This window comes from Moraxella sp. ZY210820 (assembly GCF_030674635.1).
GTDB lineage: Bacteria > Pseudomonadota > Gammaproteobacteria > Pseudomonadales > Moraxellaceae > Acinetobacter.
This window is the reverse complement of sequence record NZ_CP089978.1, coordinates 57,672-173,014: the sequence shown is the minus strand read 5'-3', so window position 1 is coordinate 173,014 and position 115,343 is coordinate 57,672. Positions and strand designations below refer to the sequence as shown.

At 35.8% G+C, this 115,343-nt stretch carries 108 protein-coding genes, 2 pseudogenes and 1 riboswitch (2 of these 111 cut by a window edge); of the genes and pseudogenes, 58 read left to right on the top strand and 52 right to left on the bottom strand.

Going from position 1 to position 115,343, the window contains the following annotated elements; all coding sequences use genetic code 11:
• The 9 genes from LU301_RS00855 to LU301_RS00815 all read right to left on the bottom strand — a co-directional run.
• On the bottom strand, positions 1-124 hold the 5' portion of the coding sequence (locus LU301_RS00855; protein ID WP_305271638.1) for a UDP-N-acetylmuramoyl-tripeptide--D-alanyl-D-alanine ligase. The gene continues 1,301 nt to the left of window position 1, outside the view; only the first 124 of its 1,425 coding nucleotides appear in the window; the start codon lies at positions 122-124; its stop codon lies beyond the left edge, outside the window.
• Between the two features lie 51 nt (positions 125-175).
• The gene (locus LU301_RS00850; RefSeq protein WP_305271636.1) at positions 176-1,750 is read right to left on the bottom strand and encodes a UDP-N-acetylmuramoyl-L-alanyl-D-glutamate--2,6-diaminopimelate ligase; all 1,575 of its coding nucleotides are present in this window, start codon (positions 1,748-1,750) and stop codon (positions 176-178) included.
• A 37-nt stretch (positions 1,751-1,787) separates the two neighbouring features.
• Positions 1,788-3,635 carry a peptidoglycan D,D-transpeptidase FtsI family protein gene (locus LU301_RS00845; RefSeq protein ID WP_305271633.1) on the bottom strand — a complete coding sequence of 616 codons (1,848 nt, stop codon included), beginning with the start codon at positions 3,633-3,635 and terminating at the stop codon, positions 1,788-1,790.
• Positions 3,628-4,287, bottom strand: coding sequence for a cell division protein FtsL (gene ftsL, locus LU301_RS00840; protein WP_305271631.1), 660 nt, complete (start codon positions 4,285-4,287; stop codon positions 3,628-3,630). Before ftsL ends, LU301_RS00845 begins: the two co-directional genes overlap by 8 nt.
• Positions 4,284-5,192, bottom strand: coding sequence for a 16S rRNA (cytosine(1402)-N(4))-methyltransferase RsmH (gene rsmH, locus LU301_RS00835; RefSeq protein ID WP_305271628.1), 909 nt, complete (start codon positions 5,190-5,192; stop codon positions 4,284-4,286). The genes ftsL and rsmH overlap by 4 nt, the downstream gene beginning before the upstream one ends.
• A 375-nt stretch (positions 5,193-5,567) precedes the next feature.
• A complete protein-coding gene (locus LU301_RS00830; protein WP_305271626.1) occupies positions 5,568-7,013 on the bottom strand; it encodes an alanine/glycine:cation symporter family protein in 1,446 nt (481 codons plus the stop codon).
• A gap of 150 nt (positions 7,014-7,163) precedes the next feature.
• The gene (gene ssb, locus LU301_RS00825; protein ID WP_305271623.1) at positions 7,164-7,823 is read right to left on the bottom strand and encodes a single-stranded DNA-binding protein; all 660 of its coding nucleotides are present in this window, start codon (positions 7,821-7,823) and stop codon (positions 7,164-7,166) included.
• 198 nt (positions 7,824-8,021) lie between these two features.
• Positions 8,022-9,377 carry an MFS transporter gene (locus LU301_RS00820; protein WP_305271621.1) on the bottom strand — a complete coding sequence of 452 codons (1,356 nt, stop codon included), beginning with the start codon at positions 9,375-9,377 and terminating at the stop codon, positions 8,022-8,024.
• Positions 9,378-9,488: 111 nt separating this feature from the next.
• Complete coding sequence (locus LU301_RS00815; RefSeq protein ID WP_305271619.1) at positions 9,489-10,334, bottom strand: metal ABC transporter substrate-binding protein; 846 nt, start codon at positions 10,332-10,334, stop codon at positions 9,489-9,491.
• A 224-nt stretch (positions 10,335-10,558) separates the two neighbouring features.
• Here LU301_RS00815 and LU301_RS00810 point away from each other — a divergent pair, with 224 nt between their 5' ends.
• Genes LU301_RS00810 through znuB form a run of 3 tightly spaced genes read left to right on the top strand, consistent with a single transcriptional unit; the run spans position 10,559 to position 12,638 of the window.
• Positions 10,559-11,056: a transcriptional repressor gene (locus LU301_RS00810; protein ID WP_305271616.1), complete on the top strand. Its 498-nt coding sequence runs from the start codon at positions 10,559-10,561 to the stop codon at positions 11,054-11,056.
• Positions 11,029-11,841 carry a metal ABC transporter ATP-binding protein gene (locus LU301_RS00805; protein ID WP_305271614.1) on the top strand — a complete coding sequence of 271 codons (813 nt, stop codon included), beginning with the start codon at positions 11,029-11,031 and terminating at the stop codon, positions 11,839-11,841. Before LU301_RS00810 ends, LU301_RS00805 begins: the two co-directional genes overlap by 28 nt.
• Positions 11,835-12,638: a zinc ABC transporter permease subunit ZnuB gene (gene znuB / locus LU301_RS00800; RefSeq protein WP_305271612.1), complete on the top strand. Its 804-nt coding sequence runs from the start codon at positions 11,835-11,837 to the stop codon at positions 12,636-12,638. The genes LU301_RS00805 and znuB overlap by 7 nt, the downstream gene beginning before the upstream one ends.
• Positions 12,639-12,663: 25 nt before the next feature.
• Here znuB and LU301_RS00795 read toward each other — a convergent pair whose 3' ends face one another.
• Both LU301_RS00795 and LU301_RS00790 read right to left on the bottom strand, forming a co-directional pair.
• Complete coding sequence (locus LU301_RS00795; RefSeq protein WP_305271610.1) at positions 12,664-13,956, bottom strand: hypothetical protein; 1,293 nt, start codon at positions 13,954-13,956, stop codon at positions 12,664-12,666.
• A gap of 89 nt (positions 13,957-14,045) precedes the next feature.
• Positions 14,046-14,657 (bottom strand): MarC family protein, encoded by a 612-nt coding sequence (locus LU301_RS00790; RefSeq protein WP_305271608.1) that lies wholly within the window; start codon positions 14,655-14,657, stop codon positions 14,046-14,048.
• A gap of 139 nt (positions 14,658-14,796) precedes the next feature.
• Here LU301_RS00790 and LU301_RS00785 point away from each other — a divergent pair, with 139 nt between their 5' ends.
• Positions 14,797-14,958 carry a helix-turn-helix domain-containing protein gene (locus LU301_RS00785; RefSeq protein ID WP_305271606.1) on the top strand — a complete coding sequence of 54 codons (162 nt, stop codon included), beginning with the start codon at positions 14,797-14,799 and terminating at the stop codon, positions 14,956-14,958.
• A gap of 88 nt (positions 14,959-15,046) precedes the next feature.
• Here LU301_RS00785 and thiC read toward each other — a convergent pair whose 3' ends face one another.
• Together thiC and LU301_RS00775 are read right to left on the bottom strand one after the other, a co-directional pair.
• Entirely contained in the window at positions 15,047-16,900 is a 1,854-nt protein-coding gene (gene thiC, locus LU301_RS00780) for a phosphomethylpyrimidine synthase ThiC (protein ID WP_305271604.1), read from the bottom strand.
• Between the two features lie 150 nt (positions 16,901-17,050).
• Positions 17,051-17,167, bottom strand: a riboswitch (TPP riboswitch).
• A 19-nt stretch (positions 17,168-17,186) separates the two neighbouring features.
• Positions 17,187-17,690 (bottom strand): SMI1/KNR4 family protein, encoded by a 504-nt coding sequence (locus LU301_RS00775; protein ID WP_305271602.1) that lies wholly within the window; start codon positions 17,688-17,690, stop codon positions 17,187-17,189.
• A 373-nt stretch (positions 17,691-18,063) separates the two neighbouring features.
• On the opposite strand from LU301_RS00775, the gene LU301_RS00770 reads away from it, so the two are divergent.
• From LU301_RS00770 to LU301_RS00760, 3 genes are all read left to right on the top strand, one after another.
• Positions 18,064-18,303 (top strand): IS1 family transposase, encoded by a 240-nt coding sequence (locus LU301_RS00770; RefSeq protein WP_370692269.1) that lies wholly within the window; start codon positions 18,064-18,066, stop codon positions 18,301-18,303.
• Between the two features lie 51 nt (positions 18,304-18,354).
• A complete protein-coding gene (locus LU301_RS00765; RefSeq protein ID WP_305271600.1) occupies positions 18,355-18,819 on the top strand; it encodes a hypothetical protein in 465 nt (154 codons plus the stop codon).
• A 98-nt stretch (positions 18,820-18,917) separates the two neighbouring features.
• Positions 18,918-19,718, top strand: a complete 801-nt coding sequence (locus LU301_RS00760; protein WP_305271598.1) for an enoyl-ACP reductase FabI — start codon at positions 18,918-18,920, stop codon at positions 19,716-19,718.
• A 41-nt stretch (positions 19,719-19,759) separates the two neighbouring features.
• Here the strand turns inward: LU301_RS00760 and LU301_RS00755 are convergent, their stop codons facing one another.
• Together LU301_RS00755 and LU301_RS00750 are read right to left on the bottom strand one after the other, a co-directional pair.
• The gene (locus LU301_RS00755) at positions 19,760-20,017 is read right to left on the bottom strand and encodes a YfhL family 4Fe-4S dicluster ferredoxin (protein WP_305271596.1); all 258 of its coding nucleotides are present in this window, start codon (positions 20,015-20,017) and stop codon (positions 19,760-19,762) included.
• Positions 20,017-20,349: a DUF4298 domain-containing protein gene (locus LU301_RS00750; RefSeq protein ID WP_305271594.1), complete on the bottom strand. Its 333-nt coding sequence runs from the start codon at positions 20,347-20,349 to the stop codon at positions 20,017-20,019. The genes LU301_RS00755 and LU301_RS00750 overlap by 1 nt, the downstream gene beginning before the upstream one ends.
• A 622-nt stretch (positions 20,350-20,971) precedes the next feature.
• Between LU301_RS00750 and LU301_RS00745 the strand changes: the two genes are divergently transcribed.
• The 4 genes from LU301_RS00745 to LU301_RS00730 are packed head-to-tail and all read left to right on the top strand — an operon-like array spanning position 20,972 to position 22,882.
• Positions 20,972-22,186: an RtcB family protein gene (locus tag LU301_RS00745; protein WP_305271593.1), complete on the top strand. Its 1,215-nt coding sequence runs from the start codon at positions 20,972-20,974 to the stop codon at positions 22,184-22,186.
• Between the two features lie 2 nt (positions 22,187-22,188).
• Positions 22,189-22,335 carry a hypothetical protein gene (locus LU301_RS00740; protein WP_305271591.1) on the top strand — a complete coding sequence of 49 codons (147 nt, stop codon included), beginning with the start codon at positions 22,189-22,191 and terminating at the stop codon, positions 22,333-22,335.
• Between the two features lie 6 nt (positions 22,336-22,341).
• The gene (locus LU301_RS12035; RefSeq protein WP_370692268.1) at positions 22,342-22,710 is read left to right on the top strand and encodes a DUF6756 family protein; all 369 of its coding nucleotides are present in this window, start codon (positions 22,342-22,344) and stop codon (positions 22,708-22,710) included.
• A gap of 10 nt (positions 22,711-22,720) precedes the next feature.
• Entirely contained in the window at positions 22,721-22,882 is a 162-nt protein-coding gene (locus LU301_RS00730; RefSeq protein WP_305271588.1) for a hypothetical protein, read from the top strand.
• A gap of 127 nt (positions 22,883-23,009) precedes the next feature.
• Here LU301_RS00730 and LU301_RS00725 read toward each other — a convergent pair whose 3' ends face one another.
• From LU301_RS00725 to pyrE, 3 genes are all read right to left on the bottom strand, one after another.
• Positions 23,010-24,347 carry a TrkH family potassium uptake protein gene (locus LU301_RS00725; RefSeq protein WP_305271586.1) on the bottom strand — a complete coding sequence of 446 codons (1,338 nt, stop codon included), beginning with the start codon at positions 24,345-24,347 and terminating at the stop codon, positions 23,010-23,012.
• 26 nt (positions 24,348-24,373) lie between these two features.
• Positions 24,374-25,024, bottom strand: coding sequence for a potassium channel family protein (locus tag LU301_RS00720; protein WP_305271584.1), 651 nt, complete (start codon positions 25,022-25,024; stop codon positions 24,374-24,376).
• A gap of 80 nt (positions 25,025-25,104) precedes the next feature.
• Positions 25,105-25,755 carry an orotate phosphoribosyltransferase gene (gene pyrE, locus LU301_RS00715; RefSeq protein ID WP_305271582.1) on the bottom strand — a complete coding sequence of 217 codons (651 nt, stop codon included), beginning with the start codon at positions 25,753-25,755 and terminating at the stop codon, positions 25,105-25,107.
• A 37-nt stretch (positions 25,756-25,792) separates the two neighbouring features.
• On the opposite strand from pyrE, the gene LU301_RS00710 reads away from it, so the two are divergent.
• Complete coding sequence (locus tag LU301_RS00710; protein WP_305271580.1) at positions 25,793-26,620, top strand: exodeoxyribonuclease III; 828 nt, start codon at positions 25,793-25,795, stop codon at positions 26,618-26,620.
• 230 nt (positions 26,621-26,850) lie between these two features.
• On the top strand, positions 26,851-28,902 hold the full coding sequence (locus LU301_RS00705) for a UDP-glucose:protein N-beta-glucosyltransferase (protein ID WP_305271578.1): 2,052 nt from the start codon (positions 26,851-26,853) through the stop codon (positions 28,900-28,902).
• 100 nt (positions 28,903-29,002) lie between these two features.
• Here LU301_RS00705 and LU301_RS00700 read toward each other — a convergent pair whose 3' ends face one another.
• The 6 genes from LU301_RS00700 to LU301_RS00675 form a co-directional block, all read right to left on the bottom strand.
• On the bottom strand, positions 29,003-29,491 hold the full coding sequence (locus LU301_RS00700; RefSeq protein ID WP_305271576.1) for a flagellar basal body-associated FliL family protein: 489 nt from the start codon (positions 29,489-29,491) through the stop codon (positions 29,003-29,005).
• Positions 29,492-29,502: 11 nt separating this feature from the next.
• Positions 29,503-29,712: a YheV family putative zinc ribbon protein gene (locus tag LU301_RS00695; protein WP_370692210.1), complete on the bottom strand. Its 210-nt coding sequence runs from the start codon at positions 29,710-29,712 to the stop codon at positions 29,503-29,505.
• Positions 29,713-29,829: 117 nt separating this feature from the next.
• Positions 29,830-30,285: a chemotaxis protein CheX gene (locus tag LU301_RS00690; protein WP_305271574.1), complete on the bottom strand. Its 456-nt coding sequence runs from the start codon at positions 30,283-30,285 to the stop codon at positions 29,830-29,832.
• A 16-nt stretch (positions 30,286-30,301) separates the two neighbouring features.
• Positions 30,302-30,751: a chemotaxis protein CheX gene (locus LU301_RS00685; RefSeq protein ID WP_305271572.1), complete on the bottom strand. Its 450-nt coding sequence runs from the start codon at positions 30,749-30,751 to the stop codon at positions 30,302-30,304.
• Positions 30,752-30,756: 5 nt separating this feature from the next.
• On the bottom strand, positions 30,757-31,119 hold the full coding sequence (locus LU301_RS00680; protein ID WP_305271569.1) for a response regulator: 363 nt from the start codon (positions 31,117-31,119) through the stop codon (positions 30,757-30,759).
• A 314-nt stretch (positions 31,120-31,433) separates the two neighbouring features.
• Complete coding sequence (locus LU301_RS00675) at positions 31,434-33,605, bottom strand: ATP-binding protein (protein ID WP_305271567.1); 2,172 nt, start codon at positions 33,603-33,605, stop codon at positions 31,434-31,436.
• 535 nt (positions 33,606-34,140) lie between these two features.
• On the opposite strand from LU301_RS00675, the gene aroE reads away from it, so the two are divergent.
• On the top strand, positions 34,141-34,929 hold the full coding sequence (aroE, locus tag LU301_RS00670; RefSeq protein ID WP_305271565.1) for a shikimate dehydrogenase: 789 nt from the start codon (positions 34,141-34,143) through the stop codon (positions 34,927-34,929).
• A 78-nt stretch (positions 34,930-35,007) separates the two neighbouring features.
• Here aroE and LU301_RS00665 read toward each other — a convergent pair whose 3' ends face one another.
• Positions 35,008-36,789 (bottom strand): acyl-CoA dehydrogenase C-terminal domain-containing protein, encoded by a 1,782-nt coding sequence (locus LU301_RS00665; RefSeq protein ID WP_305271563.1) that lies wholly within the window; start codon positions 36,787-36,789, stop codon positions 35,008-35,010.
• Between the two features lie 161 nt (positions 36,790-36,950).
• Entirely contained in the window at positions 36,951-38,750 is a 1,800-nt protein-coding gene (locus tag LU301_RS00660; RefSeq protein WP_305271561.1) for an acyl-CoA dehydrogenase C-terminal domain-containing protein, read from the bottom strand.
• A 229-nt stretch (positions 38,751-38,979) separates the two neighbouring features.
• Between LU301_RS00660 and LU301_RS00655 the strand changes: the two genes are divergently transcribed.
• Entirely contained in the window at positions 38,980-39,708 is a 729-nt protein-coding gene (locus LU301_RS00655; protein WP_305271559.1) for a CPBP family intramembrane glutamic endopeptidase, read from the top strand.
• A gap of 63 nt (positions 39,709-39,771) precedes the next feature.
• On the opposite strand, the gene LU301_RS00650 is transcribed toward LU301_RS00655, so the two are convergent.
• On the bottom strand, positions 39,772-41,361 hold the full coding sequence (locus LU301_RS00650; RefSeq protein ID WP_305271557.1) for a TerC family protein: 1,590 nt from the start codon (positions 41,359-41,361) through the stop codon (positions 39,772-39,774).
• Between the two features lie 241 nt (positions 41,362-41,602).
• On the opposite strand from LU301_RS00650, the gene LU301_RS00645 reads away from it, so the two are divergent.
• Positions 41,603-42,196 carry an LOG family protein gene (locus tag LU301_RS00645; RefSeq protein WP_305271554.1) on the top strand — a complete coding sequence of 198 codons (594 nt, stop codon included), beginning with the start codon at positions 41,603-41,605 and terminating at the stop codon, positions 42,194-42,196.
• Positions 42,197-42,265: 69 nt separating this feature from the next.
• Here the strand turns inward: LU301_RS00645 and LU301_RS00640 are convergent, their stop codons facing one another.
• Positions 42,266-43,276 carry a sulfate ABC transporter substrate-binding protein gene (locus tag LU301_RS00640; protein WP_305271551.1) on the bottom strand — a complete coding sequence of 337 codons (1,011 nt, stop codon included), beginning with the start codon at positions 43,274-43,276 and terminating at the stop codon, positions 42,266-42,268.
• Positions 43,277-43,513: 237 nt separating this feature from the next.
• Here LU301_RS00640 and hisF point away from each other — a divergent pair, with 237 nt between their 5' ends.
• Complete coding sequence (hisF, locus tag LU301_RS00635; protein ID WP_370692209.1) at positions 43,514-44,272, top strand: imidazole glycerol phosphate synthase subunit HisF; 759 nt, start codon at positions 43,514-43,516, stop codon at positions 44,270-44,272.
• Between the two features lie 49 nt (positions 44,273-44,321).
• Here the strand turns inward: hisF and LU301_RS00630 are convergent, their stop codons facing one another.
• The 9 genes from LU301_RS00630 to argA all read right to left on the bottom strand — a co-directional run bounded on the left by LU301_RS00630 (position 44,322) and on the right by argA (position 58,271).
• On the bottom strand, positions 44,322-44,798 hold the full coding sequence (locus tag LU301_RS00630; RefSeq protein WP_305271548.1) for a hypothetical protein: 477 nt from the start codon (positions 44,796-44,798) through the stop codon (positions 44,322-44,324).
• Between the two features lie 27 nt (positions 44,799-44,825).
• Positions 44,826-47,168 (bottom strand): hypothetical protein, encoded by a 2,343-nt coding sequence (locus LU301_RS00625; protein ID WP_305271546.1) that lies wholly within the window; start codon positions 47,166-47,168, stop codon positions 44,826-44,828.
• Positions 47,165-47,998: a hypothetical protein gene (locus tag LU301_RS00620; protein ID WP_305271543.1), complete on the bottom strand. Its 834-nt coding sequence runs from the start codon at positions 47,996-47,998 to the stop codon at positions 47,165-47,167. Before LU301_RS00620 ends, LU301_RS00625 begins: the two co-directional genes overlap by 4 nt.
• A 16-nt stretch (positions 47,999-48,014) precedes the next feature.
• Positions 48,015-49,868 (bottom strand): hypothetical protein, encoded by a 1,854-nt coding sequence (locus LU301_RS00615; RefSeq protein WP_305271542.1) that lies wholly within the window; start codon positions 49,866-49,868, stop codon positions 48,015-48,017.
• 7 nt (positions 49,869-49,875) lie between these two features.
• On the bottom strand, positions 49,876-53,244 hold the full coding sequence (locus LU301_RS00610) for a tubulin-like doman-containing protein (protein WP_305271540.1): 3,369 nt from the start codon (positions 53,242-53,244) through the stop codon (positions 49,876-49,878).
• Between the two features lie 28 nt (positions 53,245-53,272).
• On the bottom strand, positions 53,273-55,369 hold the full coding sequence (locus tag LU301_RS00605; protein ID WP_305271539.1) for a VWA domain-containing protein: 2,097 nt from the start codon (positions 55,367-55,369) through the stop codon (positions 53,273-53,275).
• Between the two features lie 182 nt (positions 55,370-55,551).
• The gene (locus tag LU301_RS00600; protein ID WP_305271537.1) at positions 55,552-56,115 is read right to left on the bottom strand and encodes a YceI family protein; all 564 of its coding nucleotides are present in this window, start codon (positions 56,113-56,115) and stop codon (positions 55,552-55,554) included.
• A 104-nt stretch (positions 56,116-56,219) separates the two neighbouring features.
• Positions 56,220-56,837 carry a TetR/AcrR family transcriptional regulator gene (locus tag LU301_RS00595; protein ID WP_305271534.1) on the bottom strand — a complete coding sequence of 206 codons (618 nt, stop codon included), beginning with the start codon at positions 56,835-56,837 and terminating at the stop codon, positions 56,220-56,222.
• Positions 56,838-56,951: 114 nt separating this feature from the next.
• Complete coding sequence (gene argA, locus LU301_RS00590; RefSeq protein ID WP_305271531.1) at positions 56,952-58,271, bottom strand: amino-acid N-acetyltransferase; 1,320 nt, start codon at positions 58,269-58,271, stop codon at positions 56,952-56,954.
• Between the two features lie 151 nt (positions 58,272-58,422).
• Between argA and yihA the strand changes: the two are divergent.
• From yihA to LU301_RS00575, 3 genes and pseudogenes are all read left to right on the top strand, one after another.
• Positions 58,423-59,148 (top strand): annotated as a pseudogene (yihA, locus tag LU301_RS00585) (ribosome biogenesis GTP-binding protein YihA/YsxC); the annotation flags it as partial.
• A gap of 128 nt (positions 59,149-59,276) precedes the next feature.
• Positions 59,277-60,176, top strand: a complete 900-nt coding sequence (locus LU301_RS00580) for an SDR family NAD(P)-dependent oxidoreductase (protein ID WP_305271525.1) — start codon at positions 59,277-59,279, stop codon at positions 60,174-60,176.
• Between the two features lie 98 nt (positions 60,177-60,274).
• On the top strand, positions 60,275-60,388 hold the full coding sequence (locus tag LU301_RS00575; protein WP_305271521.1) for a type II toxin-antitoxin system RelB/DinJ family antitoxin: 114 nt from the start codon (positions 60,275-60,277) through the stop codon (positions 60,386-60,388).
• A 14-nt stretch (positions 60,389-60,402) separates the two neighbouring features.
• Here LU301_RS00575 and tusA read toward each other — a convergent pair whose 3' ends face one another.
• The 3 genes from tusA to LU301_RS00560 all read right to left on the bottom strand — a co-directional run bounded on the left by tusA (position 60,403) and on the right by LU301_RS00560 (position 63,061).
• Complete coding sequence (tusA, locus tag LU301_RS00570) at positions 60,403-60,651, bottom strand: sulfurtransferase TusA (protein WP_305271518.1); 249 nt, start codon at positions 60,649-60,651, stop codon at positions 60,403-60,405.
• Between the two features lie 69 nt (positions 60,652-60,720).
• Entirely contained in the window at positions 60,721-61,542 is an 822-nt protein-coding gene (gene dapB / locus LU301_RS00565) for a 4-hydroxy-tetrahydrodipicolinate reductase (RefSeq protein ID WP_305271515.1), read from the bottom strand.
• Between the two features lie 100 nt (positions 61,543-61,642).
• Complete coding sequence (locus LU301_RS00560; protein ID WP_305271512.1) at positions 61,643-63,061, bottom strand: hypothetical protein; 1,419 nt, start codon at positions 63,059-63,061, stop codon at positions 61,643-61,645.
• A 215-nt stretch (positions 63,062-63,276) separates the two neighbouring features.
• Here LU301_RS00560 and LU301_RS00555 point away from each other — a divergent pair, with 215 nt between their 5' ends.
• Positions 63,277-64,221 carry a DUF808 domain-containing protein gene (locus LU301_RS00555; protein ID WP_305271509.1) on the top strand — a complete coding sequence of 315 codons (945 nt, stop codon included), beginning with the start codon at positions 63,277-63,279 and terminating at the stop codon, positions 64,219-64,221.
• Positions 64,221-65,117: a KPN_02809 family neutral zinc metallopeptidase gene (gene ypfJ / locus LU301_RS00550; RefSeq protein WP_305271506.1), complete on the top strand. Its 897-nt coding sequence runs from the start codon at positions 64,221-64,223 to the stop codon at positions 65,115-65,117. The genes LU301_RS00555 and ypfJ overlap by 1 nt, the downstream gene beginning before the upstream one ends.
• Before the next feature lie 324 nt (positions 65,118-65,441).
• On the opposite strand, the gene LU301_RS00545 is transcribed toward ypfJ, so the two are convergent.
• The 3 genes from LU301_RS00545 to dnaJ all read right to left on the bottom strand — a co-directional run bounded on the left by LU301_RS00545 (position 65,442) and on the right by dnaJ (position 69,807).
• Complete coding sequence (locus LU301_RS00545; RefSeq protein WP_305271504.1) at positions 65,442-67,664, bottom strand: NADP-dependent isocitrate dehydrogenase; 2,223 nt, start codon at positions 67,662-67,664, stop codon at positions 65,442-65,444.
• Between the two features lie 156 nt (positions 67,665-67,820).
• Positions 67,821-68,525 carry a fumarylacetoacetate hydrolase family protein gene (locus LU301_RS00540; RefSeq protein WP_305271501.1) on the bottom strand — a complete coding sequence of 235 codons (705 nt, stop codon included), beginning with the start codon at positions 68,523-68,525 and terminating at the stop codon, positions 67,821-67,823.
• Positions 68,526-68,682: 157 nt separating this feature from the next.
• Positions 68,683-69,807: a molecular chaperone DnaJ gene (gene dnaJ, locus LU301_RS00535; protein WP_305271497.1), complete on the bottom strand. Its 1,125-nt coding sequence runs from the start codon at positions 69,805-69,807 to the stop codon at positions 68,683-68,685.
• Between the two features lie 259 nt (positions 69,808-70,066).
• Here dnaJ and LU301_RS00530 point away from each other — a divergent pair, with 259 nt between their 5' ends.
• The 4 genes from LU301_RS00530 to LU301_RS00515 are packed head-to-tail and all read left to right on the top strand — an operon-like array spanning position 70,067 to position 74,991.
• Positions 70,067-70,468: a hypothetical protein gene (locus LU301_RS00530; protein ID WP_305271493.1), complete on the top strand. Its 402-nt coding sequence runs from the start codon at positions 70,067-70,069 to the stop codon at positions 70,466-70,468.
• Between the two features lie 21 nt (positions 70,469-70,489).
• Complete coding sequence (locus tag LU301_RS00525) at positions 70,490-72,784, top strand: hypothetical protein (protein ID WP_305271491.1); 2,295 nt, start codon at positions 70,490-70,492, stop codon at positions 72,782-72,784.
• 11 nt (positions 72,785-72,795) lie between these two features.
• Positions 72,796-73,455, top strand: a complete 660-nt coding sequence (locus tag LU301_RS00520; RefSeq protein WP_305271489.1) for an OmpA/MotB family protein — start codon at positions 72,796-72,798, stop codon at positions 73,453-73,455.
• Positions 73,456-73,470: 15 nt separating this feature from the next.
• A complete protein-coding gene (locus tag LU301_RS00515) occupies positions 73,471-74,991 on the top strand; it encodes a hypothetical protein (protein WP_305271486.1) in 1,521 nt (506 codons plus the stop codon).
• 14 nt (positions 74,992-75,005) lie between these two features.
• Here LU301_RS00515 and LU301_RS00510 read toward each other — a convergent pair whose 3' ends face one another.
• The gene (locus tag LU301_RS00510) at positions 75,006-76,283 is read right to left on the bottom strand and encodes a YihY family inner membrane protein (protein WP_305271484.1); all 1,278 of its coding nucleotides are present in this window, start codon (positions 76,281-76,283) and stop codon (positions 75,006-75,008) included.
• Between the two features lie 113 nt (positions 76,284-76,396).
• On the opposite strand from LU301_RS00510, the gene wrbA reads away from it, so the two are divergent.
• Positions 76,397-76,990 (top strand): NAD(P)H:quinone oxidoreductase, encoded by a 594-nt coding sequence (gene wrbA / locus LU301_RS00505; protein ID WP_305271482.1) that lies wholly within the window; start codon positions 76,397-76,399, stop codon positions 76,988-76,990.
• Between the two features lie 4 nt (positions 76,991-76,994).
• On the opposite strand, the gene LU301_RS00500 is transcribed toward wrbA, so the two are convergent.
• The 4 genes from LU301_RS00500 to dtd form a co-directional block, all read right to left on the bottom strand.
• Entirely contained in the window at positions 76,995-77,183 is a 189-nt protein-coding gene (locus tag LU301_RS00500; protein WP_305271480.1) for a DNA gyrase inhibitor YacG, read from the bottom strand.
• 1 nt (position 77,184) lies between these two features.
• The gene (gene nudC / locus LU301_RS00495) at positions 77,185-77,949 is read right to left on the bottom strand and encodes an NAD(+) diphosphatase (protein WP_305271477.1); all 765 of its coding nucleotides are present in this window, start codon (positions 77,947-77,949) and stop codon (positions 77,185-77,187) included.
• On the bottom strand, positions 77,949-79,847 hold the full coding sequence (dxs, locus tag LU301_RS00490) for a 1-deoxy-D-xylulose-5-phosphate synthase (RefSeq protein WP_305271474.1): 1,899 nt from the start codon (positions 79,845-79,847) through the stop codon (positions 77,949-77,951). Before dxs ends, nudC begins: the two co-directional genes overlap by 1 nt.
• Positions 79,848-80,003: 156 nt before the next feature.
• Positions 80,004-80,441 carry a D-aminoacyl-tRNA deacylase gene (gene dtd, locus LU301_RS00485; RefSeq protein WP_305271471.1) on the bottom strand — a complete coding sequence of 146 codons (438 nt, stop codon included), beginning with the start codon at positions 80,439-80,441 and terminating at the stop codon, positions 80,004-80,006.
• Positions 80,442-81,000: 559 nt separating this feature from the next.
• Between dtd and LU301_RS00480 the strand changes: the two genes are divergently transcribed.
• The 5 genes from LU301_RS00480 (at position 81,001) to LU301_RS00460 (ending at position 83,979) form a co-directional block, all read left to right on the top strand.
• The gene (locus LU301_RS00480; protein ID WP_305271468.1) at positions 81,001-81,993 is read left to right on the top strand and encodes a malate dehydrogenase; all 993 of its coding nucleotides are present in this window, start codon (positions 81,001-81,003) and stop codon (positions 81,991-81,993) included.
• Positions 81,994-82,150: 157 nt separating this feature from the next.
• A complete protein-coding gene (locus LU301_RS00475; protein WP_305271465.1) occupies positions 82,151-82,642 on the top strand; it encodes a YcxB family protein in 492 nt (163 codons plus the stop codon).
• Positions 82,642-83,157: a redoxin domain-containing protein gene (locus LU301_RS00470; RefSeq protein WP_305271462.1), complete on the top strand. Its 516-nt coding sequence runs from the start codon at positions 82,642-82,644 to the stop codon at positions 83,155-83,157. Before LU301_RS00475 ends, LU301_RS00470 begins: the two co-directional genes overlap by 1 nt.
• Positions 83,158-83,227: 70 nt before the next feature.
• Positions 83,228-83,506, top strand: a complete 279-nt coding sequence (locus tag LU301_RS00465; RefSeq protein WP_305271459.1) for a UPF0175 family protein — start codon at positions 83,228-83,230, stop codon at positions 83,504-83,506.
• A gap of 203 nt (positions 83,507-83,709) precedes the next feature.
• Positions 83,710-83,979 (top strand): PIN domain-containing protein, encoded by a 270-nt coding sequence (locus LU301_RS00460; RefSeq protein ID WP_305271456.1) that lies wholly within the window; start codon positions 83,710-83,712, stop codon positions 83,977-83,979.
• 60 nt (positions 83,980-84,039) lie between these two features.
• Here the strand turns inward: LU301_RS00460 and orn are convergent, their stop codons facing one another.
• Complete coding sequence (gene orn / locus LU301_RS00455) at positions 84,040-84,588, bottom strand: oligoribonuclease (protein WP_305271453.1); 549 nt, start codon at positions 84,586-84,588, stop codon at positions 84,040-84,042.
• A gap of 105 nt (positions 84,589-84,693) precedes the next feature.
• On the opposite strand from orn, the gene rsgA reads away from it, so the two are divergent.
• The 15 genes from rsgA (at position 84,694) to gluQRS (ending at position 98,474) form a co-directional block, all read left to right on the top strand.
• A complete protein-coding gene (gene rsgA / locus LU301_RS00450) occupies positions 84,694-85,725 on the top strand; it encodes a ribosome small subunit-dependent GTPase A (RefSeq protein WP_305271451.1) in 1,032 nt (343 codons plus the stop codon).
• 220 nt (positions 85,726-85,945) lie between these two features.
• Positions 85,946-87,238, top strand: a complete 1,293-nt coding sequence (gene hisD, locus LU301_RS00445) for a histidinol dehydrogenase (RefSeq protein ID WP_305271448.1) — start codon at positions 85,946-85,948, stop codon at positions 87,236-87,238.
• A 98-nt stretch (positions 87,239-87,336) separates the two neighbouring features.
• Positions 87,337-87,534, top strand: a complete 198-nt coding sequence (locus tag LU301_RS00440; RefSeq protein WP_305271445.1) for a hypothetical protein — start codon at positions 87,337-87,339, stop codon at positions 87,532-87,534.
• A 44-nt stretch (positions 87,535-87,578) separates the two neighbouring features.
• Positions 87,579-88,373, top strand: coding sequence for a tetratricopeptide repeat protein (locus LU301_RS00435; protein WP_305271442.1), 795 nt, complete (start codon positions 87,579-87,581; stop codon positions 88,371-88,373).
• Positions 88,374-88,383: 10 nt separating this feature from the next.
• On the top strand, positions 88,384-89,391 hold the full coding sequence (locus LU301_RS00430) for an SEL1-like repeat protein (RefSeq protein ID WP_305271439.1): 1,008 nt from the start codon (positions 88,384-88,386) through the stop codon (positions 89,389-89,391).
• A gap of 21 nt (positions 89,392-89,412) precedes the next feature.
• Complete coding sequence (hisC, locus tag LU301_RS00425; protein WP_305274103.1) at positions 89,413-90,495, top strand: histidinol-phosphate transaminase; 1,083 nt, start codon at positions 89,413-89,415, stop codon at positions 90,493-90,495.
• Between the two features lie 107 nt (positions 90,496-90,602).
• Positions 90,603-91,460, top strand: coding sequence for an EamA family transporter (locus LU301_RS00420; protein ID WP_305271436.1), 858 nt, complete (start codon positions 90,603-90,605; stop codon positions 91,458-91,460).
• 129 nt (positions 91,461-91,589) lie between these two features.
• The gene (fmt, locus tag LU301_RS00415; RefSeq protein WP_305271433.1) at positions 91,590-92,549 is read left to right on the top strand and encodes a methionyl-tRNA formyltransferase; all 960 of its coding nucleotides are present in this window, start codon (positions 91,590-91,592) and stop codon (positions 92,547-92,549) included.
• Positions 92,546-93,844, top strand: a complete 1,299-nt coding sequence (rsmB, locus tag LU301_RS00410; protein WP_305271431.1) for a 16S rRNA (cytosine(967)-C(5))-methyltransferase RsmB — start codon at positions 92,546-92,548, stop codon at positions 93,842-93,844. The genes fmt and rsmB overlap by 4 nt, the downstream gene beginning before the upstream one ends.
• A gap of 1 nt (position 93,845) precedes the next feature.
• The gene (locus tag LU301_RS00405) at positions 93,846-94,784 is read left to right on the top strand and encodes a lantibiotic ABC transporter permease (protein WP_305271427.1); all 939 of its coding nucleotides are present in this window, start codon (positions 93,846-93,848) and stop codon (positions 94,782-94,784) included.
• A gap of 53 nt (positions 94,785-94,837) precedes the next feature.
• Positions 94,838-95,197 carry a gamma-glutamylcyclotransferase family protein gene (locus tag LU301_RS00400; RefSeq protein WP_370692208.1) on the top strand — a complete coding sequence of 120 codons (360 nt, stop codon included), beginning with the start codon at positions 94,838-94,840 and terminating at the stop codon, positions 95,195-95,197.
• Between the two features lie 170 nt (positions 95,198-95,367).
• Positions 95,368-95,988, top strand: coding sequence for an NUDIX domain-containing protein (locus LU301_RS00395; protein ID WP_305271424.1), 621 nt, complete (start codon positions 95,368-95,370; stop codon positions 95,986-95,988).
• A gap of 9 nt (positions 95,989-95,997) precedes the next feature.
• On the top strand, positions 95,998-96,804 hold the full coding sequence (locus LU301_RS00390; protein ID WP_305271421.1) for a metallophosphoesterase: 807 nt from the start codon (positions 95,998-96,000) through the stop codon (positions 96,802-96,804).
• A gap of 193 nt (positions 96,805-96,997) precedes the next feature.
• Positions 96,998-97,537: an RNA polymerase-binding protein DksA gene (gene dksA / locus LU301_RS00385; RefSeq protein WP_305271419.1), complete on the top strand. Its 540-nt coding sequence runs from the start codon at positions 96,998-97,000 to the stop codon at positions 97,535-97,537.
• A 55-nt stretch (positions 97,538-97,592) separates the two neighbouring features.
• Positions 97,593-98,474, top strand: a complete 882-nt coding sequence (gluQRS, locus tag LU301_RS00380; RefSeq protein ID WP_305271416.1) for a tRNA glutamyl-Q(34) synthetase GluQRS — start codon at positions 97,593-97,595, stop codon at positions 98,472-98,474.
• A gap of 72 nt (positions 98,475-98,546) precedes the next feature.
• On the opposite strand, the gene LU301_RS00375 is transcribed toward gluQRS, so the two are convergent.
• The 3 genes from LU301_RS00375 to LU301_RS00365 are packed head-to-tail and all read right to left on the bottom strand — an operon-like array spanning position 98,547 to position 101,037.
• Positions 98,547-99,158, bottom strand: a complete 612-nt coding sequence (locus tag LU301_RS00375; protein WP_305271414.1) for a hypothetical protein — start codon at positions 99,156-99,158, stop codon at positions 98,547-98,549.
• 20 nt (positions 99,159-99,178) lie between these two features.
• Complete coding sequence (locus tag LU301_RS00370) at positions 99,179-99,607, bottom strand: DNA polymerase III subunit chi (protein ID WP_305271411.1); 429 nt, start codon at positions 99,605-99,607, stop codon at positions 99,179-99,181.
• 8 nt (positions 99,608-99,615) lie between these two features.
• The gene (locus tag LU301_RS00365) at positions 99,616-101,037 is read right to left on the bottom strand and encodes a leucyl aminopeptidase (protein ID WP_370692207.1); all 1,422 of its coding nucleotides are present in this window, start codon (positions 101,035-101,037) and stop codon (positions 99,616-99,618) included.
• Positions 101,038-101,222: 185 nt separating this feature from the next.
• Between LU301_RS00365 and LU301_RS00360 the strand changes: the two genes are divergently transcribed.
• The 11 genes and pseudogenes from LU301_RS00360 to LU301_RS00310 form a co-directional block, all read left to right on the top strand.
• On the top strand, positions 101,223-103,517 hold the full coding sequence (locus tag LU301_RS00360) for a Tex family protein (RefSeq protein ID WP_305271408.1): 2,295 nt from the start codon (positions 101,223-101,225) through the stop codon (positions 103,515-103,517).
• Positions 103,518-103,589: 72 nt separating this feature from the next.
• The gene (locus LU301_RS00355; protein WP_305271405.1) at positions 103,590-104,354 is read left to right on the top strand and encodes a TSUP family transporter; all 765 of its coding nucleotides are present in this window, start codon (positions 103,590-103,592) and stop codon (positions 104,352-104,354) included.
• Positions 104,355-104,438: 84 nt separating this feature from the next.
• A complete protein-coding gene (locus LU301_RS00350; protein ID WP_305271403.1) occupies positions 104,439-105,059 on the top strand; it encodes a YqiA/YcfP family alpha/beta fold hydrolase in 621 nt (206 codons plus the stop codon).
• A 364-nt stretch (positions 105,060-105,423) separates the two neighbouring features.
• Positions 105,424-107,868: pseudogene (locus LU301_RS00345) on the top strand (DNA methyltransferase); the annotation flags it as partial.
• Positions 107,851-108,204 carry a type IIL restriction-modification enzyme MmeI gene (locus LU301_RS12030; protein ID WP_432525823.1) on the top strand — a complete coding sequence of 118 codons (354 nt, stop codon included), beginning with the start codon at positions 107,851-107,853 and terminating at the stop codon, positions 108,202-108,204. The pseudogene LU301_RS00345 and the gene LU301_RS12030, both read left to right, overlap by 18 nt.
• 189 nt (positions 108,205-108,393) lie before the next feature.
• Positions 108,394-109,518 carry a Fic family protein gene (locus LU301_RS00335; protein WP_305271395.1) on the top strand — a complete coding sequence of 375 codons (1,125 nt, stop codon included), beginning with the start codon at positions 108,394-108,396 and terminating at the stop codon, positions 109,516-109,518.
• A 15-nt stretch (positions 109,519-109,533) separates the two neighbouring features.
• Complete coding sequence (locus LU301_RS00330; RefSeq protein ID WP_305271392.1) at positions 109,534-111,726, top strand: DEAD/DEAH box helicase; 2,193 nt, start codon at positions 109,534-109,536, stop codon at positions 111,724-111,726.
• Positions 111,723-112,028: a hypothetical protein gene (locus tag LU301_RS00325; RefSeq protein ID WP_305271390.1), complete on the top strand. Its 306-nt coding sequence runs from the start codon at positions 111,723-111,725 to the stop codon at positions 112,026-112,028. The genes LU301_RS00330 and LU301_RS00325 overlap by 4 nt, the downstream gene beginning before the upstream one ends.
• A gap of 4 nt (positions 112,029-112,032) precedes the next feature.
• Positions 112,033-112,980: a GIY-YIG nuclease family protein gene (locus LU301_RS00320; RefSeq protein WP_305271387.1), complete on the top strand. Its 948-nt coding sequence runs from the start codon at positions 112,033-112,035 to the stop codon at positions 112,978-112,980.
• An 88-nt stretch (positions 112,981-113,068) separates the two neighbouring features.
• Positions 113,069-114,631, top strand: a complete 1,563-nt coding sequence (gene guaA / locus LU301_RS00315) for a glutamine-hydrolyzing GMP synthase (protein ID WP_305271384.1) — start codon at positions 113,069-113,071, stop codon at positions 114,629-114,631.
• Positions 114,632-114,691: 60 nt separating this feature from the next.
• A protein-coding gene (locus LU301_RS00310; protein ID WP_305271381.1) for a hypothetical protein crosses the window boundary here: on the top strand, positions 114,692-115,343 show its 5' portion. 53 nt of this gene lie beyond the right edge of the window; 652 of the gene's 705 nt are visible here — the first part of the coding sequence; it begins with the start codon at positions 114,692-114,694; its stop codon lies beyond the right edge, outside the window.

Here is a 115,343-nt window from a genome sequence, read left to right as displayed (position 1 = left end):
TAACAATACGTTGAATAGCGTGTTTGGGCTGTATTGCATTGTACCATTGCCCTTGTGTCGCTTGTTGTAAATGTTGGCTTGTCCAAGCATCTAAACGGGCGGTACTTGTGGTTGATGTGTGCATACTATTTCTCTAATACTCTCTAAATTTTAATATCAATCATAAACACTTATGTTAGGCTTCCACCGTATTTGGCAAGGCACAACCCAAACTATCGACCGCTGATTGTACTTCGACCACATCATCAAACCAATGACGCACACCATCAATCTCTTGATAATTTTCATGCCCTTTGCCTGCAACCACCACAATATCACCTTGTTGAGCGTGTTTCACAGCATATTTAATCGCTTCACGGCGGTCAAGAATCGATTGAACATCGGCTTGAGCTAAACCATCAACCGCCATCATATCTGCCATAATTTGTGCAGGGTCTTCAGTGCGTGGATTATCAGACGTTAAAATGATTTTATCAGCATAATCCATCGCGACTTGGGTCATCATCGGGCGTTTTCCTCTATCACGGTCGCCGCCACAACCAAAAACTGCCCACAATTTCCCATCAACATGATGGCGTAAACTCATCAAGACTTGTTGCAACGCATCTGGCGTATGGGCATAATCAACAATAAATAAACGCTGGTGTTGCGTATCACTAATGGTTTGCATACGCCCACTTGCCCCTTTTAATTGTGGTACAAGTTGGATAATATCTTGTAAATTAAAACCTAATTTTTCTACACTAATAATGGCTTGTAATACATTAGCAACGTTAAATTTACCCAATAATGGACTACATACCGCAAAAGTTCCACTTGGTGAATGTAGATTAAAATTTGCACCATTCAAGCTGAATAACACATCACTAGTATAATAATCAGCCGTATTATCTTTCATAGAAAAACGGATAATATGTGGTTGAGCTGAATTATTCTTTGCTTTTTCCAACATTAAATCAGCATAATCATCATCTTGATGAATAATCGCATATTTTAATGATGTAAAACTAAATAATTCAGCTTTGGCTTGGGCATATTGTTGCAACGTACCATGATAGTCCAAATGGTCTCGGCTTAAATTACTAAAACTTGCCACTTCAATCGGCAAACCTGCTAAACGCCCTTGTTCTAATCCATGCGAGCTAGCTTCGAGCGACAAAAATTTCGCTCCTTGTTGGCTATATTGATAATATGATGATTGTAATTGTAATGCGTCCAATGTGGTATGTGTTGATGGGACTAAATTTGGCAAAATACCATTACCCGTGGTTCCCATCACTGCAGTTGGCTGTTGTAATAAGGTTAATAATTCAGCAATAAGTCGTGAAACAGTCGTTTTCCCATTAGTACCTGTAACTGCCACCACACGAGCTAAATCTTGTGCTTGTTGAACTTGTAAATATGCTTGTTGTATTTCCCCTAGATATTGTCGCAAGTATTTAAAATATAAAATATTTTTATTTTTCAATTCTGGAAATTTTTCCGCACATTCATCACTATAAGCAAATTCACTAAACTCTGTTACTACCGCTAAAGCTCCATTTTCCAAGGCTTTATTGATATATTGTGCCATCTGTTCGGCAGTGGAATTTGTCCCTTTTAATGCGATAAAAATCTGTCCTTTCTCGACCTTACGGCTATCCAATACAAAGCCCGTAAATGCTTGTACCTGCCAGTCCGCTGTATGACTTGGTGCTGATGAATGGATATCAAGAGATAATGTTTTTAATATTTGATTAAATGTTGTCATGGTATTGATTACCTCAATTCTACTGAGTATCTTAAGATTATGTTTCAGGTTTATCTAGTGGCTCATTTAACAAACGTAAAGTCTCTTGCATAACACGAGAAAATACAGGTGCAGCAACGACACCGCCATAATGTCCACCTTGTTTTGGATCATCAACGACAACGATCATCGCAAAACGTGGATTACTTACAGGTGCTAAACCTGCAAATAATGAACGATATTTATTTTTTTCATAGCCTTTACCATCTTCACGTAATTTATGAGCTGTACCTGTTTTACCCGCTACACGATAACCCATAATATTTGCTTGTGTTGCGGTACCCCCTTTATGGGTTGCTTTTTCCATCATCAATACCACTTGCTCGGCAATCACAGGATCTAAAATTTGTTTACCTTCAGGCGTTTTCTCTACTTTATATAAACTTAATGGTAATTTAATCCCTTTATTGCCTAACATTGCATAAGCTTGTGCTAATTGCAACATACTAACATCTAAACCATAGCCATAAGCCATCGTACCTACCGTTGGAATAGTCCAATTTTTTTCAACCTGAATCTTACCAGACACTTCTCCTAAAAAATTTGCTGATGTTTTTTGTCCAAAACCAAGCTCACGATAAAACATCGGTAAGGCTGATAAAGGTTCTGCCAAGGCAATTTTTGCCACACCTACGTTTGATGATTTGACAATAATATTGGTTAAAGACAATGTACCATAGTTGTGCGTATCACGAATGGTACTACCGCCCAATTTCATCGAACCCGGAGAAGTATTAATGGTACTATTTGGTGTATATTTTCCTGTGCGTAAACCCATAGCAATACTAAATGGCTTAATAGTCGAACCGGGTTCAAACTGATCGACCGCACCACGATTTCGTTTACCAAAATTATCACCACGACTATCAGGGTCATTTGGATTATATGATGGCCAAGTGTTCATCGCCAAAATTTCTCCTGTATGCACATCAACAATAATGCCACTTGCATAATTCGCCCGATGATTTTGCCCAACACGTGCTAACTCACGGTATAAAACATATTGTAGCCGGCTATCCAAACTCAAATGAATATTTTCACCTGCTTTTTCTTCTTGAATTACTTGTTGCGTTTTGATTTTATTGCGTTCTTTATCACGCATAACCACCGCTTCACCATCTTGACCACGCAGACGTTGATCTAACTGTAATTCTAAGCCTTCAATGCCCACACCTTCGGCATTAGTCATACCAATAATTTGTGCATTAGGCTGTGCTTGTGGATAATAACGCTTATATTCAGTATTAGCACTAACACCAACTAAGTTTAATTTACGGATTTCATCAACATCTTGTGGCGATACTTCTTTTTTCAATTCAACATAACGCTTATTTTCTGCCACATATTGATTGAGTTTTTGCTCAAATGGTGTAATATCCATATGCAGAATATCAGCTAATTTATTTAAATCAAAACTTTTATTTTGGAACTGTTGTACCACACGTTTTGCTTTCATATCATTTTGATTTCTATTATATTTTTCACGTGCTTCATCAGCAATTTTCTTTTGTTCAAAATAAAAAGTAGGGTCAATAAATACTGTCATAACAGGCGAACTAATCGCTAATGGCACACCATTACGGTCAAGTAACATTCCCCGCATAGCATGTGTTTTTTCTTTACCAATAATACGACTATTAGCTTTATGACTATAAAATTGTTGGTCAATAATCTGCACATAAAATGCACGCCCCAATAATAAGAGCATGAATACTACCACACAAAACCACACAAAATAAAAACGATTATGATATAACTCAAACGTTTCTGCTTCAGGTAATAAATTTTTTTGTGATAAAAATTTTTTAACCTGCTCCTGTAACCATTGCATATTAAATTTATTCATGGCGGTTATCTTCTTTATTATTTTGTGGAATATGAATCACGATACGTTGCTGATAAGCAGGAGAAAACATCGACATCTGCATGGTTGCTCGTGTAGCAATTTGTCCACTGGCACCAAAAGTTTGCTTTTCAATCAACATTCGTCCCCATTCGATATCAAGTTTATGTGTTTGTTGTTTTAATTCATTAAGCTGTTGATATTCTTTACGATATTTAAAGGTTTGATGCACCACACCAATCGCATTTGCCAATATCAACAAAAATAAGATAGTATAAATGGTAAATGAATGTAATATAAGATCTACACCACGTATCTCTTCCCACGCCTGTGTTTGTGTAATTTTTGCCTTTAGTTTAGGATTTTTAGTATTACGCTTAACTGTTTTAAGCAAACTACTTAATAATGAGGCTTGCTCTTGCTTCGTTTGTTCATTTGACGTTGAAACATCTAATTCTTCGATATTATCATTAGCATCTGCTGATGTATCCATTTCGGGCATTTGCGTTTCAACTTTTTTACGCACACGTGGACGTTTTGCTTTAGTCAATTGCTCGTCTAAATGCTGTTCATTATCATCATGCTCATATTGCTGTACATCTTCATATTGAGATGTTACATCATCTTGTTCAGGGCGATTAATCCGTCTACTCATGCTAAACGCTCCGCAACTCTTAGCCATGCACTACGCGAACGAGGATTATCTTTCACTTCCTGTTCACTTGCTTTTACACGGTCAATTTTCTTTAAACGGCGAGTATCTTGTTGTTGTGGTAAACCCCAGCCTATATCTTCAGGTAATGTACTTTCTTGTTGAATAAATTGTTTAATCAAGCGATCTTCCAGTGAGTGAAAGCTAATCACTGCCAATCTTCCTTGTGGTTTTAATAATTCCACTGCTTGCGGTAAAAATATTTCAACATCATCTAATTCTTTATTGATAGCGATACGAATTGCTTGGAACGTGCGAGTTGCAGGGTGTTTATATTTTTCCCATTTTGGGTGAGCATTTTTTACAATGTCAGCTAATTCTGCTGTTGTAGCAATATCGCCTGCTTGTTTAATCGCTTTGGCAATACGGCGACTATAACGCTCTTCTCCATATTTATAAATAATATCAGCCAATGCAGTTTCATCAATGTCTAATAACCATTCACGAGCGGTTTGTCCTTGTGAATTATCCATACGCATATCTAATGCACCATTGTGCATAAAGCTAAATCCACGTTCTGCTTGGTCAAGTTGCGGTGATGACACACCTAAATCCGCCATAATACCATCAATATGCATAATATCACGTTGATTTAATTCCATTTTTATATCCGCAAAACTGGCATGAATAATGCTAAAACGTTGGTCTTGTTCGGCTAACTGTGTTGCTACAGCAATCGCTTCTGGGTCTTTATCAAAAGCAAAAACCTGTGCGTTTTCATCTAATTTGGATAATAATAAACGTGTATGACCACCACGTCCAAATGTCGCATCCACAAAAACACCTGTTGTACGTTGTGCCAGCACAGCATCGACAGTTTCATGTAATAAGACGGAAATATGACTCATGATGGATACTTTTAACAAATGAAAAAATAACACTATATTATGACTGAATTTACATTAAGATACAAATAAGTTTTTGTAGATTTTTGCTAATCAATATATTAAGTCATTGAACCATTTATATGATGTGTCAAAATGCAGAATATCTAAATGAAACAAATGATATGACCCCACATCTTTTAAAGGCGGTTGCTGATTTGCTCTGGAGAGCGACCTAATGTATTTGCAATTTTGCTCGTTCATTTATGCGAAGATGTTTGTAAGTGTTCATAGTTACCTTTATATTTGTGTAGTAACAATATTATAAGTAATTATGAACACCTTTTCACTTGTTACACTTAGAGTGTATATTCAAGGAATTAAAACGTATAAATTTGGTTACTTCCAAATCTCTGGATTAATACCTTTATTTTGTAATTGTGGGTGTTCTTCTAATTTAAATACAGGCTCTTTTTTATCCGCTATTTGACGCTGATAGTCTTTCAACACTACCCAAACCACAGGCGATAAACAAATAATCGCACCTAAGTTAATCAATGCCATTACCGCCATAATAGTATCGGCAAAATTCCATACCGTTGATGCTGATTTAACCGCACCAAAATACACAAAGAACAATACTAACAAACGGAAGACTAACAATAATTTCGGATTATCTTTTAAAAAGCGGATATTGCTTTCTGCATAGGCATAATTCCCCACAATCGTGGTATAGCAGAATAACAGCAAAATAAAGGCTAAGAAATGTACACCCCATTCACCAATATGATAATTTAATGCGTGTTGCGTTAATACAACGCCTTTTAAGGTTTCACTACCATAATTATCGCCTAATAAAATAATCACCGCAGTACAACTACATACTATCATGGTATCAACAAATACACCAAACATTTGAATCAAACCTTGGCTAACAGGGTGCTTTACATCTGCGGTTGCTGCTGTATTTGGTGCTGAACCCATACCTGCTTCATTAGAATATAAGCCACGTTTAATCCCCATCATCATCGCTTGTGAAATGACACCGCCAAAAATACCACCCACAACCGCTTGTGAACTAAATGCACTTTCTAAAATAATAGCAATCACATTAGGAATTTGTGGCATATTCATAGCTAAAATTACCATTGCCACTACTAAATACACCAATGCCATGAATGGTACAACTACAGATGTAAATTGTCCGATACGTTTTACTCCACTAAAAATAATCACCGCAGTAAAAATGACTAATGCCAAACCGACATATTCTGCATTCCAATTCCATGCATGATGTGTTGCTTCAACAATTGAATTCGATTGCACCGCATTAAAGGCGAAACCGAAAGTAAAAATTAAAATAATTGCAAAAATAGTACCTAACCACGGTGCTTTTAGACCTTTAGTAATATAATACGCAGGTCCACCACGAAAGGTATTATCAGGATTTTTAGTTTTATAAACCTGTGCTAAAGTTGATTCAGCAAAACCACTACTCATGCCAATCAATGCAGTAATCCACATCCAAAACACCGCACCTGGTCCACCTAGAGCAATAGCAGTTGCCACACCACCGATATTACCCACACCCACACGGCTGGCTAAACCTGTAGCAAATGCCTGAAATGGTGTGAGTGATTGACCTTTAGTGGCTCTGCCTAACCACATTTCACGGATACTTTGTGGAAATAGGCGTAATTGTACTAAACCTGTAGTAATAGTAAAAAATAAGCCAACAAATAATAAAACCACAATGGTAATATCCCATAATGGACCATCAACTTTTTTAACAAACCAAATTAGAAATTGGTCAAAGTTATGTAAAATTTGTTCAAATAAATTCATCGTGTTTACTCAAAAAATTATGCAAATAAAAATCCCCTAAATGAAATTTTAGGGGATAAATCATATATCACTTTCAAGATGGTTATTTAACCATACTTTTGTTTGATTGACAAGTTATTACATAATTACATTTGAATAACAACAATTGCTTTAGAATGGTAAATCATCATCTAAATCTGGTGTAGCACCTGCTGTGTCATTATTATTCATTGATGGTGCAGATGTTGAGCTATTGTTAAACCCTGCTGATGGATTTTGGAAACCTTGACCACTGGCAAAACCTGCTTGACTATTTGGGTTATTAAAACCACCACCTTGTGCAAAATTATTTTGTGGTTGGTTAAAGCCTGCTGAATTATAACCTGCGTTTGGTGCATAACCATTTTGTTGATAGTTTGCATTACCATAACCGCCTTGACCGCCATAGTTATTTTGTCCATAACCTTGACTGCCCCAATCCCCGCCATTATTTTGACGGCTATCGAGCATTTGCATATTATTGCCACGAATTTCAGTAACTGAACGGTCTTGACCAGTTTCTGGGTCTTTCCATTGACGTGTATGTAACGAACCTTCAATATAAACTTTTGAACCTTTACGCAAATATTGTTGTGCAATTTCACCTAAACGATTATTTAAAACAATACGATGCCATTCTGTGCTTTCACGGCGTTCGCCTGTATTTTTATCATTCCATACATCGCTTGTTGCGATAGAAAATGTTGTAATTGAACCGCCATTTGGGAAAGTTTTTGTTTCTGGATCTCGCCCAAGTGTACCAACTAAAATAACTTTATTAATACCACGCATATTTCATCGTTCCTTAAGAGTCTGTTTTCACGCTCTAATCTTAACTTTAATATCAAATCGTTATGAAAAATAATATTTTGAACTCACATTATTCATCTAACTCATCAACTATAACATCATTTAAAATAAATGCTATATTCAATCTCATTTTATAGTAGCAATTTTTTTGTCAAATCACAATACAAATATACGATTTATCTAAATTTTTAATGTCTGACCAAGTAATTGTTGTAGCTGTTCACGCCCTTGTTCATCGACTTGTTGTCGTTCAACTTTTAAATACAGTACATCATCATCACTCATTTGAATCACTTCTTCTACACCTTGAATGGCTAATAATCGCTCGACCAAATTTGCACTCACTTGCTCTACACGCACCACCAATGTTGATAAATAACGTGGCTGATTTAGTCCTAAAACCACGAATAACCACACGACACTAAGTACAACCAAAATGCCCCAACCCATTGTTGTATTGTGCATACTTAATAATTTTCCGCCTAATAAACCACCGCACGCACCGCCTAAAAATTGACAACTGGCATTTAGACCCATTGCTGTAGCTTTAGATTGAATTGGTGCAATTTTTGATAGCCATGATGGTAATAGAGCTTCCATCACATTAAATGCAATAAAAAATAAGGCTAAAGCTAAATACAACACCCAAACAATTTTTGCACCTAAAGCTAATAGTACAAAACTAAGCAATATCCCCATCACTGCACTTAAAAAAATACCACGCATTTTGCGGTATTTTTCAGCTAAGATAATACTTGGAAATGCAAATAATAAACTAATAAATAATAATGGCAAATATAACCAACCATGCTGTTTCAATGGTAAATCAGCATAATTAATTAACTGCGATGGAATATAAACAAACATGGATGCTAATAATGCGTGCAACATAAATATTGAAATATGCAAACGATTCACATCACGCATTGATAAGACTTGTTTTAATTGTTGAGTGAAATTTTGCTTTTTCATCTGATGAAAACGTTGGATATTTGGCACTAAAGCGAGTACAAAAATCGCCAAAATCCCCATCACACAAGTCAGCCAAAACAACCCTGAAATACCAATTTGACTGGTAATCCACGGACTCATGGCAAAAGCAATCACAAATGACAGACCAATGCTCATACCCATGATTGCCATTGCTTTACTGCGTTGTTCTTCTCGTGTTACATCTGCCAATAATGCCATGACCACCGCCGAAACTGCACCTGCTCCTGCAACCGCACGCCCGATAATCACCCCATAAATACTCTCGGACATCGCCGCAATCGCACCACCTAAAGCAAATAATGCCAAACCTAAAATAATCAATGGCTTACGACTAAAGCGGTCTGCCACCATGCTAAAAGGAATCTGAAATATTGCTTGACTTAATCCATACACGCCTACTGCCAAACCAATTAAGGCGGGTGTTGCATACACATAATCCCGACCTGCCACTGCAAATACAGGAATAATCATAAACAAACCTAGCATTCGCAAAGCAAAAATGCTACTTAAGGCAAAGGTGGCACGGCGTTCAAGTGAATTCATGATGGATTACTATTTCATGGTCTTGTGTTAAATTCTATCATATTTTAAATTTAAAAGCGTGAAATAAAAAGTGAACTGCTACACAATTCACTTTTAAAATTATCAACCGATTTAAGACTTCGCTTGTTGTAAACACGCTTGAATACTTTGTGCTAATAAACGCCAACCATCAACAAAACGTTTGGCTTCTATCATGGTTTCATCAACTTTTTGGAATACCACAGGCTGTAAATTTTTATAATGACTTGGCTGTGCATGACCTTCTGCCAATAGACACATTTTAACTTGTGGACGATTATCATTTAAATATTTAATTTGAGTAACAGTCGGATTATCATGCACATCAGCAGTTAATGCACCTGCAAATTTTAAATTTAATGCTCGCTCAATATATTGATAAGCATCATGATACGCCCAATATGGTTGTGTTGTCCCCGTACGTTGATAACGTTGTACCGTACTAAACATTTCTTTAGCAAATTTTTGTGCATTTGCCCAATATTGCTCTTTATATTGTGGTTGTTGTTGTCCACGTAAAATAGCAATAAAAAAGCCTATACGTACCGCATGATTTGGGTCAAGCCATACATGACTATCAATCGTATCAGTAACTGCAACACCACGCACATTACGTTGCGGTAAACGGTTAATAATACCTGCATCTAAAATTGCAATCGCATTTTTATTGCCTATCAATAATTTTTCTAAGGGTGCTTCATGTTGCTTACCAATCCAAATCAGCAAATCAGCCTCTTGTATTTTTTTACGTTGTAATGGCGTGATTTGCACATCATGCCCTGATTGATTATCAAGCAATAATACTGGTTTTTCAATATCTTGTGTAATTTCTTGTGCAATTAAATAAATAGGATAGGTACTCACTACTAACGATTTTGCCCATACACTCGACATACACAAAAACGACAAAACAAACAAACTTAGCATTCTAAAAAGCATAATGAAACGCCTACTTATTCTAAAAGATAAGTTATAGTGTAACATATTTGTATCTAAAAATATAAATTTCTCATTACATTTATTTCTTTTACCATGATTTGTGCTAAAATTAGACTTTTATTTTATTGATACTATTTTGTGCAATTTTTAGACTTGATGATAATAAAAACCTTATAGCACCAAATACCTAAACTTTGCATCAAACTATCTTTTTTGGAGTTATTATGCCTGATTGCTGTCATCAACATCATGACACTTTACATGCGGTACATCATAGTCATGATATTCATGCTCGCCTAGCAGAAGCTGAACAATTTTGCCATGATTTAGGTGCAAAATTAACTCCTTTGCGTAAAGAAGTCCTGTTACTCATTTTAAGTGCTGATAAACCTATGGGGGCTTATGATTTATTGGCACATATCAAAAGTCGTGCTGACCGTCCTGCTGCACCGCCAACCGTTTACCGTAGTTTAGATTTTTTATTGGAAAAAGGGTTAATTCATCGTTTAAGTTCAATTAACGCTTTTGTACCATGTTGCCACCCACGTGAAGGGCATCGGGCTGCATTTTTGATTTGTAATCAATGCCATAGCGTAAAAGAAGCTCCTGCTTTAGGTGTATGGACAGAACTTGAGCAATTAACGAATAGTGATGGTTTTCGTATCCAAAACAGTATTATTGAAATTTCTGGATTGTGTCAGCAGTGCCAAACCACAACCTAACATCATCAGCTATCATTAGTTTACAAGATGTGGCGGTGCAATTTGAGCATCGTCCTATCTTACAACAAATTAATTTTGATTTATTTCCACAAGAAATTGTTACACTCATTGGTCCTAATGGTGCAGGTAAATCAACATTTGTTAAAGTTTTACTCTCTATTTTAAAACCTACACAAGGCAAAGTCATTTATCATCAAAAAAATTTAAAATTTGCTTATGTGCCACAAAAATTTAATCCATCACATAGCCTGCCATTGCGTGTGCAAGATGTACTCAATTTAGAATCCTGCCCCAATGAATTTAAACAACAAATCATTCAAGAAACCAGTGTAGAAAAACTCTTACCCTTACAAATTCAATATTTATCAGGTGGCGAACGACAACGTGTATTATTAGCAAGAGCCTTATTACGCCAACCACATGTATTAGTGCTTGATGAACCAATGCAAGGTTTAGATATTCAATCGGAAGCTGAATTATATGCTTACATTCGTAGTTTACCACAACGTTTTGGCTGTAGTGTACTCATCGTTTCACATGATTTACAATGGGTCATGCAAGGTACACAACGAGTGATTTGTCTAAATAAGCATATCTGTTGTAGTGGCTCACCCGAAAATGTGCAACAACACCCTGAATATCAAGCGATTTTTGGTAAACATCGTATGTTTTATCAACATCATCATGATCATTGCCAACATCATGATGTAGCAACACCATGCCAAAATCAGCAACATCAACCCTATCCGCATTTACATGGTGAGATTAAGGAGCCATCATGCTAGAATGGTTAAGCTTATTGTTACCTGCATGGATTATGGGTGCATTATTGGTCTTTTTAACGGCACCTTTAGGCTGTTTAATGTTATGGCGTAGAATGTCTTTTTTCGCCGATACAATGGCACATGGTACTTTATTAGGGGTAGCATTAGCAGGATTTTTACAGCTACCTTTTTCTATCGGTGTAATTTGTACTGCCTTATTATTGGTATTGGTTTTATGGTTTTTACATGATCATCGTTTACCAACAGATGCTCTATTAGCCTTATGTTCTGCCACTTTATTATGCTCAGGTTTACTCCTTATTCAAAATGTGCCGAGCTTACGCCCAGAACTATTAAGTTACTTATTTGGCGACTTATTAACCATTAGTTGGTCTGATTTTCCACTATTTTTAACACTGATTAGCTTATGTGTAGGCATCTTAATCACTCAATGGAAAGCACAAATTCAAACTGCAATGGCTGAGGATATTGCCCAGAGTGAAGGTATTTCCATTGCAGGACAACGTTTTATTTTTATGATGATTTTAGCCTTATTTACTGTGCTTGCCTTAAAAGCGGTCGGTTCATTATTAATGGGAGCATTATTGGTTATTCCTGCACTAACTGCACGTTTAATTGCCCATTCACCTACACAAATGGTCATATGGGCATTTATCATCGCACAACTTGGTATTGCCATTGGTTTATGGTCAAGTGCGTTATTTGATTTAGCCACAGGATTAAGTATTGTTTTGACAATGGCATTATTATTTATTGTATTATTTTGTGGGCAAAAAATCATCAAATCATTAAATTAAAATTGCATGGGCAGATCACTGCCCATTATTCATCTACAACTTCTTGATGTTGTTTATATTGTTGCTCCAAAATATAACTAAAAATACTTTCAATCAACCAAATACGATAAAAACTATTAAAAACAAAAGTTTGCTTATTAATTCTTAATTCAAATACAGGTAAATAAGGCTGTTTTTTATCTCGATAACGTTGTGTATTTTCTGCCAAGCGTTGATAAATATCCTGCGGTTTTAAACTGACATCTAAATGCTGTTCCCATTGTTTAAATTGCTTAGGGGCAGAGAAATCAACGCCTTGTGTCCAAATTGCTTTTAATATTTGATGCAAACCATTGAGTTGTTTTTCTTCATCTAAGCTATAAAATAATTTAGCGATTTGTACAGTTGCAGTCTGTGTTGGGCGACAAAATGGTGAAAAATCTACTTTAGCACGGCGAGCCACACGATAAAGCACACTCCAATCAAACTCATCTTGTGCTTGATATTCAAGCGGATAGATATTTAATTTAATTTTATAATAATCTAATAAATGTTGTTGCAAATAGTCCAATACCAACCAACTACTCGGATCTTCCAACGCTAAATAGACATCTAATTCAGGTTGCAAGGCTTGAATATCAGCAATTTCTTCCACGCCTTGAATTAGATGTTCACCCCATTCAATATGGTTAATCAAAAAAATAGGTGGAGCAGTTAATAAATTCAATTGTTGTAAACGGCGTGTTAAACGTAATAACCCATCAACTGCATGATAATGACGATGGGCAAAAGCGAAATAAGCATAAGCAATTGGTTGTTCAATCAACTGAAAAGCAGTTGAGATAGGATTATCAGCATATTGTCGTTGTGCTTTTTCATAGAGCATTTCTAATTTATGATATTGTTGTTGCCACAGCATATGAAACACATCTTCCAATAAATATAAAAAATCACGTCCTGTTAAATCGCTTTGCTGTAAGATATATTGTGCTTGTTGAATCGCTTGTGCTGATGGCATTTCAGGTAATTCATCATAAGCAAAACGATGTTGTGTTGCTAACATTTTAGCATCATTTAAACAATAATTTTGCCAATCCTGTTGGCTCATTTTACATGGTGGTGTTTGTGCTTGAGTGCTAATATAAATCTGTAAAGGACGTAATTCATCAACCAGAATTTCATCAATATCATCTAATATCTGTACAATTAAATAACTATAAACATCATCTAAACGCAAATAAACAGCCAAAGGTGTAATTTCTACTGTATTTGAGCGTAATTGCTTTTTAGCATACCACCTTGACCTAAGAGGGTCTAAATAACGACGACCTATAGACATTATATATTCTCAAACATAAATAACATACAAGGATTATTACTTAAAATATCGTATAATTCAATATTTATTCAACCCCCATAATACTTTTATTATTCAATTAAGCCTGTGATACCATTCACAATCATATCAATAGCAATAGTACCAATCAACAACGCTGCCAAACGGCCAACGATATCGACATAACGATCAATATATTTAGAATGTTTTTCTTGTAAAAAATCATGTAAAAATTTCATTAAAATCAGCATAATACATGTTACTGATAATGAAACCGCAATAATTGCAGCTGCAGGTAATAATGGTAAACTTACCCCTGTAACCACCGCAGCACTAATTGTCCCAGGTCCAATCATAAAAGGCATGGCAATGGTTGATGCTAAATGTTCTGGTGCTCCACGCATTGCACCAATGGTTTCTGCCCCTTCAAAAACATAGCGATAACCAATTACTAAAAAGATAATACCACCGAAAATTTGGAATGATTCAAAACGTACATTTAAATAACGATTGAATATAGCTTCACCACCCCATGCAAATAAAATAAACACCGTTAATGCCATCAAACTCCCTTGAATGAGTGCCTTATTAAATACCTTTGCTTCGGCATTACGAATCATACCAATCATATAAATGCTCATTAAAAATGGATTGAGCAATGAAAAAAATAAGGCAAATGATTGAATATATGGGCTTGAGTTCATGTTTACTCCGCTGAATTTCTATCTAATTTTTATTTTACTTAGATTCAATAAGTAAGTACAATGTTTAGAATAAAAGAGTTAAAATATAAGAAGAATAATGTTGCACTTCAAGGCATCAATTCTCACGTATCGGAACGCTATGCAACACTACAAACATCTTACACAAGAACAAAGATACCACATTTCAACTTTATTGAAAAGTAAAGTATCTTTAAGCCAAATTGCCAAAGGTTATAGTCTTGAAAAAATCGTAATTGAAAGCAGTCGATTTAGAACTGCTCCCAATTTTATTTTAATGTGAGCTTGGAGTATTTTTAAATACTTAATCTTTATATTTCAATGGGTTATAAAATATAATTTAAGCTGAACTCACATTGTTTTAAATCTTATCAAACCTCTTGATAAAGTTTTCCACCACTTTGGGCAAATTTCTCTTTCATCTCGTCCATACCCTTTGCGTACTCTCTGACATTTTGGGTAATTTTCATTGAGCAAAACTTAGGACCGCACATCGAACAAAAGTGAGCCGACTTGTGGGCTTCTTTTGGCATGGTCTCATCGTGCATTGCCCTTGCGGTGTCTGGGTCTAGCGATAGATTAAACTGGTCTTCCCAGCGAAACTCAAATCGTGCCTTAGACAGGGCATTATCTCGCACCTGAGCGGATGGATGTCCTTTGGCAAGGTCGGCAGCGTGGGCGGCGATTTTATAGGTAATGATGCCGTCTTTGACATCTTTTTTATTGGGTAGTCCCAAATGCTCTTTTGGCGTGACATAACACAACATTGCCGTGCCATACCAGCCAATCATCGCCGCCCCAATCGCACTCGTGATGTGGTCATAAGCAGGGGCGATGTCGGTTACCAAAGGTCCTAGCGTATAAAACGGAGCTTCACCACAATGCTCTAACTGCAAATCCATATTTTCCTTAATCATGTGCATGGGGACATGCCCCGGTCCTTCTATCATCACTTGTACATCATGCTCCCACGCTCGTTTTGTCAGCTCGCCTAAGGTTTTTAATTCGCTAAATTGGGCTTCGTCATTAGCATCTTGGATACAACCTGGTCGCAAGCCATCGCCCAAACTAAATGACACATCATAGGCTTTGGCAATCTCGCAAATTTCATCAAAATGCGTATAAAGAAAATTCTCCTGATGATGAGCCAAGCACCATTGTGCCATAATCGAACCGCCACGAGAGACAATGCCCGTCAAGCGGTTTGCGGTGAGTGGCACATAGCGGAGCAAAACGCCTGCATGAATGGTAAAATAATCCACGCCTTGCTCAGCTTGTTCAATCAGCGTATCTTTAAAAATCTCCCAAGTTAAATCTTCTGCCACGCCATTGACCTTTTCTAAGGCTTGATAAATCGGCACTGTACCAATCGGCACAGGGCTATTACGGATAATCCACTCCCTTGTTTCGTGGATATTTTTACCTGTGGATAAATCCATGATGGTATCAGCACCCCAACGAGTCGCCCAAGTCATTTTGGCAACTTCTTCATCAATGCTTGACCCAAGAGCCGAGTTACCGATATTGGCATTGATTTTGACCAAAAAATTTCGCCCAATAATCATCGGCTCACTCTCTGGGTGATTGATGTTACAAGGGATAATCGCTCGCCCACTAGCAACTTCTTGACGCACAAATTCTGGGGTAATTTCTGTTAGGTTATTTGCCCCAAAATTTTCGCCCTTGTGCTGACGCATATCCACGCCCTCACGCTGTTTTTGGTTTTCTCTGATGGCGATATATTCCATTTCAGGGGTGATGATACCTTGCCGTGCGTAGTGCATTTGGGTAACATTTTTGCCTATTTTGGCACGGCGTGGTTTAGAAATGTGGGCAAAACGAATATTTTCGGTGCGAATGTCATTTAAACGCTGTCGTCCAAATTCTGACGATAATTTTGGTAAAATTTCTGTGTCATTTCGCTCGGCTATCCATTTTTCACGCAATTTAGGCAAGCCTTGATTTAAATCAATTTTGACAGTTGGGTCGGTATAAACGCCAGATGTGTCATAGACCAAAATCGACTCGTTTTTCTCAAAGCCGTCTTTGGCAAGTCCTGTGGGCGTATCAGTCAAGCTAATTTCACGAAATGGCACACGAATATCAGGGCGTGAACCCTGCACATAGATTTTGCGAGATGCAGGCAAAATGCGAGTTAAATCTTTGGCATCTTGTTCGTGCTGGTTGATGATGTCGGTTGGGGTTTGATTTGCGGTTTGGCTCATCATAAAATCCTTAAAAATGGCTAAAAAACAAATCAAGCCATCAAAAATCTTATGATAAATGAGGTGTGGGTAAGGTTAAATATCGGTACGCACCGATTAAAGTTTGAGTTTTAATTTGGTGCGTATTACGCACCTTACTTAACCACAAATAGACTTTGAAAACTTGATTTCCTACGACAGTATGAACTGTATCAGGTTCAACGGATTGCCAATGGCTCTCAGCGATTTGTGTTTTTAAAAAGCACAACCGCACTCCGTCAAGTTGAGATATATTATAACAAAAAATTTATGAATTATCCAAAAAATAACGCTGTTTCCAATCCTCTTTTTGCCAATACAGATATTTTCCTTGACTTTCAAACAATCTCAATAACAATTCGCCAAAAGATTGAGCAATCATCGGCATATCGCCAATAAGTCCATAAGTTTCATAAAAACTGTCATAGCAACAACCAAAATTATTCTCAGATAAATCAATCGATAAAAAATCACCATTATTATCTTGGGCGATATTATACCAATGTACTGATGAACCCTCATTCATCAATTCTCCCAATACGTTTAAATCAGTTCTAGTAATCTCATCAATACTAACAATTTTATAAGTATATTTTGAATGTATAAAAAGTTCCACGCCATTACAATAACGATAAAATTCCAACAAATCTTTGGGTAAGTTTAAATCAGAATGATAGTTCAATTTAGGTATGACATGACAATCTGGATTTGTAGATATTTTTTGTATTAAATCATACATCTTGACAGGTTGGATATAAGATAAATCATTCATTTTTTATAACCCTTTATCATTTTTATCATAGCTTTTATTTTTTAACGCAACATTTCCCACAAATGCAACGCAACCGTAATCACGAATAAAATACTATAACTCATTGGTTTTACTCCGTCAAGTTGCGATACATTATAACAGAAAATTCATGGGTAGTGGTTGGAAAAATATGCTATGCATATTGAATATCAAAAATATCTGCGTAATATATTGATTTACAACATGATTATTAATCATAAATAAAAGTCAGCATACTTTCTGGACCACAACCCACAGATAAAATACCTACAACTAGACTAATTGGTTGCACTTGATTTGACAATTCAAAGGATAAAAGAGACCTTATAACAGCAAAAAATTAAGGCAGAAGCTAATTGATTTAGGGTTTAGCTATGATAAAATTCATATTGATAGTTGGGATAGTTTTCTAACAGCTTTTAAAACGCATCGTACTTGTATTGGCAAATATTATACAGTCGGTATTGAAGGTAATAATAATCGCTTAAGACATCGTATTAGGTGTATTTTTAGAAGAACGTATTGTTTCTCTAAGAAATTACTGAATCATTTGAAGGCTTTTGAATTAGCTTTCCATTACATTAACTATGGTTAGGTCTAGTATACTTCCTAAACTATAACCTTATTTTTTTATTTTAGGTTGATGATGAAAAAAATTTTATTATTTTTAGCTATATTTGTTGCAGGTTGTGTGAGTTACCCTACGATTAAAGCCAAGGCGATTGAATACAAAGTGCGTGATTATCTAAAAACCGTTGATGTGAATGAATTTATCCCCGCACAATACAAAATCGCAGGTATTAAAATTAATACTCAAGGTCAAAATCAATATCCGCAATTTGTAGCAACGGGTAGTATTAACTACGGTTTAAATATCCAATTACCACAAATGTTGGTAACAGAAGCCCAACAACGTATTGCTGAAAAAGCCTGCAATGGTTTAGAGAAATTGCGTGAAAAAGATATTGATATTCGTAAAGCGATTGTTGAAGTAGCAAAAAAAGACCAAGTGAGTTTAGTGGTGGTGTTACAAGATAAAAATCAACATGAATTATTACGCCATGAACAAAAACTTACTGATTGTGCCAATTTAGACAGTTTAGCCCAATAACAAATTGGTAAATAAAAAGGTATTTTATGCAATTTATTTATTAATGTAAAATTGGCATGATAGACAGATAAATCATTAACCAAAATTGTGAGTATGATATGACAGGTTTATTAGCTGGAAAACGCTTTTTAGTAGCAGGTATTGCCAGTAAGTTATCAATTGCTTATGGAATTGCTCAAGCATTACATCAGCAAGGAGCAGAGTTAGCTTTTACCTATCCAAATGAAAAAATGAAAAAACGTGTTGATGAATTTGCACAGCAATTTGGTTCATCTTTGGTTTTTGCTTGTGATGTCGCTAGTGATGAACAAATTGAACAAACTTTCATCGATTTAGCCAAACATTGGGACGGTTTAGATGGCGTGATTCATTCTATTGGTTTTGCACCTGCAGAAACATTAGATGGCGATTTTACCGATGTAACTAGCCGTGAGGGTTTTAAAATCGCCCATGATATTAGTGCCTATAGTTTTGTGGCGATGGCTCGTGCTGCGAAACCATTATTACAAGCACGTCAAGGCTGTTTATTAACTTTAACTTATTTGGGTAGTGAACGTGTGATGCCAAATTATAATGTGATGGGCTTAGCAAAAGCGTCATTAGAAGCGAGTGTGCGTTATTTAGCGTCAAGTTTGGGGGCGGATGGTATTCGTGTAAATGGTATTTCTGCAGGTCCAATTCGCACTTTGGCTGCAAGTGGTATTAAATCATTCCGTAAAATGTTAGATGCCAATGAGCGTACAGCACCTTTACGCCGTAATGTTACTATTGAAGAAGTGGGTAATGCGGCATTATTCTTATGCTCACCGTGGGCTTCGGGTATTACAGGCGAAATCTTATATGTTGATGCAGGATTTAATACCGTAGGTATGAGTCAAGTTTTGCTTGATGGTGAATAAGTTTTAAACATATAAATAACGCCAATATGTAAATGTTGGCGTTATTTATTCCAAATACGTTTATATTTAGCTAATAATTCTTCAGGTGTTTCAGGGCGACTGTCATCTTTGATGATACAATCAATTGGGCAGACTTTATCGCACGTTGGCTGTTCATAAAAACCTACACACTCGGTGCATAAATCAGGATTAATGACATAGGTTTTTTGCCCTTTTTGGTCATAACGAATTGCGTCATTGGGGCATTCAGGCTCGCAAATGTCGCAATTAATACATTCGGTGGTTATTTTTAATGCCATTATTCATCGTCAGCTTTATCTAAATGTTTCACTGCAAAACGTAAATTTTGCCACAGTAAGGATTGATGTTCGTGGAATGCATTCCACAACGTATCTTCACTCATGACACTATACTCGCCTGATGTGGTCAAATCTACATCTAAACCATTTTCAATTTGCTCATATAACTCGCTATATTCCCCTTCAAAATAGAAGGTTTCTAGTTGTTGCATAAGTTGCGTACTTTTTACTAAGTCTTGATGTGCCTGTTCAAGTTTTTGTGATAATTCTAACCATTGTTTATAAATTGCTTGGATCTCATTAATTTTGGCTTGAGCATTTGTGGTTGTCATTGAGTAAAACTCCGTGATAAATTTTCCCAATTATAACATAGTTGATAATCGTGAATAGTCGTAAATTGTTGCATTTTTGACAATAAAATCTGATGGAAAAATGATAAAAAGTGTACAATATTTTCAAGTATAAGAGCATAAATCATCATTTCAATGCTTGACAATGGAATTTTAAATGCTATAATTCGCCTAAATTCCATTCACTTGCGTTAAAAATATTCAATTTAACGCCCTAATTCGATGTGAGGAGGCATCATGCAACAGTTTAATTTAAATTTCGCCTTTACAGGTTTAACGATTTTTGCATGATGTTCTACACGTTCTAAATAGTCGGACAAAATGCAAAAATCAAATATAGATTTAATTTTGTCCGAATGCCATAGATTAAAAGTATTTTTAGCCTAGCATTCGCTAGGTTTTTTATTGCGTGATTTTTATTATCATGCCAAATATACTAATCCAACCTAAAAATTGGTACAGATTTGTAGGGGCAAATCACATTTGCCCTGTACTGTGCTTGAGTTTATCGGGCGAATATTATTCGCCCCTACGGGTTACGGTAATTTTTAAAATTCTGTAGGGATATTCAAAGCCATTCGGACAAATCAAGAGATTGATTTTTATGGCTATACAACTGATTTTAAATGCCAAAGCCGAACAAACAGGCTATGGTGTACCTGTGAAAATTTATACACAAGATGTCGATGAAGAAAGCCTAGACCAACTGCGTAAAATGGCACAACTGAATTTTATTCACTCACATATTGCGGTGATGCCTGATGTACATTTGGGCAAAGGGGCAACGGTGGGCAGTGTGATTCCGACCAAAAATGCGATTATTCCGTCAGCGGTGGGCGTAGATATTGGTTGCGGAATGAACGCGATTCGTCTAAGTTTAAAGGCTCATCAACTGCCTGATAATTTATCAGCATTACGCAATGCTATTGAACGTAAAGTCCCTGTCGGTTTTGAACAGCATAAACAGGTCAAAGCTAAAGCATCAACTTTATCACCGTTAGACAAGCGTTTAAAACAAATTACCGATAAACACCCAGCTCTATGCCGTATGCTACGCCAATTTGATGCGACTTGGCAAAAACAGCTTGGTACGTTGGGTGGTGGCAATCATTTTATTGAACTATGTATCGATGAAAATAATGATGTTTGGGTCATGCTACATTCGGGTAGTCGTGGCTTGGGCAATGTGATTGGCACATATTTTATTGAACGGGCGAAGAAAGAAGCACAAAGTCGTTTTGGTCATGTGCCTGATAAAGATTTGTCCTATTTTGCGGAAGGTTCAGCCAATTTTGATGATTATGTCGAGGCAGTGGCGTGGGCTCAAGATTATGCCTATGAAAATCGCCGTGAAATGATGCGATTAATTTTGGAGGCAATGCGTCCATTATTACCAAGTTTTCAGATGACCAAAGAAGCGATTAATTGTCATCATAATTATGTTGAAAAGGAACATCATTTTGGTGAAGATGTGTACGTTACTCGCAAAGGGGCAATTCGTGCTGGGCTTGATGAATACGGCATTATTCCCGGCTCAATGGGGGCAAAGTCTTATATCGTCAAAGGTAAGGGGAATCCTGATAGCTTTTGTTCTTGTTCGCATGGTGCAGGACGAAAAATGAGCCGTTCTAAAGCGAAATTATTGTTTAATCAGCAAGATTTGATTGCTCAAACACAAGGTATCGAATGTCGTAAAGACAAAGGTGTGGTCGATGAAATTCCATCAGCCTATAAAGATATTGATGAGGTCATGGCAAACCAAAGTGATTTAATTGAAGTCGTGCATACACTAAAACAAGTGATGTGTATTAAGGGGTGATTATGACCTATCCTTATTTTAATGAAAACGGCAAACGCCGAGCCAATCATAAAGAATGGGACGAGATACGAGCGGAATTATCGCAATTAAAAGTTAAATTGCAGTTAACCGATGACGAATTTCGCTTGCTATCGCCTTATGATAATTGACGTGAAATTCAAACTAAGATTTATCAAACCTTTTGTAAAAATAGCCCGTTACAGAATTTACCAACAATTTGGCAAAATCTTGATGAGTATTATTCTGTTGGTTGTTTAAATGATAGACCAGAAATTTATCTAAATCAACTGATTGATAATAATGAGAAAATTTGGTTTATTGCCACAAGCTTTGGTGATGTTAAATTGTGGTTTTGTGAAGGTAATATTTTAACCATTCAAAAAATCATTGATGAAATGTGCTTTTTTGATGAAGTGTATTTTGTTTCTAAAAAATATCAATGGTTAATTGCAATCAATCATCACAATGTTTTGATTGGTACAGGTGATATTATTAACTCATTGAAATATTTAAACCTAAAATAGGAAAATGTATATGAAACTTAAATCTTTACCTAAAATTAAAGTGCGTAATCATGTGGCATTATCGCCTTTATTGAAAAAGGGTGGCGTATTTGAAACGGAAAAACCCAAAGCCGTACATCGCCGTGAACGTAAACAAACGAAACAACAACTGCGTAAAACAGCATGGTTGTAGGAGTATTTTAAATGTACTGCATTGAAATCAAAGGAGAAAAGGGCGGGCGTGAACCGCTCTTTTTTCATATACCTAGATATCATTTATACATTGTATCGATTTAACATCAAAAGTAAATCTTTAGTATTTAACCAATTTGTACATCAGCTTCGGCATGTTGAATACGACTTTTACGTGATGTCGCTAATAAATAAGCTAGTGTTAAAGGTCCTAATCGTCCCATAAACATTAAGATCATCAAAATAAATAAACTCGGATTAGATAAATCTCCCGTAATCCCCCGTGATAATCCCACAGTACAACTTGCCGAAACCACTTCAAACATTAAATCTAAATAATTTTGTTTTGGCTCAAAAATTAAAATCAAAAACATACCTATGCAAATCATTGCACAAGTAATTAACGTTACTGCTAATGCTTTTAAAATGGTATTTTGTGGAATAGCGTGTTTAAAAATATAGACTTCATCTTGACGGCGTAAAAATGATAAAGTGCTAATACACAATATCACAAATGTACCAACTTTAATGCCACCTGCTGTACTCAATGACCCACCGCCAATAAACATCAACAACATAGTCAAAAAACTAGATGATGGCATCATCTCGCCTGTATGAATACTATTAAATCCTGCTGAACGTGGCACAGTTGCTTGAAACCACGCATGAATCGCTTGGTCGCCAAATGACATTGCTCCTAAAGTTGCAGGATTTTTGGCTTCCATTAACCAAATCATCAAAAATGCAAAAACATTTAAACACAAAACCCCAGATAAAATAATTTTACTATTGGTTGAAAGTCGTTTCCATTTTTTATGCCGTTTAATATCCATCAACACCAAAAAGCCCAAACCACCAATCATATATAACACACTAATGGTCATAAATAATAATGGGCTATAAACTGTGCTTACCAAGCTATCACTAAACAATGAAAAACCTGCATTATTAAATGCAGACACACTATAAAATAAAGCATAATACATAGCATCTTTTATAGGAAAATACCACGACCAAATATAAGTTAAAATACTAAAACCAATAAATTCAAAAAACAGCGTATATAAAAATACCCCTTTTGCAATAAAACCGACTTTAGCTAAACTGGTTTGATCTAGGCTATCTTGTGCCATAAGCTGTTGTTTTAATGCGACTTTTTTAGAAAAACTTAATACTGCCAAAATCGCAAAGGTCATAAATCCCAAACCACCAATTTGCATTAACGCTAAAATAATCAACTGCCCTGTCATGGTAAAGGTTTCACCAATATTAACCACTGACAAACCTGTAATGGTTACTGCAGAAACAGTGGTAAATAAGGCTTCTACCCATGAAATATCATAATTTTGTGTAATAGGTAATTTTAACAATATCGTCCCCAACAAAATACACACAGCAAAACTGAGTGCAAGCATACTTGGTGGACTCAAATTAATTTTTTCTTTTTTAAGTATGTTATTTTTCATTTAATAATACTTCTGTAAAATGGTGCTTAAAAATAACGATGATATAATTTTTTCAAATCATGTAAGAAACCTTCAATCACTAAAATATCGCCCAATTCTAATAATAATGTTTCTGGAATATCTTGAATGACTTGCTTTCCACGTTTAAATACCATCAATTTAATGGTTTTTTCTTGTTCAATTAACTTTGCTAAAGGTAAACCAATTAATTGATTTGGAACACGAATTTTAGCGATAAAATGGTCATCGCCCAACGCCATATAACGACTTACAATAGGATAATTTAAAGCATTTGCCACACGCATACCCATATCTTGCTCTGGATGAATAATTTTATCAACTTTTAAATGTGATAAAATCATATGATGGGCTTTTGTTTTTGCCGCTCCCCAAATCGTCTTGACCCCTAAATTACGTAAATGTAATACACATAAAATACTGGCTTCAATATCCTCGCCAATCGCTACTACGACCGCTTCATAATTTTGTAAATTTAATTCTTCTAAAACCGATTCATCACTTGCGTCCGCAATGACAGCATAAGTTAGAATTTCTGCAAAATCTTCAACATTTTTTTTAACATTATCAATACCTAACACATCATGTCCTAAATGGACTAATTGACGTGCCACCGTACCACCAAAGCTACCTAAGCCAATGACTGCGAATTGTGCCATAAATTTAATCACTCAATGCCGATAATAAGGAAAATATTACCATTATATCGATAATATTTTCCATAAAATCATTAACTTAGTTAAATACCATATTGCTCACGATAGGCTTGCATTTTTGCTAATGCACTTGTTTCGCCTTTCACTTGTAAAAACTCCATCAAATCTTGCATCGTGATTAAAGCGTGAACTGGAATATTTAACTGTTGTTGTACTTCTTGCAAGGCTGATGTTTCACCTAAACCTTTTTCCTGACGGTCGAGAGCTACAATTACACCAGCAATTTTCGCACCTGCTTTACTTAAAATATCAACCACTTCACGAATGGCTGTACCAGCGGTAATCACATCATCAATAATCCAAACAGATTTGCTAGCCACATCTGCACCCACTAATACACCACCTTCGCCATGGTCTTTCGCTTCTTTACGATTAAAACCCCAAGGCACATTTTTTTGATGATAGACTTGTAATGCTACCGCTGTTGCCGATACAAATGGAATACCTTTATAAGCAGGACCAAAAATCACTTCAACATCAGTACATTGCATGAGTTTATCAGCATAGCCTTGTGCCAATAATGCTAAGGCTTCGCCATCGTTAAGCAAACCCGCATTAAAAAAATAAGGGCTAACACGACCTGATTTTAAAGTAAATTCGCCAAAGCGTAATACATTTTTGTTTAATGCAAGTTCAATAAATTGATGTGCATTAAATGAAGTTTTTGCTGTCATTTGCTATACTACCGCATTATTTTTTAGAGATAGTGATATGATAGCAAAAAATCAGTATTCGCACGACAAAAAAATTTTGCGTGTGATTTCAATTAATGTCAATGGTTTACGGGCTGCTGAGAAAAAAGGCTTTTTTAATTGGCTTGCCACCACCGAAGCAGATGTGGTCTGTATGCAAGAAACTCGTCTGACTCACGAGCAATGGACGGATAAATTTAAACCCGAAGGCTGGCACGCTCATTTATTTCCTGCCGAAAAAGCAGGCTATGCAGGCACTGCAATTTATAGCCGATTACCGATTAAAAATATTACTACAGGTTTAGGTTTTGAACTTGCCGATACACAAGGGCGATTTATCACTGCTGAATTTGATTTAACCGAATTTGGCGTTAGCGAACCTGCTTTTATTTCATCATTATATTTACCATCTGGTTCATCTGGCGATGAAGCCCAAGCCAGAAAAGATTTATTTTTAGAAGAATATAAAGCAATTTTAAAACATTGGCGAAATGAAAATAAATCAGTGATTGTGTGTGGTGATTATAATATCGTGCATAAAAAAATCGATATTAAAAACTGGTCAGGTAATCAAAAAGCATCGGGCTGTTTACCGCATGAACGTGCATGGCTCGACCATATTTATGATGATTTGGGTTATGTTGATACATTTCGTGTGGTGCGTAAAGAAGCCGATTTATATTCATGGTGGTCAAATCGAGGGCAAGCCCGTGCCAAAAATGTGGGTTGGCGTATTGACTATCAAGCCTGCTCACCAGATTGGAAAGACCGTACCGTCAATGCATGGGTGTACAAGGACGAATGGTTTAGCGACCATGCACCTGTGATTATTGATTATCAGCTTTAAATTTAAAATGACTACAAAATAAACAGGCATAGTGTTAAACTTAATAATCTTTAACCAAAATTAAGGAAACACTATGCCTATAGAGTATTTTATCATCAATATTATGACTATTCCATTTCTCAATCATATCGTGTTGAACAACAAAATAATATGATGAATATCACATTTTTTTACTGATATTTTAACAAAAACATTTTATAATATCACTATTATTCTTAGATGAGTATTATATGATGACACAACAAATCGTGAGCTTAAGTAAATTTGAACAAGCAGTAAAAGCACTAGATTTTGAAGTTGCAGTTACTGAATTATTAAATATTTTGGGGCAATTAGATCAAAATTTTGGTTCTTTACAAAATATTGAGTTTAGCTATCCATCTCAGTTAATCTATTCAGAACAAGAAGTAGTTAAACACTTTTGTACACGTTTAACTGCTGCTGTTACTGATTTATTTGATAGTCGTCATAGTTTTGGCATTTCAGATTCAGGATTCCAACGTTTTATGTCATTACACCGTTGGTTAGCAATTTGTTTTGCCAGCAGTTCTTATATCAATACCGACCATATTATCCGTACTTATAACCAACAACCAAATGAACAAGACTCAGCAGTTCATTTAGTCAATGATATTGATGTTTGGAAAAAATTCTGTATTTTATATTCACCAGAATCAAATATTCCTTTGAATCTAGATGTATTATGGCAAATTAATCCTGTGTTATGTGCATCTTTATGCTTTGCTTTACAATCTCCACGTTTTATTGCAACTGAATCTGCATTTACCAAACGTTCTGCTATTTTAAAATGGTTCCCTGAAAAGTTAAAAGCTTTTGAAAATTTAAATCAATTACCATCGGGTATTTCACACGATGTCTATATGCATTGTAGTTATGATATTGATGCAGATAAACACCGTGTTAAAGAAAGCCTAAACCAAGTGATTCGTAATCATTTGTTACAATTAGACTGGAAAGACCGTGATGTAAGTCGTATCGGCAAAACGAACGGTAAGCCTGTGATGTTTGTGTTGTTGGAGCATTTCCATTCGGCTCATTCAATTTATCGTACTCATTCGACTTCAATGATTGCCGCTCGTGAACATTTCCATATCGTTGGTTTCGGTGGTGAAGCAGTCGATGAAAAAGGTCGTGAGGTATTTGATGAGTTTTTCCTTGTACAAGGCAATTCTATTGTAGATAAACTTAACTATATCCGTGAATTGGCTGAAAAATATCAACCAGCAGTGTTATATATGCCAAGTATCGGTATGGATTTAACAACGATTTTCTTAAGTAATACTAAAATTGCACCAATTCAAACCATTGCTTTAGGACACCCTGCGACTACACATTCTCCATTTATTGATTATGTCATCGTAGAAGATGATTATGTCGGTTCAGAATCATGCTTTAGCGAAACTTTATTACGCTTACCAAAAGATGCTTTACCGTATGTTCCATCAGCATTAGCACCAAGTGCTGTTGAATACCGTTTGCGTGAAAATCCTGAAGTAGTGAATATCGGTGTTGCAGCTACAACAATGAAGTTAAATCCATACTTCTTAAAAGCGTGTCAAGCAATCCGTGATCGTTCTAAAGTACCTGTACATTTCCATTTTGCTTTAGGTCAATCATCAGGAATTACACACCCTTATACAACTCGCTTTATTAAATCATATTTAGGCGACCAAGCAAGTATTTATACACATCGTCCATATCATGAATATCTACAAGTATTACATCAATGTGATATGATGATTAATCCATTCCCATTTGGTAATACCAATGGTATTATCGATATGGTAACTCTAGGTTTAGTGGGTATTTGTAAGACTGGTGATGAAGTTCACGAACACATCGATGAAGGTTTATTTGCACGTTTAGGTTTACCTTTAGACCAATTAGTAACCAAAACTGCTGATGAATATGTAGAACGTGCAATCTGGTTAGCTGAAAATCATGCTGAACGTTTGGCATTACGCCGTCAAATCATTGAAAATAATGGTTTACAAACTTTATTTACAGGCGACCCAACACCAATGGGTAAAGTATTGTTAGCAAAAGTTGAAGAAAAAGGTTTATGGACACCAGCAACGCCAAAAGCAACCAAAGCTAAAAAAGTAACTCAACAATCTTTAGCGATTGAGGAAGAAACTAAAGCATCAGAAGCTGAGACGGCTAAATCTAAGAAAACAACGGCTAAAAAGACGACAAGCAAAAAAACCAGTAGCTCAACAACTACTAAAAAGAAAACAACACGTACAGCAAAACCTGAATAAGATTTTGATGTAACAATAAAACGCCTATCTTAATTGAGATAGGCGTTTTTATGTAGTATCCAAATCAACTACATAGATATATGATGAAATATTTTTACAATTATTGCTTTTTAGCAAGCTCTGCTTCGAATAAGCGAATTTGCTCTTCTTTTAAACGAATCAATTCATCAACATCTTGTGATTGAGCTTCTAAATTAACTTTTTGTTCAATCAGTTGCTTTTCAATTTCTTTGAGTTTATCAATCTCTTCTTGTTGTAAACTCACATCTTCAGCAATCGGCTCAGATAAAATACTTTCTTCAACCAACACTTTCTCTTCAACCACAGGTGCTGTGTTATCAGGCATTGTTGGTGTTGGTTCACTTGTCGGTGCAGGTTCTGTTATCTCTGTTGCTTGGACTGGTGCAGGTTGTTGCTCAACAACAACAGGCTCTTCCTGAGATGAATTCATAAACCAATATCCGCCAGCACCCAATACTAAAATAGCAATAGCAACCGCTAAAATGGTTTGCTTATTTTTTGTATTGCTCGTTTTTTTAGAATCGGTTGATTCCGATTGTTCAGGTTTTGGCTCTAGTAAATCACTCATCTTTTGTTCCTTTACTTTACAGTCATCGGTTTAAATTGTACTACACCCACTGTATCGGTTTCAATAGTTGTGGTCGCTTCAATCTCTGTTGGTCGTTGCTCACTATATTGACAATCGATACATTCAATCCACTCATCATCAACACTAGTTAGCATAACAATACTATCTAGGGTTTGGCAACGTGGACATTTTGCCCCTGCAATAAAACGGCGTTTGAGCATAATAAGTCTCAGTAAAGATTGATTTGCTATTATAACCTATAATTTTACTAAAAATAAATCCCTCTTAAAATGAGCAATCATTTTAAGAGGGATTTTGAACGTTATCTATCAAAAATTTTAGCTATTTTTTGATACACAAATACCAATCACGCCTTGATGTCCATGCCAAAAAAACGGAATAATATACGCATTTTTCTCTTTAGGCAAATAAATTGGCGATGGAATGCCTTCAGTAATAATTGGTGGTGAAATAATAAATTGAGAACCAAATTCTGTACGAGCATTACCCGATACAGTATTGGCAATCTCACCAATTAAATCTTTTAATAAATCAATCGATTGTTCTTTTTCACCAAGTTGAATCAGCAAATTACGCAACATCGTACTTGAAGCACTCACATAAACTGTACCATCAAATTGCCCTGAAATGGTAATCATACCTGTAAAATCATTAGCAATTGGATGTTGATTACTGTTTAAATAAGGTGTTGAGATATCTTCTAATGGGTCATTAATCTGCTTAAAAAAAGACATCACTGATTCGATAAAAACATTCAATTTTTCTGCTTTCATCTTCAATTCCTCCGCTCTAATTTTCTAAACAGATGACAATTTCTCCCACTTGAGACTGCCAAATGATTGGAATGACAAACACACGCTCATCTTTCGGAAGCATAACGGTTTGAGCCTCTCCCTTAAATACGATTGGAATCGAAATATGAAACTCTGGTCCAAATTCTGTACGTGCATTACCTGCAACAGTATTGGCAATTTCACCCACTAAGTCAATCATATTACTTTCTTGCTTATCAGGCTCACCAAATTCATTGAGTACACCTAATAATAATGCTTTTGAAGCTGTTACATAAACAATACCACGTTTTACGCCAGAAATACCAATTACACCCGTATAATCATGTAATTTAGGTCGGGTATTTTCTAATAAATATGGGGTCTCAATTACCAACTCTTCTTGACCAAATTGTGCAAAATAATGACGTACAATTTCAACAAAAGCGTTTAATTTTTTTTCTTTCATCTTTTTTAATCCCGCATTAATTCATCTAAAGATTCAACTAATTCTTGATCAGAGAACGGCTTACATAAAAAACCACTCGCCCCTAAGGATAACGCTTCAATACCTGTTGCTTTATCCGATAATGCAGATACTACCAAAATACGCACATCTGGGTCAATAGCTACTATTTTTTCAATACACTCTAACCCGTCCATTTGTGGCATGGTTAAATCCATAGTTACCACTTTAGGGCGATGCAGTTTAAATTTATCCAGTGCTTCTACACCATTATTTGCCGTCGCAACTAATCTAAAACAATCTGAATTATAAGCACGTTGAATACGATTACGAATGATATTTGAATCATCTACAACCATAAGTTTATACATAAAAAATCACCTATTTTTATAATATAGTCGATTTATATCAGAACAATAACAGCAAATGTAGGGGTTTATTACATAAACCCTTTGTAAAATCAATTACTTGGACGAATATAATTCGCCCCTACTGTCCAGTTATAAATTGAATTTACTATAAAATGAATTTAGTTAAATAAAAAGATTATAAACTATTGAAATAGCTATAAAATAAATATTCTAAATTCACATTATAATAGATCACAAGTTCAATATTTCAACAACTCCGTCTATGATTTGAATCAGTTGCTACAGCATTATAACTTATTCAAATCACTGGATATTTATTTTGATGTCAAAGGTAAAGTAATCACAAACTGTGTTCCTTTATTGAACTTACTTTTCACATCAATTTGACCATTAAATTCACTTAAACGCTCTTTGATAATGTCTAAGCCCACACCACGCCCACCATCTTCATCAACTTTTTGCTTTGTTGAAAAACCAGATGTAAATACATGCTGTAATAATTGCCCTTCTGTCAATTCTTTTGCCTGCTCAGTGGTGTACAAACCTTTAGTTACTAATTGCAAACGAATGGTTGCATAATCAATGCCTTTACCATCATCTTGTACAGTTAAAACTAAATTTTGACCTTCTTTGATAACACTCAGATTAATCAAACCAGTCGCATTTTTACCATTTGCAGTACGTGTTTCAGCTGATTCAATTCCATGCACAATCGCATTACGCAATAATTGAATGCTCATTTCTTTTACTGTATTTGCCACATGATCAGGTACTTCAGTAAGTTGTACCTCTTTCACATTTATATGCACGTCTTTATTTTGACGTGTTGCAATTTCACGTGCAAAATTTTTGTAAAAATCTGCATAGGTTAAAGCAGTTGCTTGTGCAGGTTTACTCGTCAGACTCGTATTTGCCGAACCACTATTAATACGCTCACCCAACTTAGAAATTGTATTAGCTAAGGTTAATAACTCATCAAGATGTACTGCTAATGGTAAGAAATCATTACCTGCTAACTGTGCTTTATTTTGCAACATCTGCATCTTCTCTTCAGATTCAGACGCAATCTTCGTAAAGTTATGTAATTTCAGTGCTGAAGCTTCACCTTTTAAACTGTGCATTTCACGATAAATTAACTTCAATTTACCTTCTAGTTCAAACTGTGAACTACCCGGATTTTTCAATACATCATTGATTTTATTAATACGCACCAACGTATTGCTAATAAACTCGTTGATAATTTGTGGATGTACATTTAAAATCGTGGTGAGCATTTCAATTTGCAAATCATTTTGTTCGCGTTCTTTCTCTAAGCGTTGTTCAAGCAATACCGCCTCTGACACGTCATTTACGTTTACTAAGATACGTACGATGTCTTTATTTTCATAAACACGAGAGAATTTAAAATCAAGATAACGATTTTTTGATGCTCGCTCATCACGGAACATAATTTTGTGTAATGGATTGAGATCATTTACCAAATTCTCTTTTACACGTGGATTATAAAGCTGTTGTACAAATTGACGTGCTGTTTCTAAATCTTTATCCGAAATACGATTACGTAACACTGTTGTTAAATTTTCTCCCGCCAAGCGGTTCGTTCCCATGATACCTTCTAGTGCATTAGAATATTGATTACCAATAGTTAAATCTTTATCTAATAAGAACAAACCAGTATTTACAGTCGTCATAATATCCGTTGTTTCACGACGTGCAGCTTCAAGTAAGCGGTCATTATTTAATAATTGACGTAATGCACCAAAAATCATCGCTAAGAATAAAATAAATGCACCAAGTAAACCCGCTAACTGTACACGATATACTTTTGTAGTTTTATCTTGAATAAAATCAGCAATACCAAAGTGTAAGTCGGCAATTTCTTTTTGTAATATTTGACTATTGTTACGTGTATACTCAACTAGACTTTTACTTTTTTCTTTACTTAATGTACCAGTTTTACTATCCTTAAGAAAGCTAGCTAATAAAGCATCATATGGAGCCCAAATTTTCCCCATATTGTCTACATAACCACGTAAATGTTCAGATTGAATACCATCAATCACAACCTTACGACCATCAGCTAAAACTACTGTATCACCATCAACATCAAGAGAAGCAACAATTTCAGAAAAAACACGTTTTTGAGTTTCAAGATTTTTAATACTTTCCAATGCTTCTGGTGGTAAATCTGCTACTTTGACAACCGCCATTGCATTTTTATTCGCTCTAATTTGGTTAAGTCTTTCGTTTAAATGAATGTCTACGTTTAAAATATTTTCTGATAACTGACGTGAAATGATGTTTTGTTGAGCAACTAAGTCGAGTTCAGTTACCGCTCGCTTTGAACGGTCATTTAAATAAGCTGTACTAAGTGCTACTGTAATCATTAAAATCAAAAAAGCACCAGCAAGGAATAAAATACCACGATACTTTTTTTCTTTAAAAATCGTCAAGACAAGTGAGTTTGCCTTGTTCATATTGCTCATTATTTATTTTCCTTTTCAAGTTTGTCAATGATGAAAAAGATTTTAACATAACAATTCCAAATTTAATATAGGATTAAATAATTTTTATTTAAAATAAATACTTACATGAATTATGTCTATATTAAATAATAAAAACATCTACTTTATATATAAAATTTTTAATATATTAATGGCATTTTTTACCATTTTTACATATAAATTGTTAATCTTATCACAATTTTTAAATACATGAATTTGATATACATCACAAATTTTGAAAATAACTCACATTTCTCTATTAAATTAATTATTATTAAATACCATCTATAAAAAACTTGTCAAGTTGAATTTTAGACTAATTTACTTGGTTTTAATAAGAATAATCACTTTTATTTGTTTATATTGTATTTTTATCAACATCATCGCTTAAAAATATTCATCACACTGTAGTTAATGTACTATTCCTACCTGTTTAGCTCATAAAATTATTTCTTTCGTATTTCCTATTATTTATTATAATACTATACAGTTATTATGAATATTTTAGGAAAACTCAATGACTTTACAATTCGCTGTTATCGGTAACCCAATTCAACACTCTCTTTCCCCTGAACTACATCATACCTTTGCACAAAAAGCGAATATTGATTTGCATTATCGCAAAATTCTTGCTCCTGTTGATGGCTTTCAACAAACCATGATTGATTTTTTCGCACAAGGTGGAAAAGGTCTAAATGTAACTGTGCCGTTTAAAGAACAAGCCTATCAATTATGTGATGTTTTAAGCGAACGTGCTAAAATTGCTAAAGCAGTCAATACCTTATGGCAACAAGATGGCAAACTTTTTGGTGATAATACTGATGGTGAAGGTTTAGTACAAGCACTGAAAATTCTCAATATTCAGTTAGAGCAAGCCAATATTTTAATTTTAGGTGCAGGTGGTGCGACTCGTGGAGTAATTTATCCTTTAACACAAGCAGGAGTACGTAATATTTGTATCGCTAATCGCACCATAGAACGTGCCAAACAATTAGTTGATGATTTACAACCTTTTGTGCAAAATTGTACGCTTAATTTTTGTGGATTAAATCATTTACACGGCGATTTTGATGTAGTAATTAATGCCACATCAGCGAGTTTATCCAATGATAGCTTAATATTACCAACTCAACTTCATTTTCACTATGCCTATGAAATGGCGTATGGAAAACCATCACACTTCTTACAACAAGCCGAACAACGTGGGGCTATCACAGCTGATGGTTGGAGTATGTTGGTTGGTCAAGCAGTTGAAGCATTTAGAGTTTGGCATGGTGTACAACTTGATTTAGCTGACTTTCTCTAATTCATACAACGCACAACAAATAAACCGACTTATGAAATAAGTCGGTTTATCATTAACAGTAATGAACTATTTATTTAGTCAGTTTTGAGCAGTAAAATATTCCGCACTAAAACTCATCACAATTTCACGGTCAGATTGAATTTTAATGATACGAGTTTTTAACTCAGGCAAAATGCGTGCCACAAAATAACGTGCGAGTTGAATTTTATTGGCATAAAATTCGCCTTGTTTTGCTTGGCTCGCTTGGGCGATTTTGGCAAACATATAGCTAAAGCTCAATAATCCTACAGCGTGTAAATAATCTACCGCCACATGATTACTAAAATTCGCATCTTCTTTCGCCACTTCTAAAATATAGCGAGTAATCAATTCGACATCATCACAGGCTTGTGATGTTGCATTTTTGATGAAGTTTAAATCATCATTTAAGGTATTGATAAAACTGCGAATTTCAGCTAAATATTCATTGAGATAAGCACCGCCACATTTAATGGTTTTACGACCGATTAAATCTTGTGATTGTACGCCATTTGTCCCTTCATAAATTTGGGCAATACGCAAATCACGCACACATTGCTCCATACCCCATTCACGGATATAACCATGACCACCAAAACACATTTGCGCATCTAATGTCGCTTGGAATGCAGTATCAGTCAAAAACGCTTTAGCAATCGGTGTTAATAGTGCTACACGGTCATTGGCTTTTTTAATCGCATCAGCATCATCAGAATATTTAGTAATGTCTAATTGCTGACCCACATACACCGCAAATGCACGGCTCGCTTCATTATTGGCACGCACATTGAGCAACATACGGCGAACATCGCCATGTACTAAAATGCTATCTGCGGGTTGTTCTGGTGATTGAGTACCTGTTGCACTACGCCCTTGTAAGCGATCCGTTGCGTATTGTGCTGCATTTTGATAAGCAAATTCACTCGCCCCTAAACCTTGAATGCCCATTGATAAACGTTCATAGTTCATCATCACAAACATGGCTGCCAAGCCCTCGTTTTCCTTACCCACCAAATAGCCTGTTGCACCATCAAAATTCATCACACACGTTGCTGATGCTTTAATACCCATTTTATGTTCAATCGAACCTGCACTGACTGCATTACGTTCGCCCAATGAACCATCAGCATTGACTAAAAATTTTGGCACGATAAATAAAGAAATCCCACGAGAGCCAGCAGGTGCATTTGGGGTTTTTGCTAATACAAGATGGATAATATTTTCTGCTAAATCGTGTTCACCACCTGTGATAAAAATTTTCGTTCCAGTGATTTTATAGCTACCATCAGCTTGCGGTTCAGCTTTACTCTTAATAATCCCTAAATCTGTGCCTGCGTGTGGTTCAGTCAAACACATCGTCCCTGTCCATTCACCAGAATAGATTTTTGGTAAATAGGTTTGTTTTTGCTCATCTGATGCGTAACTATTCAACGCCATACCTGCACCCACCGACAACAATGGATACAACATAAACGATGGATTAGTCGCAAATAACATTTCATCAGTTAAAACGGTAAGCATTTTTGGCATGGCAGAACCACCCCAATCGACATCAGCCCCTAAACCAATCCAACCACCTTCAGCGTATTGGCGAAATGCGTCTTTAAACCCATCTGGAGTCGTTACTACACCATCTTGATGATGAGCACCTTGTTCATCGCCTGAACGATTGAGCGGTAATACCACATTTTGGCTAAATTTTGCCATTTCTTCCAAAATTGCTTGTGCGGTATCAATATCAACATGTCCAAGTTGTTGATTGTCTTGCCAAAATTGTGGTGCGTTAAAAACATCTTCTAAAACAAAACGCATATCAGCAAGTGGAGCGGTATAAATTGGCATAATAAAATTCCTTATAAAATATTCAGTTACATCTTATTTCAATACAATATTACAAATGATGAATGATTAAAAACACTCTAAACATTGTACGGGCGAAAAATATTTCGCCCCTACAAAATCCACCATTGTTCATTGTTGAGCATAACACAAATTATGGTTTATTAAAATAAAAACTCATCAACATCGATTTGCATTAAGCTATTTGCACCTGTATTGATGATGGCAACGTGAGCATGAATGCGTGGTAAAATCTTGGCAAAATAGAATTGAGCTGTTTTGATTTTTACCGTATAGAACGCATCTGTTGAACCTTCAGCGATACGTTGTTGAGCCACATCAGCCATTTTCGCCCAGAAGTATGCCAATGTAACGTAGCCAGAATAGTATAAATAATCAACAGCAACTGCACCCGCTTCATCAGGATTTGCCATCGCTTTTTGACCGATTTGTGTGGTAATATCAAGCCATTGCTTATTAAGCTGAGCTAATGGTTGGATAAATTCTACCATTTGAGTATTGTCTTTCTGGCTTTCACAGAATTTATGCACAATCTTGGTAAAATCACGCAACAACGCTCCTTGCGATTGCAACACTTTACGTCCTAATAAATCAAGGGCTTGAATTTCGGTTGTCCCTTCATATAAACACGCAATTCGTGTATCACGCACGATTTGTTCCATGCCATGTTCAGAAATAAAGCCATGTCCACCAAACACTTGTACGCCTTTATTGGCTGATTCATAACCAGTTTCCGTTAAAAATGCCTTAGCGATTGGCGTTAAGAATGACAATAAATTATCAGCATATTGACGTTGTTCTTCAGTTTCACCTTGCTCAACAATATCCACTTGTTGTGCCAAGAAGTAGAGTAATGCACGACCGCCTTCAGCAAATGATTTTTGTGTTAATAACATTTGACGTACCGCTGGGTGTACGATAATTGGGTCAGCTTCACGTTCTGGAGCTTTTGCTCCTGATAATGAACGCATGGCAATACGTTCTTTGGCATACGCCAACGCCCCTTGATAAGACAATTCAGATGCTGATAAACCTTGCACCGCCGTACCAATACGAGCCGAATTCATAAAGGTAAACATACAATTTAAGCCACGATTTTCAGGTCCAATCAAATAGCCTTTCGCACGGTCAAAATTCATTACGCAGGTCGCATTACCGTGAATACCCATTTTATGTTCAATCGAGCCACAACGCACGCTGTTACGTTCTGCCAAAGAGCCATCAGCATTGACATTAAATTTTGGTACGATAAATAAAGAAATGCCTTTCGTGCCTTTTGGTGCATTTGGCAAACGAGCTAACACGATATGGACAATATTTTCTGCCATATCATGCTCACCAGCAGAAATGAATATTTTTTCGCCCGTAATTGCATAACTACCATCATCATTTGGTTCAGCTTTGGTACGAATAATGCCTAAATCTGAACCTGCATGAGACTCGGTCAAACACATTGTTCCTGTCCATTCACCAGAAACTAGTTTTGGTAAATAGATGTTTTTTTGTTCTTCTGAACCGTGATGTTCAATGGTACGCACAGCACCATGTGACAACCCTGGATACATCGCCCATGACCAGTTAGCAGTCCCTGTCATTTCAGAAATCACCGTGCCTAAAGAATTTGGCATCGCTTGACCGCCAAAACGCTCTTCCGATGTTAATGATGGGAAACCTAATTCGATGTATTTTGTGTAGGCTTGCTTAAAACCTGTAGGCGTTGTTACTTCGCCATCATGCCATTGACAGCCTTCACGGTCGCCCACTTGGTTGAGTGGTGCTAATTCTTGCTCAGAAAAATCCGCAGCCGCTTGTAAATATTGATTAATTAAATCTTGACTCACCATGCCCTGAAATGCAGGCAGATTGTTATAATGTTGTTCCGTATTTAAAAGTTCATGAAGTACAAACTGCATATCACGCAAAGGAGCAGTATATTGTGGCATGATAAAATCCTCAAAATTAACTTGATGTTGATAATGGCTTATCGTGCTATATCTTGCCATGTGATACAAGTGCTGAAATGACAGTAAAATTAGGAAGTTTCGGTCAATATACCTGATTTGTTCTAAATTTTATTATTCTACTAAAATTTGTAATGGTATGAAACCAATGATTGTTATGTTATATCAATATAATTATAATATAAGATAACATAATGATTTGGTTGATATAATGTATTCTTTAAAAAATGATAAAGAAATATCGCATTTAAATCTCATTGATATTGCGATTTTAACCTGTATTTTTTTCGGTCATGCCATTTATGACTCAACGGTACAATATTTTTCTTTACACGCCCAGCAATTGGTTATGCCTGAACAATTGAGTTTTACCCCAGACCTCAATATTTGGGGAATTACGAGTGAAATTGCAGCGTTAGTTTTAGCGTTTATCTATTTGAAATTGCGTAAATTTGATTTTAACTCATTGAATTTTAAATTTTCTTTGACAACACCATTGAAAATTTTGTTGTATATTCTCATTGCTGGTACTGTTGCAACGTGCTATGAATATGTTCATGCGTGGTTATATCCTGCTCATTATCCTGATATGACAGCTACAACAGAATATTATACTGCTGAACAACATTTAAGCCAAATGTCATGGTCGTTAATGTTATTTGCCTTGCTCAATGGTTTTTTTGAAGAGTTATTTTTTCTTGGTTTAATTTTTGCTGTAAATAAAAAATATTTACCTTATGTCATTCTATTTAGTTTATTGATTCGTTTTGCATTTCATACTTATCAAGGCATTGCAGGAGCAATGACCATTACGACATTGGGCATAGTATTTGCATTATTGCGTTATAAATATGATGATTTACCCGCATTTATGTTAGCTCATTCTTTTTTTGATATATTTGGCTTGGGATTACCATTGTATTTACTTGATTTAGAATAAAATTAAAGGCGATTATTGAGATAATCGCCTTTTAACATTTTCAATCAAATAGAAAATAAATGCTTAAACTTCATCTTTACTTTCTAAAGATTCAATATGTACTTTATCAATTTTTTGACCGTCCATATTCATCACCGTAAAACGATAACCATGCATGACAAAACTTTCTTGTTCTGCGGGTAAGCGTCCAAAATGTGCCAAAATAAAACCTGATAAAGTTGAATATTGTTCATTTTCATCAACTAAATCTTGCCCTAATAGTAGCGACACATGGCGAATATCGGTCAATGCTTCTAAAATCCACGAACCATCACTTAAACTTTCTGCCACGACTTCAGGCTCATTCTCATCTTTAAATTCACCTGCAATGGCTTCAAGTACATCAATTGGAGTAAGAATACCTTCAATCGAACCATATTCATTCAGTACAATCGCCATCTGTAATGGTGTTTGACGGAGCTGTTCCATGACCATCAAAATATGTGCATTTTCATGTACCACCAACGGCTGACGTAAATGCTGTTCAATATTAAACTTACCTGTATTTACAAAGTCATTAAATACACTATGCGTTGCTACAATACCTTGTAAATTATCCAATTCACCACGTGCCACAATTAAACGTGTATGCGATGTTTTCATTAACCGTTGTTGAATACGTTCCGCATCTTCATCAAGATTAATCCATTCTAATTCTGGACGTGGCGTCATAATCGATTTAACAGGACGCTCAGATAAACCAAGTACACCTTGTACCATCACACTATGATATACGCCATGTTGTTCATCAAAAATTTCATCGGCATAAGCATCTGTTTTTAAAATATTTTCAGGTTCATTTTGTTGGCTATCCATCACTTTACCTGAATTTTTACCGCCCAACATACGCAAAACAGCCGATGCTGTACGATAACGTAAATCTGATGTAGTAACACGTTTTTCTTGTTTACGGCGAGTTAATTGATTTAACCCCTCCACCAAGACCGAGAAACCAATCGCAGCATATAAATAAGCTTTTGGAATATGGAAACCGAAACCTTCTGCCACCAACAATAAACCAATACCCCACAAAAAACCTAGACATAGAATTACGACTGTTGGGTGTTTATTGACATAATCCATCAAGGCTTTTGAGAACCACAGCATGACAACCATCGCTACCACCACTGCAGTAATCATAATAGATAGGTCTTTTACCATACCCACTGCGGTAATCACGCTATCGAGTGAGAATACCGCATCAAGTACGACAATTTGTGCAATAACTACCCAAAAAGCAGCGTGCACAGGGTGGTCATGTTTTATATGTTCTTTACCTGCAATACGCTCGTGTAATTCCATTGTTGCTTTAAACAACAAGAATAGACCACCAAAAAGTAAAATTAAATCTCGTCCTGAAAACGGATGTTCTAAAATATGAAATAATGGCTTTGTTAAAGTAACTACCCAAGCAATCGAAGCAAGTAATACTAAACGCATACCCAAAGCAAGGCTTAAACCAATGACACGAGCTTTATTACGTTGTTCAGGTGGGAGCTTTTCCGCTAAGATAGCAATAAATACAAGGTTATCAATACCAAGTACTATTTCTAAGACGATTAAGGTTAATAAACCAACCCATGCTGATGGGTCATACATCCATTCTATAAGCATAGCTGTACTCCATAAGGTTGATTTATTACAAATGGTTGAATAAAGTTTAAGTTACAATAACAACTGTCACTGTCCATATCAAAAAACACTTCTACATAAAAAATATTAGTATAACAAGCCTAACAAAAAAATCATCTTTTTTATGTATTATTTTGAATATTTTTATTTAAAATAGTGTTTTAAGTCCGTATATATGTCAAAATCTAAACCTATTTAAACCTAAACATTTGAGAAATACTTTATGTCTGAATTATCTAATATTAAAACTACTCGTCCACTCATTGCTGTTTATTGTGGTTCTCGTATGGGCAATCATGAAATTTATCAGCAAAAAAGTCATGAACTGATTAAGCATATATGCCAACAAGGTTTTGGCGTGGTTTATGGTGGGGCGAGTATTGGTTTAATGGGCGAAGTCTCTGATATTGCACTCGCTGAGGGTAGTGAAGTAGTCGGCGTTATTCCTGAATTTATGCTAGATTATGAAATTGCTCATGCTGATTTAACTGAATTACATATCGTAAAAACCATGCATCAACGTAAAGCGTTAATGGCGGAACGTGCCTGTGCTTTTATTGCTCTACCCGGCGGGTTAGGAACTTTTGAAGAAATTTTAGAAGTTGCGACATGGGCTCAACTAAATCAACATCAAAAAACCATGATAATTTATAATATCAATGGTTTTTACAATGCCTTAGTCCAGCAATTAGACCATGCGGTGCAAGAAGGTTTTTTACCACCACAACATCGTGCTAAATTATTAATTTGTGATGATTTACAGCAAATACAAAATGCTTTACAAGGCGTCCATTGTCCTGAACAGATTCAAATTTAATAGCACTTTCATCAAAACTAAAAGGGCGAAATCATATTCCGCCCTTCTATCAAACCAATGATTTATAATTTATTTTTTATAAATCTGATCAAAAACACCACCATTCACAAAATGGGTTTCTTGTGCCTTCGTCCAACCGCCAAACATTTCATCAATAGTAAATGTTTTTAACTCTGGGAATTGGCTACGATATTTAGCTAAAACTTGCTCGTTACGTGGACGGTAATAGTGTTTTGCCGCTAACTCTTGTCCATAAGGCGAATATAAAAAGTTAATATAACCCGTTGCTAACCATTTATTACCATTTTTTTCCACATTTTTTTCAACCACAGCCACTGATGGCTCAGTTAAAATAGAAATCGATGGATAAATGATTTCATATTCATTATTACCCAGCGTTTTTAACGTCATTAACGCTTCATTTTCCCAAGTCAATAATACATCGCCAATTTTACGTTCCGCAAATGTTGTCATTGACGCACGAGCCGCAGAATCCATCACTTTTACGTTGTGATACATTTTGCTGACAAATTCACGAGCGGTTGCATCATTACCATTGGGTTGTTTAAGTGCATAACCCCAAGCAGATAAATAAATCCAACGTGGTAAACCGCCTGTTTTAGGATTAGGCGTTACAATTTCCACACCATCACGGGTTAAGTCCACCCAATCTTTAATATTTTTTGGATTACCTTTACGCACCATAAAGACAATCGCTGATGTATAAGGAGCTGAATTATTTGGGAATTTCTTTTGCCAATCGGTTGGCAATTGTCCTGTTTTGGCAATCGCATCAATATCTTGTGCCAATGCTAAAGTTACAACATCAGCCTTTAAACCATCAACCACTGAACGAGCCTGTTTACCCGAACCACCATGTGATTGTTTAAAATTCACTGTTTGACCTGTACGATTTTTCCAATAAATACCAAATGATTTATTGACATCAACATAAAACTCACGTGTTGCATCGTACGCTACATTTAAAAACTCTTTATCAGCCGCCACCACAGGAGCAGATACGCCAATACCAGTTGCGAATAATGCACTGGCAATCAGTGCTTTTAATTTTATTTTCATCATCAGACCTAAAAATAATATGTCATAAATGGCAAGCATATTAATCGATTTAGTTATACGACAGAAATAGTATTTTTTTGTATCTTTATCACTTTTTTAGATATAGTTATTATACATGATGAATTTTATGGCAAATGATTGATATTGCAATATTTTATCATAATCTATACACTGCCCCTTTAATCTCAACATGATGGCTGTTAAAATAAGCTAATTTTTTATGATGGAATGGCTATTATGCTTGCAAAACGTATTATTCCTTGTTTAGATGTTGATAATGGACGTGTGGTTAAAGGTGTACAATTTTTAGACATTCGTGATGCAGGCGACCCTGTAGAAGTGGCACGCCGTTATAACGAACAAGGTGCCGATGAAATTACTTTTTTAGATATTACTGCAACACATCATGGACGAGATACCACTTATCGTACGGTCGAACGTATGGCAGAAACGGTTTTTGTACCTTTAACCGTAGGCGGTGGTGTACGTAAAATTGAAGATATTCGTTTATTGCTCAATGCTGGTGCGGATAAAGTGAGTATTAATTCAGCAGCGGTGTTTAATCCTGAATTTGTTCAGGAAGCGTCTTTACGTTTTGGGGCTCAATGTATCGTGGTCGCGATTGATGCCAAAAAAGTCGCTGATAATAAATGGGAAATTTTTACACACGGCGGACGTAAACCGACAGGGATTGATGCGATTGAATGGTCAATTAAAATGGCTGAATATGGTGCAGGCGAATTACTCATTACTAGTATGGATGCTGATGGTACAAAAGCAGGTTATGATATTGCCCTTATGCGTGCCATTAATGACCATGTTAATGTGCCGACCATTGCCTCTGGTGGTGTGGGGAATTTGCAACATTTGGCTGATGGTATTTTACAAGGCGGTGCGGACGCTGTTTTAGCGGCGAGTATTTTCCATTTTGGGCAACATACCATTCCTGAAGCGAAGCAGTATTTGGCGGAACAAGGTATTGAAATGCGATTGTAATTTGTTCTTGACAATTGGTAAGGTGCGTATTACGCACCTTGTTTAAATGTTAAGGAATAGGGTATTTTGAAACAGCCATTTCTAAAACTATGTTACTAAAATCCGGATTCTCAGGAGTGCTTACTTTCATTTCGTCAAAAGCATATACAATCACTACAAAATGCCTTTTCTTAAATAACTGTTGATGTTTTTTATCAATATAATAAATACTTTCATCTAAAATCCTATTTTCTTGGGAAAGAAAAGAGAACGAATTATCAGTATTTGAATTATCCATGCCAGCAACATAAGTCCTAATAATCTCTCCACAAAATGTGATACTAGGAATATTTCTATTGTCAATACTTTCCCACCATTCAGGTGTAGCATATAGTCCTTTATTACCTTTTAAACCTAACAGTGGCTTATCAGGATTCAAAGTTAATGCTCTAACATCGGATATGTATTCTTCTTGATTAACCATATCTTCTTTAAAGCTATAAGTTAATATCATTTCAAAAGGATAATCATCAAAATTAATATACATGACTTTTCTCACTATTCACCAAATTATCTAACCTTGCAAATAACAATATTTTTCCACTTGCTGTTGCACACGTTCACGGCGTTCTGACAAATCAAATACTTGATAAGGCACAAACACTTGTTCCAAACATTGTTTTAAACCATCAAAATCAAAACATGGGTCTAATTCATCTAAACCATAACTAAACCAATGTTTCGTATTTTTCGGCATATTGTGCAAACACACACGGTCAAGCAATTGTATCGATGTTTCTTGTTCTTGGCTGTACCATTTCAGCCAATCATAACACAAATCAAATAAATACAAATAATGCTCAAGCACACTACTAATAATACCCAAATCGGTTTGACTATCTTCAAATACCCATATCGCACTTTTTGCCTGATAACTTTCAGACATAATCAATTCAGGCACACAATATTGAATAATACGCTGTTGCGGGCGTGCCGTTTGCCCTGTTTGTAATTCTGCCGCCGAAATAAAAAATGGATACACTTCTGGAAATAAAGTAATCGCCACTTCATTCAACCACGCACTAAAAGCCGTTACCATCGCATCACTCAAGACTGATTCGCCTTGTTCATTCAGTAATTGTATTTTTAAGGCACGCCCATGTACATAATGACGGATATTATTTTGTTGCTCACTTGCTTGTAAAATCGGTGGCGTTTTCCAATGACTTGGACTACTAACAATATAGCCTGATTGTACCGAAAAATCGAGACTTAAGCATTCTATACTCACTTGTGTTAAACCATAGGTTTGTTGATGAGATAAACGCTTAATTACTTTCCATTGTGGCGATGGTTGATGAATACGAATTTGCTTTTGCACTCGATAGTCAATTAATGATTTATTATTACAATGAATAATTTTGATACTACGATTGACCATATCAATTTGTTCAACTTCAAACAATTTACCACAAAAACCTACTAATTTTCCTTTCCAATATTGTTGAAATACATGGTCTTTGAGTAAAGTCGTAAAATGATTATGCCCATCGCTCACTTGTACTGTTTGTAACCAATCAATCGATAAATTTAATTGTTCATTGTACAACTGCACATAAGACTGAGCCACATATTGCTTTTGCTCCGCAGACCATTGCATACGGCGTTCTAAACGTAATTGTTGGGCAATATATGGGCTAAAATATTCAGCCACTAATTGTTGAAAAGTACTAAAACAATCCATTAAATCTAAACGTTGTAATTGGCTATGTTCCAAATCATCGCTATATTGAATGCCTGTTAAAGCGTATTGAATGGTGCTTAACGCCAATTCGCCCATTAATTGTAAACGGTGCAATAACGTCAAAATGGTGTTATAACCCGAATTACGTCTAATTTTTGGAGCAAAAGCTTGTAATGGCACACTAGCAAAACAATAGGCATTTGCCAACACATAATCCAACAACATATTATTATGTGCAACTACATTAAATAATGATGCTTTTGGAAACATTGTGGCTAATTTACGCAATTTAACCCACGGATTACCATGCTGACTATAAACACTAACACAGCCTTGAAAATTACGGATATTTTGAAAAGTCTGCCATGATAATTCATTTTCTAGCTGATATAAAATTTGTCCTTCTAACTCTACTAGATTTTCAAGTCGATCCACTTCACCACTATTAGACGTAATAAAAGCTAAATTTTGTTGTTTATCAATCTGATGTTTACCTGCAAATTGTGCCAATGGAGCAATAATACCCACACTTTTACTATGATGATTCGGGTCAAATTGATTTAAATAATCACGGCTTTGTTCTGAAGACCAAATTGTCCACCAATGTTGTTCGATATGGTCTTTATCCAATAAAAATGTAGTTTCATTCCAAATATCCGTTTCATTTTGCCCAATAAAATTGGTTTCATACAAGGGAATACATTCTTTTAATGCAGACTCACACGAACGTCTCGGCTCAATTAATATCAACAAATGTGGAAATTTTTTGCAATTTAACTCTATTAATTTATCTTGTAATAAATAACTCGCCGTTTCCCATAAAGTTGGATCATAAAAAATATGTTCACCACCATCAATAATAATCAATTTAAGCTTAGATAACCATGCATCATAACGATTAGATTTAAACATCTCCATAAATTGATGAATATCACATTGATAGCCAAAACCTTGCAAAAAATTATCCATCACAAAAGCGTGTTGTAAAAACACATTATACTTGGTTTTATGCGGTTCATGATTCGCTTGTGATGACAACACCAATACATGATGTCCCTTACGCGTCATATTCACCACATGTTGCTGAATAAGATCCAATAGTTTTTCATTTGGAAAACTTTGGATAATTACTGCTTTTTTTTCATTTAATAATTTTTTAATACCGTCCATCATCGTTCTTTCCCTCCTGTACTACGATTGCCTGCCACCAACCATTTATCTTTCCAAAATTGATGATAACGTCGCCATAACGATTCAAAATTCGGTGAGTGTTGCGGTAATTGTACCTGTTGTGAAAATTGTCCTGCATTTGGACGATATAAATCGCCACTCAACCAATAATACCAATCCACTGCCAACACTATCAAAGCCACCTGTAGCCAAACTAACCATTGATGAGCTATTTGCTGATAAAACCAATACGCCACCTGTAAATTTAAAATACTTGCCAAAATAGCCACTAAAATCGCTAAATATTTTAAATCATGCACATAAGGTTTGAGTAACCATTGCTGTTGATGTTCAACATATATCAGTTGATAAAATAAATTAAGATAATGATTATTTTTTTGTTGTAATGCATCAGCCAGCACCAATAATGTTACTCGCCACAACATAAAACCATAACCATAAATCAGCATTAAAATATAAAAAAATTCAATCAGTTGCTGTGGGAATGGAAAAACGAACTGTACCGCTTGCATAACACGTTGTTGAGTTTCAAATGATAACATCGTCCAAAGTATATCAAAATATGTTAATCCATAATAAGTCAAAATCGCAAAAATAACACTATACAACACACCTCCGAGCAATACAAAACTATGTTGATAGCGATTAGCTTTCGTGGTTTTATATCGATACAACATCACACACAGCCAAATCAGCCATAAAAACATCAAGCCACGTGGGATATAACTAGCGACCATCATCGTCATCAATAATGATGTCGTTACCGCAAGCCAACCAAACATCATCAAAAGTAGATATTTAATATTCGCCATATCTCATCTTCCTATTTCACTTGCTCAAATGTCCGCTTTTCAGCAATTTAATGCTTTTAACACCCGCCATTTTTTCGGCTAATTGTTGTTTTAATTTAATTTGTTGTGAACTTACGCCAAGCTGATGGACAAATAATTTGGTTTCGCCATCATAAATATCTAAATGTTCCAAATGAGCAGGATTATGCCATGCTATTTGCTGTAAATTGTGCAATATCTGCAAAGGTTGTAATTCTTCTGCTGTTAGACGTGTATTATTGGTATGAGCATTTACCCCTGAAATTTGACAATAATGCACAAAATCGGATAATAAATAATCTAAAAATAATAACTGTTCACGATTTTGTACATAATCACGTTGCATTTTTTCAACAAGTGTTTGATTTTTACCTAACATATATAAGGTTAAATGTTTACGTTTATAATCTAAATGTTGTTGCATAGATTCCCGTAATTGCTGTTGTGTATCATGTAAATGCTGTTTTGCCTGTAATAATACCTTCATTGTGCGTTTTTTACGTGTATAAATTAACCCACCCATCATCAGCACTAAAGCCAATACAAATAACGCAACACTCCATTGCCAAGTGCTATGATGCATGGCGGTAAATTGTACCGTATTTAAACTCACACGGCTTTGGTCAGTTGAAAATAATAATATCACAAATACCAATACACTCAATAATATACCACCAAACCACACCACCCAACTCACAAATCGCTGTTGTATGGCAAATAAACTTTCTACCAAATTCTTTTCCACCCAACGATTTAATTTTTGTAAAACTTCAGGCAAACTCAATAATTTAGGCTGTGTCGATAAAGTGACTAAATGCTGTTGGATTTTTTGCTCCACCTGTGCAAAATCTAGTTGTTGTCCATCTTTTAAACCTATTGATTCTAAAAAACGCTTATAATCCATACTCGCTTGAATTTGCTGTAAAGCTTTCATACTGCTTTCATAATCACTTTCTAATTGCTGTTGAAATACAATATATTGATGACGAGTTTGCTCATTTTGCTGTTTAAACCACTGCTGTAAAATTGCATCATCTTGTACAGGCTGATATAAATAACCAAATTGTAAATCTTGATGCTCAAATTGTGGTAATGCCGTAGCTAATTGATGTTCTATATCCTGCCAAGTATAAAATTGGTAATGCTGACTTTGTTCCGCTAAGTAGCGTTGTTTATGTTGCTGTAATAATTGCAATAAATGTTGATAATAACCGAACATTTCCCCAATAGCAGACAATAAAGTCGGTGCAGATGCAATGATTTGTAAAACTTGATATTGTTTGCGGATATTATGTACCAAAATCAAATGTTGATACAGAAAAAAACTAATCGCCATCGGTAATAAAAATTTCTTTTCTAATTCAATGGCTTGCTTTTTATGTTCTACATCTTGGATTTCGGTTAAAAGTACCACCGATTCACAAGACTGTCTATCCTGTTGAGTATACGACAAAACTGTTTGATAAATATCACTATGCAAACTTTGGTCGGCACGCTGATTTAATGCTTGCGATACCCACAACAAACGCTTAATCAACAAATAGCCTTGTTGTAATTGTTGTTTTAATACCGCAGGCATGGTTGCAAATACTTGTTGCCATGTATCAGTCTTTAGCATTGATGAATCATCACGCTCTTGTACATGATGTTGAGCATCAAGTATCCATAATTCTACAGGTTCACTATGTTTTGCCCGTCCTGCATAATGTACCAATTCACAACACGTCGCCCAACCACCGTGTACCAACTGTTCAAATGAAAATAAACTAAAACGTTCATTCAACTCGGTACGCAAAATAGGGCAAGTAGGGTTGATTACCCCCTGCCCATCAATCAGGATAATGGTTTTCAATCTCTACCTACGCCTGAAAATTATCTAACACAGTTTTGACATATTGCACATAAGCATGACTAGTTTTGCTTTCTAAATCAGTCAATTGCTGTGCTAATTGCTGACGAATTTCGGCAAATTTAGTCTGACTGATATTTGCAGTATAACGCTCAGTCAAACTTTGTTGCATCATGGTTAATAGTGCTATTAATAATTTTTGCTGTCTAAATTGCCCCAATTGTGGCTGACGACTTTGATGAGCAACTGAATGAATTTGTTCAATTAAATCCATTACATAAACAAAATATGGTGCTTGTTCAGGTTCAGTGTGTTGTGTTTCCACACGTTGTTGCTCTTGTTGTAGCATCGCTTGCACTAAGTGATAATTTACCGCAAATACATCAACCAAATTATATAAAGTTGCATCACAGGCTTGACGATTAATTGCAGGAATTGGACTTGCCATATTATGTCCAATATTTTGATGCCATAATTGTTTTAAATCATATTCCAATGGGAAAATCATCGCACGTAAATCTGGGTGCAACGCATAACTTTGATTGAGCAATGTCGCAAAATAAATCTGGTCTAGGGCTTTTGCTTGCTGGTTTTCACTCATTTCAGGTAAGAAAGCAGGTGAATCCCAATGATAATCTAAATGTGGCGATGTCGATTGACGTGGGATAGCACGAGACTGAGCAATCCGCTTTTCATACGCCATACGATAAATACCATCATCATCAGCAAATGTTCTTAAATCACTTGCCAATAGACCATATTTCAACACTAATTTAGAAATACGATACTTAGAAAAACCATCATGCACAAATGGACTACCAATCACATCTTGCATATCTGCTTGTGACCAAACTTGTTGAGCCACAGGGTGCAAACAAATAAATTTAAAATCTTGACCTTTATCGCTATGCTGTAAATTCACTAACGGTACAGCCAATACATCAAGCTGATTCATATATTGTTGTAAACGGTCTCGTGCTTGCATATCAACTGTGAGTAAACCGCTTTGTTTTTCCAGTTCAAATTCTTTACGAATCGCACTCGATACGTCCATATTAAAACTTGGTGATTTAGCTAACTCTTCCTGACACCATGCCAAAACGTATTCTTTAAATAAGGTTTCCACCCAATCCATATTTTGTAATGGTGGTTGTTGGTCGATATATTGCTTGGCTTTTTCACGGTAAATCGATGTATAAATATTACGTGAAATATCGCTCGGAAATTCTTGCCCTGTTAAGAGAACTTTTTCCGTTTCCCAAATTTTTTCTTTTATGTGCTTGCTAGCACATACATAAATCACAGTTGGATTTGGATTATGCTCTTTTTCATGTTTAACGGCTAATAAAGCAATTTTTCGCTGATTTTTACTCACAATTTGCTCTAAACGGTGGAACCATAAACGCCAAGTTTGAGCAAAATCTTCTAAAAAGCCCAATAAATTTGCATACACATCAGCCTGAACAATCGCTTTAGCATAGTGTTCAATATTACGCTTTTGTACACCTGAACGGTCAGCATATTCTTCAGCAAAACGTTTTAAATCACCTTTTAAACGATTCCAAAATTTTGCTTTTTGACGAGCAATATCCATTGCCGTCTCTTCTACTTCAGTGCGTGGGTCATTATAACTATGAGCATAATTTGCAATCGCACGTTCTAAACTAGCTTTGCGTGCTTCAACTTGTGCTAAGGCTTGCGTTAAAGTTTGAATACTTTCGCCTAAAAAATAACGTACCGCTAATGGGTGCATCGGATTATTTTTACTTAGAATCCATGTATTTAGTTGAATATCTTGTTGCGGATTAACATCAACTTTACGCTGATAAGGCGACCACATCATTTCTTTTGCCATCGCTAAACCAGCGTTTTGTACACGCTTTTCCAACTCAATCAAATAACGCTCTAAACCATATTCATAACGTTTAACTTGGTCTTCCACATTATCAGGGTCGAGCAAGGCATCTTGGCTTAAAATTGGAATAATACTATCAGTTGATTTCTCTTGTATTGCTTGTTGTAACACATCATCAATATGCTTATTAATAGTACGCAACCATAATAAATGTTTAATTTCCGTACGCTCACCATGCTCATTGAGCAAATGTACATCATTATAAATATTACGATAAAACGGTGCAGGCTTACTGATTTCTGCTTTTTGACGCACTAACTCACAAAAACGCTGATGTTCATTTGGAATATCCATAAATACACCATCTTTGCGAGCTTGTTCTGCACGATGAATTTCATCAGTGATTTGCTCATCAATTTCAAGCCATTCGCTTGAAATGCCATCAGTCGCCCAACGTAATGCACCATATTGTAACATATCATCAACAGGATATTCTAAACTTGCTACGCCAGACCCCGCATAATTCGAACGATTACCATGTGCCACATGATGATTGACTAAATTATCCGTTTGTGATGCGATACCACCACGTCCCACTAATGGCGAAAATAAATGCAGGCGAATAGTATCAATCATATTGGCAATATAATTATTTTTATGTCCAATATTACGCCCTTGTAAATTGCTATAATCAAATAATGTAACCACATCAAATGGCGGTGTACCTTTTTCAATAGCAATAGCTTGTGTTTGATTTGGTTTATATTCCAAAGTCATCTCATAAAATGGTTGCGTATTGGCTTGGCTCACGCCTGCACGTTTCGCAAATACAGCATCCACTTCTTTTAATGATGCGTAACCATTAGCACGCACATTATCAATCAGTTGTTCACTGTTATAATCACCATTTTGAATAAAAATATCAGGCATGGCAATAAAACTACGAATAGTTACATTGGTAATATTACGTTGTGCAAAATATTCACGGATATATAACGCTAATTGTAAAAATGAACCTGAACCCGTACCACCTGCAATCGAGTTTACCATTACTACACGGCATGATTCTTGTAATTGCTGTCCAGCATTGCGTAATAAATTTTCCAATTTGCGATTTAAGGCTTGGATACGCTGACTATTAATAGTATCTAACATTGCCAAACGTGAAATACTGCGAACTTGTGCCGCACCTTCGGTCATTTGTTTATAACCTAAACTCCCTGTCAATAAATCAACTGGAAACCATTGCTCTACTGCACCTTGAGCATCTAAACGCTCCACGCACGACATCACAATACCGCTTGGACTGGTTTGTACCACCGATTGACTATTTTTGAGTTTATCGTACATTTTTTCTTTTAATTCATTAACATCGGTATCCATTACCATTACTTCAACATGACGTTGTTGTTCATCTGATAAATCCTTATAAATAGTATTGGCAATATAACAACCCAAACCACCCAAACCCACAATCAATGTTGGTGCAGTATTGATAAAATCATTTGCATGAATATTTGACATAATGTTCATTCCTAATCATTTAATTTAATTAAAAAATATCGCGTTGTGGCCAATTTGAACGATTGGACTGTGTATATTGAATCTGATACGAAACCGCCTGACGATATTCATGACGTTGCGTTAAAATATCGCCATCTCGCAAGGTTGCATCAGGCTGTAAAGTTTTATCAGGGTCATAGAGCCAGTTATCAATCTCATGTTGTGCAGTCAATCCCTTACCTTTGACCAACACCGCACGACCACCACGTCCCACCGCTTGGAACGTTAAACCACGATACACTTTGGTTTCATAACGACTTGGCCACAACCAATGTTTCAATAAATTCTTTTGGCGTACCAACGGCTCACGCACTTCTCGTCCACTTTCACGCAAATGCAAACTTGCCTTACGCCCAAAACGCTCTTTCACAATCACAATGCGATATAAATACCACAATAAAAAGCATAAAGCAAATACGCTCAACAACGGACAAAGATATAACCACCAATATTTTGCCATACCTTCTGGCAGATACCAATGATAATGAACCACTTGCGGATTTTGAATTTTATCACGGCTATTTTGACTATGTAATGCTAACTGTAATTGCCCTTGTTGCTCAAGTTGCCGATTCCAAAATATCACACAACAATTTTGCTTTGGTGTGAGAATCACTTGCCCATCAGCATAACTGATGTTCCATTTATCGGCGTCATGTTGCCATTGCCATTTTTCTAAAGTCGCTTTAGCTACAGGCTGACCATTCATATTCACACGATAAATTAATGGTGTATTTTCTCCCAAATAGCGTACATCTTGTGTCCATTGTCCTTGTACATCTAAAGGTGTTGCTAATTCAATGGCAATATCACGCTGACATTCATCTTGTTGTAAATGAATGGTTTTTTGTTGAAAATTAAAATAGCCTTGATACTTGGCATAAGGATGTAAAAAACCACTACCATCAACCACAAAATCAGTTTCAAATTGTTGAGTTTGTTCATTTAATTTCGATTGAATAGTTTGTGTTGTCCCTGTTGATGTACTAGCTTGAAAACCCACATCAAACATTTTAATATCTTTGCTATATTTGACTAAAGGCTGTTGTTGGTCATCAACTAAGCGTGAATGCAATTTTAATACATCGCCTTGACACACTTGATAAGAGCCTTGAGCATTCAGTTGTAAGAGTTGTTGTTGTGCATCAAACACATCAACCTGAAAATGTCCCGCAACTTCAGGCAATACTGCTAATTTAATCTGTTCTAATGCTCCATCAAACTGTAAATTGGCACGCACATCTCCTTGAGTCGCTTGTAAATTTAAATGCGACACACTGGCATGACTCAGTAAACGCTCACTTGGTTGTCGTAATTGTATAGGATAAGGGCTAACTTTCATCGCCTGTCCATTGACTTCAGCTTGAGTGAGTTGGCGTGCGGTCGCCCCTTGTGTGAGTACAATCAAATTACGCAATGGAAAAATCGACTGCACTGCGACTTGTTGAGCTTGTTGTTGTAATACTAATCCTTGTGCATCTCGCCCTGTAATTTTCGCTGCTAATTGCTCCATCACTTTGGGTAATTGGCTAACATCATCAACCAAGACTGTTTCACTGCCTGTATGTTGCATCCATAAATTAGCGATTTGTTGGTCTGCACCTTGTTCAATTAATACAAAAATAGGTTTAATGCCCAATTGCCGTGCTTGGTGCATATCTTGTTTAAGCTGTTCTGATGAATTGACAGAAAATTTGCCATCAGTAATTACAACCAGCCATTTTTGTCCTGCGGATTTATTGGCTAATGCTTGTACAAGTTTACTAATACCCTCATAAGGCGTGTTACCCGATGGCTTTGCTTCCTGTTGCATTTGCTGTAAAAATTGTTGAATTGATGATGAACCTTGTAATGATTGCACCTGTTTAATATTGGTCATTTTGGTGAGCAAAATTTCATCTTGTTCATTCATCACCGCTACGAGCATTTGTAAAGAATAATTCGCTGCCAACCAACGTTCTACAGGTTTCAGCATACTGCCTGAATCATCATAATACACGGCAACATGATTTTGTGCATATACAACTTGCCCCATGCCCAATAAAGTCGCATAGAGTATCCATTTACACCAAGCTGATTTTAACATTCAACAATACCACACCAAAATTCTATTTATACAACAATGTTTCAATCACAATACAACACATATTTATCAAAAATAATAACATATTTTTATGATGCTTAATATGTTATTTTTTAGCATGATATAAAAAGCACCAATCCTTTTATTTAAGAATTGGTGCTTATCATATCAAAAATAACTAAAAATTAGTCTTTACTTGCTTCAACTTGAATGTCTAAGCGTACGTCTTTCGCCATACCAACATTTACTAAATAATTCATCCCCCATTGCGTACGGTCAATCGTGGTTGATAAATCACCGCCACATACTTGTTTTTTCAACATTGGGCTGTCATAGCAATTAAATTTTTCTACTTTTAAACGTACAGGATTGGTCTTACCCAATAATGTTAATTGACCATCAACTGATACTAATTTTTTACCACGGAAATTAAATTTAGTTGATTTAAAACGCATTTCAGGATATTGAGCTGCATTAAATAAATCTGGCGATAATAAATGTTGCGTAAATTGAGTTGAACCTGTTTGTAAGTTTTGTACAGGAATGCTAATATCAATTTGACCTGTTTTTTTAGCAACATCTAATTGTAAATGACCTGTTAAACCATAAAAACCGCCCACATTGCTACTGGTTGCAAAATGGTCAATTGCAAAACGAGCATTCGTGTGGAATGGATCAACTGTATAATTTGCTGCTGAAGCAACCGTTGCTAAACCTGCTAAACCCGTTGCAAGAAGAAATTTTTTCATAAGATAAACTCAAAAGTTAGTACAATAAAATGTTGATTCTATCACATATTTTTAATTTTTTGCAGTAAATAGATTTAATAATTACAAATCCACCATAATCATATTTACGGTGTACGTGGCAACATACCATATAATAATAAATGCACGGTATGATTTAAACTACGTTGTAACATTGATTTATTTTTCAATGTCTTACCTGTAACCATTTCCATTTGCATAGCAAAATCAGCATAATTTTGTGTAATCGCCCAAATATTTAAAATCAATAATTCAGGGTCTATTTCTTTAGCAATTTTACCTTGTTCTTGCCATTGTGTAATCACTTTAGTTTTACGCTTAAAAATCTTTTTCAATGGACCTTGTAAAATTGGCGAAATATGTGTTGCCCCTTGAATTAATTCTAAAGCAAACAACCGTGATGCCTTAGGGTGCTGACGAGCAAGTTCAATTTTTTGTTGTACGTAAATCGCTAGAGTTTCTACAGGGTCAAGTCCATCTTCCAACTCTTGAAAAGGCGAAATCCATTTTTGTAAAACATTGGTTAAAACTTCTATATATAAGGCTTCTTTATTTTCATAATAATAAAAAATATTTGACTTGTGCATCTTGGCAAGGCGTGCAATTTCATCAAGACTTGCACCACTAAAACCATAGGTTGAAAATACATCAAGTGCAGCATCAAGTAATTGCTGACGCTTTTGAACACTTTTCTTTTGTTCCATAAACAGCCCTCTTAAAACCACCAATTTTTACCTATTTTACACTAAATAACAGGTGAATGTAAATCAAAAAATTAAAATTAAGTATTTGAAAATAAAATAATTATAATATATTATCTAAATAAACTTATTTAAAATCATTGAATTACGCTGATAATTGTATTCTGCTTGACGAGAAACTGGTAAATCATCAATCGTACATGGGCTAAATCCATGCTCAATAAACCAATGTGCAGTGCGTGTGGTTAAAACAAATAATTGTTGAATCCCTTGCTTTTGGGCTTTATCCTGCAAAAATTCAATGACTTGTGTACCACGATTAGATTTACGATAATCAGGTGCAACCGCAACACAGGCTATCTCTGCAGATAATAACTCATCACCCTGCTGTACTAAAGGATACAATGCCGCACAAGCCAAAATCATACCATCACGCTCAATCACGGCAAATTGTTCAATTTCCTGCTCTAAACGCTCACGAGAACGATACACCAAAATTCCTTGCTCTTCTAATGGTCGTAATAAAGTCATCAATCCACCAATATCATCAATATTTGCCATACGTACATCTTCATAATGAGCTTGTGTTAGCATAGTACCAACCCCATCACGTGTAAACAGCTCTTGTAATAATATCCCATCATATTTATATGGTAAAAAATGTACACGATGAATGCCTTGCACACTTGCCAATTTTGCATAATCCAAAACCGAAACCATAAAGTTATCTTGTTGATATTGTTTTAAATCATCATCAATTTGGTCGGGGTGTAATTCTCGTTGTAATTGTTGTTGTGCATTATAAATGCCCTCTTGTTCCGTTAAAAATATCAATTTATCTGCTTGTAATGCCAATGCAGTACGATATGCCACCTCCTCCGCCAACACATTAAATACTTCGCCCGTACTTGAATAACCCAAAGGACTAAGTAATACAATCGAACCTTGATGTAAATGATTCTGGATATTATGTCTATCAACCGCACGCACTTCGCCAGAAAGCTGAAAATCTACGCCATCATGAATACCATAAGGTTTTGCTTTAATTAAATTACCCGAAACCACATTAATTTTAGCACCATACATCGGGGAGTTAATCAATCCCATCGATAAAATGGCTTCAATCTGTAAGCGAATTGCCCCCACTGCATTCAGTAAAAATGGTAAACTTTCTCTCGGTGTAATACGGCGTTGTTGATGAAATTGTACCATGATATTTGCTTGTTCTAGGCTACTATTTATTTGTGGTCTTGCCCCATGCACCAATACTATGCGTATTCCTAAACTATGCAATAACGCAATATCATACATAATCGATGGAAAATTTTCATGCAAAATCGCTTCACCCGAAATCATAATCACAAAAGTTTTATGATGATGGGCATTAATATAAGGCATGGATTGACGAAACCAATCGACATATTGCGTAGATAACATATTGAATCAAAGATTTAGAAAGATGATAGATATTGTATGCGATTTTTTATGATTTTCAATATTTAATTATCAATGATAAAATCAATAGCCTTTAGATATTCGCATAAATCTATTATACTATTTAGCAAAAATTAAACTCAGTCGATACACCATGTCTTACAATACACCATCTCGTAATAGCAAACGAGCCAATGCTCCACAACAAAAAGTGAATTATGAAAAACAAAGCGACCCAGCAATTAATCATTATTCACAACAAGCCTTAAATTGGTTACGCCGTGCAGAATTTTTAATGTCTGCACCAAAATTACATTTATGTGTGGAAGATACAGGCTATGAAATCGCTTTTGCAGGACGCTCTAATGCAGGAAAGTCGAGTGCAATCAATGCCTTAACTAATCAAAAACAACTCGCTCGTGCATCAAAAACACCTGGGCGTACACAAATGATTAACTTTTTCCAACTAGGTCATGCAGAACAACGCTTAGTCGATTTACCTGGTTATGGCTATGCGGCTGTGCCAGAAGAAATGAAACGGGTATGGCAAAAAGAATTAGAGAATTATTTAATCCAACGCCAAAGTTTGCAAGGTTTGGTACTGCTAATGGATATTCGCCATCCTTTACAACATTTTGACCGTATGATGTTAGAATGGGCATATTCTCGTCAATTATTTGTACATATTTTACTCACCAAAGCAGATAAACTCAATCGTGGTCCAGCCAACAAAGCTCTCATTGAAGTTAAAAATGAATTGAAAAAAATGAAGTTGCAATTTTCAATTCAGCTTTTTTCATCACTCAATAAGCAAGGTTTAGAAGAATTGGCAAGTGTGATTGCAGGTCGTTTAAATTTTACTCTTGATGATGAACATCAGCATTGAAATTACTCGATTTGTCCTTATAAAATAATGAGAACATCAATGTATAAATCGGTAAATTTTAGCATTGATTTTTGTTCAGGACTTTATATAATACATCGTTATTTTTGAATGGCTTGCTCGGTATGAAAAAAAATTATATTCCACAATTAAACGCTTATGTACAAGGTAAAATTGCGGTAGTAACAGGTGCATCTAGCGGGATAGGCTTAACCGTAGCTAAGATGTTAGCAGAAGCGGGGGCTCATGTATTATTGGTTGCTCGTACCGAAGAAAAATTATTAGAAGTACAACAAGAAATTCAAAATGCGGGGGGGAAAGCCTCTGTATTCCCATGTGATTTAAATGATATTAACGCCATTGATGAGTGTTCAAACAAGATTTTAAGTCAATTCAATCATGTTGATTTTTTAATCAATAATGCAGGACGTTCAATTCGCCGTGCAGTACATGAATCACTAGAGCGTTTTCATGATTTTGAACGTACCATGCAACTCAATTATTTTGGTGCGGTGCGTTTAATTTTAAATTTATTACCAAATATGATGAATTATGAAAAAGGACATATTATTAATATTAGTTCGATTGGTGTGTTAGCCAATGCAACACGTTTTTCGGCTTATGTCGCCTCTAAAGCAGCTTTAGATGCGTTTAGCCGTTGTTTATCGGCAGAAGTATATGCCCATAAAATTAATGTAACTTCAATTTATATGCCATTGGTACGCACGCCAATGATTGAACCGACCAAAATCTATCGTTTTGCTCCAACGCTTTCAACTGAACAAGCAGCAAATTTAGTAGCGTATGCTATTATTAAGCAACCTAAAGAAGTGGCGACACGTTTAGGGCGTTTTGCGTCCATGATGTATGCGGTTGCTCCTGAAGCCAACAGTAAATTGATGTCCACGATGTTCAAATTATTCCCAACTTCATCAAAAGCCTTAGGCGAACAAACCGAAAAGAAAGTCAAATTACCATTGTGGCAGAAGGCTTATTTTAAAGTTTTTCCAAATGAAAAAGACTAAGCTGTTTTGGGCTTAGTCTTAAAATGATAAGCAATACGCTCTGTTTTTCTCTACGGTAATTCAATATTGTCTTCCATTGTGAGTTTGATATAATTTTAATGTCATTACAATATGGACTGACACCAAGCCAAGCTGTGAGAATGTTTTTCAATCAAATCGCACAAACAGGTAAAGTGCCATTATCATTTGATTGGCTGAAACTCCTATTTTAACTCAATCACTTAATTTACCCTTTTTGAATCAAATAACGATAAACCGTTGCATTATCTTCATCATACTGCTGTTGTTCAACCAACTGATGATTTAAATGAGTACAAAATCTTGGAATATCCCACGAGGTTGATGGGTCAGTTGCAATCACTTCAATATAATCACCTGATTGTGCTTTACGCATCACACGGTGTAACATCATAATCGGTTCAGGACAACGTAAACCTTTGGTATCCAAATGATAGTGGGGGGTAATATCGCTCATAATTTTTCTTTCCAATAATACAACAGGGCGAAAATTTTTCGCCCCTACATTGTTACTGTAATAAATGATTTAAATTTGAATATGATTTAAATCTAACACATCTTTCATATCATATTGACGTGCAGGTTTTTCCGCAACCCACACACTGGCACGTACCGCACCAGAGGCAAAATTCATACGATTGGTTGCTTTGTGGCTTACTTCTACACGTTCACCATCAGCAATAAACATGACGGTATGCTCGCCCACAATATCACCACCACGAATCGTCTCAAAACCAATTGTTTGACGGTCTCTTGCACCTGTATGCCCTTCACGACCATAAACCGCAACTTCTTTTAAATTACGTCCTAAGGTTTGAGCAACCGCTTCACCCATCATCAATGCAGTACCAGATGGAGCATCCACTTTATGACGATGATGTGCCTCAATAATTTCAATATCTACTGTATCGCCAAATACTTTTGATGCTAATTCTAATAATTTAATTGATACATTCACACCAACTGAATAATTGGCAGCATAAACAATCGGAATATGTTTCGCTGTATCTTGTAATAATTGTTTTTGTGCATCATTAAAACCAGTTGTACCAATAACCATTGCTACACCTGCTTCACGGCAGATGTTTAAATGCTGTTCTGTCGCACTTGGTGAAGTAAAATCAATCACAACATCACAATTTTTAATCACATCAGTTAAGCAACCTACAACTTTCACGCCTAATGTACCAACTCCTGCTAGTTCTCCAGCATCAGCACCAATTAAACTACTATCAGGACGTTCCACCGCAGCCGCTAAAATTTGCTCTGCTTGAATAACTGCTTGAATTAAAATGCGACCCATACGACCGCCAGCACCTAAAATGCCGATTTTTACTTGATTTGCCATGATTTTACTCAAAAAATTTTGATCTTTCCATTTATTATCGCATAAATTTGTATTATCATCATCTAAATTTTTTGATAAATAATAACACCCATCTAACCATTTAACGTTTACCAAACAAACGTTGCAATAAACCTTTATCCTTTGCTTCTACAACTGATGTCTCGATTTTTTCTTCTTCAACAGCAAGTTCTGCAACCACCTTCTTTTCAGTCAGCGTATTCAACAATAAATGGCTATCCGCATAATCTGCTAAAACCGATAATAAAAAAATGCGTTGCATATGTGATAAACTTAAAAAATTAAAACGGCTACTTTGTTGTAATTGCTCTAAGTTTTGCGTTTTTTCAACACATACCGTTGCTACATTTTGCATATAAGCAGGCATTTTTTCCATTTGAGCAAATTTAGGCAATGCTTTAAGTTTAAGTTTTAACTCATACTTATTAAATGTGAATTGTGATGGTAAAACATAATGATAAAATTGCCATAAAAATACATTGAGTGGATAACGGATATAAAATTGTTGTAAATAAATTGTTTCTAATTGTTCATAATTTCCATTGACAGGAATTTTATTAAAAAATAAATTTTGTAATTGTTGCTCATTTAACTGTTGAAAATCTGCCCAAAATTGAGCAAAATCACACACTAATAATGCATTCCGCTGCGGATAAACCACTAGCTCATGATGTTTCCATTGAATTTTAAAAACATCTTTTTGTGCAAATAAATCAAATAGATGACGATATAATTCATTATGTTCAAAATCATACCAATGCTGGCTTAATAATTTACGTGTAACTTGTGCCTGCTCTAAAATATTGTGCAACAATCCTGTATTTTCATCAGTATGGCTATTTTCTTGTTGAGCATAAATCGATTTTTTTTGTTGGTCTGTAGGCTTAGCCATTTGTGGCTGATGTACGGCTTGTGCTGTTTTGGTCGCATAAATTGATTCTTTTTTAGGTTTGTTTGATATTTGTTCATCTACTTGAACCGATGATGCAGGTACTTTTGATGCATAAATCGAAGCTTTTTCTGTGTGTTGTTTAGGCTCATGAACTTCAGGAACATGGTTGCCAGATTGAGCAGAAGTATAAACAGATTGTTGCGGTTTACGTTTTAATTCACGGCGTAGAGCAAGCAAAAGTAAATTTATCATATCTTCAGTGGTATGCGGTTTTGCCACTAAATCAATTTTTGACAAAGTCCATTCAGTAACAGCATCTTGCCAACCACTATGAATTTGATACGAAATAAGAATAGCAGGACGATTGGCTAAAATACGCACAATTTCACTTTTATGGTCAGGACTATATTCCCACATTCCAATACCATCAAGATCAATTACACATAAATCACTTTGCGTTTCTCGTGCTGAAATTTGGGGTATGATAGGATTTAAATCAACAAATTCCCTAGGCACATTGTGTACAATATGCTCGCCTAATTCTTGATAAATGAGTTGTTCAAATTGTACCGTAGCTTTTGGGCTAAATCCAACAAGCAGAAATTTCACATCATCTCTCTGATTATTTGTTTTTATTTAAAAACTGACTTTACGCTATATTTTAATGTAACTCAATATTTCTGCCTAGTAATATTATAAGAAAATCTTATTTTTTGATAGAATTTTAAACAAACCACCGTTTTGTAGTGATATTGCATTATCAACTAGGTATTTATTGCAAAATCCTTTAAAATAGCATTTTTTAATCTATAAAGGTTTTAATAATGGCAAGTGGTTTATTACTCTTGTTAGATGATATTGCAACAATTTTAGACGATGTTGCGGTACTCAGTAAAGTTGCTGCAAAAAAAACAGCAGGCGTACTAGGTGATGATTTAGCACTCAATGCACAACAGGTTGCAGGTGTTAAAGCTGACCGAGAACTCCCTGTAGTATGGGCAGTTGCTAAAGGTTCGTTTGTTAATAAATTAATTTTAGTACCTTTGGCATTAATTATTAGTGTGGTTGCCCCTGCTTTAATTAATCCATTGCTAATGATTGGTGGCTTATTCTTATGCTTTGAAGGTGTAGAAAAATTAGTTCATTCTTGGCATGAGCGTAAACATAAAAATGAAGCACATAATGATGAATTGCAAAGAATCCATGAATTAGCCAATAAATCGGATGCTGAATTAGTGCAAATGGAAAAAGATAAAATTAAAGGTGCGATTCGTACTGACTTTATTTTATCGGCTGAAATTGTAGTAATTAGTTTGGGTACCGTTGCGGCTGCAACTTTAACTACTAAAATTGCAGTACTGAGTACCATTGCCATTGGTATGACTATAGGTGTTTATGGCTTAGTTGCTATGATTGTTAAGATTGATGATTTTGGTATTTATCTTACCCAACAAACATCAGCAGTACAGCAAAAAATAGGTAATGCTTTATTGGCTTTTGCACCGATGTTAATGAAAACATTATCCGTGGTTGGTACTTTGGCTATGTTTTTAGTGGGTGGCGGTATTGTAGCCCACGTTATTCCACAGCTACATCATTTTACTGAACATACTGTTGATAGTATTGAACTAGTACCCCATATTGGTATGATTTTAGGCTCATTAGGCGAAATGTTGATTAATTTTGTGATTGGCTTGATTTCAGGTACAATCGTTTTAGCTGTTGTTACACTTGCCCAAAAGATGATGGGTAAAAAAGGAGTACACTAATGCAGTGGAAAGGTCGTAGAGAAAGCGATAATATTGAAGATCGTCGTGGTGGTGGTGCTAAAGCTGGTGGCATTAGTATAGCTGGAATTGTGGTTGCATTTATTGCGTGGAAGTTTTTTGGTGTCGATCCAATGACCGCCTATAATACCACCGCACAAATCACACAAGGTTCAAGCCAGCAAGTCGCAATCAAAAATCCAACTGCTGAGCAGAAAGAAGCAGAATCTTTTGTGGCAACCATTTTAGCCGATACCGAAGATACATGGACACCTATTTTTAAGCAACAATTAAATCAACAATATGTTGCACCTAAATTAGTGCTATTTAGTAAAACGGTTAAATCTGCCTGTGGTTCTGCCAGTTCTGCAATGGGACCTTTTTATTGTCCTGCTGACCAAAAAGTGTATATTGATACCGATTTCTTTAAAGAAATGCGTACACAAATGGGCATTACAGGTGAACAAAATCAAACAGAATTGTCTCGTAAAGACCAAGCAGGCGATTTTGCTCAAGCCTATGTCATTGCACATGAAGTAGGACATCATATTCAAACGATTTTGGGTATTTCTAGTAAAGTTCGCCAAGCTCAGCAACAGGTCAATAAAGTTGAAGCAAATAGATTATTGGTGCGTCAAGAATTGCAAGCGGATTGTTTAGCAGGCATTTGGGCTCACCATAATCAACAACGCACACAATTTTTACAGGCAGGCGATATTGAAGAAGCAATGGATGCCGCTCATAAAATTGGTGATGACTATCTACAGAAAAAAGCCACAGGACAAGTTGTTCCTGATAGCTTTACACATGGAACGAGCCAACAGCGTATGCATTGGTTTTCGGTGGGTTGGAAAACAGGTGATTTAAATCGTTGTGATACTTTTGGTCAGCCGATTTAAAAATATCAAACTAGCGTAAATTCAATTTATCATTGAATTGTAGGGGCGTATCATATACGCCCAAGTAATTAATTTTACAAAGGGTTTATGTGATAAACCCCTACATTTTTTGTATTATTCTGATATAAATCGACTACACAAATCATCTCAAAAAATAAAGCGTAACCCAAAAAGTTACGCTTTATTTTTGCTTTAAATAATTGATTTACAAAATATTTTTATAAATTTCAGAGTAAGGTGCGTAATACGCACCCTACTTTTCATTTATTTTCAATAACTTATATCTTATAAACCAAATTTATGATAAACACGATATTATCAAAATTAAATCGCATCAATCACAGCATTTAACGTTGCACTTGGACGCATTGCCGCACTTGCAGCCGCTTCTTCTGGTGCATAGTAGCCTTTAATATCAACTGCTTTACCTTGAACATCGTTCAATTCAGATAAAATTGTTGCCTCTTGACTTACTAATTTTTCTGCAACAGGTGCAAATTGTGCTTTTAATTCACCATCTACATCTTGTGCAGCTAACGCTTCCGCCCAATAACGTGCGATATAGTAATGACTACCACGGTTATCTAACTCACCTGCTTTACGTTTTGGCGATTTGTCATTTAACAATAATTGTTCAGTTGCTTTATCTAAAGCATCAGCCAATACTTGTGCTTTTTTATTGCCCGTTGTTTGTGCTAAATGCTCTAAAGATACCGCTAATGCTAAAAACTCGCCTAATGAATCCCAACGTAAGTGGTCTTCTTCTACAAATTGTTGAACGTGCTTAGGAGCAGAACCACCAGCACCCGTTTCAAACATACCACCGCCATTCATTAATGGAACGATAGACAACATTTTCGCAGAAGTACCTAATTCTAAGATTGGGAATAAGTCAGTATTGTAATCACGCAATACATTACCAGTTACTGAAATGGTATCTTTACCGTCTTTGATACGCTCAAGACTAAATAGACACGCCTCAGCAGGTGCTAAAATACGAATATCTAAACCAGTTGTATCTAAATCTTTAAGATAAACTTCTACTTTATTGATAATTTGCGCATCGTGAGCACGGTTTTTATCCAACCAGAATACTGCTGGTGTATCGCTTAAACGAGCACGATTTACTGCTAATTGTACCCAATCTTTTACAGGAGCGTCTTTAGTTTGACAAGCACGCCAAATATCGCCAGCTTCTACTTCATGTGTCGTTAAAACATTACCTTCCGCATCGATTAATTGCATAGTACCTGCGTGTGGAATTTCAAATGTTTTGTCGTGTGAACCGTATTCTTCAGCCGCTTGAGCCATTAAACCTACGTTTGGTACAGAACCCATTGTAGTCGGGTCAAATGCACCATGTTGTTTACAAAAATCAATTACTGCTGTATAAATGTGTGCATAAGAACTATCTGGAATCACCGCTTTAGTATCTTGTGCTTTGCCATCTTTATCCCACATACGACCAGAGTTACGAATCATCGCAGGCATAGAGGCATCAACAATCACATCACTTGGAACGTGTAAGTTCGTAATACCTTTATCACTATCAACCATTGCTAAGTCAGGATTATTTGCATAAACATTCGCAATTTCAGCTTCTACCGCAGCACGTGTATCCGCATCTAATTTTTCTAAGCCTGCTAATAAGTTACCAAAACCGTTGTTTACATTCACACCTGCTTCAGCCAATTTATCGCCAAATTTTTCAAATACAGGAGCAAAGAATACTCTTACAGCATGTCCAAAAATGATAGGGTCAGACACTTTCATCATGGTTGCTTTCATGTGCAAGCTAAATAATACGCCTTGAGCTTTTGCATCAGCCACCTGTTCAGCTAAGAATTTCACTAACGCATTTTTGCTCATGAAAGTTGCATCAATGATTTCGCCTGCTTGTAATGCTACTGGTTTACGCAATTCAGTTTTATTGCCTTGAGCATCGGTCAATACAAAAGAAACACTTGTTGCATTGGCAACAGTTACCGATTGTTCATTGCTAAAGAAATCGCCACCATTCATAGTTGCAACGTGTGATTTACTATCCGCAGTCCATGCACCCATGCTATGTGGATATTTTTTAGCAAAGTTTTTCACTGCTTTTGGTGCACGGCGGTCAGAGTTCCCTTCACGTAATACTGGGTTTACCGCACTACCTTTAATACGGTCATAACGTGCTTGAATCTCTTTTTCTGCATCTGTTTGTGGATTTGCAGGATAACTTGGAATATTGTAACCTTTATCTTGTAATTCTTTAATTGCAGCATTTAATTGTGGCATTGATGCACTAATATTTGGCAATTTGATAACATTTGCTTCTGTTTTTTTTACCAATTCGCCCAATTCAGCCAACGCATTTGGTACACGTTGTGCTTCTGTTAAGTTTTCAGGGAAATTTGCTAAAATACGTCCTGATAATGAAATATCTGAAGTTTCAAATTCAATATTGGCACTTTTCGCAAAGGCACGCACAATCGGTAATAGCGATTTAGTCGCTAATGCTGGAGCTTCGTCAGTGTGGGTATAAACAATTTTTGACGTACTCATAAAAACTCCTTAATTTTTGATAACAATAGGAATAAGTGGTTTATCTATGCAAAGGCATAGCTTCTAGCGTAACCTTAGCATTATAGCATAAGTTTTCCAAAAACTAACTTATTCCATAGACAATAAAATCAGCTAAAATAAACACTCGTTACATATTTAAACAACTTTCAGCTGAATATCGCTTAAACCTGCAATACTTGCATAAATAATATCACCTTTTACTACCGCTCCTACATTTTCAGGCGTTCCTGTGAAAATCAAATCACCTGCTTGTAAAGCAAATAATTCAGATAATTTACTAATGGTTTCCGACACAGTCCAAATCAGTTGATTAATATCACTCCGTTGTTTCACTTCACCATTGACCGATAAACAAATTTCGCCTGCATTTAACTCGCCAATTTGTTCAATAGGGTGAATCGTGCCAATCGGTGCAGAATAATCAAATGCTTTGCCAATTTCCCAAGGACGACCGCCTTGTTTCATAGTTGCTTGTAAATCACGGCGAGTCATATCCAAGCCTACCGCATAACCATAAATATGTTGTACCGCTTGTTCAACAGTAATATTTTGTCCTGCTTTACCAATGGCAACAACTAATTCTACTTCATAATGATAATTTTTAGTAAGCGATGGATACGGCAAATCCACGATTTTTCCTTGTGGAATAGGTATAATCGATTGTGGGTCATTCGGTTTACAAAAGAAAAATGGCGGTTCACGATTTGGATCAGACCCCATTTCACGAGCATGGGCAGCATAATTACGTCCGACACAATACACACGGCGTACAGGGTATAAATCATCACAACCTGAGATATTTAAACCGACAGGGGCAACAGGGGCAAATATATAATTCATCAACTTTCTCTAACAATATGAATAATATTAACATCACTATCGATGATTTAAATATTTTTGTCAATATCTTCATATTGGTAATATGTTCCACATTCAACATCATAAAAAATAGCATTTACCCTAAGATAAATGCTATTTTTCATTTTTTACAACACGATTAATCAAATAAATCTTTTAATTTATCAAAAAAGCCTTTTTTATTTGGCGAGCAATGACTACCATTTTCGCCATCTAAAGTCGCTTGTAACTCTTCTAACAATTCACGCTGACGAGCTGTCAAATTCACAGGCGTTTCCACCACAATACGGCATAATAAATCGCCCACCATATTTTGACGTACAGGTTTTACCCCCTTACCACGCAAGCGGAATAATTTACCTGTTTGCGTACCTGCTGGAATTTTGAGATTGACCTTACCATCTAAAGTTGGTAATTGTACTTCTTTACCCAACGCCGCATCGGTAATGCTCACTGGCACGTCCATGTATAAATCCGCACCATCACGTTGGAAAATATCATGCTCACGCACGCTAATTTCAACATATAAATCACCTGCGACACCATCACGCACCGCCTCACCTTTACCCGCCAAACGGATACGGTCGCCATTATCAACCCCAGCAGGCACTTTCACTTCTAAAGTCTGCTGACGGTTAGCAACCCCTGAACCATGACACGTTCCACAAGGATTTTTAATGGTTTTACCTTGCCCACGACAATGACTGCATGGCTGTTGTACCGAGAAAAAGCCTTGTTGCATACGCACATAGCCAGAACCATGACAATGTTTACAGGTGTCAATATCAGATGTATTTTTTGCACCTTTACCATTACACGTCTCACATGGTGCTGGTGCTGTAAAGGTTATTTCTTTATTTGTACCTTTAACTGCTTCTTCTAAGCTCAGCTCCATCACATAGCGTAAATCACTGCCTTGACGTTGGCGTTGTTGGCGACCACCGCCTCCGAACGCTCCACCAAAAATATCGCCAAATTGACTAAAAATATCTTCAGCATTAAAACCGCCAAAGCCACCACCTGCTCCACCAAAACCGCCTTCAAACGCATTATGCCCCATACGGTCATACATACTACGTTTTTCACTGTCCGATAATACTTCATATGCTTCAGATGCTTCTTTAAATTTTTCTTCTGCTTCTGGATTATCTGGATTACGGTCTGGGTGATATTTCATAGCTAATTTGCGATAGGCTTTTTTAATCTCATCATCACTCGCCGATTTAGACACACCTAAAACTTCATAATAATCACGCTTAGCCATACGGCTCGCTCCTTAAAAAACTTTAAATACAATTCTATGCCTGTTTAATGGGGATTTAGTATTGATTTTACAAGCTAAAAAAGTATAAATTAGATAATTTATTTATCAACGAACTCAAAATAAAAATAAAGACACAAAATTTACAAAAACAAAACAAAACAAAACAAAACAAAACAAAACAAAACAAAACAAAACAAATTGTATAATATACAGGTTTAATTTTTTATTATTTTTTTTTAAATATTTGTAAGGTTATTTTATGGGGAATATAACAGTTGATGTCGATAATGTTCTCTCTTGGTTAAATTTAGCTAAATATTTTAATGATTTATGGCATAGTCTTGACTATTTACACGATGAACATTTTGATACAACTTCATTCAATAAAGATGAACTCAATTTATACCAAGCCCAACAAATGGCTTTTCTCACACAAAAAAATCATTGTCAATTAACCGCGTTACACTTAGCTTACCAACAAGCAAATCAACAGGTCATTAGCGTAACACTTGATACAAATGAACAAGGCATACATGGCGATGGTATTTTTTATAGTGTTTATGCTTATGGAAAATCGCCAGATACAGGGCTACATATTCCCAAAGATATTTTATTTAACGGTTTAACACAATCTCAACAGCAATTTTTTAATTTAATTTGATATAGATATAGGTCAATGGCAATGAATAATTTTATCAGTTTTTTTACAACACTTGGTTTATTTGAAATAGCTATGTTTGTTGTTTTAGGTTCTGCGTTTTTATATTTTCTATCTCTACTTAGTAAGAAAAATACAGAAGCCTTAACAAAACTCAAATATGCTCCAAGTGTGATGACATCTTTAGGTCTCTCAGGAACATTTATTGCCTTAACCATTTCATTATCAAAATTAGATATTGATAATATTGCAACATTAAGCGAATTTGTCAGCAGTTTAAAGCATGTTTTTATTTTCTCTCTGACGGGAATTATTGGTGCCATTTTCTTTATGGTTGCCAATTTGTTAAAAAATGCTCGTACAAATGCTGAACTAGCTCGACAAAGACAAATTGCCAATCAAGATTATAAAGCCACCATTAAAGGTTATAATGATGCAACTATTTTTGAATTGCAACAGCAGAATGCAAAGCTAAAAGAGTTAAATAGCCATCAAACGCTTTCTTCACAGGGTTTAACACAACAAACACAACTATTAAAAGATATTAATCATACACATACAAGCTATTATCAAACTCAAACTGATAATTTAACAAACCAAATCAATTTATTAGCCAAATTAAAACAAGTACATGAATCACATTATGTTACACAAGCAAAGAGTTTTTATGCTCTAAATAAAAACATGGAAAATCTATCTGGCTCTATTGCAAAAATGGAGACAGGCTATGATATGGAAGCATTGGGTAATGTTGTTTCACAAAAAATGACTGAAATTCTACTACCATCACTAACTGGTATTCAACAAGCATTAGCCCGCAATAATAATGATACTATTCGTATGCTTTTAGATGAATTAAAAGATGAAATTTTAATTCCAATTAAAGATGAGATTGCCAAAACAACTCAATCAACTTATCAAGTGATTGCAACCGTTCGTGATAATCAGCAAACCAATGAACGTTTGATTAATAAATTAGGTGATGTTGGTGAACAAATTGATATTTTTGTCATTCAAACAAATAATTTAGTTGAAAGAATAACTCATGCTGCAAGCAATATTCAAACTGTTGTAAGCCAATTAGATACAACAATGAAAGATACTGTATCTAATATGCAAAATTTACAAAATGATCAGAAAACGATGCTCACTGATTTTAATCAGCAATTATCAACTAACTTAAATAAAATTGAACCTGCTATTAAAAATGGTATGAAAAATGCTGAAAATGCTTTAGTTGGAGCAATTAATCAAGCAAGTGGCAATATGAATACAACACTTACTCAAGCTACAACTGAAATGAAATCAACCATTGAAGCAAGCACAAAACAGATGAAAACTGTTGTAAGCCAATTAGATACAACGATGACTTCAACCGTTGCAGATATGAATAAATTCCAAAAAAATCAACACGAAATGCTTGAACAATTTAACCAAGAATTACAAAATAACTTGGCTAAAATTGAACCTGCAATTAAAGATGGTATGAAATCTGCAACCGTTGCCATGACTGGAGCAATTACGGTGGCAACAGGAGCAATGACTTCATCAATCAGCAGTACAACAGAAAAAATGAATACCGCTATGCAAGGCGTAATTGATGATATCGCCGATAAGGTCGTAACAGAATTAGGCGGTACTTTAACCCAGTTTAACGAGCAAATGGACAACCATTTAGAGCGTATGAACAGCGAACTTGAAGCAACAGGTACACGTGCTTCGAGCTTGATTGATGATAGTGCGAAAGCATTGAAAGAAACTTTAGGCGAAATTGATAAGACACTTGAACAATCATCACAAAAATTACGTGATGAATTAGAAGCCTTTAGAAATGAATATAAAGAGCGTTTAACTGAATTCTTTACTAAACAGAATGAACAGCTTGAAAAAACGCTTGGTATCCAAGCTCAAGCATTACAAGGCACAGCGGATCAACTCAAAGAACAATTTGAGAATATGGCAAACCGCCAAAATGATATTAATGACGCTTCAGCCAAATTACTCAATAATTTCAACCCAATTTATGGTAGCTTACTCAATCAAATGGCTACGATTGCAACTCATTTAAAATCTGGTCAAAACAATATGATGAAAGATTTGCAAGCAACAACAGAATATATGCAAATCATCACAAAAGAGTTGGAAAAATTAGGACATGAAATGCCAAAAGAATTTAGTAAAGCATTTGAAGCATTAAATGCAACTTATGTGAAAAAATTTACTGAATCAAATCAAGTGCTTGAAAAGGCATTAAATGAATCAATTACGGCAGCGGCTGCGTTAATTTCAACCAGTAACTTAAATAACAACAAAAATTAAGAGTATCCGTTATGATTATTCATGAAGAACCGCTACAAGATTATGAAGAAGATTCAACAACGTGGATTGCTTTATCTGATATGATGACAGGTCTGATGGCGATATTTCTTGCCCTCGCTGTCGCCATTTTAGCAATGCAAAAAATGAAACGTGATGCGATTATTTTAAAAGTGTCAGAAAACCTTGAAAAATCGCTAAAAGAGCAAGGCTTAAATGTCAATGTTGATGAAAAAACAGGTCGCTTAATCGTATCAGACGAAACAAATTTTGAGTCTGGTAGTGCTTCATTAAGTTCACAGGGGCGTGCTGACTATACCAAAATTATGCCTATTTATGCTAAAGCTATCTTTGAGTTACCAGAAGAGCAACATAATGCGATTGACCGTATCATCATTGAAGGTCATACCGATAAGCAAGGAGGCTATGCATCTAATATGACTTTAAGTACCCAACGTGCTAATGCCATTTTAACCCATGTAGATTATATGCCTCATTTTACTTATAAAGACCAATTACTCAATAAATTAACCGCAGTAGGACGTGGTGAAAATGATGCTACAGGCACAGAATTTAACCCAAATCCAAAAGACCGCCGAGTAATTATCCGTTTTGAATTTAAAGATCATCAACTTGTTGAGAGTGTTAAAACTAAAATTCAAAATAATGAATAAATGAGTAGCAACGTTATGTTTAAGATTAACTTTTCATCTATTAATGCGGATAATATGCGTCCTTTTCGTTATACATCTATCTTTAATGTTAAGCCGTGGCAAGATTTGGATTTAAGTATTGTAAAAAAATTTAAGACCGATATTAAACTCTATGACCGTTGCATACAAAAGTTTGAAGCACTAAGTAAAAACACTATTCATGATTTTGATATTTTGGATATTTTAGCTTTATTGGTTATTCGTCATGATGGTTGGAATACACCTATTGCCAAAACTGTAGCACAACATTGGTGGCAATCAGTAATTAATCAACATGATAAAGAACAAGAGTTATTAACAACGCTTAATTTCCTTTTACAATATGAATATGATGATATTTCGCAACATTTTGGCAATGTAGTGGTTTTAGACCATCTAAAACAAACTTTAATTCAGGGTAAAAATCATCATTGGCAAGATACCACTTTAAAAACTGTTACATTAAGTATCTTAAAAAATGATGCTGAACATCTCGCACAATTTGCTTTAAAAGATAAAAAGCTCAGTATTCGAGAATTATCAAAGAGTTATCCTTTTATCATTCCTGACGACTTAAAACAGCGTGCAGGGGTATTTTGGTTAAATGCTTATCTAAAATTATCAGAGCAACAATTAACCGAATATAGTTCAACCATTCAAGCGTGGTTAAATGAACAAACTGATATTGATTTTGCAGTCAGCCGTGCTTGGTCAATTTTTGACAATCCGTATTTTAGTACAGACTTAATAAAACTTGAAAACCAAACACATAAATTTGGCGATATTTTTACATGGCTAAAACAATGGACAAATCAGCCTGATTTTAAACAAAAATTAGGGATTAAATATAATCAAATTCTCAACGCTTGGCTTGGTGCTGGTAATTATTATCAATTGAAAAAAATAATTGAAAAAATTTCCTCTATTAATAAAGAAAATATTATAGGAAAAACCAATAGAAGTGTTAGCCGATATTCATTTTGGGAAAATTATCAAACATATATTATTGATTTTTATTTAATTATTCCATCTTCAGAAATCTCAAAATATAATAATCTTGGTATTAGTGATATCATGGAACAAGTTAGATTTTATGACAGTTTTTCTGACACTAAAGAAAAATATCCTGTCATTATTTTGAAATTTGAACATTATTATTTTATTCAACCTTTAGTAGGTAAAGCACCTGAAGTTGATTTAATTATGACAACAGATTCTTTATCCATAAAAAATGCTCTAATTCAAGATAAGTTTAACATAAATTTAATTAAGCATATCCAACCTATACTCGTTCATGATCATTACCAAGATTGGCAATATGATGTAGAATATATTTTAGCTCGAGATTATTCTATTTTTAGTCGTAAAAATCCAAATAAAGTTATTAAAAAACCAGCCACAAAAGAGAGACCAAAATTATTAAAACTATGGCTAAATGACCTCTCTACAGCCTATAAAGCCAGCCCTGATAATATTAAACTATATGGTGAAAGCCTACGAACACATCAAATAATATAATTTTTACATGATAGCTATTTATCCGACTCTATATTATCTATTGGCTTCACCACCGATTCAAACACATCTTGCATAGAAATATTTAATTTTTCATGCAAATATAAATGGCTTTCGGTTAATAATGAATGCACTTGTGCATACCAAACATCATTTTGTTCATATTGCTGTAAACGATTAATTTCTTGCCAATTTGGGAAATGATATGGCAAAAGCTGAATAAATTCATATAAACTTAACTGTGCTAAATTACGGCATAACACATATTCATTTTGCTTGGTACTTTGAATAAATTGCTTATCTTGCAACACACTTAAAAACATCGGTGCATTTGCCAATTCCTTGCCTGAAAATAGCGTTAAAATTTCATCTTCCGTTACAGTTTGCCCTGTTTTTTGTTGATGATAAAACATCTGTAAAATATCTAAAATCACAAATAACGGGTGGCGTTGTGGATTTTGACTTGGGTGAAATACTGTCGCAGCATAACTAATTTGCACACCTAATAAAATCACATTCCACGACAAATAAATCCACAGTAAAAAAATCGGTAGTGCCGCAAAAGCACCATAAACCAATTCATAACTGGTAAAATTACTCATCGCCCAACCAAAAATATTTTTTAAAATTTCAAATGCAATCGCAGCAAAAATTGCCGCATAACCTGCTGATTTCCACGGTACATTACGATTTGGCAATGCCCAATATAAAAAGAAAAAGCCAACAATCGTTAATAAAAAAGATAAAACATCTAAAAAGAAACTAACATTAATCTGATAGCCAAACTGATTATTTAAAAAGCTAAATGATGCTAAGGTTGATGATAAAGCAAATGCTGTCCCTAATAATAAAGGTCCAAGCGAAACAATCGTCCAATAACGCATAAAACCAAATTCACGACTTTTTTTCACTCGCCAAATACGATTAAACGCATCTTCAATCGCCATAATCATCAAAATAGTGGTTACAAATAAAAAGATACTACCAATGACCGTTAAATTGCTTGATTTTTCTGCAAAATTACTCAACATTTGTTCAAAAGCAATCGTCGTTTTAGGCAAAAAATTACTATAAATCCAGTTTTGTAATTGCTGACGTGCAGGCTCTAAGGCTTTAATCGATGACACAATCGCCAAAAAAATCGTTAGCATTGGCACCACAGAAAATAATGTGGTATAGGTTAATGAACTCGCTTGCTCACTACAACGGTCTTGTAGAAAACGGCGAACCACAAAAATAATAAATTGAATGCTAGGGCGATGAAATAATGTATGTTTTTGAATACGTTCCCACATAAAAACAATAACTCTTGCTACTTGCTAAAGGGTATATTAACAGAATATCACATTGAAAGCATGACTTATTCGCCCTATAATGTTTGCTGATTAGACAATTTCACGGAAAAACGATGCAAACTTACATCTTAGTGCTGTATTATAGTAAAACTGGGGCAACCAAAAAAATGGCTCATCTGATTGCTGATGGCATTGAAAGCATGGGCATTATGGCTAAAATTCGCACCGTACCCGCTATTACTAACGTTACACAAGCCTTAGAAAGTAGTATTCCAGATACTGGCGATTTATATTGTAGCCTAGATGATTTAGCCAACTGTGCAGGTTTAGCGATGGGTTCGCCAACTCGTTTTGGTAATATGGCAAGTGAATTAAAATATTTTTGGGATAGTACCACTGCCTTATGGCTCAATGGTGCATTGCATGATAAACCTGCTTGCGTTTTTACCAGTTCTGGAGCTATGCACGGCGGGAATGAAATGACTTTAATGACCATGTTTCCACCATTATTACATCATGGCATGATGATTTTAGGTTTAAACAATCAAAATCCAGCATTATCGCACACAAAAACAGGTGGTACGCCTTATGGTGCGAGTCATGTTAGTGGTGCACAACATCAAAATGACATCAGTGAAGATGAGAAAAGATTATGTATTGAACAAGGTAAACGTTTAGCAATGATAATTAAAAAGTTAGCGAATTAAATCATTAATCTTCGTAACAATCTTCGCCTTTATACGGTTCAGCTTGTGGTGAGTCTTGCGTTGCAATACGATATTCATCACTCGCCCACGCCCCTAAATCAATCAATTTACAACGTTCTGAACAAAAAGGACGTGATGGATTATTTGCCCAAGTAGTTTGTTTTTGGCAATGTGGACAGTTTAAAACAGTCATCTTATTGATTTTCCTGTAAAACTTGTTGTTGCACCAACTCAATCAACTGTCGTGCAATCGTGCCTTGTGCAGGTAAACCTACTGTTACAGGTTGTGTTAAATCAATCCATTTTGCATCTGCAATTTCATCGGCTTGCACCTGAATGTCGCCACTTTCATAATCAGCAATAAAACCCATCATTAACGAATTAGGAAATGACCATGCTTGACTAGCGATATATTGTAAGTTTTTGATTTTAATACCACTTTCTTCAAAAACTTCACGATGAACCGCCTGTTCTAAAGTTTCGCCCACTTCCACAAAACCTGCTAAAACTGTATAAAATGGCTGTTGATGACGTGCATGATGAGCCAACAAAATATGATGTTCACGGCGTACCGCTACAATAATACACGGACTAATGCGTGGAAATAATAAATGCTCACACGCTGCACAATACATGGCGATTTGTTTGCAATCTAAAGTTTGTGCTTGCCCACAACGCCCACAAAAACGATGCGTTTGTAAAAAATGTTGTAAACCTACCGCACGGTTAAAAAGCTGAAATTCTTCTATAGGGCGATAAAGTTGTGAACGTAAAGATTGATAATCTAAACTTTCATCAATGTCTAATAATAAATGTACAGGATAACCCTTATAATCAGCAATTTTTAAATAAGGCTGCTGTTGATATTGCCATTGCTGTGCTGTCCCAAATGGAATCGCATCATTGGGTAAATATAATGAAAATTGTTTAACGTTTAACCAATAGGCAACATCACTCATTACATTTCCTTTAACATCTGTACACGTTGCATAATTTTTTGATAAATACCTTGTGTATCTAAACCACAATCTTGCAACATTTCTTCATGTGTGCCTTGCTCTAAAAATTCATCAGGCAGACCAAGATTTAAAATAGATTTCACGACATTATGTTGTGCTAGACATTCATTAACTGCACTGCCTGCCCCACCCATAATAGCGTGTTCTTCTACTGTTACCACTAAATCACTGTTTTGTGCTAATTCAAGTGTTAAATCCACATCTAAAGGTTTAACAAATCGCATATTGGCAACCATTACATTTAAACCTTGTTGATGTAATAATATCGCAGCTTGTATCGCAGGATAAACTCTGCTACCAAAAGCTAAAATACTGATATTTTTATTAAGATCTTGATGTTTTAAACTACAAACAATTTCGCCTTTACCAATCGGCATTAACTCAAAATCCTGCTGAATTTGCACGCCAACGCCTGCCCCACGTGGATAACGCACCGCTGTACAACCTTGATAATGATAGGCTGTATGTAACATTTGACGACATTCATTTTCATCTTTTGGAGCAAAAATCACCATATTCGGCACAGTTCGCATATAGGCATAATCAAATGCCCCTGCGTGAGTTGCCCCATCTTCGCCGACCAAACCAGCACGGTCAATCGCAAAAGTTACATCTAAATTTTGTAAGGCAACATCATGAATCAGTTGATCATAACCACGCTGTAAAAAAGTCGAATATATCGCCACTACAGGCTTTAAGCCTTCACACGCCATACCAGCACCTAGAGTTACTGCGTGTTGTTCCGCAATCGCCACATCAAAAAAGCGGTCTGGGAATTTTTTGGCAAATTGCACCATGCCCGAACCTTCACACATCGCAGGTGTAATGGCTAATAATCGGCTGTCTAATTCTGCTTCATCGCACAACCATTGTCCAAACACATCGGAATATTTTGGAGCAGTTGTCGGATTTGATGGTGCATTGATTTTACTTAACGCATGATATTTAATCGGATTTTGCTCGGCAGGAATAAAACCCTTACCTTTTTGCGTATAGACATGAACTAAACGTGGACCTTTACGTTTTTTAATTGCGGTTAAAACTTGTCCTAATTGTGCTAAATTATGTCCATCAAATGGTCCAAAATATTCAAAACCAATGGCTTTAAATAAATTATCAGGCTCATCAGTCGCTGATTGATGTAAACGCTGAGTAAATTGCCAATCTGGGTGATTTTGGATAAATGGTTGTCCATCATCATCAAGGCAAATACTTTGTTTATTTTCCCATAAACGAGCTAAATGTTGTGCAAATCCACCTGTACTACAGGAAATCGACATATCATTATCATTTAAAATGACCAGCAAATCTGCCTGATGTGCTACAGCATCATTCATTGCTTCAAATGCCATACCTGCAGTCATTGCACCATCACCAACCACACACACCACTTCACAAGGTTTTTGTAAATGACGGCGAGCCAATGCCATGCCTAAACCAGCAGAAATTGCCGTTGATGAATGCCCTACGCCAAAAGTATCGTATTCAGATTCAGTGCGTAATGGAAATGCTCCCAGACCATTTTTTGCACGAATATTAATAATTTGCTCACGGCGACCTGTTAAAATTTTATGTGGATAGGCTTGATGCCCCACGTCCCAAATTAAACGGTCATCTGGCGTATTAAAATAATAATGTAGAGCAATAGTTAGCTCAATCACGCCTAAATTTGCCGCAAAATGTCCACCGCTTTGTGCTGTAGCATACAAAACATACTGACGTAACTCATCAGCCAAATCAATCAATTGATTTGGTGTTAATTGGCGTAATTGATTAGGACTATCAATACTGTCAAGCAATGGCGTAACTGGACGATGAGTTGGAAGTTCAGAATACATATCTACAGCCTTTTACGACCTAACAAAAGAAGAGAAATTTTTCTTTTGCGGGTGGGCAAATCTATTTTATAAAAGCACGATATTATGACATAAGAATGCCCGAGTATGAACTGTATTTAGCAAAAAATAATAAATTAGATTGCTAAATAATGTAAACTACATCTCTAAAATAAACGTTACAGGTCCATCATTGACTAAACTCACTTGCATATCTGCCGCAAAAATGCCTGTTTGTAAATTTGGTAACAAACTTTGGGCGTATGCAACGGTTTGTTGAAATAACTGCTCTGCTTGTTGCGGTGGCATAGCAGGGGCAAAATCTGGGCGTAAACCTTTGTGGGTATTTGCCATTAAGGTAAATTGTGAAACCAATAAAATATTGCCATTGACCTGTTGCACATTTAAACCCATTTTGCCTTGTTCATCATCAAAAATACGATATTTTAAGATTTTATCTATCATTTTTTGGGCAATATGAATATCATCGCCATCAGCCAACGCCAATAACACTAAAATACCTGTTTGAATTTCACCCACAATTTGCCCATCAACGCTGACATTTGCGGATTTCACACGTTGTAAAACTGCTTTCATTTGATTTTCTCTTTTTTAAAATTAAATGTTATTGTATCGTTTTATTTTAGCGATTATCAATCATTTAGCAATTCAATTCATGTGAATGTGGCTTGATAGAATTTATAAACTATTAATATGTAAAGATAAATTATAATTGATAAACACTATTTCGATAAAAGATTATCAAAAGTGTGTAGTACATACTCAAATCACTGCTAGCAACAACAGGTTTTTGATAATGACATATCGTCAGCACTAACATTACATCATTTTAAACTCATCATAAGTTATTGATTTTGTGTTTTGGTAAATGATTATTCATCTATACAAAATACAATATTTTAAATAATATCAATATGTTATGATTTAAAGTTGGGAATGGAATTAACATTATCTTTTCTCATTCATTTATGCTAAGATGTATGCAGGTATTCATAGTTACTTTTTTGATTTGTGTGCTAATAATCTCATCAGTCATTATAAATACCTTTTCACTTATTGCACTTAGATTGTAATTTAAGAATTAAATTATTCAATTCATCATAAATCATTTAAAAAGTTTGATGTGGAGGCGATGATGAAACAGCCTGTGCGTGTTGCCATTACAGGGGCAGCTGGACAAATTGGTTATAGTTTATTATTTCGTATTGCAAGTGGCGAAATGTTAGGTAAAGACCAACCTATTATTTTACAGTTATTAGAAACAAATACTGAGCGGACGCAACGTACTCTAAAAGGTGTGATGATGGAAATGGACGATTGTGCTTTTCCATTATTGGCTGGTATGATTGGTACCGATGACCCTTATGTTGCATTTAAAGATGTAGATTATGCATTATTAGTTGGTGCAAAGCCACGCAGTGCGGGTATGGAGCGTAGTGATTTATTGCTTGAAAATGCTAAAATTTTTATTGAGCAAGGAAAGGCTCTTAACGCTGTTGCCAAACGTGATGTAAAAGTTTTGGTTACAGGAAATCCTGCAAATACCAATGCATATATTGCCATGAAATCTGCACCAGATTTACCCGCTAAAAACTTTACTGCATTATTACGCTTAGACCACAATCGTAGTTTAACGCAACTTTCACAAAAATCTGGGGTTGCCGTAAAAGACATTCAAAATTTTGTAGTATGGGGTAATCACTCACCAACCATGTATGCAGATTATCGTTTTGCAACGGCTAATGGACTATCACTTAAACAGTTGATTAATCATGATGCATGGAATGTTGATGTGTTTTTGCCGAAAGTTGCACAACGTGGTGCAGAAATTATTGCAACACGTGGTTCATCATCTGCAGCATCAGCAGCCAATGCGTCTATCGACCACATTCGTGATTGGGCTTTAGGTTCACAAGGTCAATGGGTTACAATGGGCGTACCATCTGATGGTTCTTATGGTATCCCAGAAGGTTTGGTATTTGGTTTTCCTGTTATTACTCAACAAGGCGAATATCAAATTGTGCAAGGTTTAGAGATTGATGAATTTAGCCAACAACGTTTGAATATAACCTTGCAAGAATTAATCGAAGAACGTCAAGCTATTGAACATTTATTGCAATGTGAATAATGCTCTGTCCTATAAGTTGTTATGATATTTGAATTGCTTATAACTGATCAACTAGATGTAAGGGTGAAAAATTTTTACCCTTACAATTTTACTTTTTAAAATATAAATCAATTTTGTGTATAATATCAGCCTATTTAAAAAATTATTGAGTAATATTATGGCTGAAAAACCGACCATTTCTTTACGTTATCAACTACAGTTAAATGAATTTCAAGAAGCCTTTCGTATTGCGAGTTTTGGGCAAAAAGGTGTTATGGCGTGGACGACCACCATTTTAGCTACTTTGTTGATGTTATGGGGCTTTAAACTCGGTTTTGATAATGGTGGAAAATTTTATATCATTTTTGGTGCTATGTTTTCGGTTATGCAATTAATTATTCGTTTTTATTTAGTACCCTTGATGTTTAAACGCCAATTTATCAAGATGCAATTAGATAAAAAAACACAAGGTATTGATTTATATCAACAAAATTTTTATGTTGCCAATGAACGTGGGCAATATTATCCTTATCAAGATGTGAAAAAAACGGCTGAAGGACAATCATGCTATGTGTTAGAATTAAAAAATCATGTAGCGATTATTGTACCAAAACGTACCTTAGATACAGAGCAACAAACTATTTTTAAACAACAATTTAATATTCGTTGATGATGAATAAAACTACATTTAAAGCAAAGTTATTAAAAATCAGTAAAGAACTTATCTCTTTTGTACTGATTTTTGTGTTGATATATAGCATACTCAATTGGTGGCGACAACCTGAGATGCCTGATAGTCCTGTACTTCAATTACAAGATTATCAAGGACAAATGATTGATTTACAACAATTAAGTGAAGATAATGCAGTCTTGGTTTATTTTTGGGGTGCATGGTGTCATGTATGCAAACATACTACGCCAACGGTACAACAATTAGCCCACTCATCATCGGTAGTAAGTATTGCAGTACAATCTGGTAACGCACAAGAATTGTCGCATTATTTACGTAAAAATAAAATTGGTTTGCAAACGGTTAATGATGAATATGGAGAAGTTTTTGCAATGTGGCAAGGGCAAGTTACACCATCCTATTTGATTCTAAAAGATGGAAAAATGGAGCAAGGTTTTGTTGGGATACAACCGCTATGGGTATTAAAATTAAGAATGTGGTGGGCTGATTTGTAAATAGGGTTGATATTTATAGGCTTTAGTGCTATGTTAGCATAAGATTTTACAACTTATTAAAGGTATATTAATGGATATTTATGTAAGCATTCCCAATGAATTTGGTCAGCAAATGGCAATCCATGATATTGAAAAATTGTTAAAATTAAATTTTATTATTGACCAATATCACCAAGGAAATGTGAGTTTAAAACAATCTTATCAATGTCTTAATATGAATGAAGTTGAATTTCTCACGGCTTGTCATGAACGTGGTGTGGCTCATCAAACTTATGTTGATGAACAAGAGTTTGAATTAGAATTTAACCAAGTATTACAACATTATCAAGAAAAAACTGTAAGATTATGATTATTTTGCGATAGCTCGCCACTCATCGCATTGGCGTGTTGTTAATCATTAACACTATTGGAACAATTATTTGATAAAGTTTATATTACAAAATGGGTTTATAATGAAATTTGCCAAATTGGAAAACCATTTTATGTAGAATTATCAGCCTATTTTCTGATAAAATTTATGATGATTTTACACTAAATGATAAAGATAATTTATTGTCTAGATTAGATATTGGTGAGACAAGCAGTATCTTGCTTTATCAATATTTAAATGCGGATTATTTATTAATTGATGAACGAAAAGGACGAGCAATATGCAGTCAATTAGATATTCATATCATTGGTAGTTTAGGTATTTTATTACTAGCGAAACAACAGGGGTTAATTCAAAATATTAAACCTTTGATTTTAAAGTTAAAACATAGTCCAGTATTTTTTGATGAGTTATTATTAAAAAAAGTACTCATAATGGCAGACGAATATTAATTTGCAATTACGAACAAATAAGGCATATTCAATTTCAATACGCCTTATTCTTAAATTTCATTAAGTTCTAAAAAAATATTCACGATAATAACGCAATTCACTAATCGAATCTTTAATATCATCTAAGGCTAAATGTGTTGCTTGTTTTGATAAACCTTGCATGATTTCAGGTCGCCAACGTTTAGCTAATTCTTTAACTGATGATACATCTAAGTTGCGATAATGGAAATATTGCTCTAATTCAGGCATTTCACGATGCATAAAACGGCGGTCTTGGCAAATAGAGTTACCACACATCGGTGATACTTTGGCATCGACCCATTTGCGTAAAAATTCTAAAGTTTGTTGTTCAGCATCACGTGTAGTTAAACGGCTACGGCGTACACGTTCCGTCAGACCTGACTCCCCATGTTGACGAGTACACCAGCTATCCATGGCATTGAGTACAATATCAGGTTGATGAATAGCCAACACAGGACCTTCCGCTAAAATATTCAAATGGTCATCGGTAATGACGGTAGCGATTTCAATAATTTTATCATGATCGGTATCTAAACCTGTCATTTCAAGGTCAATCCAAATTAAACGTGTTTGTGGTGTGCTAGCCATTTTTCATTTCCAATGATTAAAATGGATATATTAACAAATTTTGATAGGTTTCGCTTGTGTTTTAAGCTAAAATAGCATTTATTTATCATCAATTTACAATATTATATGGCTATTATTCGTAAACGACGTTTAACTGAGCAACAACAACGTCGTATTCAACAGCAACAACAACGCCAAGTGGTGCAAGAAACAGGTGTTGAAATTGAAGGTTTGATTGTACAGCATTATGGGCGTCAATTAGAAGTGAAAGTGCTTGCTTTACCTGAGCAAATACCTGAAAAACCACAACAAAATGATGGATTTTGGAAAGAAATTGAATTAGGCGATATTTGGCGTTGCCATACTCGAACTAATTTAGAAGCATTGGTTACAGGCGATAGAGTACGTTTTTTAGCTGACTCTGTATCTGGTTTAGGTGTGATTACAGCATTGCACCCACGTCAATCTTTACTAACACGTCCTGACCGTTATCATAAAATTAAACCTGTAGCGGCAAATATTAGCTTGATTGTGGTGGTGTTTGCCCCCTTACCTGAAGTTGCACCGATGTTAATTGACCGTTATTTAGTGGCGAGTGCTGAAGCGAATATTAAAACATTATTGTTGATGAATAAAGCAGATTTAGTACAAGCTGATGATAATATTTTAGAGCTTGTTCAACAATATCAACAACTTGGGTATGATACTTTAATGTGTCAAGCTGATGGCGATTTAAGTGAATTAAAGCAAAAATTACAAGGGCAAACAGTAGCTTTTGTGGGACAATCTGGTGTAGGCAAAAGTACTTTAATTAATGCTTTAGTACCTGAAGCACAACAAGAAACTAACGTAATTTCAGAAAATTCTGCATTAGGACAGCATACAACAACATCAACCCGTTTAATTACTTTTGGTGAACATAGTGCCTTAATTGATTCACCAGGGATTCGTGAGTTTGGTTTATGGCATTTGACTTTGGATAAAATTAAACTCGGTTTTCCTGATATTCAACCGTTCTTAGGTGATTGCCAATTCCGTAATTGTACACATACACATGAAAAAAATTGTGCTTTAAAAAATGCGGTAGATAATGGTCAAATCTTACCACGTCGTTTAGAAAGTTATTTACGATTGTTAGCGGAAGTTGAAAATATATAATAAATAACAATAATTTATGGAATATTTATTTTCAATAATATTTTATAGAGGCTAAACTATAGTTAAAAATAGTTTAGCAGATGTTGTTGTATAAGCAAAATTTGTTATTAGCTTGTATTATCAATTCGATTGATGATAAAAATTATTGATAAAAATATCCCCATCATCAGCAAAAAGAAGTACAATAAAGCAATTTTATATTGAAATACATAGGCAGATTATGCGTTCTTTATCTACCCAAAATCCTGAATTTAAACAACAATTTGCTGATTTATTGGCATTTGAAACGGTGAATGACCCACAATTATTGCAAACGGTCGATAAAATCATCGCAGATGTGCGTAAAAATGGCGATGCGGAAATTTTAGCTTTAACCCAACAATTTGACCAACACCCTGCAAAAACCTTTGCGGAATTGGAATTATTGCAAGCAGATTTAAAAAATGCCTTTGATGGTTTGGCTGATGATGTGCGTCAAGCGTTAGAATTGGCGAGCCAACGTATTCGTAAATTCCACGAAGTGCAAAATCAAGGCGGTTGGACATTTGTTGATGATTTAGGCAATACTTTAGGACAAAAAGTAACGCCTCTAGACCGTGTCGGTATTTATGTACCAGGGGGATTAGCATCTTATCCATCATCAGTCCTCATGAATGCTATTCCTGCTCAAGTAGCAGGTGTGGGTGAAATTATCATGGTTGTGCCAGCACCGAAAGGGGAACTCAATCCATTAGTCTTAGCGGCAGCGTACTTAGCTGGCGTACATCGTGTATTTACCATTGGCGGTGCTCAAGCAGTCGCAGGTTTGGCGTATGGCACAGAAAGCATTCCCCGTGTGGATAAAATCACAGGACCGGGCAATCGTTTTGTAGCAGCGGCAAAACGTGCAGTTTTTGGGCAAGTCGGTATTGACATGATTGCAGGACCATCAGAAATTTTGGTCTATGCGGAAACTGGCAATAATGCTGAATGGTTGGCGATGGATTTATTGTCGCAAGCAGAGCATGATACCGTTGCTCAAGCGATTTTAATTACACCTGATGAAAACTTGCTCAATGATGTCATGGCATGGATTGAAAAGCATTTAGAGAATTTACCAAAAGCGGAGATTGCTCGTACATCAATTGCTAATCGTGGGGCGTGCATTTTAGTCAAAGACCGTGCCGAAGCCATTGAATTAATTAATAATGTTGCTCCAGAACATTTACAACTTTGCGTGGCGAACGCTCAAGAGATGGCAAATGAAATTCGTCATGCAGGGGCGATTTTTATGGGTGCATTTACCCCAGAAGCGATTGGCGATTATTGTGCAGGTCCGAACCATGTATTACCAACATCAGGCACGGCTCGTTTTTCATCACCATTGGGCGTGTATGATTTCCAAAAACGTTCAAGTTTAATTATGTGTAGCGAACAAGGGGTAAAACAGTTAGCAAAAACGGCTGATATTTTGGCTCAACAAGAAAACTTAGATGCTCATGCTCGTTCGGCTCGTTATCGTTATGATAAATAAGCATTCTAAATAATTGATGTCGTGTAGGGGCGGAAGATTTTCCGCCTGTACCAATCCGAATGATGTTAATATGTTCAATCCAATTTTAGGAGTAAACCATGATTATTGATTTACCGCCACATATTGAACAAGTGATTATCGCCAAAGCTCAAGCAGAACAAATTTCAGTTGAAGATTTGATTACAAAATGGGCAAAACAAGAAACTGAAGTTAATCCGATGATTGCACGAGCTTTAGCAAATCCTAATCCAAGTGTGTTAGGAAAAAACGCACAATTTACAGCTTTTAACGCTTGATGAAAAATTGCAACGTATTAGTGAAAGCCTTGAAAAGGAATAGTATGTTAAAAAAATTACCGCTATTGATATTGAGTATATTATTATCCACATCAGCATTGGCGAATTATCTTTATCAACCACATAATATTCAAGATTTAATTCGCTTGGCAAATGATGGTTTTGCCGATGCTCAAGTCGAATTAAGCAATTATTACCGTGAAAAAGGCGATGCCAAACAGGAATTTTATTGGACAGAAAAACTCGCCCAACAAGGTAATAAAACTGCCCAATTTAATGTTGCTCGCAGTTATGAAACAGGCGATGGTGTGAGCAAAGACCCACAAAAAGCAATAGAATGGTACACGAAAGCCGCCAATCAAGGTTTTGCCAATGCACAATATAACTTAGGGGTAATGTATCAACATGGCAAAGGCATTCCGCAAGACTATAAAAAAGCGATAGAATGGTACACACAATCCGCTAATAACGGTTATGCCGAAGCCCAATTTGAACTCGGTTTTATGTATAACAATGGCATTGGCGTGAAGAAAAATCATTTAAAAGCCGTTGAATGGTACACAAAATCAGCCAATCAAGGTTATTCCAAAGCACAATTTAATTTGGGTTTGATGTATGAAAATGGAAAAGGTGTTGCCAAAAGTTATAAAACCGCGATGGCATGGTACACCAAAGCCGCCAATCAAGGCGATGAAATGGCACAATACAATGTGGGGGTGATGTATTATTATGGTTTAGGGGTTAAACCAAGTAATCGGCTTGCAAAACAATGGTTTAAACAGTCTTGTGATAATGGCTATCAAGATGCTTGTAAAAATTATCGTCTTTTAAATGAATAAGGTGTAATAGATGTTTAAAAAATTATCCATATTAATATTAGGTTTATCATTATCGATGTCAGTTTTGGCAAATGATGTTGATGTGAATGCTTTAATTCAAAAAGCTAATCATGGTGATGTTAAAGCTCAAACAGAATTAGCAATTTATTACTATCAACAAGAAGATTATCAAAAAGCCTTTGAATGGTATATGAAATCAGCCCAACAAGGTCATGCAGAAGCTCAATATAATCTTGGAGTAATGTATCATGATGGTCAAGGTGTCCATCAAGATTATAAAAAAGCATTTGAATGGTTTAATAAATCTGCTCATCAAGGTAATGAACTAGCTCAATATAATCTTGGCGTAATGTATCGTGATGGGAAAGGCATTCATCAAGATTATCAAAAAGCCATTGAATGGTTTAATAAATCCGCTCATCAAGGTTTTGCAATTGCTCAATATAATCTTGGCGTAATGTATCGTGATGGACAAGGTGTTCGTCAAGATTACCATAAAGCATTTGAATGGTTTAACAAATCAGCTTATCAAGGATTGGCAGAAGCTCAAAATAATCTAGGTTCAATGTACCATCTAGGTCATGGTGTTCGCCAAGACTATCAAAAAGCTGTTAAGTGGTATGAAAAATCAGCTAAACAAGAGTATGCAGGAGCTCAATATAATATGGGTTTTATGTATTATCATGGTCTAGGCGTTATTCAAGATTACCAAAAAGCTTTTGAATGGTATGAAAAATCAGCCCAACAAGGTATTGCAGAAGCTCAATATCAAGTTGGTATGATGTACGAATATGGTCAAGGTATAAAACAAGATTATCAACAAGCTGTTAAATGGTACACTGAAGTGGCTCAACAAGGTATTTCTGACGCTCAAAATAATCTAGGGGTACTGTATGAACATGGTAAGGGCGTAAAACAAAATAAAAGTGTAGCTAAACAATGGTTTGCTAAAGCCTGTGATAATGGACTGCAACTTGGCTGTGATAATTACCGTATCCTAAACGAACAAGGTCATTAAATTTATTTTAGAGAGAATATGATGAACATTACTGAAACTCAAAAACGCTTTTGGTCGCCATTGGTGCGTGAACTTGAGCCGTATATTCCGGGCGAGCAACCTAAAATTGCTAACCTGCTGAAACTTAATACCAATGAAAATCCTTATCCACCATCGCCAAAAGTAGCAGAAGCCATTCAAAAGGTCTTGGAAAATCAAGCGGATAGTCTAAAACTTTATCCTGACCCAGATGCAAGCGAACTTAAACAAGCGATTGCCGAGCAACAAGGACTGAATATCGCAAATATTTTTGTGGGCAATGGTTCTGATGAAGTATTGGCTCATATTTTTAAGGCATTTTTTGTACAAGATAAACCGTTATTGTACCCAGATATTAGCTATAGTTTTTATCCTGTTTATAGTCAGCTTTTTGAAATTAAAGCAAAAACTATTGCTTTACGTGATGATTTTTCGCTTAATGTCGATGATTATTCACAGGAAAATGGCGGAATTATCATTACCAATCCTAATGCACCGACTGGGCGAGCGATTACATTAAACGAGATTGAACAATTATTGCAAAATAATGCCAATTCAGTGGTGGTGATTGATGAGGCATACGTTGATTTTGGTGCAGAAAGTGCGGTTCAACTGATTGAAAAATATGATAATTTAATCGTGTGTCAAACCACATCCAAATCTCGTTCATTGGCGGGCTTGCGTGTGGGTTATGCGATGGCTCAACCACATTTAATTACTGCCTTAGAAACGGTGAAAAATAGCTTTAATTCTTATCCAATGGATAGATTGGCGATTGCAGGAGCTGTAGCATCATTCCAAGACCAAGAGTATTTTGTCGCTCAATGCCGAAAAGTGATTGAAAATCGTGAAATTTTAGTGCAAGAATTGAACAATTTAGGCTTTGATGTATTGCCATCAAAAGCGAATTTTGTCTTTGCTCGTCATACACAAAATGCCAGCGACATCGCTCAAAAATTGCGTGAAATGGGCATTATTGTGCGTTATTTTAATAAACCACGCATTGACCAATTTTTACGCATTACCATCGGCACGGCGGAGCAAAATCAGCGTTTGGTTGATAGTTTAAAACAGATTTTGATGTAAATTAGACTAAATAATGGATTTTACAGAGAGCAGATATTTTCTGCTCTTTCTTGTTGAAACAGCAATTTCTGCTAAAATAGCAGATAATTTATCCTTTGATTTATTTTATGTCCCATCATAGCATTGCCATTATTTGTATGCTGATTTCGATGTTATCTTATCAAGTCAGTGCTTCGTTAGCAAAACAGCTATTTCAGGCTTTAGACCCTTTAAGTGTAACGATTTTACGCTTATTTTTTGCCTTTATTTTAGTTTTTTGTATTTTTCGTTCGTGGAGAATTATTGCAAAACTTAAAACATTGGTATGGAAAGATTTAATGTTATACAGTCTTTCTTTAGGTTTAATGAATATTCTATTTTATCTCGCTTTAGAACGTATTCCTTTAGGGATAGCAGTGGGGATTGAATTTACAGGACCTTTGGCAGTAGCATTACTCGCTGTGCAACAAAAACGGGATTATATTTGGGTAATATTGGCAATTTTAGGTATTATTGGCTTAATTCCATTTCAACAACTAGAGCATTTTTCACTTTTAGGTGCGATATTTGCATTAGGTGCAGGTGTATGTTGGGGGTGTTATATTCATTTCGGGCAACGCATTGTGCAACAAAATATAGGTATGCACGGTTTAACGATTGGTATCGCTATTTCTGCTTTATATTTATTGCCTTTCGGATTGTGGCAGAATCCATCGGCATTATTACAATTTGAGTATTGGCATATTGCTTTTGCGATTGCATTGTTAGCGACTGCAATTCCGTACGCTTTGGATTTATATGCACTCAAATTTTTAAATAAAATGGTCTATGGTACTTTAACAAGTTTATCTCCTGCTTTAGCTGCATTAACAGGCTTTATTTTATTAAAAGAAAATTTATTGTTATGGCAGATTTTAGCGTTAGGTTGTATTATTTTAGCGAGTATTGGAGTAACGCTGTTTACATCAAAAAAGAACAATGTTTAACCACAATCAAACAAATGCATGAATAAGCTAAATATCAGATTGATGATGTATTCTTATAATAGTACATAGATTTTTTAGCAATTATTCATTATACTGTTATAAAATTTTCCCGATGTTTATGATGATAAAATGAATATTATTTTTGCAGGTACACCTGAATTTGCCAAAATCGCACTACAAGCTCTATTAAACACTGAACACAATATTATCGCTGTTTATACGCAACCTGACCGTAAAGCAGGACGTGGGCAAAAACTAACTGCATCGCCCGTTAAAACCTTAGCACTGGAGCATAATATCCCTGTTTATCAGCCATTACATTTTAAAAGCAGTACAGAAGAAGGATTATTAGCTCAAGCAGAATTACAAGCACTCAATGCTGATGTGATGGTAGTAGCGGCTTATGGTTTAATTTTACCGCAAGCGGTGCTTGATATGCCAAAATATGGTTGCTTAAATATTCATGCATCATTATTACCACGTTGGCGTGGTGCAGCTCCGATTCATCGAGCCATTCAAACGGGTGATAGTGAAACGGGGGTAACTATTATGCAAATGGCAAAAGGTTTAGATACAGGCGATATGCTGTATAAAATAGCTTGTCCAATTTATCAACATGATACCACTGCCACTTTACACGATACCTTAGCCAATATCGGTGCAACAGCGATTTGTGAAGTATTAAAAGATGAACAAACTTTATCAAACTATCAAGCACAACGCCAAGTACAAGATGAAAGCTTAACCAATTATGCTGAAAAAATCAGCAAAGATGAGGCTAAAATCGATTGGCAACAAACTGCTCAACAAATTGATTTAAATATTCGTGCATTTAATCCTGCTCCTGTGGCATTTTGTATGCTTGATGATAGCCAAAATTTGCGTGTATGGTCAGCCCAAATTAGCGATATGACACATCAAACATCATGTGGTGAAATTTTAAACATTGATAAACACGGCGTAACCATTGCTTGTGGACAAGGGACAAGTTTACGTTTAACCGAATTGCAATGGGCAGGCGGTAAGGCATTGAATAGTACACAGATTTTACAAACTCAAAAATTAAACGTAGGACAAATTTTACAATGAATCAGGCACATCTTAATTTGCGTGCCAAAGTGGTACAAACATTGGTAGCAGTACAACAAGGACAATCTCTCTCACATTTACTACCAACGCAATTACAGCAAATTGCACCTAAAGACAAAGCATTATTTCATGAATTGTTATTGGGAACGTTACGTCAATGGTTTGCACTGAAAGCGATTGCCTTACCATTACTAGCAAAACCATTAAATAATATTAAAGTTGAAACTTGTTTATATGTAGGTTTATATCAGATTTTATGTACTCGTATTTCTCATCATGCCAGTATTTCTGAAACAGTTGAAGCTGTTAAACAATTAGGATTTAGTGGCATTAGTGGCGTAGTCAATGCAATTTTACGTAAAGCTACACGTGAAACAGAACAATTTCAACAACAATTACAACAAGCTCACGGCTTACCAAGTTGGCTCTATAAACGCTTAAAAAAAGATTGGAGCGAACAAGATGAATTATTTAGCAATCTATTACAACAACTAAAACACATTGCACCATTAACGTTGCGTATCAATCAACGTCATGTTTCACGTGAAACATATTGCCAGCGTTTAAATGAACAAGCGATTGAGTATCAAACCACACAATATGCGAGTATGGGCATACATATTTTAAATACAATCAATGTACCTGATTTAGCAGGTTTTGCTGATGGCGATTTTATGGTGCAAGATGAACACGCCCAATTGTGTGCCGAAATTTTACCCAATTTAGATGATAAAATCGTGATTGATGCCTGTGCTGCACCGGGTGGAAAAACTACACATATTTTAGAAAAATATCAAGTAAAACAACTCATTGCCTTAGATAATGATGAACAACGCTTACAACGTGTACATGAAAATTTACAACGTTTAAAACTCAATCATCTACCTGTACAATGTATTACCGCAGATGCAACCACGTTTAAAACAGATACGCTAGCTGATTGTATTATTTTAGATGCACCATGTACCGCTACAGGCGTAATACGCCGTCATCCAGATATTCGTTTATTACGCAAGGCTGATGATATTACACAAACTGTTGCTTTACAAAAAAACATTTTAAATCAAATGTGGCAACAACTCAAAGCAGGTGGAACTTTACTGTATATCACTTGCTCTATTTTAAAAGCGGAAAATGAACAACAAATGGCAGATTTTTTTGCAACGCATGATGATGCTATTCATCAACCGATTAATGCTAATTGGGGTATTGCTCAACGTTATGGTCGTCAATTATTACCACAAGCACAAGGCGGAGATGGTTTTTATTACTGTCTAATTCAGAAACAATGTTGATATGTTAAAGTTTATTGCACGACATGGCACGATTATCATGCCTTTATGCTGTTTGCTTGGATTTTTAGTACCAAGTCTTTCTCATGCAGTTTTTCCTTATTTGCCCCAAGTTTTATTTTTCTTGATGTTTTTTACATTATTGGGCATCGACCAAAAACAACTCATTCAACGGCTAAGTACGCCCTTAGTTTGGGGATTTGCACTACTACAAACAGTCATTTTGTGCATAATTAGCACGGCAATTGCCTATGCAGTAGGCATACGAGATGATTTACTACTAGCCATTGCGATTTTAGGGGCAACCGCACCGCTTTTTGGTAGCGGTGCTTTAGTGAATGCAGTCGGTTTTGATGCTTTATTAGCGATGGCAAAGACTATTGTATCAACATTGATTATGCCACTAACCATTTTAGTAGTATTAATATTGATGGGTGATCCAAATGCCAGTTTAAATATGACTGCTTATATGGAACGTTTAGCCATTTATATTATCCTACCAATGATATTAGCCATTGTACTAAGAAAAATTATTCCGACCAATATATTAGCTAAATATTATATTAAAATTGCACCATTTAATATTGTATTATTAATGATGTTCCCCTTAGGTTTAATTGGTGGCTTTCGTGATTTATTTGACCAAAATCTACTACAAGCACTCACTTTATTAGCCATCTCAATGGTCATTGCATTGATTTTTTATTTTGGTGCTTATTTCAGTTATCGCCGTTATGGACAAGATGTGGGGATTATTGCAGCACTTACTTGTACAGGGCGTAATACCATGTTGGCTTATATTATCGCTACACCTTTTTTAGGTACAATGTTTTTACCGCTAATTGGTGCATTTCAATTACCGATTTTTATTGTGCCAATTTTGGGCAAATACATGGCGAAACAATATTTTGCTCAACAACAACACCTACAAAAATCCACTTGATTTACTTGCTTTATTTTTTAAAATAAGCAAGTTTAATAACATGGTAAATAATTATGATAGAACAACTTTTTGTTTATGGTACACTCGCACCAGGGCGTGCTAATGCTCATCAGCTGGCTGAATTAAAAGGTACTTGGACACCTGCAACCATTCGTGGTTATTTATATCCTAACGGCTGGGGTGCAGCAATGGGTTTTCCCGCAGTCATTCCTGACGATGATGGTGATTTGATTAAAGGCTTTATTTTTAAATCTGAAGATTTAGAACAACATTGGCAACGTTTAGATGAATTCGAAGGTGAAGGCTATCAACGTGTTATGGTAACAGCAGAATTTGATGATGCCACCCCAACTCAAGCCTATGTTTATGCACTCAATCCTGATGAGTTAAAGCAAGTACAACCTGCCATGTAACAAGCAAATTTGTGAAATAAATCACATAATTCTTATAAGGTTTAAAGTTTTATGTGATTGATTTCAAACAATTTATTTTTATTTTTTATAAAAATAAGTTGCTTTTTTAAAACATAAATTCTAAAATATTCGTTAATATACCCCATTTGCAATCGTTTGACGGATTAAGAATGAACATTTTAACCCAAGCAAGTTTTAACCAAAATGACTACCATATCTTATCCGAAGAAACTTTATATCAAGGTTTTCTTACCGTTAAACGTCTAAATATTTCACATCGTGCTTATCATCAACAAGCGGATATTCATATCCAGCGTGAAACTATTCATCGTCCCCATGCTTCTGGTGCATTAATTTGCAATCATCAACAACAAAAATTTATCTTAATTGAACAGTTCCGTGTTGGTGCAGTACACGACAAACATTCACCATGGCAATTAGAAATTGTGGCTGGTGTACTTGATGGCGATGAATCTCCTGAGTCGTGTATCCGCCGTGAATGTGCAGAAGAAGCAGGTTGTGAAGTACAACAATTACAGCATTTGTTTACATTTTATCCATCAGCAGGGGCCTGTTCAGAAATTTTTGATTTATATGTTGCCCAGTGTGATATTCCTGAACAAGGTCAAGTACATGGTATGGCAAATGAAGGGGAGAATATTTTAGTGCATATTTTCGATTATCAACATGTTGATGAATTGCTCTCTTCTGGGCGTTTGCATAATGCACCTGTGATTATGGCATTACAATGGCTTTCTCAATATATTAAAACCACAGCAATAACTGCATAAGGATATGTTATGATTACATTAAATCCTACCCAAGATGATATTACGCTGATTCAAATTAGTGATACCCATTTATTGGCTGACCCTGATGAGCGTTTTGTAGGCGTTAAACCCGAACAACATTTTTCTCATATTTTACAAAAAATTAAACAAAACTTTCCGCACATGACAGCAGTGTTTCATACGGGTGATGTAACTCAAGATTCTTACCCTGCAACTTATGAACGCTATCTCACTGCTATGCAGAGTTTAGGTGTGCCTTTTTTCCAGACTTTAGGCAATCATGATAATCCTAAATATTTTCCTAATAATGAGCCTGATAGTCCATCTATTCAACCAAGTGTGATTGATTTAGGCACATGGCAATTGATTATGCTCAATAGTGCAGTGGTTGGTCGTATTGATGGCTGTATTTCACAAGCACAATTAGACTTTTTACAGCAACATTTATCAGTACATCAAAAACCAACATTATTGGCTTTTCATCATCATGTGTTTGAAATGAACTCAAAATGGCTTGATGAACATAAACTGAAAAATTCACAACAATTATTAGATGTTATTCAACAATTTCCGCATCTAAAAGCGTGCTTTATGGGTCATGTTCATCAAGCATTCCATTGCAAATGGCAACATATTGATTTTTATAGCATTCCTGCAACATCGATACAGTTTAAACCACAAAGCGTTGATTTTTCTTTAGATAATACCGCACCTGCATATCGCAGTTTAGTATTAAAAGCAGATGGCACTTATGAAACAGAATTGCATTATTTAAATGTCTTCCAACATATTTATACGCACTATCCGGGATATTAATCTGTATTTTAAATGTGATATATTGAAATATATCACATTTTTTTACAATTTAGAGACTATCATATTTATCAAAAAGTCTGTATGATATTTCCCCCAAAATTAGCCTATTTTTATGCGTGAAAATTTAGGTGAATGATATGGAATTATTGTCGTGTAAACGATAGTGTCATCACCCAACATTGAGGAATGTGTTATGACCAACGAAACAATCATCGCAGATGAAACTGTAACTGAAAAAGTAAAGCGTCCACGTAAAACTAAAGTGAAAACTGAAGAAGTTGCTACTGAAACAGTTCCAGCAACTCCTACAAACAACAACAATGGTTTGTTTGGCTATGAACCTTATCAGCCAGCGAAAAATGAAGAATATATGTCAGATGGACAACTTGCACATTTCCGTCAAATTTTAATGGCATGGAAAGCAGAATTAGTGAGTGAAGCAGACCGTACTATTCACAGTATGCAAGATGACTCAACAGCACTGCCTGATGTAAATGACCGTGCAACACAAGAAGAAGAATTTGCAATCGAATTGCGTACTCGCGACCGTGAACGTAAATTAATTCATAAAATTGAACAATCTTTAGCAGATATTACTGCTGGTGATTATGGTTTTTGTGAAGAATGTGGTACAGAAATCGGTTTACGTCGTTTAGAAGCACGCCCTACAGCGACTTTATGTATTGATTGTAAAACTTTAGCAGAAATCAAAGAAAAGCAAGAAAACGGTTAAAATCAACCATTAGAGGGGATTTATTCCCCTTTTTGCATTGTATCTCTTATCTGTGATGTCTCAATATTCTTCTAGTGCCTATGTTGGACGTTTTGCTCCATCACCTACTGGTCCGCTCCATTTTGGCTCATTAATTACCGCAGTTGCGAGTTATTGTGATGCTAAACATCATGGTGGACGTTGGCTAGTTCGCATTGAAGATACTGATATTCCCCGTATTTACCCCAATAGTGAACAGCATATTTTGCAATGTATCGATGCATTTGCATTTGAATATGATGACAAGATTATTTTTCAAAAAGACCGCCTAGATATTTACGAGCAAGTGCTACAACAATTACGGCAACAAAATGCGATTTATGCTTGCCAATGCACACGTAAACAATTAAATGGCTCAACAATTTATGCCAACACGTGTCGAAATTTAGCTTTAGATTTTAACAATAACGCTATCCGTTTAAAAGTAAATCAAGACATCATTGAATTTGATGATTTGTTACAAGGTCATCAATCCAGTTGTTTATTGCATGATTTAGGTGATTTTGTACTTAAACGCCGTGATGGGATTATTAGCTATCAACTTGCTGTTGTGGTAGATGATTATTTGCAAGGCATTACTCATATTATCCGTGGTGCAGACTTACTAGATAATACTGCAAGACAAATTTGGTTAGGGCAAATTTTGGGCTATCCACGTTTACAATATGGACATTTACCCTTAGCGATGAATGCCACAGGGCAGAAATTATCTAAACAAAATCTTGCCCATGCTTTAGAGATACAACAAGCTCCCCAATTATTACAACAAGCATTTACCGCATTAAATCAACCTATTGTTGATATTGATACACCATCACGTATGCTTACTCAAGCCATCGCTCAATGGGATTTTAATCGCATTCCAAAACAATTGCACTTAAAAGAGATTTATCAATAAAAATATAGCAAAATAATTTAAAAATTAGACAGCTAGGGCGAATGGCTATTCACCCCGTACAATATGCAGTGTTTATTGATTATTTTGCTTTAATTTTTCAAGATTTTCTTCTGCTTGTAATAATAATAATTCAATTTCTTCCTGTGCAATTTGACGTAAACTTTGACGATAATCTTGAACCGCTTGTTGGATAAAAGTCTCCGTTTCAGATTCTAAATGTAATCGTAAATTTTCAATATAGTTTTGATCTGTTGGATTCAAAGGTACAGCACTTGGCATCGTTTTTCCATAACGCTCAGCATAGTTTTGGCTTTCTTGTTGAACTTGTGTACCAATATGTTGTAAGGTTTGGATTTGTTTTAAATTTTGCTGAATTTCTTCTTGCTGTAATTTTTGTTGATGAGCAATTTCATCAGCACGTTTTTGTGCTAATTTTTTTTCTAAAACCATTTGTAATAGATTCTGCTTGGTAAGTTTTAGATTTTGTTTAATATCCAAATAGGTTTGTTCAATCATTTGATTAGATTGCAAACGAGATTTAAGTTCCTGTGTTTTCCATTTTTCAAAATCGGTGTCTGGATCAAGCAATTGTTCAAGGCGAGCTAAATCATTTTGTAATACTTGACGTACCATAGCTGGGGTTTCTGCCCAACGTCGGTTGAAATCTTTATCAAAGTTAAACATAGACTTTTCCTAAGTTAGAGTTAAAGTTTATAAACTGTTGGCGATAGACCTAACTGTTTATAAGCTGTAAATTTAGCACGTCCTATTTGGCGTTGCTGTTCGTGATGTTCAATAATTTCAATCACTTGATAGTGTATGACCTGCCAATCAAAGGCTTGATCGGAAAAATTAAAAATAATCCATGCTTGTTGAGCAATGGCTGGAAATTGTTGCGGTAATTGTGCTGATATATTGATAGGTGCATATTCATCATCAATATCATGGGCGATAAAACTACTTGCATCAAACTGCCATAATAAATCATCTAGCGTGTTTTGTAAAACTTTATCGGGGCAATACAGCCAAATCTGTGCATTTGGCTGTTGCTGTAAAATTTTACGACATAAACGACAAGCACTTTCAGCTTGTCGTTCTGGGCTTTTTTCAAAAAGATAAAAGCGAATGTGCATAAATAAAATTAGCGTGTACGATTAGCTAAAAATTGCATGAGTAATGGTACAGGACGACCTGTTGCACCTTTTGCTGTACCTGATAACCATGCTGTACCTGCAATATCTAAATGAGCCCAACGGTAGGCTTTAGTAAAGCGTTTTAAGAAACACGCCGCCGTAATCGCACCGCCATAAGGTCCACCAATATTACCCATATCTGCAAAGTTAGAATCTAATAATTCTTGATAATCTTCATCAACAGGCATACTCCATACACGGTCGTGTGCTTGTTCGCCTGCTTTTTGCAATTCTTGAATCAGTTCAACATCTTCAGAGAATAATCCTGTATAAACTTTACCTAAGGCAACAACACAAGCCCCTGTTAATGTTGCAATATCAATCACTAAAGCAGGGTTAAAACGTTCGACATAGGTCAAAGTATCACATAAAACTAAACGCCCTTCTGCATCGGTATTTAAAATTTCAACTGTTTGTCCACTCATACTTTTCACAATATCCCCTGGACGTGTAGCATGACCAGATGGCATATTTTCAGCAGATGCAATCGCACCAACCACATGAATTGGCAAACGTGCTTCACATAAGGCACGCATTGTCCCTAATACAGACGCAGCACCACACATATCGAATTTCATTTCGTCCATGTTAGCACCCGGTTTAAGTGAAATACCGCCTGTATCAAAAGTGATACCTTTACCGACTAATACCACAGGTTGCTCATCACGCTGTGCTTGATATTCTAAGGTAATGACACGTCCTTCACGCACCGAACCTTGAGCAACAGCTAAAAATGCGTTCATACCCAATTCACGCATTTGTGCATGGTCAAGTACAGTAACTTTTAGCAAGTCTGGAAATTCATTAGCCAGTGCGATCGCACGTTCTGCTAAATATTCTGGAAAACATAAATTTGGTGGCATATTGCCCAAATCACGAGCAGTATTTTGTCCGATTTGTACTGCTTGAATAACGGCTAAACGTTGTTCTGTTAATGGTGTTGATGCACTCATTAAATTAATTTGATTTAACTTATAACTCGTTTGTTCTGATTTTAATTCATCAAAATGATATGCTGATTGCGTTAAATTTAAGGCAAATAAATCATGAAATTGTTCAGGTAATGCATTGATATCAATCGAAATTTCACTAAAATTTTTCTCGCTTGCTTTAATGATGGTTTGAGCTAATTTTGCTAATTTAGTTGCGGTTAATTCTGCGGTATCACCTAAACCTACAAAATGAATGGCTTGTTGTTGCTCATTCATTGTATTTAGAGTTTGATTAAATTTTGCCTTGAACTGGTAAATATCAAATAAAGATGGTGCTTGATTAAGTTGATAATGTTCAGCGTGTTGTGTTTGTTGTTGCTCGGTGGTCAGTACCCAAGTTAATGAAGCAACGTGATGATTTAACGAAAACTGTAGCATGATTTATTCCTATTTTACAAAAAATGTTTGCTGGTTGATTGAACCACGTTTGATGGTGTTTGACAACATATTTTATGTATTTTTTACAATATTTAAAAGCCTTGTTTGCAAATTAAGATGATTGAGTATTTAAATATCAAGGTTTATAATGCAGGACTTAACTATTTGATATACAGGACATTGCAATGACTGATTTAACACAGCAGTTAGCACAAGAATTAAACATTCGTCAGATACAAGTACAAGCTGCCATTGAGCTGATGGATAGTGGTGCAACCATTCCCTTTATTGCACGCTATCGTAAAGAAGTTACACAAGGGTTAGATGACATACAATTACGCCAATTAGAAAGTCGTTTACATTATTTGCGTGAGTTAAATGAACGCCGTACTGTCATTCTTCAAGCCTTACAAGAACAAAATAAATTAAGTGATGATTTACTACAACGCATTGAAAATGTACAAACGAAAACCGAGTTGGAAGATATTTACGCCCCTTATAAACCAAAGAAAACCAGCCGTTCAGCCAAAGCAAAACAAGCAGGTTTAGGCGAATTTGCCGATAAAGTGTTAAGTGAAGATATTGCACCAAGTACGATTTTAGCAGATTATCAGCCTGAACAATTTGATAATGCCTATGCAGACATCAATAGTCAATTAGATGCGATTCAGCATATTATTATTGACCAATGGGCAGAAGATGTTGCTTTAACATTTGAATTAAAACAAAAATTTGCTAAAGTCGCCGTATTAAAAAGCCAATTAGCCAATGAAGAAAAACAACAAGTTGGTCATAAATTCCGTGATTATTTTGAATTTTCTGAACCTTTGCATAAAGTGCCATCACATCGTATGTTAGCTATTTTACGTGGACGACAAGAAGATATTTTAAATGTTAAAATTGATAGTGAACATGATGATTGTTTAGATTATATCCAACAGCATTTTCAATTAAATCAAGTAAAAAATAGCGAACGCCAACAGTTTTTACAACAAACTGTACGCTTATTTTGGTTAGGTAAAATCCGTCCGCAGATTGAAACATCATTATTAACTGAAAAACGTTTACAAGCAGAACAAGAAGCGATTGCAGTATTTGCGGAAAATTTACGCCATTTATTATTATCTGCACCTGCAGGTGGGCGTTGTACTTTAGGTGTCGATCCTGGCATTCGTACAGGTGTAAAATTGGCGGTAGTCAATAATGCAGGCGATGTCTTAGCTCATAGTACGATTTATCCTTTTACACCGAAAAATGATACTCAAGGCTCTATCGCAGAATTAGCACGTTTATGTCAAACCTATCAAATTGAATTGATTGCGATAGGCAATGGTACAGCCAGCCGTGAAACAGAACAATTAGTTGCCGATATGATGAGCCAACATTCGGATTTAAAATTAACTAAAATTGTGGTGAGTGAAGCAGGGGCATCAGTATATTCAGCAAGTGAATTAGCATCACAAGAACTACCTGATTTAGATGTATCAATTCGTGGAGCGGTATCCATTGCACGACGTTTACAAGACCCATTAGCAGAATTAGTGAAAATTGACCCTAAATCGATTGGTGTGGGGCAATATCAACATGATGTCAATCAAACTGATTTGGCAAAAGCACTCGATGCAGTAGTGGAAGACTGTGTGAATGCGGTTGGTGTTGATGTAAATACAGCTTCGCCTGCAATTTTAGCCTATATTGCAGGTTTAAATAAAAATGTAGCACAACAAATTGTAGAATATCGTAAAACTTATGGTATTTTTAAAAATCGTCAGCAGTTGAAAAAAGTGCCACGTTTGGGCGATAAAACCTTTGAACAAGCGGCAGGTTTTTTACGCATTCAACAGGGCGACCAACCGCTTGATGCATCTGCGGTACACCCTGAAAGTTATATTTTAGTGGAAAAAATCGCCAAAACTCAGCAAGTGAATGTGCAAGATATGATTGCTAATAGCGACATTATTCGTCAGATTAAAGCAGAACAATTTGTCGATGAGCAATTTGGTTTATTAACCGTGCAAGATGTATTAGCAGAATTGGAAAAACCTGCACGCGACCCACGTCCTGAATTTAAAACAGCTCAATTCCGTGCAGATATTACTGAATTATCACAATTAGTAGAAGGTATGCAATTAGAAGGTATTATTACTAATGTAACCAATTTTGGTGCATTTGTTGATATTGGCGTACATCAAGATTGTTTAGTGCATATTTCGGAATTAGCTGACCAATTTGTGAGCGACCCACATCAAGTGGTGAAGGCAGGGCAAATCGTGCAAGTGAAGGTTTTAACGGTTGATATTGAACGTAAACGTGTTAATTTAACCATGCGTACTCAACAAAAGGGCGTGAAATCTTCATCAACCGTAAATGCTAAAACTGCAAAGAAAATGCCTACCGATAAAGCTAAAAAATCTGCTAAAAACGAGCAAAAAATTGGTGGCTTAGGTGCGTTATTATTACAGGCAGGTGTAAAAAAATAGTATTTTTTTGTACAGGTGGAAAATATTCTGTCTGTACAAATTAACATGACTCCATATGATTAGGTCAATATTATGGATTTTCAACTGAGCTTTGAATTAGTCGCTATTTTAATAAGCGTTGCTTTAGTCGCAGGCTTTGTTGATGCGATTGCTGGCGGTGGTGGTTTATTAACCATTCCTGCACTATTATTATCAGGTATGTCGCCAATTTCTGCTTTAGCGACCAATAAATTACAAGCCTGTGCAGGTTCTTTTTCTGCTTCATTAACCATGATCCGTAAAGGTTTAATTCATCCCAAACAAATTAAATTGGCTTTAGTTATGGCATTTGTAGGGTCTGCTTTAGGCACAATTTCTTTACAACTGATTAATGCTCAATCTTTAACCATTATTATTCCTATTCTAATTGCTATTATTGGGATTTACACTTTATTTATGCCCAATTTAGGGGCTGAGCCACGACCTGCTAAAATGAGTGAACGTGCTTGGCAAACAACAATTGTACCTGTAATTGGCTTTTATGATGGTTTTTTCGGACCTGCAGTGGGTACATTTTTTAGTTTAAGTAATGTGATTTTACGTGGGCGAGAAATTATTCAGGCGACTGCAACAGCAAAACTATTAAATTTTGCTACAAATTTTGCATCTTTAGTATTTTTTATTTTGGGTGGAAAAATTGTTTGGATTATCGGTTTTTGTATGATGATAGGACAAGCGATAGGTGCTTATTTGGGTTCACAAATGGTTGTTAAAGGTGGTGTAAAATTAATCCGTCCAATGATTGTGTTGATGTGTTTTGCAATGTTGATTAAATATACATGGAATTATTGGCACTAAAGCAATTTCAGATATATTAAGCAATCATTTAGACAGATTTACGAGAAAGTTGAATGATTTTCTCTCTATATTGAGAACCGTCTGATGTTACATATTATTTATCTACATGGTTTAAATAGCAATCATAATGCCTATAAAGGTTGCTTATTACGTGAATTTTGTCAGCAATATTTTCCTGATGTGCAAGTGCATTGTCCTGATTTAAATGCACCACCACAACAGGTTTTAGCGTTATTACATCAGAAAATTAATGAATTATCTCCACACAAAGTCGCCATTGTAGGCAGTTCATTGGGTGGCTTTTTTGCTACTTTATTACATCAGCATTATGCGTGTCGTACCGTTTTGCTTAATCCAAGTTTATTTCCAGAACAGAGTTTAAATCGTTTTGCACAAGGCTTACTTGAAGATTATCAAGATGATGATATTTTATACACCACTCAAGGTGGTTGGCAGATACGCAAAGCAGATTTGCATTGGTTTATGACCTATCGTCCACAAAAAATTGTACACGCTCAAACTTTATGGCTAATGCTTAAACAAGGCGATGATGTACTCGATTATCGACACAGTTTAAGTTATTTTCATCAAGTAAGTGATAGTATACCACGCATTCTATTAGAGCCTGATGGCGACCATGTGATGAGTGATTTTGCTGATAAATTGCCTGAAATTATAGATTTTTTAATGATGGGTAAAAAATAGTCGTGCTTGTACGTTTTAGCTTACAGATATTGGCGTTATTGGCGACTATTAGCGATACCTGATTTTTGGCATAATACCTTTACAGCAAAGGAAGTCAGGATGACGAAAATGGAAAAGGAGCTGTGTTGATGATTTCTATTGTTTAATAGCAAATCATAGGAATTTACAAGGTTGTTACTTGCAGAATAAAACCACATGGTTAGGACAGCAAATGCCATGTGGTTTTTAATGCTTAATTTAGGTAAACATAAAATATAAGTATAACACGTTTTAAAATATATTCTTATAAAATTTTTTACCATTCACCAAACTCCCCAAAAAAATGCTAAAATACTCTCATTTAGCACATTTTTAGGAACTTACAATGTCATTTAACCAAACCCATTTTTATGAAGAATTAGAACGCTTAGGACAAAACCCCAACCCAGACACCTTTGTTTATGATTTTTTGATGCTGACAGGCACTTCCAAAACCACCATTACCACCCTAAAAAACGGCAATAACCCTGTGGCAAACACAGGTCTAACAGGCATTGCTCGCAAAAGTCATCTGTATTTTGAGCAGGTGGACAAACAAGACTTATCAGCATTTTATCCTATTTTGGACGACATCAAAGCCAATCCTGCCATCAAGAAAAATAAAATCCGCATCATCTTTTTGACCGATTTTGACAAGGTACTGGCATATGACATCAAACGAGATGAAACGCTCATCATTGAGCGTTTTGATGAATTAAATTCGGATTTTACTTTCTTTTTACCATTGGTTGGCATTGAAAAAGCCCAGCAATACAGCGAACACCCAGCCGATGTCAAAGCGTCCGAAAAAATGGGGCGATTGTTTGACCAAATCAAAAAACACAACAATTTTCAAACCAACAAAGACGACATTCACGCCCTAAATCTATTTTTGACACGCTTACTCTTTTGCTTTTTTGCCGATGATACGGGGATTTTTGACAAAGACAGTTTTGCCAATGCCGTAGAAAATTTTAGCAAAACAGACGGTAGCGACCTACACGAATTTTTTGAGCATCTTTTTTGTGTGTTAAACCTACCGCAAAATCACCCCGAGCGTGCCAATTATCCAACTTATTTACACGCTTTTCCTTATGTGAATGGCGGTTTGTTTGCTGATTTTTATGCCATTCCCATTTTTACCGCCCGTGCTCGCAGGGTGCTGATTGAATGTTCTCGCCTAGATTGGAGCGAGATTAACCCAGATATTTTTGGTTCTATGTTTCAAGCAGTGATAGACCCTGCCCAAAGAAGTCAGCTTGGACAACATTACACATCAGTCAGCAACATCAAAAAAGTGATTGAACCGTTATTTATCAATCCTTTACGCCAAGAACTGGACAAACTCATCGCCCTAAGCGATGACAACAAAGCCAAAAACCAAAAAAAAGCACGCCTAGATGATTTTTTAACACGCCTGCGAGCAATTAAAGTCTTTGACCCTGCATGTGGCTCGGGCAATTTTTTGATTACCACTTACAAATCCTTGCGACTTTTGGAAATGGATACGATTGCCGAAATCCAAAAACTGATTGGCGGAAAGTCAGAACAAGGCAGTTTGGCGTTTGGTTATGACAGCGAAATTCGCCTAGAAAATTTTTATGGCATTGATTGCGATGATTTTCCTGTGCAAATTGCCTATTTGTCGCTGTATTTGGCTGACCACCAGATGAACATTATTTTTCGCAAAAATTTTGGGCATTGCCGAGATACCCTACCCTTACAACAAGGCGGACATATTATCTGCACCAACAGCCTACGCACCGATTGGCAAAAAATCTGCCCCAATAATGGTACAGACGAAATTTATATTGTCGGCAATCCACCGTTTAATGGCTCTGGCAAGCGTAATGATGAGCAAGATACGGATATGGACATTGTATTTAAAGGATTTAAAAAATACAAATTTTTGGATTATGTGGCAAGCTTTTTTTATAAAGCAGGGCAATATATTGCAAATTCGCACGCAAAAATGGCATTGGTTGCCACCAATTCTATCGTACAAGGCGAACAAGTGGCGATGTTATTTCCGCATTTGTTTAAAATGAATTTAACCATTGGCTTTGCTTATCCAAGTTTTGCGTGGAAAAATAACGCCAAAGACCCTGCCACCGTACATGTGGTCGTGGTGGGATTGACCGCCAATAACAACCCTTTAAATACCAATAAAATCCTTTATCATTATGATGATAAAACGGATACGACCACCCAGCAAAGTGTTGATAATATCAGTCCTTATTTGATTGCTGGCTCAGATAGTGTGGTAGAAAGTCGCAGTGAGCCTTTGCATACTGGCTCGCCAATGATTTATGGCAATAAACCTGTGGACGGCGGGCATTTATTGCTAGACCCTGACGAAAAAGAAACACTTATCAATCAAGAACCACAAGCACAAAAATGGATTAAAAAATTATTGGGAGCAGAAGAATTTTTAAATGGCAAAGCTCGTTATTGTTTGTGGCTGGTTGATATTAGCGATGATGAATTAAACACAATGCCAATGGTAAAAGCTCGTATTGAAAAAGTACGCCAAATGTGATTGGCAAGCAAAGATAAAGGAGCAAATAAACTTGCTGAACGCCCACATCAATTTCGAGATTTAAATAATCCCGAAAAATATATTTTAGTTCCCCGTGTTTCATCAGAAAAACGCCCTTATATTCCCATTGATTTTTTAAATCACGATGTCATTTCTAGCGATGCCAATCAACTTATTCCTAATGCAACAATGTTTGATTTTGCCATTTTAAATTCACAAATACATAATGATTGGATGCGGTTGGTGGCTGGTCGTTTGGGAGTTGGGTACCGTTATTCTGGGACGATTGTGTATAACACTTTCCCATTTCCCAGCGTTAATGACGAACAAAAAAAGCAGATAGAACACCTCGCCAAAAATATCCTGCGTGCCAGAATGCTAAATACAGGGATGACCCTAGCCGAGCTGTACAACCCAGAGACGATGCCCGATAATCTTAAAACCGCCCACAGTGAGCTGGATATGGCGGTGGACAAACTCTACCGTGAACAGGGCTTTGCCGATACTGCCGAGCGATTGGCATTTTTGCTCAATCGCTATGAAATGCTGGTGGCAAAAGAACAAGCGGGGAAAAAGGCTAAGAAGTGATGAATGTGTGGATTTTGTCAATCAAAATTGATGAAAAATGATTAGCAAGCCGATTTGCTTTGCACGGATGAGAGACAAACTGTCTTGCTAATCAAATTTGATGAAAAATGATTAGCAAGCTTGCTTATTGCTCACCAATGAGCGATAATACATTTAGCTAATCATATTTTTCTTTTTTTGAGTAACAAAATGCTGAATGCTTTGGATTTTTCGCAAGCGGTGGATTATCATTATGACAAATTTCCACCCAATGAGCTGGATTACAACCGCCTAATGAATAGTCTTTTGAGTGCCACAGACGCTTTGGCACGCTATGACCAAATGCTGAAAAATCTACACAACAGCGAGATTTTGCTGGCACCACTTCGCAATCAAGAAGCAGTGATTTCATCACGTATGGAGGGTACAATCAGTACACTTGATGAGATTTTGCAATATGAAGCCGATTTCTCTGAAAACGAAACCCCAAGCGAAGTGCGTTCGGACATTATTGAAACTGTGCTATATCAACGAGCCTTAAAAAATGCTCAAAAAGCAATGAAAGACGGCTACCCACTGAGTAAATCACTGATAAAAACCCTACACCAACAACTGTTATCCTTTGGGCGTGGGGCAACAAAATCCCCCGGTGCATTTAAAAATGAACAAAATTACCTTGCTGACCGCAATAAAAAAACCATTTTGTTTGTGCCAATTAGTCCAGAAAAATTAGAACACGGCTTGGATAATTTGTTTGAGTACATCAACCAAAATCCCACGCCTATTCTACCCAAAACTGCCATTACACACTTAGAGTTTGAAGCCCTGCACCCTTTTCAAGACGGCAACGGGCGTATTGGGCGAATGCTCATTACGCTAATGTTGTGGCAAGCAGGGGCAATTAGCGAACCGCATTTTTATATCAGCGGTTATTTTGAAGAGCATAAAGATGAATATTTGGCACTGATGCGACAAGTATCTGAAAATAACGACTGGACAGCGTGGTGTGAATTCTTTTTACAAGCCGTTGCCAATCAAGCTCATTTTAATTTGACCGTTGCTCAAAATATCAGTGATTTATATGAAGCAATGAAGCCGATTTTTAGCGATGCCTTATCATCAAAATGGGCAATGCAAGTGCTAGATTTTGTGTTTACTTATCCTGTTTTTCGTGGCAATCAACTCGCTGAAAAAACAGACATCGCCCCTGCAACCGCCAATCGTTTTGTGCGAACTTTGCACGATAAAGGCATACTCACAATGAAAGAAGAAAGTGCGGGCAGAAAATCAGCCTTATACTCATTTGAACCCATGATGACCTTAGTCCGAATTTAATGTTAGGAAAAAACAATGTCCAATTTATCGCTACTCAATCAAACTTATCAACAAACGGGCGAAAGCAAAACGCATAACGCAATGGGAATGCGACAAATGCAAGAGCGGGCATTTGCAAAACGCCATTGTCAATATCTACTGATTAAATCGCCCCCAGCGTCAGGCAAATCTCGGGCAATGATGTTTTTGGCATTGGATAAATTACATCATCAAGACATCAAAAAAGCGATTATTATCGTGCCAGAGATGAGTATTGGGCGGTCATTTGCCGATACACCCCTGCGTGAATTTGGTTTTTTTGCCGATTGGCAAATTGATAAGCGGTATAACCTATGTTTGATTGATAATATTGCCAGCGACAACACCAAAACCAATATTTTTGCCGAATTTATGAATAATGATGCCAAAGTGTTGATTTGCACACATCATACTTTTAGATTTGGTTATGATAAAGTGGCAAATGTCAAATTATTTGACAATGTATTATTAGGCATTGATGAATTTCATCATATTTCCGCCAGTGATAATAACCGCTTGGGGGCAATTGTAGATGAGATTATGGCACATTCTAGTGCTCATATTGTGGCGATGACAGGCTCTTATTTTCGGGGCGATGCCGTGCCAATTTTGGATAATGATGATGAAATCAAATTTGAAAAAGTTACTTATACTTATTATGAACAATTAAATGGTTATGAATATTTAAAGTCATTAAGTTTAGATTATAAATTTTATCAAGATTCTTTTTTTAAGGCATTAAAAGAGTGTTTGGATATTAGCAAAAAAACCATTGTTCATATTCCAAGCGTAAATTCATCATCAGCCGAAATTGATAAATATGAAACGGTCAGAAAAATTATGGATGTGATTGGTGAACCAATTAGCCAAGATGAAAATACAGGCATTTGGAGCATTAAAACTCGTACAGGCAAATTATTAAAACTTGCCGATTTGGTTACCGATGACGATGGCTATCGCCCAAAGATTCAGCAATATTTGACGCAGATTCAGAACCGTGATGATATGGATATTATCATTGCTTTGGGTATGGCAAAAGAAGGCTTTGACTGGGTGTATTGTGAGCATGTTTTGACCATTGGGTATCGTGGTTCTATGACCGAAGTGGTGCAGATTATCGGACGGGCAACACGAGATTGTGTTGGCAAAACGCACGCCCAATTTACCAACCTGATTGCCAAACCTGACGCTCATCAAGACGATGTCGTTTCTGGGGTGAATGATATGTTAAAAGCCATTTCATTATCTTTATTAATGGAACAAGTGCTTGCCCCCGCCATCAATTTTCGCCGTAGAAGTAGCCTAACAGAAAATGAATCTTTGCCAAAAGGTACGATTATTATTGATGATGGTGATGATGGTTCAAGATTGTCCGCCAAAGCCGAAAAAATATTACAACAAGATGCCGATGAGATTATCGCCAGCATTAGCCAAAACACCACTGCAATTGCTCGGTTTATCGCCAGTGATGAAGGCAAAAAAGCCATTGATAGCGATGTGATTAATGACAATGTTATTCCACAAATCATTCGCAAAAAATATCCCGAATTAAATGACAGCGAAATAGACCAAGTAGAACAAGCCATTCTTACCAAAATTGCCATCAATGCCAATGGCGGTATCGTCAATGGTCAAGAAATTCCCAAAAATGCCATTGTAGAAGATGAAGAAATTTTTATCAAACAGGGCAATCAATTTATTCAATTTGATTTATTGACCGATGCACAAAAAAATAATGTCCAAGAACAAGACAAAATCCGTCAGCGAGATTTACCAATAGATGCCAAAATATTTGACCCCAATACAGGCAAAAGTACACCAAATAGCCAAAATAATTTTATCAAAATGGGCGAAAAGTTTATCAATGTGGATAAACTACCGATTGATTTGATTCACGCCATCAATCCTTTTGCCAATGCCTATGAAGTATTATCCAAAAGCATTGATGCCGATGTCTTAAAATTGGTTGGCGATGTGGTCAAAGCCACCAAGTCTAATATTAGCGAAGCCGAAGCAACATTGATTTGGCCCCATATTCAAAAATTTGTTAAAAATCAAAAAAGAGAACCCAGTATGAATGCCAGCGATGCCTTTGAAGTGCGTATGGCACAGGTGCTGGCGTGGGTGCGTGTCAAAAAGGCGGAATACCTTAAAAATGAGCAATCCAAACAACAAGGAGCTAATAAATGAATATCAATGCCCTACACGAAAGCCGAATATTTGTTCATTTAGAAGACATTTTTTTAAAAGACACCAGTGGTTTATTGGACAATATTCAGATTAATGAAAAAGAAGTTAATCAACAACACGATGTTTTAACCAATCAATTCTTACCCATTATTCATTTTTTTGAAAAAAATGGGCGAGTACCTGATATGGATAGTGATGATTTTGATGAAGAATTGTTGGCGATTGCTCTGGTCAATATCAAACAATCACCAGAGAAAATCGCACATTTGGCAACTGTTGATAAATACAATTTATTGGGATAATCAAATGAATAATCATACTTTATCGTCATTGGATGATATTTTTAATAATGATGATTTTGGGCTTTTGGAGAATGTTGGTAATATAGACATTTTGGGAGAAAATACTGCCACTTTAAATGTCAAAAAACGCATTTTGGATGTTGCCAAAGATATTGGCGAGCGTTTTGTTTGTGAAGATTTTGAACATTTTAAACCTGTATTTTTTAAATTGGAACAAATTATTGCTCAAAATCAATATCACATTGAAAAAGAAAATCCCACACAATATATCAAAAAAAATGCCGTTTTTGTATTGATGGGAATGCTGTGCTTTATTGCCGATATTGAAATTGACGAAAAACGCAAAAATAAGCATTTTAAAGAACGGATACGCCTAATTTTTGCCAATGGTACAGAGTCTAATATGCTGGCTCGGTCATTGGCAACCGCATTATCAAAACACAAAGTCACCAGTTATCATTTGGCAATTACCAATAAAGATTGGCAGGATTTATATGGGTTTAATATCAGCCCAGAGCAAGATATGTATTATGCCGAGCAAATAGAACGCACAGGCGAAATTTATATTGCCAAACTCAAAACACCAAAAGCAGAGTTTATCAATTATCCTTATTTGCATAAAATAGGTTTTACTCGCCAAACGGGTATAGAACGAATTGCCAATTGTATGAATGATGAGGCATTTTTGTATAGCGAAGTGGAAATTATTGCTGAATATCAAACCAATAATGCCAACACCCAAAAAATAGAATATATTTTACATTCTTTTTTTGCCAAACAAAAACTCAATTTAAAATTATTGGGAAAAGACGGTCATTATTATACCCCAACAGAATGGTTTAATGTGCCACTTTCTGAAATAGACAAAGCCATTGAATTGATAAATATAGGCGAGATTGGAGCGTATTATTATAATGATGTGGTGGGTAGGGTGGAAAGGAAGGTAAGCTGATATTTTTTAAGAAAATGGCGATTTTCCCCAAAAAATGCTACAATACCCCAAAATTTTATCCCAAATTCCAATTCCTAAAAGGTTAAAAATGACCCAAAACATCACCTCCGACCGCATTTTAATCCTAGATTTTGGCTCACAATATAGCCAGCTGATTGCTCGCCGTGTGCGAGAAGCGGGCGTTTATTCTGAAATGTACGCCTATGATATGTCCGAAGATGACATTAAGACTTTCAACCCCAAAGGCATCATTCTCTCTGGCGGCCCTGAAAGCGTGTACGAAAACAACAGCCCAAAAATCCCCGACTGCATTTTTGCACTTGGCGTGCCTGTGCTGGGCATTTGCTACGGCTTTCAGGCGATGACCGCCCAGCTTGGTGGCGTGGTGGAAGCAGGCGATGTCAAAGAATTTGGCTATGCCAAAATTGACATTGCCCAAGCCGACAAACTGCTTGCCAATATGGCGGACGAACAACGCCAATCGCAAGTTTGGATGAGTCACGGCGACAAAGTGACCAAACTGGCGGACGGATTTGCCGTTACTTCTAGCACACCAAGCTGTCCGTTTGCGTCTGCCTCTGATGAAAGCCGTCATTTTTATGGCGTGCAATTTCACCCAGAAGTTACACACACAGAACAAGGCGAAACCTTGATTTCAAACTTTGTTCACGCCATTTGTGGTTGTGGTAATGCGTGGAATTCTGAGAACATCATTGAACTTCGTATCAAACAATTGCAAGAACAAATTGGCGACAGTGAGGTACTTTTAGGCTTATCAGGCGGTGTGGATTCATCAGTGGTAGCAGCGTTGTTGCACCGTGCGATTGGTGATAAATTGACCTGCGTGTTTGTGGACAATGGCTTACTGCGTTTAAACGAAGGCGACACCGTTATGCAAATGTTTGCCGAGAATATGGGCATTCGTGTCATTCGTGCCGATGCTGAAAACCGCTTTTTGACCGCCCTTGCAGGCGTAACCGACCCCGAAGCCAAACGCAAAATCATCGGACGAGAATTTATTGAAGTGTTCTCCGAAGAAGCCCGTAAATTAAATGGGATTAAATTTTTGGCACAAGGCACGATTTATCCTGATGTCATCGAGTCCGCCAAGTCCAAACAAGGCAAGGCACACGTGATTAAATCACACCACAATGTGGGCGGTTTGCCTGATGATTTGGCGTTTGAGCTGGTTGAGCCTTTGCGTGATTTATTCAAAGACGAAGTGCGTAAACTTGGCGTGGCTCTTGGCATTCCGCACCATATGATTTATCGTCATCCGTTCCCAGGTCCGGGTTTGGGCGTGCGTATTTTGGGTGAAGTCAAAAAAGAATATGCTGATATTTTGCGTGTGGCGGACGATATTTTTATGCAGGAGCTTCGTGCAAGCGGTTGGTATGATAAAACCGCCCAAGCCTTTGCCGTGTTCCAACCTGTCAAATCGGTGGGCGTGGTTGGCGATGGTCGCCGTTATGCATGGGTGATTGCGTTGCGTGCTGTTGAAACGGTGGACTTTATGACCGCTCGTTTTGCTCATTTACCATACGATTTGGTGGATAAAATCTCAACCCGTATTATGAATGAAATCGCTGATGTCTCACGGGTGGTGTATGATGTAAGTAGTAAACCGCCAGCAACGATTGAGTGGGAATAATAGTTTAAGATTAAAGACCGTCAGTTTTTAGGAATTGGCGGTTTTATTGACGGAAAAAATATGAATATAGAAATTATAAATTTGTTATTGAATAACGGTTTTCATCTCGTATTTATCGCAATCATTTTTCTAATATGGCACATTATAAAAAATATTGAGCAATATTTAAGCATTTATCAAACTTTTAAAAATAGAAAAATTAATCTTTTGGAAGAAGCAATCAACTATCCAAAAATGCCAGATATGGAGAAAAATCGCTTAATAGAATTAAAAGTAAATGAATTATACTGTCAGGCAACTGGATTAAATGTTGATGCAAAAATCCGACCATTGGCATTAAAACTTATTGATGAGTTTTCACTCAATGAGCATAAAATTAATAGCATTCGTCATTATTTGACAATTCATCAAGGTCAAATACAAATTGATATTACAAAAATAGAATGGTGTTTTTTATTTATCTCTAAATGGATTTTTTGGTTATTATCAATAGTTATAGCAATAATAATTATTTTTTCAATAATGTTTATTGATATAATCAGAAATGATGTTGATGCATTAAACTCTATACTACAATTATTTTTTATGTCTTTTTTTGTTGGAATGATGTACGCTGGCGAAGCGAGAAAATACAATATATTTTTCAAAATTTATGAAAGTAATTGTAGTATTTTTAAAGCAAAAAATCCCAATTTATATTGGAAAATTAGTA

Bases quoted from the DNA above. Each gene is read 5' to 3' on its own strand.
- LU301_RS00710 (WP_305271580.1), top strand. From the start codon at position 25,793: ATGATAGCAAAAAATCAGTATTCGCACGACAAAAAAATTTTGCGTGTG.
- LU301_RS00430 (WP_305271439.1), top strand. From the start codon at position 88,384: ATGTTTAAAAAATTATCCATATTAATATTAGGTTTATCATTATCGATG.
- LU301_RS00465 (WP_305271459.1), top strand. From the start codon at position 83,228: ATGGATATTTATGTAAGCATTCCCAATGAATTTGGTCAGCAAATGGCA.
- LU301_RS00685 (WP_305271572.1), bottom strand. From the start codon at position 30,751: ATGAAAGAAAAAAAATTAAACGCTTTTGTTGAAATTGTACGTCATTAT.
- fmt (WP_305271433.1), top strand. From the start codon at position 91,590: ATGAATATTATTTTTGCAGGTACACCTGAATTTGCCAAAATCGCACTA.
- LU301_RS00625 (WP_305271546.1), bottom strand. From the start codon at position 47,168: ATGATGGACGGTATTAAAAAATTATTAAATGAAAAAAAAGCAGTAATT.
- LU301_RS00830 (WP_305271626.1), bottom strand. From the start codon at position 7,013: ATGAATTTATTTGAACAAATTTTACATAACTTTGACCAATTTCTAATT.
- LU301_RS00510 (WP_305271484.1), bottom strand. From the start codon at position 76,283: ATGTGGGAACGTATTCAAAAACATACATTATTTCATCGCCCTAGCATT.
- LU301_RS00675 (WP_305271567.1), bottom strand. From the start codon at position 33,605: ATGAGCAATATGAACAAGGCAAACTCACTTGTCTTGACGATTTTTAAA.
- LU301_RS00790 (WP_305271608.1), bottom strand. From the start codon at position 14,657: ATGAACTCAAGCCCATATATTCAATCATTTGCCTTATTTTTTTCATTG.
- LU301_RS00540 (WP_305271501.1), bottom strand. From the start codon at position 68,525: ATGAATTATATATTTGCCCCTGTTGCCCCTGTCGGTTTAAATATCTCA.
- LU301_RS00395 (WP_305271424.1), top strand. From the start codon at position 95,368: ATGAACATTTTAACCCAAGCAAGTTTTAACCAAAATGACTACCATATC.
- LU301_RS12030 (WP_432525823.1), top strand. From the start codon at position 107,851: ATGCGGTTGGTGGCTGGTCGTTTGGGAGTTGGGTACCGTTATTCTGGG.
- rsgA (WP_305271451.1), top strand. From the start codon at position 84,694: ATGGCTATTATTCGTAAACGACGTTTAACTGAGCAACAACAACGTCGT.
- hisD (WP_305271448.1), top strand. From the start codon at position 85,946: ATGCGTTCTTTATCTACCCAAAATCCTGAATTTAAACAACAATTTGCT.
- ssb (WP_305271623.1), bottom strand. From the start codon at position 7,823: ATGCGTGGTATTAATAAAGTTATTTTAGTTGGTACACTTGGGCGAGAT.
- LU301_RS00740 (WP_305271591.1), top strand. From the start codon at position 22,189: ATGACCTATCCTTATTTTAATGAAAACGGCAAACGCCGAGCCAATCAT.
- LU301_RS00530 (WP_305271493.1), top strand. From the start codon at position 70,067: ATGGGGAATATAACAGTTGATGTCGATAATGTTCTCTCTTGGTTAAAT.
- LU301_RS00575 (WP_305271521.1), top strand. From the start codon at position 60,275: ATGTCATTACAATATGGACTGACACCAAGCCAAGCTGTGAGAATGTTT.
- LU301_RS00375 (WP_305271414.1), bottom strand. From the start codon at position 99,158: ATGTTTAACTTTGATAAAGATTTCAACCGACGTTGGGCAGAAACCCCA.
- LU301_RS00610 (WP_305271540.1), bottom strand. From the start codon at position 53,244: ATGTCAAATATTCATGCAAATGATTTTATCAATACTGCACCAACATTG.
- LU301_RS00595 (WP_305271534.1), bottom strand. From the start codon at position 56,837: ATGGAACAAAAGAAAAGTGTTCAAAAGCGTCAGCAATTACTTGATGCT.
- LU301_RS00475 (WP_305271465.1), top strand. From the start codon at position 82,151: ATGGCTGAAAAACCGACCATTTCTTTACGTTATCAACTACAGTTAAAT.
- LU301_RS00580 (WP_305271525.1), top strand. From the start codon at position 59,277: ATGAAAAAAAATTATATTCCACAATTAAACGCTTATGTACAAGGTAAA.
- LU301_RS00400 (WP_370692208.1), top strand. From the start codon at position 94,838: ATGATAGAACAACTTTTTGTTTATGGTACACTCGCACCAGGGCGTGCT.
- dnaJ (WP_305271497.1), bottom strand. From the start codon at position 69,807: ATGGCTAAGCGTGATTATTATGAAGTTTTAGGTGTGTCTAAATCGGCG.
- LU301_RS00360 (WP_305271408.1), top strand. From the start codon at position 101,223: ATGACTGATTTAACACAGCAGTTAGCACAAGAATTAAACATTCGTCAG.
- LU301_RS00440 (WP_305271445.1), top strand. From the start codon at position 87,337: ATGATTATTGATTTACCGCCACATATTGAACAAGTGATTATCGCCAAA.
- LU301_RS00470 (WP_305271462.1), top strand. From the start codon at position 82,642: ATGATGAATAAAACTACATTTAAAGCAAAGTTATTAAAAATCAGTAAA.
- LU301_RS00665 (WP_305271563.1), bottom strand. From the start codon at position 36,789: ATGCCAATTTATACCGCTCCACTTGCTGATATGCGTTTTGTTTTAGAA.
- LU301_RS00420 (WP_305271436.1), top strand. From the start codon at position 90,603: ATGTCCCATCATAGCATTGCCATTATTTGTATGCTGATTTCGATGTTA.
- orn (WP_305271453.1), bottom strand. From the start codon at position 84,588: ATGGCTAGCACACCACAAACACGTTTAATTTGGATTGACCTTGAAATG.
- LU301_RS00365 (WP_370692207.1), bottom strand. From the start codon at position 101,037: ATGCTACAGTTTTCGTTAAATCATCACGTTGCTTCATTAACTTGGGTA.
- znuB (WP_305271612.1), top strand. From the start codon at position 11,835: ATGCTAGAATGGTTAAGCTTATTGTTACCTGCATGGATTATGGGTGCA.
- LU301_RS00350 (WP_305271403.1), top strand. From the start codon at position 104,439: ATGTTACATATTATTTATCTACATGGTTTAAATAGCAATCATAATGCC.
- hisF (WP_370692209.1), top strand. From the start codon at position 43,514: ATGCTTGCAAAACGTATTATTCCTTGTTTAGATGTTGATAATGGACGT.
- LU301_RS00500 (WP_305271480.1), bottom strand. From the start codon at position 77,183: ATGACTGTTTTAAACTGTCCACATTGCCAAAAACAAACTACTTGGGCA.
- tusA (WP_305271518.1), bottom strand. From the start codon at position 60,651: ATGAGCGATATTACCCCCCACTATCATTTGGATACCAAAGGTTTACGT.
- LU301_RS00795 (WP_305271610.1), bottom strand. From the start codon at position 13,956: ATGTCTATAGGTCGTCGTTATTTAGACCCTCTTAGGTCAAGGTGGTAT.
- gluQRS (WP_305271416.1), top strand. From the start codon at position 97,593: ATGTCTCAATATTCTTCTAGTGCCTATGTTGGACGTTTTGCTCCATCA.
- LU301_RS00700 (WP_305271576.1), bottom strand. From the start codon at position 29,491: ATGAGTGATTTACTAGAGCCAAAACCTGAACAATCGGAATCAACCGAT.
- LU301_RS00325 (WP_305271390.1), top strand. From the start codon at position 111,723: ATGAATATCAATGCCCTACACGAAAGCCGAATATTTGTTCATTTAGAA.
- LU301_RS00760 (WP_305271598.1), top strand. From the start codon at position 18,918: ATGACAGGTTTATTAGCTGGAAAACGCTTTTTAGTAGCAGGTATTGCC.
- LU301_RS00655 (WP_305271559.1), top strand. From the start codon at position 38,980: ATGTATTCTTTAAAAAATGATAAAGAAATATCGCATTTAAATCTCATT.
- LU301_RS00750 (WP_305271594.1), bottom strand. From the start codon at position 20,349: ATGACAACCACAAATGCTCAAGCCAAAATTAATGAGATCCAAGCAATT.
- LU301_RS00650 (WP_305271557.1), bottom strand. From the start codon at position 41,361: ATGCTTATAGAATGGATGTATGACCCATCAGCATGGGTTGGTTTATTA.
- argA (WP_305271531.1), bottom strand. From the start codon at position 58,271: ATGTTATCTACGCAATATGTCGATTGGTTTCGTCAATCCATGCCTTAT.
- rsmH (WP_305271628.1), bottom strand. From the start codon at position 5,192: ATGAGTCATATTTCCGTCTTATTACATGAAACTGTCGATGCTGTGCTG.
- LU301_RS00645 (WP_305271554.1), top strand. From the start codon at position 41,603: ATGTCTGAATTATCTAATATTAAAACTACTCGTCCACTCATTGCTGTT.
- ypfJ (WP_305271506.1), top strand. From the start codon at position 64,221: ATGCAGTGGAAAGGTCGTAGAGAAAGCGATAATATTGAAGATCGTCGT.
- dtd (WP_305271471.1), bottom strand. From the start codon at position 80,441: ATGAAAGCAGTTTTACAACGTGTGAAATCCGCAAATGTCAGCGTTGAT.
- dapB (WP_305271515.1), bottom strand. From the start codon at position 61,542: ATGGCAAATCAAGTAAAAATCGGCATTTTAGGTGCTGGCGGTCGTATG.
- LU301_RS00755 (WP_305271596.1), bottom strand. From the start codon at position 20,017: ATGGCATTAAAAATAACCACCGAATGTATTAATTGCGACATTTGCGAG.
- LU301_RS00605 (WP_305271539.1), bottom strand. From the start codon at position 55,369: ATGTTAAAATCAGCTTGGTGTAAATGGATACTCTATGCGACTTTATTG.
- LU301_RS00515 (WP_305271486.1), top strand. From the start codon at position 73,471: ATGTTTAAGATTAACTTTTCATCTATTAATGCGGATAATATGCGTCCT.
- LU301_RS00435 (WP_305271442.1), top strand. From the start codon at position 87,579: ATGTTAAAAAAATTACCGCTATTGATATTGAGTATATTATTATCCACA.
- LU301_RS00390 (WP_305271421.1), top strand. From the start codon at position 95,998: ATGATTACATTAAATCCTACCCAAGATGATATTACGCTGATTCAAATT.
- LU301_RS00555 (WP_305271509.1), top strand. From the start codon at position 63,277: ATGGCAAGTGGTTTATTACTCTTGTTAGATGATATTGCAACAATTTTA.
- pyrE (WP_305271582.1), bottom strand. From the start codon at position 25,755: ATGACAGCAAAAACTTCATTTAATGCACATCAATTTATTGAACTTGCA.
- LU301_RS00720 (WP_305271584.1), bottom strand. From the start codon at position 25,024: ATGGCACAATTCGCAGTCATTGGCTTAGGTAGCTTTGGTGGTACGGTG.
- guaA (WP_305271384.1), top strand. From the start codon at position 113,069: ATGACCCAAAACATCACCTCCGACCGCATTTTAATCCTAGATTTTGGC.
- LU301_RS00705 (WP_305271578.1), top strand. From the start codon at position 26,851: ATGATGACACAACAAATCGTGAGCTTAAGTAAATTTGAACAAGCAGTA.
- LU301_RS00690 (WP_305271574.1), bottom strand. From the start codon at position 30,285: ATGAAAGCAGAAAAATTGAATGTTTTTATCGAATCAGTGATGTCTTTT.
- ftsL (WP_305271631.1), bottom strand. From the start codon at position 4,287: ATGAGTAGACGGATTAATCGCCCTGAACAAGATGATGTAACATCTCAA.
- nudC (WP_305271477.1), bottom strand. From the start codon at position 77,949: ATGAGTGATGTTGCCTATTGGTTAAACGTTAAACAATTTTCATTATAT.
- LU301_RS00355 (WP_305271405.1), top strand. From the start codon at position 103,590: ATGGATTTTCAACTGAGCTTTGAATTAGTCGCTATTTTAATAAGCGTT.
- LU301_RS00480 (WP_305271468.1), top strand. From the start codon at position 81,001: ATGAAACAGCCTGTGCGTGTTGCCATTACAGGGGCAGCTGGACAAATT.
- LU301_RS00525 (WP_305271491.1), top strand. From the start codon at position 70,490: ATGAATAATTTTATCAGTTTTTTTACAACACTTGGTTTATTTGAAATA.
- dksA (WP_305271419.1), top strand. From the start codon at position 96,998: ATGACCAACGAAACAATCATCGCAGATGAAACTGTAACTGAAAAAGTA.
- LU301_RS00820 (WP_305271621.1), bottom strand. From the start codon at position 9,377: ATGAATTCACTTGAACGCCGTGCCACCTTTGCCTTAAGTAGCATTTTT.
- LU301_RS00845 (WP_305271633.1), bottom strand. From the start codon at position 3,635: ATGAATAAATTTAATATGCAATGGTTACAGGAGCAGGTTAAAAAATTT.
- LU301_RS00745 (WP_305271593.1), top strand. From the start codon at position 20,972: ATGGCTATACAACTGATTTTAAATGCCAAAGCCGAACAAACAGGCTAT.
- LU301_RS00730 (WP_305271588.1), top strand. From the start codon at position 22,721: ATGAAACTTAAATCTTTACCTAAAATTAAAGTGCGTAATCATGTGGCA.
- LU301_RS00370 (WP_305271411.1), bottom strand. From the start codon at position 99,607: ATGCACATTCGCTTTTATCTTTTTGAAAAAAGCCCAGAACGACAAGCT.
- dxs (WP_305271474.1), bottom strand. From the start codon at position 79,847: ATGTATTCTGAACTTCCAACTCATCGTCCAGTTACGCCATTGCTTGAC.
- rsmB (WP_305271431.1), top strand. From the start codon at position 92,546: ATGAATCAGGCACATCTTAATTTGCGTGCCAAAGTGGTACAAACATTG.
- wrbA (WP_305271482.1), top strand. From the start codon at position 76,397: ATGCAAACTTACATCTTAGTGCTGTATTATAGTAAAACTGGGGCAACC.
- LU301_RS00545 (WP_305271504.1), bottom strand. From the start codon at position 67,664: ATGAGTACGTCAAAAATTGTTTATACCCACACTGACGAAGCTCCAGCA.
- LU301_RS00335 (WP_305271395.1), top strand. From the start codon at position 108,394: ATGCTGAATGCTTTGGATTTTTCGCAAGCGGTGGATTATCATTATGAC.
- thiC (WP_305271604.1), bottom strand. From the start codon at position 16,900: ATGAGCCAAACCGCAAATCAAACCCCAACCGACATCATCAACCAGCAC.
- LU301_RS00775 (WP_305271602.1), bottom strand. From the start codon at position 17,690: ATGAATGATTTATCTTATATCCAACCTGTCAAGATGTATGATTTAATA.
- LU301_RS00620 (WP_305271543.1), bottom strand. From the start codon at position 47,998: ATGGCGAATATTAAATATCTACTTTTGATGATGTTTGGTTGGCTTGCG.
- LU301_RS00520 (WP_305271489.1), top strand. From the start codon at position 72,796: ATGATTATTCATGAAGAACCGCTACAAGATTATGAAGAAGATTCAACA.
- hisC (WP_305274103.1), top strand. From the start codon at position 89,413: ATGAACATTACTGAAACTCAAAAACGCTTTTGGTCGCCATTGGTGCGT.
- LU301_RS00815 (WP_305271619.1), bottom strand. From the start codon at position 10,334: ATGCTTTTTAGAATGCTAAGTTTGTTTGTTTTGTCGTTTTTGTGTATG.
- LU301_RS00765 (WP_305271600.1), top strand. From the start codon at position 18,355: ATGAAAAAAATTTTATTATTTTTAGCTATATTTGTTGCAGGTTGTGTG.
- LU301_RS00630 (WP_305271548.1), bottom strand. From the start codon at position 44,798: ATGTATATTAATTTTGATGATTATCCTTTTGAAATGATATTAACTTAT.
- LU301_RS00660 (WP_305271561.1), bottom strand. From the start codon at position 38,750: ATGCCACAATATACTGCTCCTTTGCGTGATATGCAGTTTGTACTTCAT.
- LU301_RS00680 (WP_305271569.1), bottom strand. From the start codon at position 31,119: ATGTATAAACTTATGGTTGTAGATGATTCAAATATCATTCGTAATCGT.
- aroE (WP_305271565.1), top strand. From the start codon at position 34,141: ATGACTTTACAATTCGCTGTTATCGGTAACCCAATTCAACACTCTCTT.
- LU301_RS00695 (WP_370692210.1), bottom strand. From the start codon at position 29,712: ATGCTCAAACGCCGTTTTATTGCAGGGGCAAAATGTCCACGTTGCCAA.
- LU301_RS00330 (WP_305271392.1), top strand. From the start codon at position 109,534: ATGTCCAATTTATCGCTACTCAATCAAACTTATCAACAAACGGGCGAA.
- LU301_RS00320 (WP_305271387.1), top strand. From the start codon at position 112,033: ATGAATAATCATACTTTATCGTCATTGGATGATATTTTTAATAATGAT.
- LU301_RS00785 (WP_305271606.1), top strand. From the start codon at position 14,797: ATGCAACACTACAAACATCTTACACAAGAACAAAGATACCACATTTCA.
- LU301_RS00405 (WP_305271427.1), top strand. From the start codon at position 93,846: ATGTTAAAGTTTATTGCACGACATGGCACGATTATCATGCCTTTATGC.
- LU301_RS00810 (WP_305271616.1), top strand. From the start codon at position 10,559: ATGCCTGATTGCTGTCATCAACATCATGACACTTTACATGCGGTACAT.
- LU301_RS00640 (WP_305271551.1), bottom strand. From the start codon at position 43,276: ATGAAAATAAAATTAAAAGCACTGATTGCCAGTGCATTATTCGCAACT.
- LU301_RS00600 (WP_305271537.1), bottom strand. From the start codon at position 56,115: ATGAAAAAATTTCTTCTTGCAACGGGTTTAGCAGGTTTAGCAACGGTT.
- LU301_RS00850 (WP_305271636.1), bottom strand. From the start codon at position 1,750: ATGACAACATTTAATCAAATATTAAAAACATTATCTCTTGATATCCAT.
- LU301_RS00725 (WP_305271586.1), bottom strand. From the start codon at position 24,347: ATGAAAAATAACATACTTAAAAAAGAAAAAATTAATTTGAGTCCACCA.